Genomic DNA, 108170 nt, shown 5'->3' with positions numbered 1-108170 from the left:
CCAGCAGCCCGCGCACGAAGCGCCCGGCATCCAGCGGCTCGCGGCCCGGCTCGGGCGTCATCAGCTCGCGGTGGACGTAGTGGGTCAGGGTGCCCATCAGGGTGAGCGCCGCCACGTCGGCATCCACGGGGCGGACGCGCCCGAGTGCGACCTCGGCCCGCAGGTAGGCCGCCAGGGCGTCGGCGTCGTGGCGGATGGGGTTGCCCAGGCGTTCGAGCATGGGGTTGTGGGCGGGAGCGTGCCCGCGCGAGAAGATCAGCATCAGGTTGGGCACGATCCGCTCCGCGGTCTCCAGAAAGCGCAGGGCCGAGCGCTCCAGGTTGCGCCGCACCTGGCCCACGCCGACCATCCCGGCGAGTTCGTCGCGCCAGACGGCGTAGTCGCGCAGCCCCACCGCCTCCTCGAACAGGTCCTCCTTCGTGGCGAAGCGTTTGAAGAGGGTCCCCTCCGAGACCCCGGCCCGGCGGGCGATCTCCAGGGTGGTCGCGGAAAACCCCTGCTCTAAAAACGCCTCCCGGGCCGCCGTGACGATCTGCTCGTCGGTGATGGAGCGGGGGCGGGCCATAAGTGAGGAGATACTTGATAACTCAGGCGGCTGGCTGTAAGGCGGGGTACATTGGCCGGGCTACTGTTGTTTTAGAAACTACGTGTCCATCTAGAGCTCGCTTCCATGTCCACGGAACAACCGGAACCCACCGGCACGAGCCGAGACATCAACCGCAGCGAACGCGCCCTACACGGCATTTTCATCAGGGCGCGTTCCGGTTGTTCAGGACTCGGGTGGAACCTGGTGGGCTGGGTGAAACGGAGGGGCCAGGCGGCGCTGCCAAGAATTCCATGTCCACGGTCAGAGGTCCGTGTGGATGATCCGCACGACCTTGCCCACCACTTCCTCGATCCGGTCGGGCGTGATGACCGCCAGTTCCGGGTCGGTGAAATCGGCGTTGGTCGAGTCGAGGATGTTGCCCGGGCGCAGGCGTTTGCACACGTAGCCGTCGTTGACAAGGCGGGCGACCACGGCGTTGTTGACCTCGCCCTGGAGCTTGCGGTCCACGATCACCAGGTCGTCCTGGTAGATGGGGTGCCTGCCCCCGGCCATTGAGTCCCCTTCAATGCGAAAGGCGATCAAATCGCGGCCCCGGGTGAACTCGCTCTCGACGTAGGTGTGGCCCTCTAGCGCTTGGAGCTGGTCCGGTCCCGCTCCAGCACGGCCCGCGATGGCGACCGGCACCTGCGCGACCTCGGCCGCTAGGGGGATGTTGGCACCGGGTGCGTCCGGGTCGATGAGGTACAGGAGTTCGTGAGTGGGCCTTTCTAGGGCTGTGGCGAGCTTGGTGAGGGTGTCCAGGCTGGGCTTCATCCAGGCGCCATTGACCGTGCTCCGGCCGCGCACAAGGTCATATACCGTTGCGCGACTCACATCAGCGTAGTCGGCGAAGTCGCGCAGATTCACTATCCCCTTTCGCCGCATCTGCTCGGCGATAAGCCCGTTGATCGGCCCCCTCATCGCCGCAATATCTGACCGCTTCCCCCGCTTCGTCATGTCCACTTAAGAGTACACGTTTGTCCACATCCGTGGATTGCAAAATCCACTTAAGTGGACGATACTGACCGGAAAGGAGGCACATGCTGGGGGATCAGATCGACCGCCGCCGCCGCGAGTTGGGCCTTTCGCAGCGCGAACTGGCCCAGAAAAGCGGCCTTTCCCCGCAGTACATCAGCTATTTGATCTCCGGTAAGCGGGGACAGCGGCTGAGCGTTACGGCGGCTACCGGCCTGGCAAAAGCTCTTCGCGTCAGCAAAAAATTTTTGCAAGGGGAGTCCACTTATGTTGACAGTCCGTCTGAAAAGTCAGTCACCGGAGCGTCATGAGTCCCATTTTCAGCAGGCAGCGAAAGGCATGGCTCCTGAGTGTGGCCGAGTGTGCCACCGCCTTTACCGTGAGCACCCGTACCATCGAACGCAGGCTCCGCGAGCGGGGTGAACTCGTGTACGCCGAGGTGGTCACCGAACGCCGTGAGGGGGGCGGTGGGGGCAAGCGGGTGAAGTACATCGACCCGTCATCTCTTGGCTGGGCGCTCACGGCCGAACTCGCGGCGCGTGTCGGTCGCAGCCCCCTGTCACCGACACCTCAGACCGACACGCCAACCTGTGACCGACACAGCCCCTCGTCTTCGTCTCAGCGCGAGAAACTACCGTCTGCCGTAAATTCTGTGTCCAAGCTGCGACCGACAGATTTGGTGTCGGTCGCAGCCCCCCTCCCACCGACAGCCCAGGCCCTCGACCTCCTCCCGGCCACCCCGGAGCCCACAGCCCCGATCACCCTGGGTGACCTCGACGCGGCCAACAGCCTGCACGCCGAACTCCTCCCGATCCTGCGGGAGCGGAAGGGTACGGCGGGCCGCAGCGCCGCGACCCAGCGCCTCGCCGGGGAGAAGGGCGTGACTGCCCGCACGGTGCGTCGCTGGGCCGAGGCGTTTGAGCGTGGCGGCCTGGGTGAACTCTCGCGCGTGATGGGGACTGCCCCCCGCGCCGACAAGGGCGGCCACCGGCTCCCGCCGGAACTCGTGCAGGTCGTGCGCGCGGCCCTGGTGAGCAACCCGCCCACCGCGCCCGTGCGGCTGATCCACCGCACCGTGCTGCGGGCCGTGCCCGACCTCGCCCACGTGCCGCGCCGGAACGGGCGGGTCATCCCCATCTCGGCCGCCACGGTGCAGGCCATCAAGCAGGAGATGCTCGACCATCCCACCCTGCGGCTGCTCTTCGCGGACGCCGACCGGCGCAAGGAATACCTGCGGACCTACACGGGGCAGGTGCTCGCCGCCCATGCGAACGACCTGTGGCAGATGGACATGACCCGCTGCGACGTGATGGTCTACGACCCCGAGGCCGGGACGATCTACCGCCCGCGCGTGCAGGTCGTGATCGACGTTTATTCCGGCTGCATCATGGGCATCGCCTTCAGCCGCCGCGAGGACCAGGAGCAGGCCGACCTCGTGCTCGCCCGCGCCCTGGTGCGCAAGCAGGGCCCGCTCGCCGAGCGCTGGCCGATGTTCGGCGTCGCCCGGCGGCTCTACATCGACAACGGCAAAACCTACAAGTCCGAGCACTTCCACCGCATCGTGGGCGGCCTGGGCATGGAGATCATCCACTCGCGGCCCCGGGTGAGCCACACGCGCGGCAAGGTGGAACGCTTCTTCGGCACCTTGCACGGGTTGGAGCGCGGCCTCATCGGGTACTGCGGCGAGAACGCGAAGGACCGCTCCAACGAGGAGCTGCGGCGGCTCTACCGCAACACCTTGAAGTGGGCCGAGGGCGGGCGGCTGGTGGGGGCGCGCGACCGCCTGATGACTCTTTCCGAGTACCAGGAGACGGTCCTGAAGTGGTTGATCGTGGACTACCACGAGACGGTCGTGCATGGCCTGACCCGCACCCAGCACTTCACCGGGACCGCGCCCGCCTCCACGCTGATCGACTTCGACCCCCACGAACTGCAACTGCTGTTTGCCCGTTGGGAGGAGCGCGTCGTGCGGCCGGACGGGACCGTGATGCTGGGGAAAACCCTGTGGACCACGCCGAACGGGCGTCTGGCCCAGTACCGGGGGCAGACCGTGCTCACCCTGCGCGAGCCCTTCGCCCTGGGCGAGGCCAGCCGCTCGGTGGCGTGGAGGGACCGGCAGGGCCGCTTCCAGGTGATCGGGAGCCTCGTCCCCGCCCCCACCGTCGCAGACTCGGTGGAGGCCGCCGCCCAGCGCCGCGCCAACCGCCTCGCCGCCGCCGAGCAGCTCGCCCAGGTGGACGCGCTGCGCAAAGACCTCTTCGACCCGGCCGTCACTGTCGCCGGATCGCTCGCCGCCGCCCTGCCCGAGCAGGTCGTGCGTCCCGTGCTGCCCGCCGCCCGCGCGCGGCTGGACGCCGTGAACCCCGCCCCCCTCCCGGTGCCCAGCGCCGAAGCCCGCGCCTTTATGGCCCCCATGAACGGGGACGACGTGCCCGACGACCTGGACGAGCTGAGTGAGTGGCTCAGGAGGTAATCCGCATGACGCAACCCAAGCCCAAAACCATTCCCCTGCCGACGCCCACCGCCGTGCCCCCCCGGGAACTCGTGCGCCTGATCCTGGACGGCACGACGCTCGACCTGCCCCTCGACCTGTCGGGCAACCCGGACGCCCCGCTGCCCCCCCGGCCCAAGCTCACGAAGGGCCTGAAGCACACGCTGGCCCGCATGAAGTACGCGGTCGAGTCGGGCTCGCCGCTGATGCTCGTCGTGGGCACGCACGGCGGCGGCAAGAGCACGGCGGCGAAACTTTTCGCGGAGGGACAGGGCGGCCTGTACTACGAGGTCCCGCCCCAGTACCGCGCCAAGGACGTGGTCGCGGACCTGTGCCGCCGCCTGGGGATCAGCGTGGGCGAGGGCTACCGGCTGCGGACGGAGGTGCTGGTGGACTTCTTGCGCCAGCACCCCCGCCCGATCCTGCTGGACGAGGCGCAGCGCCTGAAGTACGAGGCGCTCGACCAGCTCAAGTACATCGCCGACCGGGCCGGGGTCACCGTCATCCTGATCGGCTCGCCCTGGCTGGAGAACGTGGTGCGGCGGCACAGCGACATCTCCTCCCGCGTGTGGGTGCGGGTGGAGGTCGAGCCCATCACCGCCGAGGAGTTCCGCCGCGTCTACCGCCCGGACGGCTACCCGGACCCGGTGCTCGACGCCGTGCATGGGGTGGCCGAGGGCGTGATGCGCCGCGCGGCCGCGATGCTCAGCCACCTCGACGCGGCGCTCGCCCACCACCGGGGCATGACCCGTGCCGAACTGACCCCCGAGCACGTGCGGGCGGCGGCCGAGGTGGTCCTGTGACCCGGCGGCGGCCCAGCGGCCTGGGCAGCAACAGCCGCAAGTTCAGCGAGGTGCGGATGCCGGACGGCAAGACCTTCGTGGTGGTTCGGGCCCGCAGCGCGGCCACCCTCCTGTGCCTGGCCGAGGACGGCGGCGGCTGGCCCGACCGGGGCTTCACGGTCCTCGACTTCGACCTGGCAAGCGCCCGGCCCGGCGACCTGCTGGAGATCGAGGGCGGGCGTGCGGGCCAGGGGCTGGGCGAGATCAGCGCCGTCCGGGTGATCGAGTCCCGCGCCCGCGTGCGGACGCCGGAGGGCGGCGGCAACTACGGGCAGCTCCAGCGCTGGGTGCTGGTCGAGCCGGTGCCCGGCTACGAGCTGGGTGACGTGGGCGTGAACGACCTGGAGGCGAACTGACATGCTCGCCCGCAACCTCCCCCAACCGCCCGCCGACCGCCAGCTCAGTGGCCGCAGCGGCGACACCACGACCCCGCAGGGCCGCGCCTGCACCCTGCTCCTGCACCCCGTCCGCCGCTGGGCGCTGCGCCGGGCGCTGGAGCAGGGCCGGGTGACGCCGCTGGAGGTGGCGCGGGAATACCCGTACCTCGGCGTCAGCGGCGCGAGCACCAACGTCCTGCGCTCCCTGCTCACGAGCGGCGTCCTGCGGCTCGACCCCCACCGGGGCGGGACGCGCACCGCCCACACCTACCTGCCCGGTGACCTCTCCGATCTCCGCGCCCTGCACGCCGAGTTGTCCGAACTCCTCGCCCTCGCCCCCGCCCCGGAGGTACAGGAATGAAGCCGACCGCCGACCAGCTCCGCCAGCTCCTCGACCTGCCCGAGCAGATTCATGGGCTGGATCGCACGCTCAACGGCCTGAAGTCCGACAAGAAGAAGAAGGAGCGCGAGGTCGAGGCGAGTAAGGCCCGCCACCGTATCCGCATCTCGAAGGAGGGCGGCTACTCCAACGCCGAGGACCGCGCCGCCGCCCTCACCATCGCCCTCGAAGACGATCCCAAGCACGCCGCCCTGGTCGAGCGCCTCGAAGCCCTGGGCGGCATGATCCGCGCCCAGGAGGCCCAGCGCGACCTGCTGCGGCGCACACGGGAGGCGCTGCGGGTGCAGGCGGGACTGCACATCGTCGGGAAGCTGGAGGAGCTGGTCAAGGACAAGGACCTGGTGGCGATGGTCGGGAAGGGATGGCTGGCGTGACCCGATTCACCGAACTCGGTCACGCCCTCACCGAGGCGCTGAGCGAGTACTCCGGCAGCGTCAAGGGGGTCATCCAAGCCACGCCCGCCGACACCGCCGTGGAGATCGTGCTGTTCCGCGATCCGGCTGACGGCGTGTGGGTCGCCCACCCCCTGGGCGGCCCCTGGCCCGAGGGCCTGTCCACCGACACCCTGCCCATCGCCTCCGGTTCCGATCCCGTCCAGGTCGTCGCCACCCTGCTCGCCATGCCCGCCCACCCCGTCCAGGAGGTCCGCTGATGCTCTCGATCATCCTCACCCTGTTCGTGCTCGCCCTCGGCTGCTTCCTGATCGACGCCGCCCTCCAGGCCAGGAAGCGCATCCCCGCCCCCGCCGTGGGCGCGGGCTGGCGCGACGGCGACCTGCTGGCGGTTCGCCACAGCCTGGTCAGCCGCGAGCTGAACTGGACCCGCACGCCCGAGCAACTGCGCGACTGCGCCCGGCACCGCTGGGATTGCGGCGAGCACTGGGAGGCGCGGGTGCTGCTGGAGCTGGCGCAGGTGCGCGAGATCGAGCTGCGGCTGCACGGGGAGGGCGTGTGGGACCGCCGCGTGGCGGGCCGGAGCGTGCGGGCGCGGGCGCAGGTGCGGGGGGTGGCCTAGTGGCCGTGTGCCGCTGGTGCGACCAGGAGATGACGGCCCACGTGGGTTGCACTGGCAACGCGGTCGTGGACTACCCGGACGGTGTCTCGCTGCCTGCCATTCCCTATGGACAGGAGGGCGTCGTCTCGGGCAATGGCACGGAGGATTGCCACGACTGCGCCGTTCCACTGGGTAGTCATCATCACCCGGGCTGCGACTGGGAGCGGTGCCCACGGTGCAAGGGGCAGCTCATTTCTTGTGGCTGCCTGGATGACGAGGACGAGGTCGGGGACGACCTGGAGGACGACGGGGAGGAGCGCAACCCCTACCTCTGCAAAGCCTGTGGCGTGGACTTCAGCGAGAGCCGTGACTTCGGTTATTGCAACCACGGCACCGGCTGCCTGAATCCCGAGTACGCCGACGTGGGCGACCTGTTCGGTGACGACGAGGACGATGCTGACTACTGCCACGGCTGCGGCTTCGACTGGGAGAACTGCCAGTGCGAGGGGGTGGAGCCGTGATCGTCTACGCCCAGGCCACCGCCCAGGACTTGCTGGAGGCCATCCCCGCCTACGAGGCTGTCGGGTGCGACCTCGCCGCCATCAGTGTCGCCTGGATGCGGAAGTACACCCGCGACGTGGCGCTGGGAACCTTCGAGGTCCGCAAGGTCAGCTTCCCCGCCGTGAACTTCAGCTCGGTCCACCTGATCCTCTCCCCGCTCGTGCGTGACGAGGACGGCCGCCGCACCCTCGCCCCCGTCGCCGCCTGGATCGTCGCCAACGGTGTCACCGACCTGCGGATCGTCGGGGAGGGGCACTGGAACCGTCAGCACCAGTACAGCCGCAACGGCGGGGCGAGCTGGGGCCGCATGGCCGTCAGCGGCTCGGCGCCCCGGCAGCCCGCCCCGACCCAGACCGTGGAGCCGGACATCCCGGCCCCGGAGGAGGTGCCCACGTGACCGCCCTGGAACCCACCCGCACGGCCCCCGACTTCGCCGTGGACCCGCTGGGCTACTACCGCTGGCACCTGTCCACCCACCCCGGCATGTACGCCGAGTTCCGGCGCCTGGCCGACACCTACCGCCTCACCGATCCCCGCCGCCGCGTCTCGGCCGACATGGTGTGCCACGTCATCCGCTACCACTCCGGGCTGAGGGCCGAGGGAGACCAGTTCCAGGTCAACAACGTGCTCACCCCGCTCTACGCCCGGCTCTACAAACGCGAGCGCCCCGGCGCCCGCATCGAGACCCGCGCCAGCCAGCTCGACACCTACGACGACGAGACCTGGGCCGGGCTGCTGGCCCTGCTCCCCGAGGAGGCCAGCCGTGAACCGCAGTGAACGGGTGCTGGACGTGATGCGCGCGGAGCCGGGGCGCGGCTGGGGCTCCACGGGCATGAGCGTCACGCTGAACTGCGCCCCGGCGATGGCCCGCAAGGTGATGCTGCGCCTGGTCGGCAAAGGCGACCTGACCGTGGGCGAGGCGTTGACACACCTCGTCGCCCTGTACCGCGCCGGACGCATCGACCTGTGGGCGAGCCTGCCCCAGTCACAGGAGGCTTGGGATGAGCAGCGACGCTAAAGATATCGGCCAGATCGCCTACGAGGGCTACTACCGGAACCGGAAGGGCGTGACGCACACGGGGGCACCGATGCCCCTCTGGTCAGAGCTGCCGCTGGAGATCATGTGGGCCTGGGGGGAGGCGGCGCTGATGGTCCGGCGGAACACGCTGGCGGAGGTCATCGCGCTCCTGAAAGGGGAACAGGCATGACGCCCCGTGCGCGAGGGCTGGGGCCGCCTGTGGGCTTACGGCGCCCCCCACTACGTCCGGGGCCGCACCACCCTCTGCGGCCTGAGCGCCAACGGGGAGGCGCTGACGCTGGTGGCGGAGCCGGAGTGGAATCACGCCACGAAGGCGAACCCCTGCAAGCACTGCGAGAAGAGGCTCGATGCCGAGCGGAGAGGGGGCCGCTGATGCCCTGGGACCTGTCCCACGTCGATACCTGCGCCTGCTGCGGTGAGCCCGTCGCCGAGGTCATGGAGACCTGCTACGTCTGCCTGCGGACGATCTGTACTGGCTGCGCCCGGCACGACGAGGCCGGGGACGCCCTCTGCCCCGAGTGCTACGGGGAGATGCGGGCGTTCCTGGCCGACAGCGACGTGGCCGACGTGGAGGAGGTGGCGTGACGTGCCCGCCCCCAAGTGCCCGGAGACGGGCAAGATCAGCTTCCAGGGCCGCAACGGGGCTCGCGCGTGGGTGCGCGACCACCGTTACCGCCACGCGGGCCGCCAGGGCGCCTTCCGCGCCTACCTCTGCCCCTTCTGCCACTACTGGCACCTCACCCGCCAGCGCCCCCGCTGGGGCGCCCTGGAGAACACCGGGCGCTTCCACCGCCGCGCCGACGACCGCCGCCACTACCACGGAGACCCTGCTGATGACTGACGCGACGACCCGCCCCACCCTGCCCACCCTCGCTCTGGACTACGAGGCCGGGCTGTTCACCAACACGTTGACCGGCGAGTTCGCTCCCGAGATCAGCGGCATCGTCCTGGCCTACCGCGAGGGCCGGACCCTCTGGCCCAGCGAGGGCGAGCAGCCGCGCCTGCCCCTGTGCGTGGACGGCAACACGTTCGGCCCACCCTGCCCCTGCCCCTTCGCCGACTGGGGGCGGGACGGCACCCCGCCCGAGTGCGCCGAGGAGCTGACGCTGCTGCTGTGGCAGGACGAACCCGCCCAGGTCGTGACGATGACGGCCCGGCGGTCGATGCTGAAGGTGATCGACCAGTACCTGAACATGAAGGCCCTGCTGGGCGGCACCCTGCACGACCAGCGCATCACGCTCCGCATGACGCGGGGGGACGGGCTGCACCGGCTGACGCTGCTGCCGGGCCCGGTGCTGGAGCAGGTCGAGCAGGCGCGGCTGGGCGGGGTGGCCGAGCGGGTGACGGCGAGCGGGCTGTGGGAGGGGTTGTGATGGCCGGGCCGCAGTTCCGTGTGCGTGTGAGCGGCGAGAACATCTACACGGGCGAGAAGGAGAGCGAGGTCGTGCTCTCGAAGGAGGACTTCGCCACGCTAAGGCGGCGTCTGATGGCAGACCTGGACGGCGTGGACAACGTGGAACTGGTCCTGAACACCGAAGGAATCCTCCGAATTGATCTGGTCGTGGATGGTCCCAAGTTCACGGAGGGCTTCGGTTCCTGGTTGTCCCTCGTGGAGGAAGGCATGGTGGACGAACCCGACGCCAGCCGGGACGACGTGGAGGTCGGCGTGGTGATGTCCACCCTGGAGGGGGGCGGCCTGGAGGGACTGGGTTTCACGGTGGCCGAGATTCTGGAGGAACTGGGGTTCGACTTCGACGCGGAGGAGTTTATCCGGGTGACGAAGGTGCCCACATGAGCGGGCGCACCGGCCTCCGTCGGGCGCGGGTGCTGCTGGCGCTGACGGAGGAGGGGCAGAGCGCCACGGCCATCGGGCGGAAGCTGGAACTGCACAATCAGGCGGCGGAGAGCATCCTCGACGCCCTGGTGCTCGCCGGTCTGGCAGCAGTGGGGCCGGGACGGGGCCGGATGCTCTACAGCTACCGCCTTGCCACTGGCCCGCATGTCGCCCAGGCCCAGGCCGAGGCGCGGGCGCTGCTGGAAGCGCGGGGGGTGGGGGCGTGAGCAACCACCAGGTCGCCCACAACGCCGTCCGCGCCGGACAGCGCTACTACCAGTCCCGCCGCAAGGGGGCGGAGCGTCGGCTGCGGCGGTCACTGCGGCCGGGAGTCTCCCTCGCGCAGGTCGTCAAGCGGGCGTTTGAGGGGCTTGCGGCAGCGATGCAGCGGGCGACCGAGATGATGCGGCGGCTCCCCGTCGTCCTGGAGGCTATCCAGAAGAACCCTTCCATCCCCCTGATCGACCGCGTGCGCCTCCGCGTGGCCCTGCACCCCGGTGAGACGCCCTTCCAGGTGGCCCGGGCCGTGGGCGAGGAGCGCGTCCTCCTCGTCGCCGTGATGATGCGGATGGTTACACTCTCGGCGGAGCGTGGTAGGGTTGCCGCAACCGCACAGGACAGCGCCCAGGAGGGCTACAGCCCTGTAGACGACGCGCTCGAATCATCCGGTAGCCTGCCAGCATCCCGACCCGTCCGCGAGGGCCACTGACGGTGGCCGGACTGCCCTGTGACGTGTGCCAGGAGGACACCATCGTCCTTCCCACCGGCACCGAGAGCGTGGGCGAGGACGCGGACGGGCAGCTCATCTACAGGAGGTACAGGGTTTGCATCAATCCGACGTGCGAGCGGTATCGGCAACGCCGGGAGACACTGGAGGCGTACCTCCCGCAGGACGGCCCCCCGGTGCTGATGGACACGGCCCAGCTTCGCCAGTACCTCCCGTCCGCCCCCGCAAACAGATCACAACCCACTCTGTTCGACGACTCCTGAAGCTCGACCCCCCCGCACCGGAGGAGGCCCCCGCGCCTCCTCCGGCTGCTGTGGCCCCGCCTCCCCGCCGCGACTGGCCGGTGATGCTGGCCCAGCGGATGCGGGCGAGCAACTGGGTGAACGCCCAGGTGCAGCTCGTCGGGACGGTGGAAACCTACAACCCCGATCCCCTCAGCCTGCTCAACATCCTGGGCGTGTACGAGGTGGACAACCGCAGCCTGCGCCTGGCCCGGATGGTCTTCCTCACGGAGGGCGAGCGCGAGCGGGTGATGGCCTACTTGCTGCGTCACGACGAGCTGGTCGAGCAGACCGACCAGGAGGGGCGCCGCTTCTGGAAGCCGGTCCCCCCGGCGATGCGGGACGGCGAGCGCGAGGCGTTCGCGGCGCTGTGGCGCGGGCTCGCCAAGATGGGGGCGCTGCGGCGCCTGCCCCCCCGACCCAAACCCGATTCCGAACGCGCCCCTGCTCCCGAGTAGGGGCGCTCCCAATGGAGGCTCTATGGCCCTATCTGGAACGTCCGCCGACGCCTACCGCCGCATGACCCGTGGGGTGGTGCTCTCCACCCTCTACATGGCCTGGCACGAGGGCCTGACCGACCCGGCCAACAACCGCACGCTGAGCCGCACGGTGCTCGAAACGACCCTCACCATGCGCGCGGCCATGCCACCCCGGGAGGACCTGACCCGGGCGGTGGACTGGCTGGAGGGGGCCGGGTACGTCGAGGTGGAGTGGGGCATGGATGACCGCACCACCTATGACTGCGTCAAGCTCACCCAGAAGGGCATTGACCTCTACGAGAACCGCAGGGCGGCGCAGGTTGAGCCGGGCATCGCGCTGCCGCCCCGCAGGTAGCCGTGGATGAGCGGCAGCGGGACGCGGCGTTGAGAGACGTGGCCGATCAGGTCGATGCCCTGCAAATCACCACCCTGACGGGGCTCCAGAAGCTGGAGCTAGAGCTGGGCTACCTGCGGCGCTGGACGGCTCCGCTCATCAGCATCCTGGCCGTGCTGGTTGCGGTCTCGCTGATCATCAGCATCAGCACGCTGGTCGCCCTCAACCTGAACCGGACGCTGATTCACCAGATCGACCAGGAGAGAGGGTCGCTCCAGGCGCCAGCGACCCCGGGCGGCCCGTGAGTCAGGAGGGCAAAGTGGATTACGACATCAGCGCCCTGCTGCGCCCGAAGTGCAAGGTGTGCAGCTCCTCCATCCGGCAGGGCATCGACCTCCGGCTGATGGGGAAAGAGGTGGATGAGGAGTCGGGCGAGCGCCTCAGCTATGAGGAGATCATCGACTGGGCCGCCGCGCACGGCCTCCAGATCAGCAAGGCGGGGTTGTCCCGCCACAAGGGTGACCACCTCATGCCCGACGTGCTCGGGGCCATTGAGGCGCAGCGCCAGGTCGAGGCCATCGCGCAGGCGACCGGCCAGGTGCTCGGCATGGAGACGGCCTTCCTCAACATGCTGGTGAACAAGGCGATCCGGGCGCTTGACGGGGCGAACCTCGACCTCACGCAGAAGGGGGCCATCGGCGGCGTCGTGCGGGCCATTGAGACGCTGCTGAAGGTGAAGAAGACTGAGGTGGCCTTCAGCCGCGAGAAGGTCAAGGAAGCGGGCAAGAAGCTCGCCAGCACGGGCCGCAACGCGGGCATCAGTGAGGAAACCCTCCAGGTCATCCTCCGCGACGTGTACGGCCTGATCGATGAGGAGCCCCCGGCGGATGACCCTGAACCTGCCCCAACCGCCTGAGACGGCGCAAGCGAAGGCCCTGAAGCGCAAGGGCATCCTCATGCCGTATCAGAAGCGGTGGGTGAACGACAGCAGCCGCTTCAAGATCGGCATGTGGAGCCGCCAGACGGGCAAGAGCTTTGCCAGCACGCTCGAATACTCGATCATGTCCGTGCGCCAAAAGGACAAGTTCATATACATGTCCAGCGGTGAGCGGCAGGCACGGGAGCTGCGGGACAAGGCGAAGATGCACCTTACGGCGCTGCGGCTGGCCGCGCAGGACATTGAGGAGCGCGAGGACATCTGGCAGTCCCCGGACAGCGGCGAGGAATACAAGCTGCTGGAGATCAGCCTGCCCAACGGGAGCCAACACCTGTTCATCCCGGCCAACCCGGACACCGCCCGCGGCTTCTCCGGGCACGTCTTCCTGGACGAGTTCGACATCCTGCTCAAGAACCGGGAAATCTGGACCTCGCTTTTCCCGATCATCACCCGCTTCAAGCGTTACCGCCTGCGGGTGATGAGCACACCCAAGCTCCAGGGCCAGTTCCGCGACCTGTGGGACCGGGCCTACGACGACGTGAACGGGCTGGCCCTACCCGGGGAGTGGTCCGCCCACAAGGTCAACATCCTCGACGCGGTGGGCGAGGGGCTGGATGTGGACCCCGAGCAGCTCCGGCGCAGCATCAACAATGAGCTGGCCTGGGAGCAGGAGTTCATGCTCAAGTGGGTGGACGAGGACACCGTCTTCCTGCCCTACCAGCTCATCGCCTCCTGCGTGCAGGCCGGGGCGACGGTCGAGTTCCCCGGCAACCTCGCCAATCTCACGGGCGAGGTGTACATCGGGGTGGACATCGCGTGGGAGCGGCACCTCTTCGTGGTCTACGTGGTCGAGCGTGTGGCGGGCCGGACCTGGACGCGGGCGATCATCCGCCTGAAGAAGCCCAGCGTGGCGGAGGCCCGCGGCCTGGTGTTCGGCCTGATCCCGCTCGCCCGCCGCGTGTGCATCGACGCGACCGGCCCGGGCGAGCAGATGGGCAAGGAGGCCCGCGAGGCGTTCGGCAGCAAGGTGGAGGCGATCAAGTTCAACGGGGCCGTGAAGGAAGACCTGGCGGTGACGCTCAAGCGGGCCTTCGAGGACCGCAGCGTCGCCATCCCCGACGACGAGGACCTGCGCGAGGCGCTGCACGCGGTTCGGATGCAGCGCACGGCTTCCAACCACATGCGGTACGACGCGGCGGCCACCGACAAGGGGCACGCGGACGAGTTCTGGGCGCTGGCCCTGGCGCTGCACGCGCAGAGCGTGACGCCGACCGGCGGGATCATCACCCTATGAGGAGGGCTGCATGGACGCACCGAACCTGACGGCCCTCGTGCAGGACCAGATGGGCCAGATCGCCAGCATCTGGCAGGCCGAGTCCGACGCCCGGCAGGCCATCGGGGGTGGAGGCATCGAGGCGATGATCGCCCAGCTCTTCCCCGGCGTGGACACCAACCTGTTGAAGGCGAACAAGGACGTGCCCAACTTCCTGCAGCAGGGCGTGACCCGGTACGTCCGGGCGCTCACCCGCGGGGAGCTGAACTGGGAGTGGGAGGGCGAGGGCAGCGAGCCGGATGAGGCGGTCTCGCCGGGTGCGTTCCTGAACTCGCGCGGGCGCGACCTGGTGCAGGACGCGACGACCGACGCCCTCGTGAGCGGGAAGTTCGCCTACTTCCCCCACGTCACGGCGGACGGACGCTTCCGGGTGACGACCCTGGCGGGCTTCCTGTGGCCGATCTACGAGCCCGGCGACGTGAGCGAGGTCCTGGGCCTGCTCCAGATCACGTCGGGCAAGGTGGGTGACAAGGTCCTGTACGAGGTGCGGCGCTACTCGCCGGGGCTGCTGGAGGTGTATTCCGGCCTGGAGGAGTGGGGCAAGTACGCGGCGAAGACGCCGGAGTCCTACCCGCAGGCCGTGAAGGACCGGCTGCCCGTCGCCTTCCGCATCGTGGGCCGCGACTCGGACCGGCTCCCCGAGGGGATCGCGCAGACGGCGGTGCCCGCCTTCCGCCGGTTCCTGAAGTTCGCCGTGCTGCTCGCCTTCATCGCCACGCGCGGCGGCTTCGAGGAACGCCTGGTCAAGAGTGACCAGCTCTTCCAACTGGCAAAGGACAACCCGAACCACCCGCTCCTCAAGGAACTCAAGAAGGTGGGGGTGAACGTGGTGCGGCTGCTCGACGGCGGCGGCAGCTACGAGCGCCTCGACCCGGTGGTCCTCTCCGAGTACCGGGACCAGGAGGCCGCGGCGCGGGCCGACGTGCGCGACGCCATGAACATGCCCGACACCGGGGGCGACCTCTCCGGGGACGCCCTCCAGGAGAAGCGCGAGGCGTACACCGAGTCCGTCGAGAGCATCGCGGCGAGCATCGGGGACGCCCTGACCGAGACGCACGAGCTGGGGGCGGCGATGAAACCGGCGGAGCTGCGGCCCGGCTACCGGGTGACGCTGGAACCGCGCTTTACCCGGGACGTGATGAACGAACGCAAGATGCTGCTGGAGGAGTTCAAGGCCGGGCTGCCCCGCTCCGCCTGGCTCTCCGGGCTCCAGTCGCTGGGCGTCTCGCAGATTACCCAGGCGCACATCGACGCGGCACTCGCGGAGGAGGACGCCCTGGCCCCGCCCCGGGTTGAGGGCGCATGAGCGACCGGGTGATCGAGCGCATCCTGCGGGACCTGGAGAAACGTGGGAACGTGCTGGAGGCGCAGGCCATCCGGGCGGTCGTGCGGCTGTACGGCAGCCTCGACCTCGCGGGGCTGATCGCCCTGCTGCGGGCGGCCACCGAGGAGGACAGCCCGCTCGCCCGTGCGCGGTACATGGACCGGCTGATGGAGGCGTGGGACGTGGCCGCCGGGATTCTCGGGGAGGCCCCGGACGACCTGGCGCAGGCGGTGCGCGGTGCGGTGCAGAGCGGGATCACCGGCACGGCCGAGATGTTCGCGGCCTCGCAGGTCGTCACGGACGCCTTCACGGTCCCGGCCACGCTGCAACTCCGGTACATGCAGCACGCCGAGGCACGGATGCGGGAGTTCTGGGGGGGCGAGCCGCCTCAACTGCGGAAGGAGGTGCAGGCGGCGATCCGCGACGGGCTGGAACGCGGGCAGGGGATCGACCAGATTACCCGGCGTATCCGGGACCGCGCCAGCGTCAGCCGCTCGCGGGCCACGCTGATCGCCCGGAACGAGGTGGGCAACGCCGCGGGCTTCGCCATGCGCGAGAGTCAGAAGGAGGCGGGCTGCACCCACTACATCTGGCGCAGCGCCTCGGACGACCGAGTGAGGCCCGAGCACAAGGCGCGGAACGGGAAGGTGTTCGCCTGGAACAAGCCGCCTGCGGACGGCCACCCGGGGGAGCCCATCAACTGCCGGTGCGTGGCCTTGGCGCTCCCGCCCGGGCAGACCACAGCCTGACCCTCACGGGGCGGTCACAGGTGGGTAGATACGCTGGCCCATCATGCGAAACCTCCTGATGGTGGGCCTGCTGGCCCTGTTCACGTCCGGCGCGGCGATCACGACCGATCAGGTGGTCAAGGCGTTTGCCGCCGCGAAGCTGGAGGTGAAGACGCCGAAGCGGATGGGACCGCAGGATTACGGGGTCGCGCCCTACGTTGGGAAGGGCGTGCGCTTCCTGATTCCCTCGCTGGGCGCGGACAACGGGGGGCGGATCTTCGACGTGCCCAACGCGGCGGAGCGTCGGCGGCTGGCAAACACGTACATTGACCTTGGCAAGCAGAGCGCCCTGTTCTACTCGTGGGTGTTCGTCCACAAGAACATCGTGGTCCAGATCAACGGGGACCTGCCTGAGGCGCAGGCGCTGAGGTACAAAGAGGCGCTGCTCAAGCTCCGGTAGCCCTACAGCCCTGTAGGCGCCGCGTCCGTCCCCCACGCTAGCCTGTCAGCATCCCGACCTGAGCGAGAAGCACCCGCCGCGCACCCCCGCCCACCCGAGGCGGGGGTGCGCCGTCTGGTGGGCCCGGTTCCCGCCTCAGATTTCCCTTAATTCAAGGCAGCGCATTCCCGGGTGGTATCCCACACCCTTCCCGCACTCCGAGGGGCCTTCACGGGCCTCTGAGTGACTTCTGGCCCCGGAGGTCCCCATGACGGCACCCGAACCCAACCCCAAGCCCGCCGACGCCCCCGCGACGACGGAGACCCCGAGCCCAAACGCCCCGGCCTTCGTCGATCGGTCGGCGGCCCGGGAGATCGCGCGGTTGACCGGCCTGCTGGAGGCCAGCGAGGCGAAGAACACGACCCTGCAACAGCGCGTGCAGGACCTGGAGGGACAAGTGGACAGCACGAAGCAGCAGGAGATGGAGCAGCGCATCGCCGCCCTGGAGGCCGAGAACGGCACCCTGAAGGGCGAGAACGAAAGCCTCAAGGGTGAGGCGGCCCGGAGCACCCAGCTTGCCGCCCTGGCGGGCAAGGTGCGCGACCCGGAGGCGGCCCTGCGGCTGCTGACCGATGACCTGAAGGACAAGGACGGCAACCCCGATGTGGAAAAGATCATCGGGCGCTACGCCTTCCTCGCCCCCGAGGGCGTGAGCACGGCCACCGCGCCGAACGGCGGCGGCGGCCTGCAAACCTCGGCCCCCACCAACCTCGACCGCGCGGTCGAGAGCAAGGACGCGACCGCGATCAACGCCGCGTTCGACGCCGAACTGAAGGGAGCTGCTAGCTAATGGCGATCACCGTTTCCGACCCCACCATCTGGAGCGCCCGCATCCTGGGCTACCTGACGAAAACCTTCGTGTTCGGCGCCGCCTTCACCAACCGCAACTACGAGGGCGAGATCAAGGACGCGGGGAGCACGGTTCGCATCCTCCAGGTCGGCGCCGTGAGCGTGCAGGATTACGCGGGCAGCGTGAGCGCCCCCGAGACGCTGTCCGACAGCGCGATCACCCTGACGATTGACCAGCAGAAATACTTCAACTTCATCGTGGACGACGTGGACGCCCGCCGCAGCGTGCTGCAACTCATCGACGAGGGCAGCAAGAACGCGGCTCAGGCGATCAGCGACGTGCGGGACCAGTACGTCGCGGGCTTCCACAGCGCCATCGACGCGGCGAACACCTACGGCAGCGACGCCACGCCCATCGTGATCGGCTTCGACGCCGGGCAGGTCACCCCCTACGACGCCTTTCTGGAGCTGACCCAGAAGCTCGACGAGGCGAACGTGCCCACGGTGAACCGCCGGGTCGTGCTGCCGCCCTGGTTTATCCGCGGCCTCAAGGCGCAGTTCGGGGCGCGGGCGACCAGCCTGGGCGACAACATCACCGAGAACGGCTTCGCGGGCCAGGTGGACGGCGTGGCCGTCTACCAGTCCAACAACGTCGCCAACGTCGGCGGGGCGAAGTTCAAGGTGATGATCGGCATCCCGGAGATCACCTTCGCGGACGCCATCGTGAAGACCGAGACGCTGCGGGCACAGACCGCCTTCGGCAACATCGTGCGCGGCCTGCACGTGTACGGCGCGAAGCTCACCCGGCCCAAGGCGATGGCCCTCGGGACCTTCAACAAGGGCAAGCTCAGCAAGTAAGGGGGGCTGACCGATGACGGACAGGAACAGCGGATGGTTCCGGCACCGCCGCAGCGGCCAGGTCTTCGAGGCCGAGGGCCATCAGTACCGCGAGGCCCTGAAGAACCGGGACCTGGAGGCGGTGGACGGGCCCGGCGAGAAGTCCGACGAGTCGCCCAGCTCCAAGCTCGTCGCCCTGCGCGAGCGGGTGACGGCGGCGGGGGCGGAGTGGACCGCCGAGGACGACGAGGAGGCGCTGAACGCCCGCCTGGAAGATCGGGCAAAGGTCCTGCGGGCCGAACTCGATCAGCTCGGCGTCCGGCACCTGCCCAACTGGCGGCCCGAGACGCTGGCCCAGAAGCTGGCGGAAGCGCGGGCCAGCCGCACGCACGTCCAGACGACCGACGACGCGGCGGCGGGGTAGCCCATGACTGGCCCCACGTCCCCCACCGACGCGGCGGCCTGCCTCGCCCTGGCCCAGCGCCAGATCGGCGACCCCGGCGACTGGACGCTGGAGCAGTGGACTGATCAGCTCGCCGAGGACGGGGTCACCCGGGGTGACCCGCCCCAGCTCCACTACCGGCCCTACCGCACGGCGCTCGCCTACCTGCTGCGGCCCCAGGTCAAGGCCCGCAGCGAGGGCGACGTGTCCGAGCAGTATGGCGACACGGCGGACCTCGCCGCCCGACTGCGCGAGCTGGACGTGGAGTGGGTGGCGCACCGCCTTCCCCCGGAAAACGGGGCGGGGCAGGAGGCGTGGGACAGCCGGATCGACTGGGGGAGCTGGTGACCCGGCCCCAGCTTGGCCGGGTGCTCCCTGAGGAGGTGACGCTGCTCCAGCGGGTGGAGGGTCCCGCTGGGGAACTGGGGGAAAGCACGGTCACCTACGTGGCCGGACCCGCCTGCGAGGCCCTGGTCACCCCCCTGACCGCGGAGCAGGCCGTCAAGGCCGGGCTCACCACCCACGTGGCCCGCTGGCGGGTGCGGCTCCCCGGTGGCGTGGCCCTCACCCCGGGGGATCGCCTGCGCTTCCGGGGCCGGGACTGGGTCGCCGTCACCGTCGCGCTGTACCGGAGCTACACCCGCGTGATCGCGGAGGGGGTGGGCGGATGAACCTGCCGAACACCCGCCGCCTGGTGCTCCAGGTCGCCGAGCAGGCCGTCGCCCAGGCGGCCCAGCGGCTCCGCAACGAGGTGGTCGAGGAGCTGTCGCGTCCGGGCAGCGGCCGGACGTATGGCCGCCACGTCGCCAGCGCCCCCGGCGACCCGCCCGCCGTAGACACCGGCCGCCTGCGGCAGAGCATGACCGCTCTCCAGATCAAGCGCGGGCACTGGCGGGTGGGCACGAATGTCGAGTACGCGATCTACCTGGAGTTCGGGACGCGGCGAATCGCCCCGCGCCCCTTCTTCCGGCCCGCCGTCGCCCGGCTGAGGAGATGACGTGAAAACGAGAGATCAACTCAAGGCGGCGCTGGAGGCGCTGAAGGGGCTGGAGGGGGCGACCGTCGTGCTGCGCGGCAAGAAGGCGCCACCCGAGGCGGCGCGGCTCGTGGTCCTGGACCACATCGTCAGCACGCCCATCGGCACCTACGAGGCCGACAGCGACCAGGTCGTCGTGCAGGTGGGCGCCTACGCCGAAGCCTACGACGGCGCCCTCGCCCTCGCCGAGGAGGCCCACGCCTTGCTCGACGCGGCGGGCTTCCTCCGGCAATCCGACCGCCCCGCCCCCTTCGACCCGGGAGACGCCCAGCGCGGTGTTCTCACTGACTACACGAGGTAAGACATGGCAAGACCCCGCAAAGGCAAGGGCACGAAGATTCGTTGGGCTGTTCTGGCGGCTGGGAGCACCGCCCGCCCGTCCTCGCTGGCCCTCATCACCGGCGTGCAGACGAGCGAGATCAAGGGCACTCAGGAGATGGACGACGCTCCCGACACCGACTACGAGAGCGCAACTGACCCATGGCGGGACGGAGATAGCGTCAAGCAGCTCGGGTGGACGATGAGCCTGAGCGCGCACGAGTTGGAGGACACGGCCCAGGCGGCGCAGCTCGTCGCTCTGTGGAACGCCTGGGCCGCCCGCCAGCCCATCTGGATCGAGCGCCTCAAGCCCGGCGCGACGAAGTGGAAGGGCGGGAGGGCCATCATCCAGGACCCCACGGAGCCTGTCCCCAACGATGGCGAGATTCCGTTCTCCTGCAACCTTCTGGGCCAGGGGGCCATCATCGAGACCGCCGACACCCCCTGAGCATGGAACTCCTTACCCGCGAGCAGCGCGGTGGGGAGCCCGTCGCCTGCGCGTATGGCTGCCGCGTCCTGCCGGACGGGCGCGTGCGCGCAGGGCTCCTGTTCGCGCGGGACGGGCTCGGCGCACCCCTCCTTTGGATCGACCCACAAACGCAGACTTCCTATTTCCTCGCCCTGCCCCCCGATTTCCGGGACCTTGATGAGGACGGGTACGGCGAGAACGAATTCCTGGAGCCCGCATGACCCAGCACATCGACATCATCGGGGCGGCGGCCCGCCCCGTCCGGCTGACGCTGACCGAGGAGGCCCGCGAGGAGCTGCGGAAGGCGGGACTGGAGAACCCACCCGCCGACCTCGTGTTCTACATGCAGGAGCTGAGCGAGCGCCAGCGTGAACGCTTCACGCGGGAGAGCCAGAGCCTGAGCGAGAACGACCTGCTGCTCACCGTCATGCGGCGCACCGCCGCCCCCGGCACAGACGAGCGGGCTCTGGCCGAGATGATCCGCGATATGCGGCCCACCCAGCGGGCGCAGTTCCTGGGCGCCTACGGGAACGGGGGGCTGGTGCCGGACCCAAAAGCGACGGCGGGCGCGGTGGCCCGCATGACGGCGGAGATGACGGATCGCCTCCTGGGACAGTTGGGGAGCGGCGAACCCTCGCCCTCCTCGCCCGCTACTACGGAATAAAGCCGTGGGAGGTCGAGCTGCTGAGCAAGGCCAAGCTCGCGGCGCTGCTGGCGGAGTTGGGGTACATGCGCTTTCTCGCCGATCTGCCCCTGCTCAAGCGCAACTTTGCCGAGCTTGGCCCGCGGGGCTGGCGGAACCTGGTCATGGGGAACCGGGGGGAGCACGCCGAGCTGGTTGACGAGGCGTGGCCGATCTACGTGGAGGAGTACGACCTCGTGGAATATCGGCCGACCATTCCGATGGACGCCGCCCGGGAGTACCTCGCCGCCTTCAAGGCCCGGCGCCTGCCGCGCTGGGTGCAGGACTTCGCGTTGACCAGAGAGATCAAGCGCGCGGCCCGCCTGCCGAAGAGAGGTGACCAATGACGTTGAGCGGCGGCGGGGCGGGCGGGGCGGTGGACACCGCCTATGTGGACGTGACGGTGCGCCACAACGGCGAGCAGTCCATGCGCGAGCTGGAGACCGAGATCGAGCAGGGCGGCACCCGGGCCGGGGAGAAGGGTGGCTCCGCGCTGAAGGGGGCGATGGGCAACGCCCTGGGCGCCCTCTCCGGGATGGCCCTCGCCGCGGGGACCGCCGTGGCGGGCGCGGTCGTGGCCGGGATGGGTGCCGCCGTGGACATCGCCTCGCAGGCCGCGCAGGGTCAGCGCGAGTTCCAGGCCCAGCTCGGCGTGACCGCCACCGAGGCCGAGAAGCTCGGCGAGGTCGCCAAGCGGGTGTTCGCCAACAACTGGGGCGACAGCCTCGCCGACGCCCAAAACGGCGTGCTCGCCGTGCGCCAGCAGCTCAAGGGCCTCTCGGACGATGACCTCCAGCGGGTGACCGAGGGCGCCTACTCCATCAGCGACACCTTCGGGAGCGAGCTGCCCGAGGTCGCCAACACGGTCAAGAGCCTGATGGGCGACATGGGCCTCTCGGCCCAGGAGGCACTGGACTTCATCTCCCGCGGCTTCCAGAACGGCCTGAACGGGTCGGACGACTTCCTGGATTCCATCCGCGAGTACGCCCCCCAGTTCAAGGAAGCCGGGTTCAGCGCCCAGGAGATGTACTCGGTCTTCGAGACGGGCCTGAAGGGCGGTGTGCTGGGCACCGACAAGGTGGCCGACCTGGTCAAGGAATTCCGGGTTCGCATCCAGGACGGCAGCAAGACCACGTCGGACGGGCTGAAGCAGCTCGGCATCGACTCGGACGCCCTCGCCAAAAAAATGGCGACCGGGCAGGTCAGCGTGGCCGACGCTTTCAACCTGGTCATCGGGAAGCTGAAGGCGACGAAGGACCAGAACACCGTCATGCAAGCGGGTGTGGCGCTGCTGGGCACCCAGTTCGAGGACCTGGGCCAGAAGGCCGTGCTCGCCATCGACCCGGCGAAGCGCGGCATGAAGGACCTGGAGGGCGCGACTGCCCAGGTGAACGAGCGGTACAACACCCTGGGCTCGGTGTTCCAGGGGGTGTGGCGCCAAGTGCTCCTGCAACTGGAGCCGGTCGGCAAGGAACTCCTCGATCTGGCAAACGACGCGATGCCCGCCATCAAAGAGGCGCTCTCGCAGGTGGGGCCCGTCGCCTCGACCGTGGTGCGCTTCCTGCTCGACGGGTTCCGGCAGGGGCGGGAGGCCGTGGGCAGCGTGGCGCCCGTGTTCCAGACGGTGTTCGGCGTCCTGCGCTCGGTGGCCGCCCAGGTGCTGCCCTACGTGATGAAGGCGCTGGGGGACCTCAAGCCCGTTGTGCAGTCGCTCGGGCCGCTGTTCTCCGCCGCATTCAACCTGGTCGCCCAGCTCTGGAAGACGGTGTTGCAACCGGCCCTGCGGGACATCCTGCCCGTCGTCTCCAGCGTGTTCGGGGCAGTCGCGGCGGCCGTGCGCGGGGCCATCGGCATCGTAACGGGAGTCATCAACGCGGTCGTGGCCCTGCTGCGGGGTGATCTTCCCGGCGCGGTGCGGGCGCTCGAAGGGGCGTTCGAGGCGGGGGTCAAGGGCGCCGTCGCGGTGTTCCGCAACCTGGGCGCGGGTGTGCTGAACATCATCCGCGCCGTCGCGCCTCAGATGTACGACGCCGCGAAACAGGTCGTCGCCGGGCTGCTGCGGGGCATCGAGCAGGGGGCGGGCCAGGTCGTGCAGGCGGCCCGCAACCTGGCGGGTAACGTGATCGACGGGATCAAGGCGCGGCTCCGCATCCAGTCGCCCTCGAAGGAGACCTACATCCTGGGCGAGCACGCCGTCACCGGCTTCGCCAACGGGATCGAGAAGACGACCCCCAGGGTGCAGTCGGCCGTCGCGGGACTCACCGCGACCGTCCTTTCGGAGACCGAGAAGGCCCAGCAGGCGCTGGAGAAGAGCATCTCCTGGGACGCCTGGGTGAAGGGGCTGCGCTCCGCGACCCAGGCCCAGCTCCAGCACGCCCAGGCGCAGGCCCGGAGTGCCGGGGACGCCGACCGCTATAACGCGGTCACCGCCGAGCTGACCCGCAGGCAGGACGCGGCAGCGGCGGCGACCCAGCGGGCGACCGAGGCGGCCCAGCGGCTGCGGCAGGAACTCGCTGACAACCGCGCCCAGATTGCCCAAGGCGAGGCGATGGAGCGCTACCTGCAGGGGTTGCGTTCGGCGACCCCCGAGCAGCTCGCCCACGCGCTGGCGACGGCCCGGGCGGCGGGGGACATCGACCACTACAACGCGATCAAGAGCGAGCAGGCCCGGCGCACCGACGCGGCGACGGCGGCGAGTGACCGCGCCACCGAGGCCGCGCGGCGCGAGGCCGGCCAGCTCGCGCAAAACCGTCAATCCATCGCCGACACGAAGGCCGAGGAGGCATGGCGCCAGAGCCTCGCCGGGCTGACCGATGCCCAGATTGCCCAGGGGATCGCGGCGGCCGAGGCGGCGGGCAACGTGGGGCACTGGAACGATCTCGTCGCCGAGCAGCGGCGCCGGGCCGACGAGGCGGCCCAGTCGGTGAGCGACCTGGTCGATCAGGAAATCCGGCTGTCGAATGCCCGCTACCAGAACACCCAGGGGGCCACCGACAGCGCCTACCGCCTCTCCTACGGCGCCGGGGACGAGGGGCTGATTCGCAGCCTGGCGGGGGTGACGGGGCGGACCATCGCGCAGGTCCGCGACGACGTGGAGGGCGCCCTGGCCCAGGTGAAGGGGTTCAGCTCGGAGACGGCGGGCATCATCGAGCGCGTGTGGTCGGAGGCCCTGGCCCACCGCCGCGAGGTGGGGGCGGCGGAGCGGGCCGACGCAGAGGCGACCGCCCAGGCCGACCAGCGGGCCTACGGCGAGACGAAACAGTTCATCCTGGACACGCTCTCGACGCAATCGGATGCGGGACTGCTGCGGCTCTACGACGAGGCCCACGCGCGGCGCGATGTCGAGGTGATGACCGCGGTGACGGCGGAGATCGCCCGGCGCACCGAGGAGCTGAACGCCCGCATCCTCGCCAGCGATCAGGACACCAGCCGCGCCCGTACCCAGGCCATCGCCGAGATTTACCGCGCCGATCAGGAGGCAGCCGACGATGCGGCGATCACGGTGGATTCCCTCACCGGGCAGATCGCCGAGCTGATCGCCCAGGGGCGCGACCCCACGAAGAGCGGGTTCGTCGACTGGCTCGACGAACTCATCCAGAAGGGGGGGCTGGCGGGCGAGGCGGCGGCCTACGTCAAGGCCAACCTCGACAACCTCATCCAGACGGCGAAATTCAACGCGCACGTCTCCGAGCCCCTGGGCGACCCCTCAGACGCCCGCCCCACCCGGGCGGCGCCGGAGGTCGTCACGCCGTCGGAGGCACGGCCCACCCCCGCGGCCCCGATGACCCCCTCCCTCGCTCGGGGCAGTCAGGCCCCGCTGACCCAGGAGCAACTGGACTGGCAGGCGAGCGTCCGGGCGAAACAGGCGCTCGACGCCTACCGCGAGAGCCTGAGGGGGGCAACCGGCGAGGAGCTGGAGCGGGCGCGGGTGACGACGCTCGCCAGCGGGCAGCAGGACCTCTACAACGCCGTACTGGACGAGAGCGCCCGCCGGGCGAGGGCGACGGCCGACACCCACAAGGCGTGGGCCGACAACCTCGACCGCCTCGCCCAGGGCGAGTGGGTCGCCGGGCTCAAGCAGCTCAGCGACAGCGAGTTGCAGGCCGCGCTGGAGGCGGCCCGCGCTTCCGAAAACGTCGCCCAGTTCAACTCCGTGCTGGCCGAGATCAAGGACCGCCAGGTCAACGTCACCCTCAACGTGATGGGGATGGAGACCGGGCTGAAGAAGCTCGACTTCTTCAAGTCCGCGCTCCAGGGCGTCGTGGACCTCATCAGCAAAACCTTCGAGGAACTCGTCAGCGGCGCCGAGGTCACCGCGAGCGGCGTGGTCAAGAGCATGGCGATCATGGCCCTCGGCATCGTCAAGCAAGTGGCGATTGCGGTCGCCGCCTACGCCGCGCAGATGATCGCCCAGGCGCTCGTCGAGAGCACCGTGCCGGTGATCGGTTGGGGCAAGGCGGCGGCCACCCTCGCGGTCGCGGCGGCCATCGCGGGCATCGCGGCGGGGCTCCAGGCCCGGCTGTCCCAGCAGGCGAGCGAAGCGAGCAGGGCCAGCTCGGCGGCGGCCTCCTTCAGCAGCGGCACGCCGGGCAGTGCGGGTGGCCCCGACAACAGCAGCGTGACGATCCCCACTTCGCAGGTGACCGTGATCGCCGCGCCCGAGTGGGTCGCGCAGATGGGCAACCACATCGACCGCATGGGGGCGTACATCACGCGCCTCGTCACGGAGGGCATTCATGTTCAGATCGACGCTCCGCAGGGCAGCCCTGGCGCTGGTCGCAGCCTCGGCTGGGACCTGGGCACTGGTCGCCTGTAACCCGGCTCCAGCACCGGGCGACATCGTCTACCGCACCACGAAGGGAGGGCCGCCCTTGGCCTGGGAGCTATCCGTGTGGCCCGCCAACAAGAGCGGCGCCCCTACTGTCACCCGCAACACCGACGCCGTGCGCGGCATCGACGACGGCTTTGAATGGCAGCTCACGCCCTATGGCGGGACGGTGCAGCTCCGCGTTGCGGCCCTGGGGGCGCGGCTGCGCCTGCCGCCCCTGGGCATCGTGAAGTTCACGGTGAATGGTGAGTCCGCGTTCTACGGCCAGGTCCCCGACCCTTCGCACCAGAAGCAGCAGGACGTGGAGGAGCAGCTCGTGCTGGGCGGACGCGAGGTCCTGCGCCGGGCCTTGATGGACGGGAAGGCGTACCGCGATCAGGGCGTGTTTGCCATCGTTCGGGACCTCCTGGGCCGCCTGTGCCCGCCCGGCGTGACCTACGATCCGGCACTGATCGGGAACGGCTCAGGCACGGATGCCGGGCCGTCCCTCTCGACCTACTACGCGCCGACCTCGGACCTCGCCACGGCGCTCAACACGCTCGCCAAGGCGGCGGGCGTCCAGTGGGATGTGGACGTGCAGGGCCGCGTCTTCTTCGGGCGCCCTCAGCCCGCCGCCCTGACTGTCGCCTACGCCGGGAAGGGCTGGGGGCGCCTGCGGGTACAGGGGCGCGAGACGGTCACGCGGGCCGTTCTGCGGGTCGTGACGGCCCCAGCGGGGCTGGAGGGCGGTGCGGTTCGGTTCGGCCCGTCCGGCGTCCCAGCCACCGTGACCGTTGTTGCCCAGCATGCGCAGCACGACCTGTACCGGGCCGAGAGGGCGGTCGAGCCGCCCGAGGGTGTCGCGCTCATCGCGCCCCAGCCCCCTGAGCGGTGGGTCACGCGGCCGGAGAACGTGGACGGCACCGCCGCGCTGGACAACGACCCCACGACCTACACCGCCGTCGCGCTGGGCACGACCCAACGCGCTGTCGAGCTGGAGAGCGCCCTGGGCCGCCCGGTGGGTGTGGAGGTGGAGTACACGCTCCCCAGCGTGGAGAATCTGCCCTCGGGCGCCTACGCGCTGCGGTTGGAAGTGGGCGACGCCGAGGCGATCCTCTCCCTCCAGGCAACGGCCGAGCGCCGGACGCTGCGGCTGATCCTGCCCCCGGACGCGGGGACGGCGGGCACCTGGCGGGCCCGGCTGCTGCTGGGCGCGACGCTCGCCGTGCAGACCGCCCCGGCCACCGAGCTGCGGGTGTACGCCGTGCGGTTCCTGGTGGTTGACGAGGCGGCCTCGCTGCGGGTAGCCCAGTCCTTTCTTCAGCTCCCCTTCGCCACACCTGCGGAGGTCACCCTGCCCGGCCTCGTCGCGCCCACGCCCACGCTGACTGTCACGGGTTCACCGGACGGCGACGTGACCGGCGCGACGGGACTGTGGGAGTACCAGTACACCCGGGATAACCGTGGGGTCACGCTCGCGCGGCTGGGCAGCGACGGGCAGAGCGACACGGCCCGCGCGATCAAGTTCGCGGTGCAGGGCCGGTGAGGGGCGACCGCTTCATCCTGCGCGGCCCCGGCAACGCGGTGCTGCGCGAATTGCAGCGGGCCCGGCCCCGCGAGCGGCGGGTCGAGTACGCCGAGCGGCTGATCTCCAGCGTGGACGGCGGCACGCCGGAGTTGGCGGGCAGCGGGGAGCGGCTGCCGGGACCCATCGAGATCGACTGCTCAGTCGAGCCCCCGCCCGGGGTGTGGTGGAGCCGCACGAGAGCGGCCCGCGAGCTGGGCCGATTCCTGGCGGACGTGGAGCAGACGGTGCGGGTGACCTTCGGTGACCTGTCCCTGCCGGTCTGGCGGGTGCGGTGCGTCTCGCGCCAGGGCACCGAGCGGGGCTACCGGCTGACGCTGCGGCTGTACTCCGGGCAGCACGAATTCCAGGACGCCACCGGCCTCCCGGTGCCGCTCGCCTAAGGAGGGCTGAAGCATGGCGAAACTGCTGAAAATGACCCGCCGCGTTCAGCTCCCGCCCGGGGCTACCGGGGGGCGCTGGCGAGTCGTTTACCACGAGAATCTGATGACGGCCTGGGGCATCTCGGGCGGCGAGTACGAGGGGCCGCTGAGCGGTCCAGACGCGGATGGCTCAGGCCGGGCGGCGCTCCTCGCCGAGGGGACGGGTCCGGCCCAGTTGCACGGCGCGGACCCCGGGGATGCGCTCGTGCTCGTCACGCTCACCATCTTCCCGTCCGGTGGGAATAAAAACTTCATCCCCTTCGAGATCGTCGGCCATCCCCGGGACACCGGCGCGGGGGAATGGGACCTCAGCCTCTACGGGGCTCTGCCGGGCCAGGTCTTCATGAACCCGGTGCAGGTGGGCAACCTCATCGACGCGACGAAGGCGGCCCGGGACGCCGCTGCCGTCGCCCAGGGGGCAGCGGCCGACCTCAGCACCGAGCGCGGCAAGATCGAGGCATTAAAAAGTGACCTGACGACCCGGGCGGCGGGCATCACGGCGATCAAGGCGATCAACCGGCCCAACGCCACCACGGACACCGGAGTTGGTGTGGCCTGGGGGGTCACGGACCGGAACGGGCGCTCACCGCTCTACGTGGACACCAACGGCGTCGTGCGGGCCGTGCGGGCCATCTTCGCCTCCCTGACGGTCGTGAACTTCTCGGCCTCGGGCACCTTCTCGGCCCAGCGCCTGAGCGCGGATCAGGTCACGGCCAACACCCTGAACCTCGGCAGCGGCAATCTCCGGGTCGTGACCAACTACGGCGAGGTCGCCTGGGGGGTCTCGGACAAGTTCGGCCGGATGCCGATTTACGTCTCCAGGGACGGCATCACCCATATCGCCAAGCCCGACTTCTCCCCCACGCGCGGCATCGCCATCTGGGGGGATGACCTGGCGGAAGGCATGGGGGACACCGGGTACGGCAAGAACGCGCCGCAGGGCGTGGCCTCCCGGGTCGCGCTCTCCCTGAGCCGCCCCGTCGTCAACCTGGGCATCGCCAATCAGACCACCATCGATGTCGCGGCGCGGTTCGGGGCGCTCAGTCGCCTCGCCACCTTCAGCGTCACGACGGCGGCGCCGGACGGTTCCGTGTTTACCCTCACGGCGCTGGACCCCGACCGGTCTCCCCTCCTGAGCCAGTGGGGGCGCCAGCAGACCGGGCGGCTCATGGGCGTGCCGGGCACGCTCACGCGCGGCGGTGAGGGACAGGCGGACGTGCTGACCAACCGCACCGGCTACTACACCTTCACGCCCTCGGCCCCGACCCCCAACGCCTTCGAGGTGGCCCGGGGCAGCGTGACGTGGGTGCCGGACAATCCGTACCGCAACTACACGACCGTCATCTTCGTGGGCCGCAACAACATCGACCGCATCGGCATCGACGCCACCCAGCGCGAGCTGTACGGGCGCGACCTCGAAGAACACGTCCAGTACATCGTGGACAGCTTGCAGGGGCGCCACGAGCGGTACGTGGTCGTCGGGTTGCTGAACAGCAAAACGGAGGTGTACGGGGCCGGTCTGGAGGCCATCCAGGGTTTCAACGAACGGCTCGCCACCTCGTTCGGGGCGCACTACCTCGGGCTACGGCGCGTGCTGTGCCGCAACGCGGACGGCACCTGGCGGGCGGACGGCTCGCCTGATCCGGCCCGCATGGCGGACAACACGCACCCCAACGCGCAGGGGTACGCCGACATCGCGGCGGCGCTGACCGCCTTCATTCAGGAGAGGGGTTACTGAGATGCCCAATACCGCTCAACTCTTCCAGCTCCCCGACGACACGGTGTTCCCGAATGACCTCCCCTCCATCCTGCTCGACCCGCTGGACGCGCCGGGGGTATTGCTCATTCAGGATTTCGCCAACCGCGAGTCGTTTCCCGATGGCCGGATCGGCGTTCAGGGGAGCGCCAACCCCAGCTACGTCTACAACCTCGCGCGCAACCCCTACGCGCTGCCGAGGGGAGCCACCTGGGACGGCAAATTTGTCGGCCCGGACGGTTCCATGATCTACGACGGCAAGGGCGTCAAGTTCACCCGCCCGAACGGCGACACGCTCACGGACAGCTTCGCGTCCACCGGGGACAACGGCTTCCTGACCGGCATGAGCGGCAAGGACTTTCTCTACATCATCTGGGCACGCATCGGGGCGCGCGTCAATCAGAAATACCAGCAGATCGCGGCGGTCGGCGGCAACGCCAATCTCTCCACCGACCCCAACGCCTTTGCGGTCTACCTGTCCGATAAGGCGGTCTCCCCCGACTTCATCGGCGTGTTGCAGGTCTGGAGCCAGAACGGGACCAAGAACGAGATCGGGTTTCAGCACACCGGGCAGGGACTCGTGCCCGGCACCCTCGTCCAGCTCGCGTTTTTCCTCGACTTCGGCACGACCAACACCACGCTCAGGATGTACCGCGACGGCGCCTTGATCCGCACCACGACGGTCAACGGCATGACCGCCCTCCAGAGCAGTCCCAACGCCCTGATCCTGGGCGGTCAGAACGCCATCCAGGGGGACGCGACGATCTATCGCCACCTGTTCGAGCGCATCGACCTCTCGGGGCGTGATCCGCTGGCCGTCGTGCAGGCCGACTACACCGCCAACATGGGCCGGTTCTAAAGGAGGCACTCAGGCGATGCCCTACACCAACCTCGAAATCATCCAGGGTCGGCCCTACATCCTCCTGCCGGGGGGGCAGCGTCTCGCCGTCGTCGTGGACATCGCCAACTCCTCGCAGGGACTCGGCCTGATCGCCCCGGACCTGTCCGGCTCGGCGGGCGGGAACAAGGTGCCCATCGCGTACACGGGCGGCACGGTCGGTAACTTCGTCATCGCCACCGGCCCGACGACAGTTGTGGACGCCGATCCCACCATGAAAACGGCGCTCCGCAACAACCCCCTGATGCTCAAGGTCGCCAACGGGGACTACCGCTACCTCTTCGGCGCACTCCCCATGCCGGGCATCACGGCGACCGAGGCCGCCTTCCAGAACGGCCTCAGCGCCCTGATCGCGCTCGCCGTGCCCGCCACGCCCGGCGCCCAGAACTGGGTCGCGTTCTGGGGGAACCGGCCCGATGCCATCAACCCGACCCTCGATCCCAAGGTCTTGTACTACGAGCTGGGCCGGGTGGCCGGTGTCGGGCAGATGCTCGCCGCGCCGCAGGCCCCGCTGGGGGACGACACGCCGGATACGCCGGTCGGCACCTACTTCGAGGACTTCCACACCCTCGCAGACCAGGCCAGCCCCGATCCCGCCGTGCTGGCCCCGCTGTGGGCGGCGCCCGGAACCGGCGTCACGCTGAAATACTCGGCGGCGGACGCGGCTCTCGTTCAGACGCTCACCGACGCGCCGCGCCGCGCCTGGCAATACACGCCTGCCGGGCAGTTCGTGGACGGCACGGTTCGGTCGCTGGTGACCGCGCGGTACGGGACGACCGGCAAGCAGCTCCGCGCCTTCCTGGGCCTCGGCGGGACCGCCGGGCAGGAGGTCGGCCTGATGGCCTTTCTCACGCCCTCCGTCACGGGCGGCACCGCCGACTTGCAGGTTCAGTTCTACAACTGGGTGAACAATGCGGGGGTCACGACGGTCCTGGGTCTGGTCAAGAACGTCCTGCCGACCGCGATGGTGGCAGGCACCCGGTACGCCATCGACTTCCAGCGGGCCAACCAGGGCGAGACCCTGCGGGCACGGGCCTTCGCCTACGATCCGGCAGCGGCGGTGCCGGACTGGCAATACACCAACACGACAGCCCTCCCGGCCAACGCGCCGCGCGGCGCCGGGTACGCCGGGTTCTACAACGCGGGCACGGGCGACTCCGGGGTGACCCGCTACCACTCCATCAGCGTTTCCGTGGGCGACAAGCCGCTGAGGATGGCATGACCTCCCCCTCCACTCCCGCCGCACCGTACTTCCTGACGTGGAGCCGGGAAAAGGGGTATCACCTGCGGCTGGAGACCCAATGCACCATCTTCGTGAAGCAGCCCGGCACGTTCCGCACCTTCACGTCCAACGGCAAGGACCCGGACGTGCTGCTGTGGCTGCCGCCCTGGGGCCTCGTCCCGCGCCGGTTCTACGACGCCATCGTGAACCCCCCGCCGCCGACCCCCACGCTCCCGGTGCGCGAGGCGGACAGCTTCATCATCAACGCGACCGTGACCGCGCAGACCATCGACCCCGGCTACCGGTACATCTCGCATGACCCGACCAAACCGGTGTTTGACGTGCGGGGGGCCAACCTCGTCGGATGCGTGGCCGTGCCCGGCAAGCCCATCATCATCGAGTCGGCAGGCGGCCACGTGTTCGGCGGGTGGGGGAACCGTCTCCAGATCGAGTACGTCGAGATGCACATGGCGAACCCCAACGTCAACGGGCTCGTCAAGGGCCGGGCGGTGAATCTGGACGGCGGGCGGCACCTGATCTTCCGCTTCAACGAGGTCAACGACACCTCGGGCATCTACATCGCCCACAACGGCAACGCGGACGGCTACCTCGCCTACAACGGCGACCGGGGCAGCGATCAGTTCATCGTCCGCTTCAACCGCGTCAAGAACATCGACGGGCGCAAGAGCGACGGCAAGGGCAGCTACGTCAGGTCCAACACCGGCACGACGCACTCGGACGCGAAACGCTGGAACCCCGCCTTTACGGGCGAGAAAATCGACGCCAACAAAACCCCCGAGAACTTCTCGCCGAGCGGCTGGCAGCCGCGCCAGTTCGTGCAGTTCAACCGCATCATCCGTCACCCGTCCATCGACGTGTCGGACAACATCGTCATCAACACCCCGGGGGAAAGCCGCGTCGAGGACAACATCAACCTCTACGGCGGCAGCGGGGGAACGCAGGCCAACCCCGCACAGATCAAGCGCAACTACATTCAAGGCGCCTGGGGCTGGGACTGGAACTTCGTCCCGGGCGTTTCCACGAAATACGACAACTCCAACCGGGTCACATTGAACGCCTACGGCTATCAACTGGTGGGGGACCCCAATTTCAAGTACAGCGGGTCGTGCATCATCATTGACGAGTTCGATCACAACGTGTGGGCCAACGCCTCGCACTACACCCAGATCGAGGACAACTATTGTGTCGGGCACCAGCTCAACGCTTACCTGGCCTCATTCCTCCAGATCAACCGCAACCGGAACTACATGCTGACCCACTACGACGCGAACACGCCCTTCACCTACGAGTGGTCAGGCTTTTTCGTCCAGAAGAACAACAGCATGGTCAATGACAACGGCGTTTCCCGCCCGCTCCAGGCGGGGATCGCCTACGACGGGAATATCCGCTTCTTCGGTGACGGCACCAGCCGGTCATCACCGGACACGGCCGGGGTAGACCCGGCCAAGCGCGGTCCCAACAACGACTTCCGGCCTGGGATTGCCCCCGGCACGGAAGGGGCGCTGCTGGCCGAGTACCAGCAGGTTCAGGCGGGACGGGGCTACGTCGCGGGAATCCCGGCGGACCGCAAGTACACACCAACCTGAAGGCGCCAACGGCCCCTTTCTACGGAGACCCTATGGCCCTCGACCCTACCTTCAACGCCTACGCCGCAGCCGTCTCGGCGGCCTCGGGCATCGTCGCCGCCGGGATGCACTGGACCACCGTGGCGAGCAGTCACGCCCCCCCGCCGCCCCGGCGTCAGCTCGCCGCGCAGCTTGTCCGCACCGCCGTCGTCGGGCTTGCCACCTGCGAGGTGTTGCGGAGGCTGCCGGTGCAGCTCGACCTGGTGCCCGTGCTGGTGATCGCCGCCGTCGTCGGCAGCACCTTGGGGCCGCGCGGGCTGTGGTGGCTGTTGCTCTCGGCGCTGAGCCTGCTCAAGCGCGCGGTGCCGCTCCTGAGCAGCATCCCCGACCCGCCCGCGCCGGACCCGCCGGAGCCCCCGCCCCCCAAGGAGGCCAAGGATGCCTGACCTGACTGCTCTCGCTGCCCGCTGGGACGCGGCCCTCAACGGCGCCCTCCTCCAGGATGCCCAGGTCGGCTACCTCCTGCTGACCACCCTGCGGGTGCTGGTGGCTTGGGCCGCGTGGCGGGCGCTCCAGGCGCTCGGGCGCTGGCTGGCGGTCGCGCTCCCGCCCCCGCGGACTCCGGCCAATGTTCTGTACTGGGCGCGCTGGTGGGTGTGGCTGCGGCTGCGCGAGTATGCCCCGCTCAAGGTCGGCGTCACGGCGTCCGCCGTGCTGCTCGTACTCCAGATTCCGGCGGGCGTGAGGGGCGTCCGCAATGTACTCACCCCCGCCTCGCTGGGATTCTCGCTGGCGCTGCTCCTCCTGCTGATCGGCCTGGCGCAGCTCCTGAACTCCCTCGCCCGGCGCATCGCCCACCCCGCCGATCCGTAATCCGCCCGTCTCCCGGACGCGCCCGCCCTGTGTGGGCGCGTTCTTCGAGGTGCCCATGACGAACCCCCAGCCCCACACTCCCCGCCTCATCGTCCTCGACCCCGGCCATGGGAGTACGCCCGGCGTGCTGGGCTACGACCCCGGCTGCTGCGACGGCCCCCGCACCGAGGCCGCCGCCAACCTGGAGGCCGCGCTCACGCTCAAGAGCCTGCTCGTCGGCAAGGGGTTCCGGGTCGTGCTCACGCACGACGGCAACGACGGCCCGAAGCCGGACCTCTCCTGGCGAGTCAGCATGGCTGCTCGCCTGGGCGCGGCAGCGTTCGTGAGCCTGCACTACGACATGGTGTTCCCCGATGCCCGGCACCTCTCGGGCGTGTACTACGCGCCCGGCGAGGCGAGCAAACGGCTCGCGGACGCCCTGCTGCCCGCCCTGCGGACCTGCACGGGCCAGTGGTGCAACCCCAGCAACTCCAGCCGCTTCAACGGCCTCTACATCGACTCTTTTCCCGATGCCAAGCCCTCCGTCCTGATCGAGCTGGACTCCCTGCGGCACGCGCCCCCAGCGGGCACCGCCGGGCGGGAGGCGCGGCTGGCGTTGCTGCGCCCCATCGCGGACGTGCTGGCCGCGTCCATCCGTTAGGTCCGTCGCGCCTACCTGGGCGCTGTCAATCCGCCCTCTCGCAAAGCTCCATCGAGGTCCAGATGAACAAGATGCTGACGGTTATTTTCCGCACCCTCGCTGCCAAGGCCATCCCGGCTATCGAGGCGCAGGCCATCCAGTACTACCTCCAGCACGCGGCCGAGCTGAAGGGGAAGGCCGACCTCGCCCTCGACTACGCCATGCGGCAATACGCCGACCTCACGCGCAACGTGCCCCTGCTGAACACGACAACCCTCGACGATACGATGGTGCGCGAGCAGCTCCGGCAGGCACTCGCCTGGGCGTGGGAGCGGGCTGACGAGCGCGTGAAGCAGGCGGCGCGGGACGTGCGCCAGGCTGAGACCCAGCCGCCCGTCACGGACGCGCCCGAGGTCGAACCCGGAGGAATCCAGTGAAGCGGCTGAGGGTGTCCGCGCTCCTAGGCTGCCTGCTGCTCGCCGCGTGTGCGCCGGGGCTGACGCGGCCCGCCTCCGAGCCCGACCCGGACGGCGGGGGGCTACGGTTCATGGGCACCACGCTGTTCTTTGGGGCGGGGCTCAGCGACGTGCTTGACCTGTCCATCCTCATCAGCGGGACGGACCTGCGCGTCAACGCTCCCCAGTTCTGCCGTGTAAATCGGGCGGACATCGAATGCACGGTGCCGAAGCTGCCCAAGGGTGGCAACTTCGTGTTGCCCATGCGCGGGAGCAACATCAGCGCCGTGGCGACGTACAAGCGGCTGAGCGGGAAGTCCTACGGCAGCGAGGCGCGGCAGTGACGCGGCCGACCATCGGGCGAGCTGTCCATTACGTTCTCGCCAATGGGCAGCACCGGGCGGCCACGGTGGTCAACGCCTGGCCGCAGGCTCACGGCGAACAGGCGTATATCGCCAATTTGACCGTGCAGCTCGACCAACTGAACGACCTCCAGAGCGACCGGGTGGAGGAGGGTGACCTCAGCTCTCCGAACTCCAGGGCGGGGTACGCCCGTCCCGCCCTCGTCCCTCAAGGTGCCACCGCACGGACCCCGGGCACCCTCGCCGTAGGTAGCGCCAAGAACGACGAGGACGCCAAAGCCCCCGGCACCTGGCACTGGCCGGAGCGCGACGAGTAACGGACAACTTGAGCCGAACCGCCCCCAACCCGGCACTCGCTGGGCGGGGGGCCTTTCCTGGGAGGGACGTGACATGGAAGCCGTGACGATAGACCACGACCCGCCCACCATCAACCACACGAACGTCAGGAGCGGCCAGACGCTCACCTGGGGATTCGGGGAGGAGTCGGCGCCGGAAGACCTCAGCGGCCGGGTGGTCGAGCTGATCCTTGACCCGGGCACACAGGCGCAGCAGCGGGACGCCATGAGCGTCGCGGCGCCGCTCGGGCTGGTGAGTTGGGCGGTCCCGGCGACCTGGCGCGGCCCCAGCAAATACCTGATCCTGGTGGACGGTGAGGCGTGGGTGGAGGGGTTGCTCCAGCCCGCGGCCACGCGGGTGACCCCATGAGCGACCGCGTGGTGCGCGTGTTTCAGCCCGTGCGCGTGGTGCGGAGCCCGGGCGGCACGCCCGCCGTGGTCCGCGTGGTGCCGAGCATCGCCCGGGTCGTGCGGGCCAGTTCGCTCGTGCTCCGCGCCTCCTCGGAGCGACTGCCTGCCCGGGGGGGCTATCCGGCGTCCAGCTTCGCAGAGCGAGTGGACGCTCTCCAGGACCGCAAGGCGGAGGGGGCCGACGTGGTGGCGCTGGCCGAACGGGTGGGCGATACGGAGGCCCGGCTCAGCGGGCTGGAGGGGGCGCCCGACCTCTACCTCCAGCCCACGCGGCCCGCCGTGCCCGCTGGGACCACATATCTCTGGGTACAGACGGGACTGGGGCCTGACGGGACCGGCTACAGCCTCTGGTTCGAGGATGGCGAGGTGGGACATGGCACTGCATAACCTGCTGGGAGGGCTCGCCCTCGACACGACACTCCAGGAGGCGGCGGCAAAGCTGGAGGCCCAGCGAGTGTTGCTGCTGCAACTGGCGACACAGGGCACCTTGGAGGACCTCCTGACGGCCCTGGAGGAGCAAAACACCCTCCTCCAGCAGCAGCAGCAGCCCGTCCTGGAGGAGCAGCGCGACCTGCTGGGCGACGTGGCGCGGGACGCCACGCTGCGCGAGCTGCTGACCTTCATGGAGGGCCAGAAACCCTTTGCCCGCACGATCACCGACGCCATGCGCGTGCAGATCGAGGGGATGCCGCCCACGGCGGTCTATTGGGGCAACGCCGGATGGACGGCGTACTACGGCACGGGCGCCCCGATGAGTATGGACGCCCGGCATCAGCAGGCCGAGGTGAGCGCCCAGACGTTCCAGGCCACCCGCAGCCGCTGGACCATCACCTGAGGAGGCAAGATGCCCGTCAACTACAACTTCAAGAAGGGGATCGACCTCCCCAACTGGCAATGGTTGGCCTTCTTTCAGGCCGGGGTGTCCTATCACGGCACGTCCAACATCTACGACGGGCGGCGCTACCTGTACTGGGCGGTGCAGTACGGCACGACCAGCGTGGTGGCCGGCACGAGTCAGCTCTGGCGATTCGACACCTGGACGGGCGGCTGGCAATACCTCGCCACGACCGCCAGCGGCGGGTACGGCATGGACATCGAGTATGATCCTGTCCGCAATGTTCTGTTGATCCTGATCGGGGCCGGGACGACCTCCTGGCAGGTGTTCAACCTCAACCTCGTGGCCGTCACGGTCGCCAACGTCGTCTGCGCCCCATTCGCGCTGACCACCATCGCCACGGCCCTGCCTGCGGCGGCGAGCTACGGCGCGTCATTCACTCTCCCCAACGACCTGGAGGTGGGCGGGGTCATCGACAATGGCGTGGTCGCAGCGGGCACTACCGCCTCTTCCCTCGTGACGACCGATGCCACGGCCAACTATGGCGGGGGCTTAGTCGGCCTCCAGATACGGTTCACGTCGGGCACCCTGGGCGGGCAGACCCGCACGATCAGCGCCGTGCCCGCCCGCGGCACGCTGACGCTCGCCTCGGCTCTCGGGGCTGTTCCGGCGACCGGTGACACGTTCGTGATCGAGGTGCCCGGTGGGACGGCCACAGGCGGCACCACGACCACGCTGACCCGCACCGGGGCGGCCTGGGCGGCGAACATGTACGCCAACAGCGACGTGGTCATCACGGGCGGGACGGGCGCGGGCCAGCGGCGGCGGATCGCCAGCAACACAGTGGATACGTTGACGCTGGCCGCCGCTGTAACGGGCAACCCCCGCACGGGCGCGTTCGCCACCGCGCCGGACGCCACCAGCACGTTTTCCATCGTGCCCAGTAGCGATTTCCTGTACTACCAGCCGGGACAGACCAGCGCGGCCCTGCACCGCATCGACCTCGTGCAGACCACGGGGGTGGCCTGGAGCGCGGCGCTCGCCTCCGCTCCGGGGACGCCGGGTGGGGGGGCCAACACGATGTTTCCCTCGCTCTACGCGCCGTTCCAGATTCTGTGTGCGCGGGGGGCTGGGACCAGCAACATCTACAGCTACAACATCGGGCTGGGCACCTGGAGCACGCTGGCGACGTTCTGGGGCAGCGAGACGATCAACACGGGCGCCAGCGTGTGTCTGATCCCGGGCAAGCGCAAGATGTTTGTCTCCAAGGAAGGGTCGCCGCGCACCTACGTCCACGACCTGCTGACCGGCGTGCTGGAGCCGGGGCCGCTGGTGCCGTACGCGAGCCCGGGCGCCTACGACGGCAAGCGCGCCCGGCACGTGATGACGCCGGACGGCGCCCGGTTCCTCTACCTGCTGCGGGCGGGCGGGCAGGAGTTTTTCCGGGCGCCGGTGGAGTGGCTGGACTGAGGTGTCGGGCCACCTTCGACTCCACACACAATCGGGTAGGATGGGGGAGCCTCAGCGCGCGCAGTCCGGTTGGCACCCGGGCGGGGTGACGGTCCCCCTATGAGTTGGCCCGCAAGGCAACCAACAGCCGAACGCCCCCCTCACCGGGGCGTTTTACGTGCCGCACTACTCCCCGATACGTTCTGGTGTCGGCCCAGGCGGCAGAGTGCCCCCGCCGGTTGGCTGGGGGCGCTGAAGCCTCCTGCAACAGCAGAACGGTTTTTACCCCCTGCAACTCTCAGCCGGGCGCTCGTGCGGACGCAAATAATTATATGTCCATCTGCGAGAAATTACGTGTCCACGGCGTGGACACGTAATTTCTCGCAACGTGGACACGTAATTATTTGCGTGACAGCTACCGCTTCTCCAGCGCCAGTTCCACCAGCCGGGTCACGAGGTCGCTGTAGCTCAGACCCGCCGCCTCGAAGAGCTTGGGATACATGGAGGTCGTGGTGAAGCCGGGCATGGTGTTCACCTCGTTCAGGAAGAGGCTCCCCGTCTCCTCGACGTAGAAGAAGTCCACCCGGGCCAGCCCGGCGCAGTCGAGCGCCCGGAAGGCGGTCAGGGCGAGGGAGCGCACCCGCTCGGCCACCTCAGCAGGCAGCGGCGCGGGGACAAACATGGTCGCGCGGCCCTCGGTGTACTTCGTCTCGTAGTCGTAGAACTCGGCGTCAAAGCGCAATTCGCCGACGGGGCTGGCGACCGGCGCGTCGTTCCCCAGGATGCCGACCTCAACCTCACGCGGCCGGTGAGGGGTCATCGCCTCCAGGATCACCCGGCGGTCGAGGCTGAAGGCGAGGTCGAGCGCCCGGGTCAGCTCGCCCGGGTGGGAAACCTTGCTGATCCCCACGCTGGAGCCCAGGTTGGCGGGCTTCACGAAGAGGGGGTAGCCCAGCTCCCCCGCCCGGGCGCACACCTCCTGCGGGCGGTCCTGCCACTCGCGGCGCACGGCGAGGCGCCACTCGACCTGCGGAATTCCGGCCGAGGCGAGGACCTGCTTGGTCATCACCTTGTCCATGCTGACCGCCGAGCCCAGCACCCCCGAGCCGACAAAGGGGATGCCCGCCAAGGTCAGCAGGCCCTGGATGGTGCCGTCCTCACCCATGGGGCCGTGCAGCAGCGGGAAGACCACGTCGTAGCCCTCGGCGCTCGCCGCGCGGTGCAGCACGAGGTCGCCGCCGCGCTGGGCCTGGCCGGTCTCCAGTGCCCGCTGCGTGTCGGTGGGGGGAAGCCAGCGGCCCTGGGGGCTGATGACCACGGGGGTCACGTCGAACTGGTCGCGCGGCAGGGCCTTCAGGACGCTGCGGGCACTCATCAGGCTGACCTCATGTTCCCCGGACTGTCCGCCCGCCAGCAGCAGGATGCGTTTCTTCACGGGGCGCAGTATGGCACTGCCAAAGCTCAAAAGGCTCAAAGAGAGCAAGAACCGCGCGGGGGACTGCGGCCCCCGCCACTTTTGCTTCTCCGCGTTTTCTCACATCTGCCGCTCAGCCTACGCTATGATGCTTACCGTTTACCTAACAGGTGTTTGGCGTGCATCCCGGAACGGGAGCGTGACCGGCACCCTATCTGTAGGAGAAGCTATGAAGAAACTGGCGATGCTCAGCACCCTCCTTCTCGCTGGCGCGGCCCTTGCCGTTGCCCCCAAGGACACCCTTGTGGTGCAGGAGGCCAGCGATATCCCTACCCTGGACCCCGGCGTGACCTACGACACGGCGTCGGGCGCCATCGTGGAGAATATCTACGAGACGCTGGTGACCTACAAGGGCGCCAGCCTGCGCGACCTGGAGCCGCTGCTGGCGACCAAACTGCCCACGGTGACCAACGGCGGCAAGACCTACACCTTCGACCTGCGCAAGAACGTGAAGTTCCACACCGGCAACACGATGACCTGCCGCGACGCGGAGTACTCCTTCGAGCGCAACCTGGTGACGAACTCGGCCGAGTCGGGCAACTGGTTTATCAGCGAGTCGCTGCTGGGCACCCAGGCGAACGCCAACGACGACAAGTCCATCACCTGGGCCAAGATTGACAAGGCCGTCGAGTGCAACAACGCGGGCCAGCTCGTCTTCACGCTGCCCCAGGTGGACCCCGCCTTCCTCGCCAAGCTCGCGTACACCGGGCAGAGCATCGTGGACTCCAAGCACGCCATCTCGATCGGCGAGTGGAAGGGCACCGAGGCCGACTGGAAGAACTGGGTCGGCAAGGACCTGACGGACTCCAACCTGAACAAGCAGCCCAGCGGCACGGGTGCGTACCGTCTGGTGCGACGCGACGCCAACGCGACCCTGCTTCAGGCCTTTGACGGCTACTGGGGCAAGAAGCCCGCGATCAAGAACGTCGTGATCCAGAAGGTGCCGGAAATCGCCGCGCGCCAGCAGGCCTTCCTGCGCGGCGACGCCGACATCATCGAGGGCGGCGGGCGCAGCGTGGACACCGAGCAGATCAAGGGCAAGCCCGGCGTGCGCTGGATCGACAACCTGCCCAACACCTCCGCGACGGCGATCTTCATGAACCAGAAGATCCAGGACCCCAAGCTGCTGGGCAGCGGCAAGCTGGACGGCAAGGGTATTCCGGCGAACTTCTTCAGCGACGTGAATGTCCGCCGCGCCTTCAGCTACGCCTTCAACTACGCGCAGTACATCCAGGACGTGCAGCAGGGCCAGGGCAAGCAGCGCACCATGCTGCTGCCGGACTCCTTCCCCGGCTACGACCCCAAGGTGAAGACCTACAAGTTCGACCGCAAGCAGGCCGAGGCGTACTTTAAGCGCGCCTGGGGCGGCAACGTCTGGAAGAACGGCTTCACCCTGACCGCGAACTACCGCGCGGGCAGCGTCGGCGCCCAGACGATGATGGAGATCCTGAAGCGCAATGTCGAGGCGCTGAATCCCAAGTTCAAGATCAACATCCAGCCCAAGCAGTGGTCCGAGATGCTGGCCGACTCCAAGAGCGGCAAGGAGGCCATGATCTCGATCGGCTGGGCGCCCGACTACGCCGACCCCGACAACTTCATGTACACCTTCTACGCGTCGGACGGCTTCTACTCGCCGCGCAGCAACTTCAAGGACGCCTCGCTGGACAAGTGGCTCAAGCAGGCCCGCCAGACGGTCAACGTCGCGCAGCGCAACCGCCTGTACAGCCTGGTCGGCAACCGCGCCTACGAGCAGGCGTACTACATGCTGGTGCCCGCCCCCGTGAATTACACCTTCGTCCGCGACAACCTTCAGGGCGTCAGCGCGGCCAACTACAACCCGCTGATCTCCTTCTCCTACACCGGCACCTTCTGGAAGGAACTCAGCAAGAAGTAAGCCGCCTGGGCGGCGGGGGGATGGCGAGATCACGGCCATCCCCCCGCTCCTCCGTTTCATCTGGCCTTTAGCTTTCCCCGCCAGAATGGGCGGCTGGACTCCCGGGTCCGCGGGCGGAAGGTTTACACTGACGTTCGCTTCCCGGCTCACCGGGCGCTCCTGCCCCGGCAGCCTTCCCATCTCCCTTCTCTCTGGCCCCCTTCCGCGCCCCGGCGGGAAGACCGCCCGGCCACCTTCCGAGGAATCCATGCTCAATTTCATCGTTCGGCGGCTGATTCAGGTTCCCCTGGTCATGCTCGCGCTCTCCCTGCTGATTGTCGGGCTGACCCAGCTCCTGACGCCCGAGCAGCGCGCCGCCGGGTACATCCGCAGTGACCAGCAGGCCGCCCGCCTGGAGGCGATCATCGAGGAACGGGGCCTGCGCGACCCCTTTATCGTTCAATACGGCAAGTGGCTGGGCAGCACGCTCCAGGGCGACCTGGGCTTCTCGCGCGCCAGCGGCCAGGACGTGGTCCAGACGATTCGCGAGCGGCTCCCGAACACCGTCGAGCTGACGCTGCTCACCGCCCTGCCGATCCTGCTGCTGGGCATCTGGCTGGGTACCCTCAGCGCCCTGAACAAGGACCGGCTGATCGACCAGATTCTGCGCGTGCTGACCATCATCGGGTACAGCCTGCCCACCTTCGTGCTGGGCATCGTGCTGCTGGCCGTCTTTTACGGCTACCTGGGCTGGCTGCCGGGCGCCGGGCAGGTCAGCATCCTCAACCAGTTCGCGCTGGGGGACCTGAAACGCTACACCGGGCTGCTCAGCCTGGACGCCGTCCTGAATGGCCGCTGGGACATCGCCTGGGACGTCTTGCAGCACATGATCCTGCCCGCCGCGACCCTGACCGTGGTGAGCGTGACGACCTTCGTGAAGGTCATGCGCAACTCCATGCTGGAGGCGCTGACGAGCGACTACGTGCGGACGGCGCGGGCCAAGGGGCTGGCCGAGCGGGTGGTCAACAACAAGCACGCCCGCCGCAACGCGCTGCTGAGCATCGTGACGCTGGGCGGCTTCCTGATCATCAACCTGCTGGGCGGGTCGCTGATCACCGAGTTCATCTTCGGGTATCCGGGCGTGGGGCTGTGGATGGTGGACGCCGGGCTGCGGCTGGACATTCCCGCCGTGCTGGGCTTCGCGCTGCTCTCGGCGCTCATCGTGGTGCTGGTGAGTACGGCCGTGGACATTCTGTACGGGGTGGTTGACCCCCGCGTGAGGTTCGACTGATGACCACCACTGCTCCTGTTCCCGCCCCCGCCCCCAAGCGCAGCCGCTGGCAGCTGTTCTGGACCGGCCCGGCCGTGCGGAAGCTGCGGCGCAACCGGCTGGCCGTGACCGGCCTGATCATCACGCTGGTGTTCGGCCTGATCGCCCTGTTCGCGCCGCTGATCGCCGCGCCCCAGGGCAACTGCCTGCGCGACCTGAACATCTCCACGCCCAGCGCGGTCTATAACCCCCTGGGCGGCACCTTCTGGCAGGCCGTCCTCGCCCCCCCGCGCAGTTGCTACCAGATCGAGCGCCTCAGCTTCTCCTCGACGCCCACGCCCCCCGGCCCCGAGGCCGTCTTCGGCACCTCCAACGGCTACAGCATCTTTTACGGCCTGATCTGGGGCACCCGCACCGCCCTCAAGATGTCGTTTATCATCGTGGCGATCACGCTGCTCACCGGCGTCATCATCGGGGCGATCAGCGGCTACTACGGGGGCTGGGTGGACAATCTGGTGCAGCGCTTTATCGACGTGCTGTTCGCCATGCCGCCCCTGGTTCTCACGGTCGTGCTGCTGACCATCCTGCGGGCCAAGAACCCCGGGGGCGACCCCACGGGGCCGATCATCCTGGCGTTTTCCATCGCCGGATGGGCGGGATACGCCCGCCTGGTGCGCGGCGACGTGCTGAGAACCCGGCAACTGGAATACGTGGACGCCGCCCGCAGCCTGGGCGCACGCGACTGGCGCCTGATCCTGAGGCACGTCATCCCCAACAGCCTGACCGGTGTGCTGACCATCGCCGTGCTGGACCTGGGCACCATTCCCCTCAGCGTCGCGGCCCTGTCCTTCCTGGGGCTGGGCTTCGAGAGCGGGTACGCCGAGTGGGGCCAGCTCGTCGAGTTCGCCCGGCCCTGGCTCAAGCCCGACTACTGGTACGTGCTGCTCTTCCCGGCGCTCTTCATCGTGACCTTCAGCCTCGCCTTCAATCTCTTCGGAGACGGCCTGCGCGACGCGCTGGACCCCAAGAGTCGCTGACCTCCGCCCTCCTGACCGCACGCCCCCGCCGCTCAGGCCGGGGCGTGTTCGTTTGCCCAGGGCCTGCTCCTCGCCCACACGATCAGGTCGCCGTCCTCCTCGTCCCAGGCGGCGCCGATGCGCGTAAAGCCCAGTTTTTCGAGCACCCGGGCACTGGCCGGGTTGGTCGTCGCTGTCTGCGCGGTGACCCGCCGCACCTCGGGCCGGGCGAGCAGGGCCGCGACGAGGGCACCCACCGCCTCCGTCGCGTAGCCCCGGCCCCAGACCTCGGGGTTGAGGCCGTAGCCGATCTCCAGGTCTCCCTGTTCGTCCGGCTGCCCCTTGGCCCCCATCTGCCCGACCGCCGTGAGGGTGGCGCGCTCGACCAGGGTGGCGCTCCAGGCCTCCTCCCCGGGGTCGAAGGTGGCCAGCTTGTGCGGGAACATCGGGAGCGGGTCGCCGGGCCAGGCGGGCGGGTAGATGACGGTGAGCGGGCCAGCGGGGGTCGGCACCGTGGCCGTGAAGTGGTCCCGGGTCAGCCGCCGCTCAATCACCTCGCGGGTGAGGGGGACGAGCAGCAGGCGGGAAGTTTCGGCGTACATGGGGTCCAGCGTAGGGGAGGCAGGCCCCGGAGCCCTCCGCCGAATGGCGCAGAGGGTCCCGTCAGACGCCCCGGGCAGTCGCCGCCCGCACCCAGCGGGGCACGCTGGTCCAGGCCAGGACGAGGGCGAGGGCCGCGACCCCACACAGGAGGGCGAGGACGGCGGGCTGGCCCAGGAAGGCGCAACCCAGCAGGAAGGGTACGGCGGGCGCGGCGCCGCCCTGGATGGCCGCCGTGAGGGCCGGGCGGGAGGGGGGCTGACCGCCGCCGCGGGCCGCCATCCCGGCGAGGCGCAGGACGATGAGCGCGAGCAGCGCGGCCACCCCGGCGAGCCCGGCGGCCCAGGGCAGGTGCAGCGGTGCGGGGCGGGTCAGCAGGTACAGGCCCCCCAGCGGCAGCCCCGGCAGGGCGAGGGCCAGAAAGGCGACGGCCTGCGCGCGGCGGGCGGCGCGGGTGAGGTCGGCGGCCTCCCCGGAGCGCAGCTCGCGGGCGAAGGTCTCAAGCATCGGCGGGGGTGGGGGCCAGGTCCACGGTGGCGGGCACGCCGCCCACCTCCACCGCGTCCCCTGAAAGCAGTTCCTTCCGCAGCCGCGCCAGGCTCAGGCCCCCCGCGTGCTGGCCCGCCTGCCCCACAACCCGGCCCTCCCGGGTCACCTCGGCGTGGCCAGGCAGGCCCTCCCCGCGCAGCCGGGCGAGGTGGTAGCGGGCATTGCCCCGCGCCTCCAGCCGGGCCATGATCTCCTGACCCACGTAGCAGCCCTTGCGGTAGCTGATGGCGGGAAGGGGGCCGCCCACGTCCAGCCCGACCTCGGGCGGGAGGACGCCGACGAAACCGTCGCGGGTAATGTCGGGGATGCCCGCCCTCACCCGCGCGGCGTCCAGAGCGTCCAGCGGCGCCTCCTCTCCCCCGAGTGCGGCGAGGACGGCCTCCTCGTGGCGGGTCAGGAAGTGCAGGTCCACGCCGGGGCGCCCCGTGCGGTTCACCCGGCCCCCGAGGACCGTTCCCCCCGCCAGCTCGAAGGTCTGGGCGTCCCCCCCCCGCGGGTTCCAGTCGGGCAGGGCCGCCTCGTCCCAGACGTGGACCGTTCGCAACTCCCCCGACAGGTCCGCCAGTTCCACCTGATCGAAGATGATGTAGCGCCGCAGCCGCGCGGCGAGGGCCTCGGCCTGCCCGGCGTCCAGGTGGAGGTACACGTCCTCCTGACGCCTGTAGGCCCGGGCGAAGAACTCGATCTGGCCGCGCACGTTCAGGAAGCAGCAGGCGACGACCCCCGGCGTGGGGGCGCCCCGCAGGTCGTTCGTCATCTGCCCATGCACGAAGTCCACGCGGTCCGCGCCGGTCACGCGCAGGGCGCTCGAAGGAAGCCGGGTCCACATGAGGGCAGGGTACGGGAAAACGGGAGGGCGGTTCGTGGCGAAGTCCCCCGGTTCAGTCGCTCGCCAGCGCCAACTGCCGCTCCTGACGGCTTATCCGCGCCTCGCGGGTCAGGTACCAGCGGGCGAGATCGGAAACGGCCTCGCGGATGATCGCCTCAGCGCGGGGGAGGGCCGCGCGGCGGCTTTGCAGGTTGCGGCTCACGATGGCGGTGAGGTCGTCGAGGTTGTAGAGGTGCGCGCCGGGCACGTCGGCGAGGTCGGGGGCCAGGATGCGCGGCACGCTGATGTCGATCAGGAACATGGGGCGCCCGGGACGACCGGCCAGGGCCGCCTCGACCCCCGCCCCATTCAGGACGTAGTGGGGCGCGGCGCTCGACGCGATCACCACGTCGGCCTCGGGCAGCACCTCGTGCAGGTACTCGGCGGCGCAGGCGCGGCCCCCCAGCCTGTCGGCGAGCTGCCGCGCGCGCGCCTCGGTGCGGTTGACCACGATCACGTCGCGCACGCCCGCCGCCCGCAGGTGGGTCAGCGTCAGCTCGGCCGTCTCGCCCGCCCCGAGGATAAGGGCCGTGCGGCGCGTGAGGTCACCGAGCGCGGCCTGGGCGAGTTCGACGGCGGCGCTCGACACGCTGACCACCTTGTCACTCAGGCCCGTCTCGCTGCGGACGCGCTTCCCGGCGGCGAGGGCGCCCTGGGCGACCTTGTTGAGCAGTGTGCCCGACAGGCCCCGGGTGTGGGCCTCCTGCCAGGCGCGCTTGACCTGGCCCTGAATCTGCGTCTCGCCGATCACCAGGCTGTCGAGCCCCGCCGCCACGCGGTACAGGTGCGCGACGGCCGCGTCGCCCCGGTGGACGTACAGGTGGCCCTCCAATGCGTGACCCCAGGCGCCCTGGAAGGCGCTGACCGGGTCCCCCTCTATCCCCGCGAGGTACACCTCGGTGCGGTTGCAGGTGGCGAGCAGCATGACTTCGCGCGCGTGGAGGGCCAGATGCGAGAGGATGGCCGCCTCCTCCCCGGCGCGGACGGCGGCGCGCTCACGGACCTCGACCGGGGCGGTCTGGTGGTTGAGGCCGACCACGGCGAAGTCGAGCGGCGCGGGGGGCAGGATGCTCGGCCCCGCGAGGAAGGCACGGGCGGTCGGGCAGGCGAGCGTCACGCGGCCCCCCCGGCGACGAGGCCCAGCGCCGCGCGGATGTCGGCGCGCAGCCCCGCGAGTTCGCGCTCGCGCTCGGCGGGGGCCAGGCTCAGCGCCCGCTCGCGCCGCCCGGCCCAGGCGTTCACGGCAGCCTCGTCGGGCAGCAGCGCCGCGACGCGCTCGCCCAGGGCCCGCGCGAGCAGGGGCAACTCGCGCCCCGTCGTGACGGCCACCTGCATCCCGCCGCGCCGGACAACCGCCGGAAAGCGCAGGGTGCCCCTCGCCGCGTCGCCCGCGTGGTTGACCAGAACGCCTGCGACCCGGGCATCCGCCGTGACGGCGTCGTTCACGGCGGCGCTGTTCGTGGCGGCGACAACCACGCGCGCATCCCGGATGTCCCCCGGCTGGTAGGGCCGCCGCTCGGCCCGCACGGGCAGGCCCAGGAGGTCGGGGTGCAGCTCCGGGGCCACGACCGTCACGCGCAGGCCCGCCTCCAGCAGGGTCCGCACCCGGCGCAGGGCGACCGGGCCGCCGCCCACCACCAGGGCCCGCTCGCCCCGCAGATCGAGAAACGCCGCCAAACTCACAGGGCGCAGCATACCGTGTCCCAACCGGGGCGGGCGTCCCCGACCGACCGGTAAGAATGCGGACAGGACGGGATTTTCCGGGTTGATGGACGGCCCCGGGGGCTGGCGTGAGGGGTGGACGGACTTCTTTCCGGCCCGGCGCTCACCCCCGGAAGGAACGTTCCACCGGCTCCGGCTGCCCCTCCATCAGGCCTAGGAAGGCGGCGACCACCCCCGGGTCGAAATGCCGCCCGGCCTCGGCGCGAATGATGTCCAGCGCCTCGGCCACGGGGCGGGCGGCGTGGTAGGGCCGCGCGTGGGTCAGGGCGTCGAACACGTCCACCAGGGCGAAGATGCGGGCCAGGAAGGGGATCTCTTCGCCCCGCAGCCCGTCGGGGTAGCCGGTGCCGTCCCAGCGTTCGTGGTGCGAGCGGATCACGGCGAGGACCTCGGGCGACATGGCGGGGATGCAGCGCACGAGCGCCTCGCCGGTGAGGACATGGTCGCGCATGAGCGCCCGCTCGGCGGGGGTGAGGGGTCCCGGCTTGAGCAGCACCCCGTCGGGCACGCTGAGCTTGCCGATGTCGTGCAGGTACGCCCCCTGGCGCAGCGCGTCCAGCGGCTCCTCGCCCAGCCCCAGGGCGCGGCCCAGCCGCTCGGCGAGCGCCACGGCCCGGCTGGTGTGGCCCTGCGTCTCGTAGTCGCGGGCCTCCAGCGCCAGCCCCAGGGCGAGCAGCGCCCCCTCGCGCGCGGCGGCGGCCCGCTCGGCCTCGAAGGTGCGCTCCAGCGTGACGGTCCCGGAGTTGGCGAAGATGACGAGCAGCGCCTCGTCCCGCGCGCTGAAGTCGGGCGCGATCCGGCCCGCCGTGAGCACGCCCAGCAGCTTGCCCCCCGGCGTGCGCAGCGGCGCGAACAGGGCCGACTGGGTCGGCGAGCCGGGCAGGCGCACGGTCTCGGGCGGCAGCGCGTCGCCGCGGACATGCAAGACGGGCTCCGGCGCCAGGGCCGCCCGCCACGAGAGGCCCTGACCGCGCGGCAGAACCACACCGAGTTCCGAGGCGTGCTCGCCCGCCTCCGCGGTCACCCGCAGCGAGTCCTGCGCGGGGTCGTAGCGCAGGAACAGCGCGTAACGGGTGCCCAGCAGGCTGACCGTGAGCCGGGTCAGGACCTCCTCGATCTGCGCGCCCGACCGCGCCCCCAGCAGCGCCCCGCTGAGTTCGCGCAGCACGCCGAGTGCGGCCCAGTCGTCCGGGTTCACGTTCCCTCCGGGGTCGGGAGACAAGAAGGGGGCAAAAGGAGCGCCCATGTGAACAGCTTGACAGGTTCAGCGCGCCCACTTCTGCCGGAAAGCCGATGAATTTTTCTCAGCCCACCTCACCTATAAATGTGTCCACCGTCCCGGAGTGCGGGAGTGACGGCTCCGCCCCCCCTGTGCGCCCCAGCCTGCCCCTTGAAGGAGGTGCGGGACAGCTCGCTCCGCGCGGCTGGGGGCTTTTCCCGGCGCATCCACCTCAGCGGCCAGAAGAGGGGGCACCCTCCCGTTCCAGCGCCGCCTGCGCGGCGGCATCGGCCAGCGCCTCCAGGGTGGCCTCCCGAGCGACGGTCACCCGGGAAAAGCCCGCCTCCCGCGCCGCGTCCGCCGTCTGCGGCCCCATCGCGGCGACCGTGAGGTCCGTCCCCGCCAGCGCCGCGAGGTGCCGGGCCGCGCTCCCCGAGGCGAGGGTCACCACGTCCGCCGCCCGCAGCCGCGCGAGCGCCCCCTCGTCCAATATCGCGGGTTCGGTGCGGTAGAGTTCCGCGCGCCCGTACCGCACGCCCCTCGCCGTGAGCCCGCGCTCCAGCTCGTCCTCGGCAACCTGGCTGGTGAGGTGCAGGGCGACCTCGCCGGGCCGGGCGGGCAATTCGGCGGCGAGGTGCCGCGCGCCGGGGGTGGAGGGCACGAAGTCGGCCCGCAGCCCATGCTCGGCCAGCGTCCGGGCCGTGCTGGGGCCGACGGCGGCCAGCCTCATCCCGGAGAGCGCCCGGGCGTCCAGGTCCCGCTCCGTCAGGAACTCGAACAGCGCCCGGACCGCCTGATTGCTCGTCAGGAGGAGCCAGCCGCCGAAGTCGTGCAGCGCCTCCTCCACCCGCCCGGGGGCGCGGCCGGGGGCGAAGCGGATCAGGGGGACCTCCAGCACCGAGGCGCCCCGCGCGCGCAGCAGGTCAGCCAGCGCGCTCGCCCCGTCCCGCGTGCGGGTGACGGCGACCGTGCGGCCCGCCAGGGGACCCTGGGGCGGGGCGTCAAACCAGCGCAGGGTGTCCCGCAGCCGGGCAACCTCGCCCACGACGGTCACGGCGGGCGCCTCCAGCCCGGCCTCGCGCACGGCCCCGGCGATGGTGGCGAGCGTGCCCGTCGCCACCCGCTGCTGCGGCGTGGTGCCCCACTGAATGGTCGCGGCCGGAGTCTGCGGGTCCCGCCCGGCGGCGATCAGGTCGGCGCTGATCTCGCCCAGGTTCCGCACGCCCATCAGGAGTACCAGCGTGTCCACCCCGGACAGCCGCTCGTAGTGCGCCCCACCCTCCTTGGTATTCCCGGTGAGCACCGCAAAACTCCGCGCCGCCTCGCGGTGGGTGACCGGAATCCCGGCGTAGGCGGGGGCGGCGATGGCGCTCGTGACGCCGGGAACGATCTCGAACTCGATGCCCGCCGCGACGCACGCCTCGGCCTCCTCGCCGCCGCGCCCGAACACGAACACGTCGCCGCCCTTGAGCCGAGCGACCCGCTTCCCGCCGCCCTCGCGCGCCTTCTGCACGATCAGGGCGTTGATCTGCTCCTGCGAGATGTACTCCGAAAAGCCCTTCTTGCCCACGTAGATCGTCTCGGCGTCCGGGCAGTGGCGCAGCAGCTCGGGGTTGGCGAGGTAGTCGAACAGCACCACGTCGGCCTGCCGCAGCGCCTCGGCCCCGCGCAGGGTGAGCAGGCCCGGATCGCCCGGCCCCGCGCCGATCAGGGACACGAACGGGCGGGAGGTCCGGGGCGAGGTCTGGGCACTCATGCCCCCAGGCTAGCGGGCGGCGGCGGGGACAAATGCGGGGAGGGAGTTCTGGCCTTGCTTCCCCCTGCGGGGTGTGGAGAGGAGGGCCTGGACACCCTGACTGAGCCTGGGACGCCGTGCCCGCTCACCCCTCTCCTGCGGAGCTGTTCCAGTCCCAGCCTCCCCTCAAGACGCTTGATGTGAAATGAGAAGTGGGGCGAGGTGGGCTTTTCGTTGTCTGGCACGAGGGCGAGCTGCGCTCGCCACCCCTCTCCCCAACCCTCTCCCGCAAGGGGAGAGGGAGAAAAAGACCCTGGCTGAGACGGCATTCTCCCTATGGCACACCAGGCGTTCAAGGGGGAGGGGCTTTTTTTGCCGTGCCAAACACTAGTCTCTTGTGTTCCCCATCCAAGAGGGAGGGTTCTGCTTGTCACCCCAGTTCAACCTCGGCATTGGCAGGGAGGCCGCCTTCCCCTCCTTCACAGCCCTCTAGACTGGCCCGCGTGACCCTCTCCCCCGCCGACCTGCCCGCCGTGCGCGGGGCGCTGCTCGCGTGGTTCGACCGCGCCGGGCGCCCGCTGCCGTGGCGGGTGGGGCCGGAGGGCGGGCGCGATCCCTACCGGGTGTGGGTGTCGGAGGTGCTGCTCCAGCAGACGCAGGTGGCGCGCGGACAGGTGTATTTCGAGCGGTTCATGACTGCCTTTCCCACCGTGCAGGCGTTGGCGGACGCGCCCATCGAGGCCGTGTTGAAAGCCTGGGAAGGCTGCGGCTACTACGCGCGGGCCCGCAACCTGCACCGGGCGGCGGGCGTGATCGTGCGGGAGGGAATGCCCACGACCTACGAAGGCTGGCGGGCGCTGCCGGGCGTGGGGCCGTATACGGCGGCGGCGGTGGCGAGCCTCGCCTGCGGGGAGGCCCGGGCGGTGAACGACGGGAACGTGCGGCGCGTGCTGGCAAGGCTGCACGGCGAGCGGCAACCGACCCAAACCTGGGTCCAGGCGCGGGCCGACGAACTCTTCGACCCCGCCCGCCCCGGTGCCTTCAACGAGGCGGTAATGGATCTCGGGGCGACGACCTGCACGCCCAAGACCCCGAAGTGTGGCGAGTGCCCGCTGCAGGCGTGGTGCACGGCCTTCGCCTCCGGTTATCCGGCAGCCTTTCCCGCCCCCAAGGAGCGAGCGGCGGTGCGCGAAATCCACGCCGTCGCCCTGCTGCTCGGCGACGCCCGCGAGGCCGTCCTCGAACGCCGCGAGGGTAGTCTGCTGGGAGGCTTGATGGGCCTGCCCAACGAGGTCGTCCGCGAGGGCGAGACGCCTGAAAAGGCCCTTGCCCGGCTGGCCGAACGTCTGGGCGCGAGCGTGACGGGCGAACTTGGCACCGTCACCCACACCATGACCCACCGCCACCTGAACCTGACGGTATACGGCGGCCTGGGTGGACCGCCCCGCTCCCGCGTGTCCGACGCCGCCCTCTCGCGGCTGGACCACAAGGCGCTGGGGCTGTGGGAGAGGCGGCAAGACTCGTTGTTCGCGGGGGCGTGAGGGATTTTTGGAGGGCAGGCTAGCGTCTGCCACTCCCTCCCAGCCTCCCGCAAGGGGGGAGGAGGAACAGCGCCCAAGCTTTAGCTCTGTAAAACCGTCTCCTGTGGACGGCCGATCCCCACCCCTCGACTCGCACTCGCACCGCCTTCACCCCGCCTTGCTCGCGCAGCGAGACGGTGGGCACGCGGCTCAGCACACAACAAGATCAAACCTTGCTCGTCGAGAACACGACCTCCTGGCGAACTGGGCCGAGCCCCTTGCCCAGCGCAGCGCCGCTCCCCCTTCACCGAGAGGAGAGACACGTGAGCAGGCCTGGCGTCAACGCGCGGGCCGCCCCGCGCGGCGGAGTCGTCGCCCCCTCTGGGGGTAGGGGCTGGGGGGTGGGGCAAACGAGGGCAAGATACCCTGCCCCTTTTGGTAGACGCCCCCCTCCCCCCCACGCGCTACACTGGCCCGCGTTATGACCCGCAAGCCCCTCAAGCTCGCCGTCCGCACCGCGAAAAAAACGCGCGACGCGGCCCGCGGCGCCTTGCTGTGGGGCTACGAGCAACGCCTCGCCCGCGAGGTCAAAGCCCACGCGCGGCTGCCCCGCCACCTGGGCCTGATCCTCGACGGCAACCGCCGCTTCGCCCGGGCCGCGGGCGTCGAGCGCGAATTGGGCTACGAGTTCGGCATCGACAAGGCCCACGAGGTCCTCCAGTGGTGCCTGGAACTCGGCATCCCGGCGGTGACGATCTGGGTCCTCTCGACCGACAACATCGCCCGCGACCCGGACGAGGTGCGGCACCTCATGGGCCTCTTCGACCGCGAGGCGCGCAACCTCGCCCGCGACCCGCGCATCCACGCCAACCGGGTGCGGGTGCGCGCCATCGGGCAGCACCACGGCTTTCCGGGCAACGTGCTCGAGGCCCTGGGAGAACTGGAGGCCAAGACCGCCGGGTACGACGGGATGCTGCTCAACATCGCCGTGGGCTACGGGGGCCGCGAGGAGATCGTGGACGCGGTCAAGCAGCACCTCGCCGAGCAGGCGGCGGCGGGGAGGACGCTGGAGGACGTGACCGAGGCGCTGAAGCCGGAACACGTCAGCGCGCACCTGTACACGGCGGGGATGCCAGACCCCGACTTCATCATCCGCACGAGCGGCGAAATTCGGCTCTCGGGCTTCATGCTGTGGCAGAGCGTGTATTCCGAGTTCTACTTCTGCGACGTGTACTGGCCGGGTTTCCGGCGGGTGGATTTCCTGCGGGCCCTGCGCGACTTCCAGGGCCGGGAGCGGCGGTTCGGGAAGTAGGGCGGGGGGAAGCCGGACAAGTTAAGAAACAGTTCCCGCCGCACGGCGACACGTAGGCAGCGAGGGGTCCAGCCACGACCTCCAGGACTGACCCGACTGGTCGGCGTCCCGAGCGGCGGACACGGGATGCGTCCTGCGATTGACACCGTACCGGCCTCTTCCTACCCTGGCAGGTCAGATGCGAACCAAACAGGAGATCGTCGAGAACTGGCTGCCCCGCTACACCGGCCTGCCCCTCTCCGAGTTTGGGGACTACATCCTCCTTACCAATTTCCTGGGCTACCTCGACATCTTCGCGGACCTCACCGGGGCGAGCATCCACGACCGTGGCAAGGCCATGCCGACGATCACGGCGGACGGCATCACGATGATCAACTTCACGATGGGGAGCGCGAACGCGGCGACCATCATGGACCTGCTGAGCGCCGTTGAGCCCGAGGCGGTGCTGTTCCTGGGCAAGTGCGGCGGGCTCAAGCGCAAGAACAAGGTGGGGGACCTCATCCTGCCCATCGCGGCGATCCGGGGCGACGGCACCTCCAACGACTACCTGCCGCCCGAGATTCCGGCACTCCCGGCGTTCAGCCTCCAGCGGGCGATCTCGTCGAGCATTCGGGACGCGGGCCTGGACTACTGGACGGGCACGGTGTACACGACCAACCGCCGGGTGTGGGAGCACGACGCGGCGTTCAAGGAGTACCTCTCGCGCACCCGCTGCATGGCGATTGACATGGAGACCGCGACCGTCTTCACGGTGGGCTTTGCCAACCACATCCCCACCGGGGCGCTGCTGCTCGTGTCCGACCAGCCCATGGTGCCCGAGGGGGTCAAGACGACCGAGAGTGACCGCTGGGTGACGGAAACCTTCGCCACCCAGCACGTCAGAATCGGGATGCAGGCCCTGCGCGAGATTCGCAGCGTGGGCCGCAGCGTCCGGCACCTGCGCTTCGAGGACGCCTGAGCCGCATGAACCCTTTCCCGCGCAAGTCCTCCGCGCCATGTCGGCCCCGTGCGGCACAATGGGGCGCATGACGGACTCGCCTGACCTTCCCCGCCCCGATCCCCGACCCGACGCCCGGCTGGTGGGCCTGCACGCCGAGCGCGGCGACCCTCATGCCCGGCTGAGCGCCGCGCTCGCCGCCCTGGAGGGCGCGGACTGGGGCCTGACGCTGGCGGGCGAGGCCGCCCTGGCCCGGCAACTCGCCCGGCTGCTGGGGCCCGGCGTGGTGCGGGTGGACGAGCGGCTGGGGGTAAACCGCGCGGCGCTGGCCGAGCAGGGCCTGGCCGCCGCCGGGCTGGACGCCGACTGGACCGGCGCCCGCGCCGCCTGGCTCGCCGAGCCCGACGAGCGGCTGCTGCGCCGCGCCGAGCGGGCCGGGGTGCCCGTGATCGTGGACGCCACCCTGGCGCCGGGGGGCGGGTGGTTCACCCGGGGGGCGGCCTACGTGGTGTACCGCGACGGGGTCACACTGACGGGCTTCAGCGAGGGGGAGCTGGCGCTGCTCTTCGGAACGGGTGGGGCCCCCGCCCCCGCTGCCCCCGCGCCCGCCGACGTGACGGTGGCGCTCGCCCTGCGCGACGTGGCGACGCTGCCGCTGCGGCTGGCCCGGGGCGCGCGCACGGTGGGGCTCCTCGCCGAGCGGCTGGGGGGCGGGGCGCTGCCCTTCGGGCCCACGGCGCTGCTCCTGCCGCCCGACGCGGCGCCCGACACCCCCTGGCTCCCCGGGGGGGTGCTCGCCGCCACCCGCAGCGTGGAGGGCGGCGTGGTCTTCACCCCCGGCCTGCAAGACGCCGAGACGGCCCTCGCCCTGCTGCGCGGCCAGCCCCGGCCGGTGGCGGACCCGCTGCCCCTCGTGCGCGAGCTGGCGGAGGTCAGGGAGGCTGAGCCCACGGCCCGTGTCCCCGGGCGTGACAGCCGCCCCGAACGCCCAAGGCAGGAGCGGGAGGTCCGTTCACCCGTGCCCCAACCCGATCTCCCCCGCCCGGACGAGGCCCTCCCCGACGCCCCCGAGCCCCCGGCCCGCGTGACCTTCGACGCGCCGCCGGTGGAGGATGTCGCGCCCACCGCGCCCGCCCCCCCCGCCGAGGAGGAGGTGACCTGGACCCCCGAGATCGTGTTCAGCGACTTCGAGCCCGAGAGCCCCACCCCGCTCCCCACACCCGTCAGCGGCGGGCCGGACGAGCCCGAGCTGGAGGTCCAGCCGCCCCTCGCCACCGCCCCGGCCCCGGAGCCCGAGCCGGAGGTGGAGGACGTGCCGACGGAGGACGCCGCACCTTTCCAACCCGCGGAACCCGAGCCCGAGCCCGCCCCCACCGCGCCCGACCTCACCCCGGACCTGCCCACAACCTCGGGCGAGGGTGGGGCGCTCGACCCCGCCGCCGACCTCACCGACGAGCAGGCCGCGATCTATGCCCGGCTGCGCGAGTGGCGCAATGCCGAGGCGAGGCGCCAGGAGGTCAGCCGCTTCATCATCGCCAGCAACGCGACCCTGGCCGAGATCGCCCGCCGGGTGCCCTACACCCTCGACGACCTGAGGGCGGTGCGCGGCATGGGGCCGGAGCGGCTGCGGAAGTACGGCGACAAGATCCTGGAGGTCGTGCGGGGGTAGGCCCGGCAAAGCCGAAAATTTCACGTGCTGGCGCGGCAAAAGTTGTCAGAGCCGTGACAGACGCCCCCGCCTAGGCTGGCGGGGATGGAGACGATTGCGGCCCGGGAACAGGAGCGGCTGGCGGCCCTCGAACGTTACGCGGTGCTGGACACGCTGCCCGAGGCGGCCTTCGACCGGCTCACGGCGCTGGCCGCGCGGCTCTTCGGGGTCCCCATTTCCCTGATCTCGCTGGTCGGGTCGCAGCACACCTTTTTCAAGGCCTGCTTCGGGCTGGACCTGCGGCAGACCGACCGCTCGCTGAGTTTCTGCACCCACGCGCTGCACAGCCTCGACGTGCTCGTGGTGCCGGACCTCGCCGCCGACGCCCGCTTCGCGCTCCACCCCTTCGTGACGGGGGCGCCGGGGCTGCGCTTCTACGCGGGGGCGCCGCTCGTGACCCCGGACGGGCACACGCTGGGGACGCTGTGCATCCTGGACGAGCGGCCGCGGGCGGGCTTTTCGGACCAGGAACGCGCCGCGCTCAAGGACTTCGCCGCGCTCGTGATCGACGAGCTGGAGCTGCGGCTGGGGAGGCAGGAGGCGGACCGCGCGGCCCAGGTTCGGGAGACGCAGGCCCGGACCCTGCAAGACGCCCTGAGTCTCTCGCAGCTCCTGCGGGGCATCGGCGACCTCACCGACCTCGACCTGCCGCCCGGGGACTTGCTGCCGCACATCGTCGAACTCACCGGCGCCGCCCTCGACGTGGACTGGGGCGGGCTGGTGGTGGTTCGGGGGGACCGGGCCACCTCGCGCGGCGCCTGGCACAGCCCGGCGGGCCGGGACCTCGCCGGGCAGGCCACCCGGGAGCTGCGGCGGGAGGAGGGCGGCCTGCTGTGGCGCGTGGCCGAGTGCGACGTGCCCCAGTTCGTCTCCGACTACGCGCGGGAGCCCGGGGCGCACGCCGACCTCGTGGCCGCCGGGGTGCGCTCGGCGGCGAGCGTGTGCCTGGGGCGCGAGGGGGAGGCCACCTACGTCATGACCCTGCTGCGGCTGCACCGCGAGCGGCCCTGGACCACGCGCGACCGGCAACTCGTGGACGCCGTGAGCCGGGCGGTGCGCCAGAGCCTGAGCCAGAGCGCCGCGCGGGCCGCCCTGCGCGAGAGCCAGGAGCGGCTGCGCCTCGCGCTGGAGGCCGCCCCGGTCATCCTGTGGACGGCCGACGCGGCGGGCACCTTCACCCTCGTCGAGGGGCGCGGCCTGGCCGCCCTGGGGGCGAACCCCGCCGAACTCGTGGGCCGCTCGGTCCGGGAGGTGTTCGCCGGGGACCCGGCGGTCCTCGCCAACCTGGACCGCGCCCTCGCCGGGGAGAGCTTCACCACCCAGGTGGCGGTGGGGGGGCGGATCTTCGAGGCCCACTACGCCCCGCTGCACGATGCCGGGGGGCGCCCAGTGGGGCTGGTCGGCACCGGCTACGACGTGACGGCAGCGGTGCAGGCCCAGCGCGAGGCCGTGCGGGCCCGCGAGCAGGCCGAGGCCCTGCTGGAGCTCGCCCACCTGCTGGACGGGCAGGCGAGCGCGCAGGATCTGGCGGGGGCGGCCCTGGCGGCGGTGGGCCGCGCGCTCGGCGAGGGGACGCTCGTGCTGTGGCAGCGCGCGGGGGACCGGATGCGCCCGCTCGCCACCCACGGGGACCTCCCCCTCCCCACCTGGGACCTCCCGGTGGGGCAGGTCGAGGCCACGGGGGTCCTGCAGGGCCGGGCGGTCTTCCTGACCGCGCCCGGGCTGTCCGCCACCTTTCCGGGAAGCGGGCTGCGGGGGGCCGCGCTGCTCCCGGTGGCCGTGGACATCCCCGAGCGGGCCTGGGTGCTGGGCGTGTACCGGACGGGTCCCTTCGGGGAGTGGTCGCCCTTCGAGCGCAGCCTGCTCGCGGCGGCGGCGCGCACGCTGGGGGCCGGGGTGGAGCGCCAGCGCCACGTGCAGGGCCTGGAGACGGCCGCCCGCACCGACATCCTGACGGGGCTGGGCAACCGCCGGGCGTTCGAGATCGACCTGGGGGCGGAACTCAGCCGGGCGCGGCGCCTGGGGGCAGCGGTCGCCGTGCTCTCCGTGGACCTCGACGGCCTCAAGCGCTTGAACGACACACTGGGGCACGCCCGCGGCGACGCCCTGCTGCGCGAGTTCGCCCGCGCCCTGCGCCAGTGCCTGCGCGAGGAGGACCGGGTCCACCGCCTGGGCGGCGACGAGTACGCGGTCGTGCTGCCCAGCGTGGGCCCGAACGAGGCGGCGATCATCCTGGAGCGGGTGCGGATCGCCGTGGACCGGACCCGCGCGGCGGGCTTCGGGGAGGTGGACGCGAGCGCGGGCGTGGCCTGCTTCCCCGCCGACACCCAGGACCCCGCCGAACTCGTCCGCCTCAGCGACCTGCGGATGTACGCGGACAAGGCCGGAAAACGGGCCCTCCAGGTCTGCTGAGCAGGTTGTCCGGCCAGAGGCATACCTTGCAGGCATGGGAGGCTCTTCCCCCAGGCTCTGGACGCCCCTCCTCGCCGCCCTCCTGCTGCCCGGCAGCCTCGCCGCGAGCCTCACCCCGGGGGAACGGCTGGCGGCCGGGCGGCTCGTCCGGGCCTACCCTTCTTTCCTGTCGCGCGTCCAGGGCGATCTCCTCGTCTGGAAGGACGGCACCCGGATGCCGCTGGAACGGGCGAGGGCGGCCAGCTATTCCGCCCTCCTCGACTGGCCCGGCCTCCTCGACAAGCTGGACACGGTGTACCCGGCGTGTCAGCCCCTGCGGGTTCCGGCCCGGAACGAGGACCCCGGGCGCGTGCGCTACGAGCCCCTTTTCCAGCGGATGTACGGCGGCTCGGCGCAGGAAGTGGCGGCCCACCTGGACACCGTGAACTGGTTCGGGCAGGTCCTCAGGGTCACGCGGGTCAACGGGGCCGCCGCGTCCCTGCGGGCGGTGGCGGCGGAACTGGCCCGTCAGCCCGCCCTCCTGCCCTACGCGCGGCCGAGTGCCGGGGCGTTCGTGTGGCGGAAGATCGCCGGAACCTCCCGCCTGAGCCTGCACGCGCTGGGGGCGGCCATCGACCTCAACACCGCCTACTCGGACTACTGGCTCTGGAAGGGCTACCGCGAGGGGCAGGCCGGGATTCGCTACCGCAACCGCCTTCCGCCCACCCTGGTGCGGGTGTTCGAGCGGCACGGCTGGATCTGGGGGGGCCGCTGGTATCACCACGGCACGATGCACTTCGAGTACCGCCCGGAGCTGACGGGGACGTGCCGTTGAGGCCGATTACCCCTCCCCCTCCGGCCCGTACTTGTGCTCGGCGGGCAACTCCACCCCCTCATGGACGGCCTGCGCGATCCTCGCGGCCAGGGGGAAGTCGGTCGCCGCGTACCAGCCCTCCTCCAGCCCGCCCCCCCGCTGGCGGTACACGCAGACGGTCGGGCCGTAGGAGCACGCGCCCAGGCAGCCGCTTTCGGTGAGGCGCAGGCTGCCGCCCTTCTTGTAGTAGGCGAGGCCCGAGCGTTCGAGGTGGTTCCACAGGGCGCGGTACAGGAGGCTGGAGCCCCTTGCCTGGCAATGGGGTCCCTGGCAGACGAGGAGGTGGCCCCGGGTGGGAAAGAACTTCGGCGGCATCGGCTAATCCTCCGGGATCACGATGAGGCGCCCCGCGTCCCGCATCACGCGGGCCTGCAGGCCATACGCGGCGTGCAGGTTCGCCGGGGTGAGGACTTCTTCCGGGGTGCCCTGCGCGAGCGCCCGGCCCCCGTGCAGCAGCAGCAGCCAGTCGGCCCGGGCGGCGAGGTTGAGGTCGTGCAGCACGGCGATCACGCCCAGCCCCCCCGCCGCCTCGCAGCGGGCGTGGCGGATCACCTCCAGCCCGTAGGCGAGGTCGAGGTGGTTCGTCGGCTCGTCGAGGAGCAGGAAGCGCGGCTGCCCGGCGAGCGCGCGGGCGAGGCTGACCCGCTGCCGCTCACCGCCCGAGAGTTCCGCCACGCGCCGATGCTCAAATCCCAGCGTGTCGGTGCGGGTCAGGGCGTCCGTCACGGCGTCCTCGTCGGCCCGGGTCCAGGGCCGGGTGGGGATCAGGCCCCAGCGCCACTCGCCCGCCCCGCGCCCCAGCGCCACCACGTCGCGCACGCGGGCGTCCAGGGGCAGCGCCTCCCCCTGCGCGAGGTAGGCGAGGCGGCGGGCCCGTTCCGCCCGCGGCCACTCGCGCAGAGGGCGGCCAGAGAGGCGGACCTCCCCCGCCTCCGGGAGGTTCAGGCCCAGCAACGCGCGCAGCAGGGTGCTTTTCCCCGCCCCGTTCGGCCCGATCACGGCGGCGAACTGCCCGGCCCGGAAAGGGGCGCTGACCCCACGCACCGCCGGGAAACTCCCGGCCCGGACGTGAAGGTCGCGGGCCTCCAGCGTGTCCGCGCCCACCGCCCTACTCATGCCGTCCCCGCCGCAGCAGCCACAGGAAGAACGGTCCCCCCAGCAGCGTCGTGACCACCCCGACCTGCGAGAGGATGGTCGTCCGCGCGAGCAGGTCCGCGAGCACGAGGAGCGCCCCGCCCATGAGCGCGGAGACGGGCAGCAGGACGCGGTGATTCGCCCCCCACGCGAGCCGGACGACGTGCGGCACGATCAGCCCCACGAAGCCGATGATGCCCACATACGCGACGGCGGCGGCGGTCGCCACGCTCCCGGCGATCACGACGAGCAGCCGCAGCCGCTCGACGGGCACCCCCAGGCTGCGCGCCGTCAGGTCCCCGAGCCCCAGGGTGTCGAGCGCCCGGCCGAGCAGGATCAGCACGCCGCAGCCAACGGCGGCATACGGCAGCACCGTCGCCACGTCCCGCCACCCGCTGAAGCCCAGGTCGCCCAGGGTATACGCGAGCACCTGCCGCGCCCGGTCCTCGCCGCGCAGGATCAGGAAGGTGGAGAAGGCGCTGAGGACGCTCCCGACGACCACCCCCGCCAGGATCAGCCGGGTGGGCGGAAAGCGCCGCCCCTCCCGCGCGAGGCCGAGGGCCAGCGCGACCGCCCCCAGGGCCGTGCCCAGCGCGACGAGGGGAATGGTCGCCCGCGGCCACCCCGCCACGATCCCGACCGTCGCGCCCAGCCCCGCCCCGCTCGCCACACCGAGCAGGTAGGGGTCGGCGAGCGGGTTGCGGAACACGCCCTGAAAGGCGCCGCCACACACGGCCAGGCACGCGCCGACGAGCACACCCATCGCCACACGCGGCAGGCGAATCTGCCACACGATCACGTCGTTCCCGGCGAGGTCGGCGCCACTTAGGCCCCGCCACAGGGCGCCGAGCACGTCACCGGGCGGAATCGTGACGCTCCCCAGCCCCACCGCGAGGACGACGGCGGCGAGCAGCACGGCCACCAGCGCGGCGGTGCGGCCCAGGCGTCGCGGCCCGCGTGTGGGAACGGGGAGTACCCGCCCCTCCCCCTCAAGGCTCACGGCTCACCGCCTTACTTGAAGAGTTCGGGGTGGACGAGGCGGGCCAGGCCCCGCAGCGCCTGCGGCAGACGCGGCCCGGGGCGGCTGAGGATGGTGTCGAGTTCCTTCGGAATCTCCAGCACCCGGCCCGCCTTCACGGCCTGGATGGTGTTCCAGCCGGGACGGCCCGCGGCAGCCTTGGCATCCAGCCCCAGCATGAGCTGAGGGTTCGCCTTCACGATGAACTCGGGGTCCACCTTGGGGAAGTCGCCCATGCTGGCAGGGATGATGTTGCGCGCCCCCGCCTTGGTGAGGAGCACGCCCATGAAGGAGTTCGGCCCGACCGAGTACGGGGTGGGGTCGATCTCCAGGTAGGTCGTGGGCTTGCGAACGGCGTTCCTCGTCAGGATCTCGACCCGGGCGATGTCCCGGCGCATGTTGAGAACAAGCTGTTTCGCCTGCGCCTCGCGGTTGACGACCCGCCCCAGCGTGAGGGTCTTGGAGAACACCTCGTCGTAGGTCTCGGGGTTGATCGCCAGGACCGTCACGCCCGCCTGGGTGAGCGGCTCGACGAGCTTGCCGTACTTGCTCACGATCACGAGGTCGGGCTTCAGCGCCACCATCGCCTCGATGTTGGGGTTGTACAGGCCGCCCACCTTCGGGAGCTTGGTGACCTGCTGGGGAAAGTCGCTGTAGTCGTCCACCCCCACGAGGCGGTCGCAGAGGCCCAGCGCGCACAGCGTCTCGGTCGTGCTGGGGAGCACGCTGACGATCCGTTTCGGTTCCGCCTTCAGGGTAACCTTGCGGCCCAGGTCGTCCGTCAGAGTGAGGGGATAGCTCGTCGCGCCCGCGGTGGCGGTCAGGGCGAGGGTGGCGGTCAGGGTCAGAAGGGTCTTCATACGTTCCTCCTTGCCCTCAGGGAAAACGAAGCCGCCCCGGGTGGGGGGCGGAAGTGAACACATCCAGACGCTGTGACCCTCATGGGGATCGTCCGGGCGGTCCCTCTTTCCGCGAGAGGTCAGGCCACCGGCCACGCCTCTGCGGCGCGGGCCGGGACGGGGCGGGTGTTCGGACTTCCGCCCCACGAGCGGTCACCGTTGCGCGACAGTGCCGGAGTTCCACCGGCTTCCCCCGCTTCCGTCGGCGCCACTATAGCCCCTCGGGGGCACTGTGACCGGCCCTCAGCCCCCGCTGACCCTTTCGCCCACCGGCTGCGCGAGTTCGGCCAGGCGCTCGCCGAGGGCGGCGGTCAGGGCCTTCATGCCCCCCGTGGGCGGCAGCGGCTCGCCGAAGCGCACGATCCAGCGCCTGCCCTGGCGGCTGAGCCCCACGGGCAGCACGGGCGACTTGCCCTTGAGCGCGAGGAGGGCCACGCCCCCCTGCATCTCGCCGCCGCCGCGCGTGCCCTCGGGGAAGATGCCGAGCGTGCCCCCCGCTTGCAGGATGCGCAGGCTGGTCCGCACGGCCCCCAGGTCATTCGCGCTGCGGTCCACCGGGAAGGAGCCCCCCGCCCGGATGATGTCCCCGATCACGGGCACGAACAGCTCCTTTTTCGCCATGAACTGCAGAAAGCGGCCTGGCGGCAGGCTGTACGCGATCAGGAAGGGGTCGAAGCCCGTGCGGTGGTTGCCCGCCACGATCAGCGGCGTACCGGGCGGCGGGACGTGCTCGCGGCCATGAATCTCGACGCGCTGGCCGCGCAGAAAGATGGGCAGCGTGGTGGTAAAGACGACCAGGCGGTAGACCCAGGGGATCACCCGGGGCACCCGGGCCCCCTCGGCGGGGGTGGCGGTGGAAGGGCGGGCGTCACTCATGAGGCGAGGATACGCCCCCGGCCGCCCGGGAGGCGCGTCAGAACGGGTCGGCGTAGGGGTCGTCCTCCGCCCCGTCTTCGGCGGCCTCGTCCGCGTCGTCCTCATCCTCCGGGTCCGTCTCCGCGCCCCCCCACTCGCCCGCCAGCACCGCGCGCACGGCCTCGATGCGCCCCCGGCAGGCGGCGTAGGCGGCGCGGGCCTCCTCCAGCAGCGGCAGCACGCGGTCGAGGTCGGCCTCGCCCGTCTCCAGCTCGGCGGCGATGCGCGAGAGCCGCGCGTAGGCCGCGCGGTAGCTCAGGGACGGGGTCTTCTCCGGCACCCGCCGAGGATAGTGCGGCCTTGACGGGGGCCGCTACCCTGAGCCATGACCCCGCCTCCCTTTTTCCACTTCGACCTCACCGCCCTGAGCGCCGCCGACCGCTACAAGCTCGTGACGAACGTGGTCGTGCCCCGCCCCATCGCCTGGGTGAGCACCCTGGGCGCGGACGGGCACGTCAACCTCGCCCCCTTCTCCTACTTCGGGCTGATGGGGTCGGACCCGGCGGTCGTGGCCTTCGGGCCCGGCGACCGGGCGGACGGCACGCCGAAAGACACCGCGCTCCACATCGGCCCCGGGGGGGAGTTCACCGTGAACCTCGTGAGCGCCGACCTCGCGCCCCTGATGAACGCCACCGCGACGGACTTTCCGCACGGGATGGCGGAGCCGGACACGCTGGGGGTAGCCCTCGCCCCGGGCGTCTCGGTCCGTGTGCCGCGTGTCGCCGGGAGCCCCGCCGCCCTGGAATGCCGCGAGGTGCAAACCGTTCTGATCGGCCGCACCCGCGTAATCCTGGGCGAGGTGCTGGGGCTGCACCTGCGCGGGGACGCCCTGCTCGACGAGGCGCGGATGTACGTGGACACCGCCGCCCTGGACCTGGTGGGGCGGATGGGGGGCCGGGGTACGTACACCCGCACGCGCGACACCTTCACCATCGACCGGGTGAGCTACGTGGCGTGGCGGCGGGCGCGGGAGGAGAAGGCGGGCGGCTGAGCGGGAGCCGCGCTCAGCCCGCCACCTCCACCAGGGCCCGGCCCCCCCGCTTGGCCGCGTACAGGGCCTCGTCCGCTCGGGCGAGCAGCGCCGGGACGCTTTCCCCGGGGGCGCCCTGCGCCACGCCGCAACTGACCGTCACCGGCCCCACGCCCCCATGCGGCGCGGCGGCCACCGCCGCCTGAAGGCGCGAGGCCACCCGGGCGGCGGCGGGCTGGCCCACCCCCGGGAGGATCACCAGGAACTCCTCGCCCCCCCAGCGGCCCAGGTACTCGCCGTTGCGCAGCACCCCCCGGACGGCGGCGGCGGTGGCCCGGAGCACCTCGTCCCCGGCGGCGTGCCCGTGGGTGTCGTTCACCCGTTTGAAGTGGTCGAGGTCGAAGAGGATGACGCTCCAGTCCTGCCCGGTTCCCTCCGCCCGCTCGCGGCCCAGCCGCAGCCACTCCTCCAGTTGCCGCCGGTTGGCGAGGCCCGTCAGCCCGTCGAGGTGCGCCAGGCGGGCGTGGCGCTCGGCCCTCAGGATGGCGAGGAGGTATTGCCGCAGCAGCCCGCCCTGGAGGGTCAGGAACGCGATCAGGGTGGCGTGCGTCAGGTAGAGCTGGAGGAGGGTATTGCCGTACTGCTGCTTGGTGCCCCCCGGAATACCGGGGGAAAACCAGTACAGACCCCCCAGCGTGAGCAGCACCGCGAACCAGCCCAGGGACACCCACAGGGCCGCGCGACCTCGCCAGACCAGCGCGGCGATGAAGTAGTTCAGCATCAGCCAGTAGGAGTAGCCCCCCAGGCTGTAGGCCGTCTGATCGACCATCAGGGCCAGCCACAGTTTGCCGACGCCGCCGATGCCCTCGAACAGGAGTTCCAGGACGCCCACCCGCACCAGCGCCCGGGGCCTGCGCCACAGCCAGACAAACAGCACGGCGTTCTTGACCACGATAAAGCTGAGCACCAGGCGGTCCAGGGCCGTGAACAGCCAGGCCCCCGAGACGCACAGGGTGACGATGGACGCGCCCAGCACGCACCCCAGGATGACGAGGAGGGAGCGGTGCCGGAACTGGAATTCCGGGGTCTCCTCCGCGTCGCCGGGCACGGGCCGCACCATCGGTCCAGGGTAAGCAGGAAGGTCTGACAGATTTCGCAACTCCGGGCCGCCCGCCCAGCTACCCTTTGGGCCATGTCCTTCACCGTCCGGCCCGCCACACCCGCCGACGCCCCGGCCATCGCCCACGTCCACGTGACGAGCTGGCGGGAGACGTACACGGGGCGGATGCCGCAGGACTTTCTGGACCGGGTGACGGACGGCGCGGCCCGCGAGCGGCGGCAACGGATGTGGGAGGGGGCCACCGCCGACCCGGCCCAGGTCGTCCTCGTCGCCGAGCGGGGTGGGGAGGTCGTGGCGTTCGCGTCCGCCGGGCCGCCCCGCGACCATCCCGGGATCGACGCGGAACTGTTCACGCTCTATGCCCTGAAGGCCGCGCAGGGACAGGGGATGGGGCGGGCCCTCCTCTCGGCGCTGGCCCGGGAGTTGCACGCACGTGGACACCGGAGTCTGGCCCTATGGGTCCTCGCTGAGAACCCCACCCGGGAGTGGTATCTGCGCCGGGGAGGCCGCGAGGCGGGCGAGAAGACCGAGAGCGTCCCCGGCGGCGAGCTGCGCGAGGTGCGGCTGGTGTGGGACGACCTGGCGCGGCTACGATAGACGCATGAGCGACCCCGCCCCCCGAGCGATGAGCGTGGAGGAGTACCTGCGGACGGAGGAGAAGAGCCCCTACAAGCGCGAGTACGTGGGCGGCTTCGTCTACCCGCTGCATGCCCAGGCGGGGGCCAGCGAGCCGCACGTGCTGATTGCCGGAAACATCTTCGGCGTGCTGTACGCCGACGCCGTCCGGGCAGGCTGCCGCCTCTACCAGAACGACATGAAATTGAGGGTGGAGGACAGCGCCTCTTTCTTCTACCCGGACGTGATGCTGGTCTGCGACCGGAATGACAACGACCGATATGCCAAGACCTCCCCCTGCCTGCTGGTGGAAGTTCTGTCCGACAGCACCGCCGCCCACGACCGCTTCGGCAAGTACGGCGTGTACACGGCCATTCCCAGCCTCCAGACATACCTGATCGTGGAGCAGCGGGAGCGGCGCGTGTACGCCTACGGTCGGGGGCCGGGCGGGTGGGCACTCCAGGACCTGAGCGGCAGCGGCAGCATCGATCTCCCCTGCCTGGGCCGGTCCATCACCCTGGACGAGATTTACCGGGGCGTTCTCTGACCGGGAGGAGGAACCGTTCGGGGGACTCGAAAGCGTGGAGGATGTCCCGGATGACGTTCGCCTCCGCCGCGTGCCGCTCGTGGTAGGCCCGGCAGAGTTCGTAGCCGACGAAGTGCCCAAGGTCGGCGGGCCACTCGGGGCGGGCAGGGCTGCCGTGGACCCAGGCGGACCCGTCGCGCGAATCCGCCTCCTCGCGGAAGGCCGCCCAGACCTCGGCGGCGTTCATCTGGCCAAACAGATGCGCGTGCGGGGCGGTCAGCCCGCCGCTCAGCCGTTCGCCGACGTACTCGGCCGCGCCCTCCAGCAGGGCCAGTTCCAGCACGGTCGGCTCGGCGAGGGCGAGGTCCGGGCAGCGCGCGAGTTGCTGCACATGCACCAGCTCGTGGGCCAGCCGGGCGGGCAGCGCGTGCGGCCCCGGGAGCGGTAGGTGGGGCAGGGCGAGGGGCCACGCCTCGACCGGGGGGAAGAACTCCAGGGCGAGCAGAATCTGACCCGGGGCCACGGTGCCCGCGCAGGAGAAGTCGCCCATGACGAAGTTCACCCGTGCCGGAACCGCCTCGGGGAAGAGCGCCCGGAGCGCCGTGTACAGCGAGTCCATACGCAGCTCCTCCCGCAGCCGCCCGGGCTGGGGGCCGAGCGCCCGGAAGTAGGCCTCATGCGTGCCGTAGGTCTCGGCCAGCCGCGACGGGGTCAGGTCAGCCCAGGCCGTGAACTGGGCGAGGGCCTGACTCAGTCGCCCGAAATACATCTGCTCTAAGGTGTCCTCAAGGGGCAGGGCGCGGCGCTCGCTGGCATCCACGGCGGCCCAGAACCGCTGCACGTCGTCGAAAGCTCCGGTGGCGGGGGCGAGGGGGGCGGGGGAGGTGTTCAAGTGTTGACCTCTCGACCTTGGGGAAAGGACCCCACCCCGCGTCCCCTTACCGCCGCAGCTTCCGGGCCGCCTCGTCCGGGGTGATCTCGCCGCGCTCCAGGCGTTCGAGCACCTCCGCCTGCGGGTCGGCGAGTTCGGGCTCGTAGCCGATGGCGCGCAGCAGCGTGTCGAAGCGGGCGCGGACGGTGGGGTAGCTGATGCCGAGCACGCGCTCGACCTCCTTCAGGTTGCCGCGCACGCGGATGTACAGCCGCAGGAAGTCCAGGTTCTCGGGGGACAGGGTGGCGAACTCGTTGAGCTCGAAGACGCCGCGCACGGTCACGCCGCTCGTGGGGAAGCGCAGCTCGGTGACGAGCGGGGCCTCGGTCTCGTCGGGAAAGGGCAGGGGCAGGGGTCTGGGCATGGCTCAGGGTACGCGGCGGGCGGGTGGGGGTGCGGGGTCATTTCCCTCGTTCGGCTGGCCGCGCACCCTCTCCCTCATACCGGCTTGCTCTGATTCCAGAACATTCGGACAAGACACCGAATGTTCTTCCATCGCCACAAGCTGGTCTTCGTTGCCGCCCGCTCCGCTCGCTCCTCGTCTTCGACTCACCGCAATTTCGTATCACTTCAGGCTGATCTTGACGCTGTTGCCCTCGTTGTCCTCGGTCTCGATGAGGTCGCCGGGGGGTGGGTCGGCCTCGATCAGGAGTTGCAGCGCCTCGATGCTCAGGCCCGCGCGTTCCAGGGCCTCCCGACCGTGCGGCGGGATCAGCTTGCCCAGGTGCGGCGCGAGGCTGACGGGGAGGTTGGCGGTGTACTCGTCCCCCTCGTTCGACTCGACCTGGATGCGCAGGAGGCGGGAGGTCCGGCCCGGCCCGGGATAGGCGTAGGAATAACGGGAGCGGGGTCCTCTGCCCTCGACGGCACGTTCCACAGTGTCCTCCATGCGGTCCACGAAGCCCTCGATGTTGTCGGTGAAGCGGTCCACCCACCCGTCCACACCCGGCCAGCCGGGGGCGCGCGGCGCCCTGGGGGGAAAGGGCGGCGACGGGGGCGTGTCACGCACGCCGCGCAGCAGCAGCAGGTGGTCGGCGACCTGCCCGGTGTCCAGGTCCTCGCGGGCGAGCAGGGACGCGATGAGTTCGCGGTCGCTGTCCGTGAGGGCGAGGCGGGGGCTCAGGGCGGCGAGGAGCGGCCCGGCGTCCTCCAGGCTCAGGCGACCGGCGCGCACCAGGTCGAGCAGGCGTTTGACTTTCTCTTTCATGCGGTCACGACCTTGACCTGTCCGGCGGCCACCCGGCACGAGAGGAGAGCCTCCCCACGGCCCAGTTGCCCGTGGTAACGCGTGTTGACGAAACCGCCACTCTTCTGGGTGGGAAAATCGGCCTTGAAGGTCCCCACGGTCACGTCAGCCTCGAAGCGGACGCTGCTGCCGGGCAGCAGGTGCAGGGTGGCGTTCCCCGCGTTCACCTCCAGGCGGTGGTTCCCCCCGGCGAGGCTTCCGGCCCAGCGCAGGTTCCCGCCGTTCACGCTGGCGTTCAACGCCTGGGCGCCCTCCAGCGTCAGGTTGCCGCCGTTCACGCTCAGGTGTGTCGGGCCACCCATCTCAGTGGCGTTGAAATTCCCGCCGTTCACATCGGCCCGCAGGCTGGCCGCGCGGCCCATGCGGACATTTCCGCCGTTCACGTCCGCCAGCATCTCGCCGCCGATGTCGGGCAGCGTGAGGTTGCCGCCGTTGACCTTCGCCCGGACATGCCGGGGCGCAAAGGGCACGGTCAGGATGGCCCGCAGGGTCTCGCCATGCACCGGTCCGCGGTGAATGCGCGCGACCTCCCAGCCCTCCGGTGTGGCCGTCAGGCGGAGCAGGCCCTCGCGGTTGGCGCTGAGCTGGGGCTGGCCCACTTCCCCGTCCTGAATCACCGTCAAGTTGTACCCGCTGACCTTCAGGAGCAGATCGGGGGGCGTGTCTCCCGAATCGGCCGCGATGGGGAGAGCGGTCAGTTCTGCTGTGCCGGGGGGCTCCTCCACCATCCCCTCCAGCAGCCCGGCCGCCTCCTCGGGGGTGAGTTTGCCTTCGGCCACCAGACGCTCCACCTGAGCACGGAAACCCTCGTCCACGTGTTCATTCATGCGCTCCTCCTTTGGAAACATAGAAACATCTTCCTCAAAGAATGTCAAGTGCAGCTTTCACTTCTCTGATTCGGAGAGGTGGAGGGGCACCCCGACGGAGGAGATTTCGGGGGACTTGGGCAGTTTCGCCGCAGGAGTATCAAGCTCTACTTCCCATTCTTCCCATCGGCCCGCTTCCCCGTATCCTCGGGGGATGACTGCCCCCTCGCCCGCCCTCCCCGAACTGACGCCCGCGCAGCGCACGGAGGTGGAACTCGTTGCCCGCGGCAAGCAGGAGAAATCGCGGACCCTGCGGGAACTGGGCCAGCCCGAGACCCCCGAGGCGGCCCACGCCCTGCTGCTGCGGCTGGGCCTGTGGACCGAGGCGAGGACGCCCTACGCCGACCGCCTCGGGGCGGCCCTGACGCCCGTGACGCTGCCCGTGCCCGCCTTTCCAGAGGAGCAGGACCCGCAGGAGGGCCGCCTGGACCTCACCCACCTGCCCGCCTACGCGATTGACGACGAGGGCAACCGCGACCCGGACGACGCGGTAGGGATCGAACCTCTGGAAGGCGGCCTGACCCGATTGTGGGTGCATGTGGCGGACGTGGCCGCCCTCGCCCCGGCGGGAAGCCCGCTCGACGAGGAGGCGCGCTCCCGGGGGGCCACCCTCTACCTCCCCGATCAGACCATCGGGATGCTGCCGGACGCCCTGGTTGAGCGCGCGGGCCTGGGGTTGGCGGAAACCAGCCCGGCCCTCTCCATCTCGCTCGACCTCGACGAGGACGGGAACGCGGAGGCGGTAGACGTGGCGCTGACGCGGGTGCGGGTGACGCGGCTGACGTATACGGAGGCGCAGGAGAGGCTGGAGGCGGGCGAGGAACCCTTCGTCACGCTCGCCCGCCTCGCCCGCGCGAGCCGCACCCTGCGCGAGTCGGAGGGGGCGCTCTCCATCGACCTGCCCGAGGTGCGGGTGAAGGCCGACGCGGGGGGCGCGAGCGTCACCCCCCTCCCCAAGCCGGAGATGCGCTCGGTGGTGCAGGAGTGCATGACGCTGGCGGGGTGGGCGGCGGCGATCTATGCGGACGACCACAGCATTCCCCTGCCCTTCGCCACTCAGGACGCGCCGACACGGGACGTGCGGGGCGACACGCTGAACGCCCACTGGGCGCGGCGCAAGACGCTGGCCCGCACCCGCTTCCAGCCCGCGCCGGGGCCGCACCACGGCATGGGCCTGGACCTGTACGCCCAGGCGACGAGCCCGATGCGGCGCTACCTCGACCTGGTGGTGCATCAGCAACTCCGGGCGCACCTGACAGGTGCGGACCCCCTCTCCGGCAAGGAGGTCGCCGCCCGCGTCGCCCAGGCCCAGATGAACGCCGACGCCACCCGGCAGGCCGAGCGCCTCAGCCGCCGCCACCACACCCTGCGCTTCATCGCCGCGCAGCCGGAACGCGAGTGGGACGCCGTGGTGGTGGACCGGCGCGGCCCGCAGGCGACCCTGCTGATCCCCGACCTCGCCCTCGACCTGCCCGTGAGCACTCCGGCCCCGGCAGGCACGGCCCTGAAGGTCCGGCTGACGGAGGTGGACCTGCCGACCCTCGCCGTGCGGGCCCGGGTGGTGTGAAGCGTCGGGACTTTCATCCTCCTTGTGCCGAGTCCAAAAGGCAGAATCGGGTTCACCTTGCATTCATCTGGTCACCGACCTGTCTACACTCAGGGCCATGAACGGCGTGCCCAACGACATCGTGTCCCTCAGGATGAGTCACTGCCGAGCTGAACACGCTGCGTCGGGAGCGCAGTACCACCTCGCTGTGCTCTACTACCGTGAGTGCCTCGAAGCCGCCGAGCGCCGTGAGGACTGCCGCGCCGTCGAGTTTTTCGCCCTCAAGCTCGCCGCCTGCTACGAGCAGATGGGGCTGACCGAGAAGGCCGCCCACTTCCGCGCGCTGGCCTGCCCCGACGACTTCTCGCTGCTGGGATGAGAAAATGCGGAGCTACGGCTCAAGACCCCTTCGTTAAAACCTAGGACAGCCCCAGGCAGCAAGCGTCACCTTCCCCAGACTCGGGGATGCGACAATGCGCGCCGTGAACGCCGCCCCGCACCTGCCTCCCACCGCCCCGTCGCCCCGTGAGCGGGGCTTTACCATGCCCCCCGAGTGGGCCGAACACGCCGCAACCTGGATGAGCTGGCCGCAAGGCGACGACCTGTGGTTCGGCCACCTGGCGGGCGTGCGGGACGAGTTCGCGGAGCTGGTGCGGACCATCGCGCGCTTCGAGCCCGTCCACCTCCTCGTGCGGGACGATGAGAGCGAGGCGGACGCGCGGGGGCGGCTGGGGAATGTGGACGTGACCTTTCACCGCGTCCCGCTGGACGACGTGTGGATTCGGGACAACGGGCCGATCTTCGTGCGGGACGGGCGGGGCCGGGTCTCCCTGGTGAACTGGCGCTTCAATGCCTGGGGCGGCAAGTTCCACTGGCAGAACGACGACCAGGTGCCCGAGTATGTGGCGCAGTTCCTGGGGCTCCCCCACTGGGACCGCCCCGAGATACTGGAGGGCGGCGGGCTGGAGGTGAACGGCGCGGGTGTGGGCCTGACGACCCGTTCCTGCTTCCTGACGCCGACTCGCAATCCGGGCTTGACGGAGGAAGGCTACGCCGCGCTGTTGCGCGAAACTCTGGGCATACAAAAGCTTCTCTGGCTGAACGGCGGCCTGGAGAACGACCACACCGACGGGCACATCGACACCATCACCCGCTTCACGGACGAGCGGACGATTGTGACGAGCGTGGCGGGGGACGAGGGGGACGCCAACTTCCCGACCATGCAGAAGAATCTGGCCGATCTGCGAGGGATGACGGACCTGAACGGCGAGCCCTTCCGCATCGTGGAGCTGCCGCTGCCGGTCAACCGTCTGGAAGGGGCCGAGGGCCGCCTGCCCCCCACCTACGCGAACTTTTACATCGGCAACGGCTTCGTGGTCGTGCCGCAGTACGGGGACCCGAACGACGCCCGGGCGCTGGAGGTGCTTCGCCCCCTCTTCCCCGGTCGTGAAGTCATCGGCCTGATGAGCCGGAAGATCATCGAGGGCGGCGGCTCCTTCCACTGCATGACCCAGCAGCAACCGGCGGGGACGCTGTGGACGGGGGAGTGATTCCCCTGGGCGACGGGTACGAGGCCCGGCCCATCTCCTACGACCTCTACCGGGATGCCTGCGCCCGGCTGGAGAACCGCATCTTCGGCGGCACCTGGGGGTACGCCTTCGACCCACCCGCCAAGACCCCACCCCCGCCCGGCGAAACCTTCCAGTGGGGCCTCCTCCACGGCGGGGACCTGATCGGCTGGCACCACGCGCACCAGCAGGGCGAGCGGACGGTCTACATGGCGGACACGGGGATTCTCCCCGAGCACCAGGGGCGGGGGCTGTACTCCCGGCTGCTCCCGCACGTCCTCGCCGCATACCGGTCCGCCGGGTACACCCTCGTGACCAGCCACCACCGGGCGACGAACAACCGGGTCATCGTCCCCAAGCTGCGCGCCGGATTCTTCCTCCAGGGCCTGAATCTGTACGAGGGCGGGTTGAACGTGGCGCTCACCCTCAGCCTGGACCCGACGTACCGGGAGGCGATGCATGTCCGCAGCGGCTTTCGGCAGCCGTCGGGCGAGGCGGCGAGGCGGCTGGGGCTGAACGTCCCGGAGACAGGAGCGGACGCGGCGGCGACCATTCCCCCCGTACCCCTGCCAGAGGTCGAGGGGGAGGGCGTGGACCTGGGCGGCGGCTACACTCTCCACCGCGTCCCCTACGAGGTCTACGGGGACGTGTACGCGCGGCTGGAGGACGCTGCCTACGCCTCGGTGTCCTTCGACTGGGCCGAACCTGCCCCGTTTTCCAGCCCGGAGGTGCCCCGCTACGCCTGGCTGATCGCGCATGGGGGCGAGGTGGCGGGCTGGCAGTATTCGCGCCAGTGGGACGCGCGGACGGCGTACATGGTGAACACGGCGTTCCTGCCCGCCCACCGCAGCAAGGGCCTCTACACCCGGCTGCTCCCGGTGGTGCTGTCCGCGCTGGGGGCCGAGGGCTACCGCCTCGTTCGCAGCCACCACCACGCGACGAACAACGCGGTGCTGATCCCCAAACTGCGCGCGGGCTTCCGCCTTCAGGGGCTCCAGGTGGATGGGCACGGCGTGATGGCCGTCCTGATCCACGCCTTCGACGACGTTTACCGCGACTACATGGACACCCGCAGCGGCCTCACCCACCCCAAAGGTGAGGTGGCCCGCCGCCTAGGGCTCCATTTAAGGGAGGATGAGGCATGACCCGGACGCCGCAGAACGTGAACCTGGCCGTGATCCAGATGCACATGACCGACAGGCTGGAGGACAACGTGAGCCGCGCCGAGGCCCACATCCGGGACGCCGCGCGGCAGGGCGCCCAGGTTGTCCTCCTCCCCGAGCTGTTCGAGAACCTGTACTTCTGCCAGGTCGAGCGCGAGGACTACTTCGAGCTGGCGCACCCGCTGGAAGGGCACCCCTTTATCGGCCGCTTCCAGAACCTAGCCGCCGAACTCGGCGTGGTGCTGCCGCTCTCGTACTTCGAGCGGGCGGGGCAGGCGCACTACAACTCGCTGGTGTGTATCGACGCCGACGGCAGCGTGCTGGGCAACTACCGCAAGACCCACATCCCCGACGGTCCCGGCTACGAGGAGAAGTATTACTTCGCGCTGGGCGACACCGGCTTCAAGGTCTGGCGGACCCGCTTCGGGCGCGTGGGCGTGGGCATCTGCTGGGACCAGTGGTACCCGGAAACGGCCCGCGCGATGATGCTGCTGGGCGCTGACTTCCTGCTCTACCCCACCGCCATCGGCACCGAGCCCGCCGAGGTCGAGACGCCGAACAACTACCAGATGTGGCAGCGGGCCATGCAGGGCCACGCGGTCAGCAACTCCACCTACGTGGGGTCTTGCAACCGCATCGGCACCGAGCGCGTCGGCGACCTCACCCAGACGTACTACGGCCACACCTTCATCGCCGACTACACGGGCGAGATCGTGGCCGAGTTCGGCGAGGAGGACGAGGGGGCGCTGACCCACACGCTGAACCTCACCGAGGCGAGAAAGTTCCGCGCTGGGATGGGCTTTTTCCGGGATCGCCGCCCCGACCTATACGGCACGCTGCTCACGACGGATGGGGTGACGCGGCGGGGGTAATCCGGCAAGGGATGGGGGGCCGAGGAAGATGATCCTCGACCCCCCGCCATCCGGCCGATGCCCTCGCCCGACCCTCTCCCCTACGCTGCCCTATGGACAGAGTTGCGGCGTACTACGGGCAGGACCGGGAACATGACCGCTTGACGCGGGGCAGCAACCGATTGGAATTCGAGCGCACCCGGGAACTGGTGCAGCGTTTTCTGCCCCCGTCTCCTGCTGTCGTGCTCGACGTGGGCGGGGGAACTGGGCCCTATGCCCGCTGGCTGCTGGAGGCGGGCTACACGGTGCATCTGCTCGACGCCTCGACCACCCATATCGAGCGGGTGCGGGGGGACCCATCGCTGCCGGGGCTCGCCTCCATCACGCTCGGGGACGCGCGGGCCTTGCCCTATCCGCCGGGGCAGGCGGACGGGGTCCTGCTGCTGGGGCCGCTCTACCACCTCACCGGGCGGGAGGACTGGGTGCGGGCCCTGCGGGAGGCGCGGCGCTGTCTGCGTTCCGGCGGGGTGCTGCTGGCGGCAGCGATCACCCGCACGGCGAGCACGCTGGACGGCCTGCTGGCCGGGCTAGACGCCGACGAGCGTTTCCGGCACATGCGGAACGCCACGTTGGAGGGCGGCCCCCACGAGCCCCCGGACCCCACCCTGGGCTGGTTCACGACCGCGTACTTCCACCGCCCCGAGGAACTGAGCGGGGAGCTGCGGGAGGCCGGGTTCCAGGACGCCGACCTCTACGCGGTGGAGGGCCTGGGCAACGTCGTGCCCGACTTCGACACTCTCTGGGCGGACGGGGAACGCCGGGAGCGGCTGCTTGACGTGATCCGCCGGACGGAGAGGGACCCCAGCCTGTTCGGCGTCAGCGCCCACCTGCTGGCCGTGGGTCACGCCCCGCTGTGAGGCGCCCATCCCCTTCCCACCGCTCCGACCTTCCCCATTCCCGCGAGTGGTACGCCCGGCTGGCCCGCGAGCTGGGTGAGTACCGTCACCCCTGGACACGGGTGCTGGGCGGCCCTGACCCGGAGCTGACCTTCGACGCGCTGCTGCTGGAGCATCTGACGCCCGAAACACGGGTGCTGGAGGCGGGGTGCGGGCATGGGCCGGACGCGGCGAGGTTTGGTCCGTCCTGCGCCCGCTGGGTCGCCTACGACCGTGAACCGGAACTGCTCGCACTCGCCCGGCAGAACGCCCCGCAGGCCGAGTTCCACCTCTGGGACGGCAAGAGCGAGGTTCCAGAGGCGTTGCGCGGCCCTTTCGACCTCATCGTGTCCCGGCGCGGCCCCACGAGCGTCATCCCGCACCTGCCCACGGCAGCGGCGGCGGGGGCGCGGTTCCTCTACGTGGGTCCCCGCTTGGACGTGCCGCGGGTGCCCGAACGCCTACGAGCTATCGGTTGGGCGGTGCTCGGGGAATGGAGAGTGTCCGTGCGCGCCTGGGCCCCCACCTGGGAGGATTGGCGGCTGCGCTGCGAATTCATGGGCGAGACGGCGCGGCGCGGGGACTGGGAGGCGGAAGTTACCCCACGCGGCCTCTCGTACCGGGAGGAACGTTACATCGTCCTCGCCGGGGAGTCGTAGCTCGCCCCCACGAACATGAGCCCATGCGCGGGCACGTTCGCCCCGGCCCGCGCCCGCTCGCGCCCGGCGAGGATGTCCGCCACGTCCTCCTCCCCCAGCTTGCCCTGGCCGACGAGGAGCAGGGTGCCGACCAGTCCCCGGACCATGTGACGCAGGAAACTCTCGCCCGCGACGTGGACTTCCCGGATTCCGCCGCCAGGAACGGGGGGGCCGGGCCGAATCTCCAGGGCGCGCAGTTCCCGCACCGTCTGCCGGTCTTCCTGCGTGGCGAAGGCGGCGAAGTCGTGGGTGCCGATGAGGCGGGCGGCGGCGGCATTCATGGCGGGTACGTCGAGCGGGCCGGGCACGTGAAGCGCCCGTCCGGCCCATAGCGGGTGACGCTGCGGCGCGGCCAGGAGCAGGTAGGTGTATCGCCGCTCGGTGCAGGAGAAGCGGGCGTGAAAGCCGGGGGGAGCTGGCCCCGCCTCCAGCACGGCGACGCTGGGCGGCAGATGGGCATTCAGCGCTCGGGCGAGTTTCTCCACCGGGATACGGAACTCCCCAGGCACGTCCACGTGGGCGGGCATCGCCGCCGCGTGAACGCCCGCATCGGTGCGGCCTGCCGCAACTGGCCGGGCCACGCCCTCCCCGCCGAGGCGCACGAGGGCCGCGTGGAGGGTGGCCTGCACGCTGGGTGCATTCGCCTGGGCCTGCCACCCGGCAAAACTCGCGCCGTCCCAGGCGAGCAGCAGACGCAGGCGCCTCAGTCCGGGGGGCGGGGCGTAGGCGGGGGGCGAGGTCATGGCGGCAGGGTAGCGCCCCGCGTTTCTCACGTCCTGCTCACTGCCCCACCCTTATGCTAAAGATTGTGAATTCCCCTCTCATCCAGAGCCCGGCCAGGTCGAGCACGCGGGTGGCCCCGGCCCGGCATCTGCTGGCCACCGGGATACTTGTCCTGGCGGGCCTGGCGAGCGCCGCGACGAACTACCGAGTGCGTTCCGGCGACAACCTGACCGTGATAGCGAAACGCGCGGGCATCAGCATCTCGGCGCTCAAGGCCGCGAACCCGCGGCTGCGAAATGCCGACCATGTCGAGGCCGGGCAGGTGCTGCGAATTCCCAACCGGCAGCTCCCGGGGCAGGCGCACCGGGTGAAGAGCGGGGAGAACCTGACCGTTATCGCGCACCGCTACGGCTTCACCCTCTCGCAACTGCTGCGTGCCAACCCGGGGATCGACGCGGGGCGCCCGCTGCGGGCCGGGGTGGTCGTTCAGATCCCCGGGCGCAACGTGGCCGCGCGGCTGCCGAGCGCGGCGAGCCGGACCCCGGCGGCCAGGAGCGCGGGCCGTCCCGCCCAGGGGGCGACCGTCCGCACCGCGTCCATCCGGGTGTCCGCGGTTCCCTCATCATCGGGGTGGCTGTGGCCGGTATCCGGGTACAGGTACGTGAGCAGCGGCTTCGGCGAGCGCAATATCGACGGGGACCACGAGATGCACTACGGGGTGGACATCGTGGCGCCCGAGGGAACGACTGTCCGGGCAGCCCGCTCGGGCCGGGTGCTGGAATCCCGCGCCGACTTCGAGAGGGGCTGGGGCTGGACCATCGTGATTGAACACCCGGACGGCTGGATCACCCGCTACGCGCACCTCAGCGCCAACCTCGCCCGCGCGGGCGACCGGGTGGTGCGCGGGCAGGTCATCGGCCGGGTGGGCAACACAGGCCGCAGCACCGGGCCGCACCTGCATTTCGGCACCTACCTGCGCTGGAACCCGAAAGACCCCCTCAAGCTGTACGGCGAGTGAGCGGCCCGGGCCGTAGGCTGAGCCCGTGACGCCAAGGCCCCAGGTCCATTACACCGAAGTTCGCGGCGATCAGGCCGAGGACGCCCTGCGCGTCTTCCTGAACGCCCTGCCCGCCCTGCCGGGCTTCCTGGGCGCCGAACTCCTGGTCAGCCCTGCCCAGCCGGGCCTGGCCCTGGTGGCGAGCCGCTGGGCGGGCCAGGCACCGCCCCTCCCCCTGCCTGCGGGGGCGCGGGCCTGGGTCTTTGAGGTTCTGGAAGCGCGGTAGTTTTGTACCCTTGCTTTCCTATGCCCCTGGCTTTACGATGCACATACATCGGTTAGCTATGCCTCTTCCCCCGATGGAGAAAGGAAGCCTGATGGACGCCCAGCAGCTCAAAGGCCACCTCGACCTGCTTTTGCTCGCCACCCTGGAACAGGGGCCGCGGTACGGAGGACAGATCATCGCCGACGTACAGGCGAGCACGGACGGGTACTTCACCCTGCGGGAGGGCACCCTGTACCCCGCCCTGCACCGCCTGGAAAAGGCCGGATGGATCAGGGGCGAGTTCCAGCTCCTCCCGCGGGGGGGCAGCCCGGTCAAGGTGTACGCCCTGACCCCGGGCGGCCAGGAGGAACTGCGCCGCCAGCGCGAACGCTACGAACGCTTCAGTGCCGCCGTGCGCGGCGTGATCGGGAGCCAGGCATGAGGGAGACGGAAGCGTACCTGAACCGCGCCACCCTGGGATTGTGGGGCCAGAAGCGGCGGGACGCGCGGACGGAACTGCGCGGTGCCGTAGAGGACAAGGTGTACCGCTACCGGTTGCTGGGCCTGGGCGAGGCGGAAGCCCTGCGGGCTGCCCTGCGCGATCTGGGCAGCCCGCACGCCATCGCGCGGGACCTGAACCGGGTGCATACCCTCCCGCAAGCCGTCCGCGCCGCGCTCCTCGCCGGAGTCGCTACCCTGCTCGGCGTGCAGGCGCTGGCGCAGGTGCCGACGGTGCGGGCCGTTCCCGATCCCCGGATACAAACCTGCACCTATGACGAGGCGTTTCTGAAACAGCTTCCTCAGAAGGACGCCGACGACCTGCGCAGGAGGCTGGCGCAACCCGGGGGACGCGCCGCTCTGGAAGCCGAGTGTCGCGCCCACGTTTCCCCCACCCCGGCCAACCATCTCCTGCTGCTCTCTGACCTGATCGCCGCCCTCAGAACTGGGGGCGTCACGGTCAAGACCATTGCCGACACCCGCCTGGAGCTGGGATTCCCCGGGGAAAAGGACGCCCAGAGCCTGGACCTCGGGCTGGACACTCAACGAGTGGCTGGAGAGCTTTACGTTGACGCCGCAACGTTGATTGAACGCCTACGGACCTCCCTCAGCGTTCCCATCCGCCTGCAAGGCATCGACAACCCTCTGCTGCAAATCGGCCCGGCTCACCTGCAATTGGGCACCACAGCCACACCCGTGCGGGCGACGGACATGTATGCCTTCTCGCTGGCTGTCAAATTGACCGACGAACTCAAGCCCATGCTGCGTGATCCCCTCCAAATTGCATACGTTCCAGAGGGGCAGGAGGCGGGTCCTGCTCAGCACTACCTGGAGATAGCCGCCCCCCAGAACACCCTGTACGCAATCCTGAACAACGAGGAAATCCTTCGAAAGAGGGCCGGGGCAAGCTGCTGTGGTTCTTCCCTTCCCTACCTCTTGCGTGTCCGAACGGTGAAAAAGGGCCTCCTCCCGGCACCACTGGCTGAGGGCGCCCAGACCTCCTTCGCCCGCCTGGTCAGCACCCCAGCCCAACTCTTCCAGGCCACCGCACGCAAGGAACGCGCTGTACTCGTCTACCGGCTGGACCCCACTGATCTGCGGAACCTCAAACTGATCCCCATTCCCGCCGCCCAGTTAAGGATTCATACGGCGCCCTGACCTACACCTCCGGCACGTAGTCCGCGACCTCGCCCAGCAGGTCGCGGGCCGTCAGGTCCAGCCGCACCGGGGTCACGCTGATGTAGCCCGCTTGGACCGCGCCGTAGTCGGTGTCCAGATCGTGCGCGTCGGGGGCGCGGCTGGCTCCGGCGACCCAGTGGTACTCGCGGCCCTCGGGGTCCAATCGGGTCACGATGGAATCCTCCCAGCGGTGTTCGCCCACCCGGGTGACCCGCACGCCCCGGGCCGGGGGAGCGGGGAAATTGACGTTCAACAGCACGCGCGGCGGCAGGCCCCGCTCCAGCACCTCGCGCGCCAGCCGGGCGGCGTAGGCGGCCCCCGCCGTGAAGCTGTACTCACCGCCCTCGCCGGAGCGCTGGCTGAAGGCGATGGCGGGCAGCCCCAGCGCCAGCCCCTCGATAGCCGCCGCGACCGTGCCCGAATGGGTCAGGTCGTCGCCCAGGTTCGGCCCCAGGTTGATGCCGCTGACGACCAGATCGGGCCGCCCGAGCAAGTGAACGCCCAGCACCACGCAATCGGCGGGGGTGCCGTCCACCCGGTAGGCGGGAATTTCCCCGAAGCCTGCCGAGGCCGTGTGCTTGAACCGTAGCGGGCGGCGGATGGTGATGCCGTGCCCCACCGCCGACTGCTCCACGTCGGGCGCGACGACCACCACGTCTCCCACATCGGCCAGGGCGAGGGCGAGCGCCTTGATGCCGGGCGAGAAGATGCCGTCGTCATTGGCGACGAGGATGCGGGGACGGTCGGGACGTGGCGGGTGGGTCATGCCGCAGGCTAGCGTGGGGCTGGACGCTCCCCGATGCGGCGTTGCCAGGCCTGGCTTTGAGCTTTTTTTGACTCCTGTTTGGCACCCTGGGGCATGACGTTTCTGCTCGACATCCTCCTCGCCGAACTCGCCCTGGGGATTGCCGTTGCCCTCGCGGTGAGCGTTCAGGCCTGGAGGCTTCATCTGCAAGGCCGGAGGGAGGAACGCCGCCGCCAGAGGCTCAACTCGTCCTTGAGCCGCCGAGGATAGAGGTTACGGAATTGGTGTCCACTCAACGCTAAGGTGCGGCGCTATGCGGCGTTTTCTCGTCACCGCCCTGGCCGCCCTCGCTGTCCAGGGGCAGGCTGCTACCTACTCGCTCCAGCGCGTCAGCCACTACAACGCGGTGCGGGCCCAGACCGACCGGACGCCCCAGATCTCGGCCTGCGGCCCCACTCAACGGGGGCAGATCGCCCTCAGCCGTGACCTGCTGCGGAAGGTCGGGTGCGGCGCGCGGGTTCGCGTCACCGTGAATGGCCGCAGCCACGTGTACGTCGTGAACGACACCATGCACCCGCGTTACCGGCGCACCGCCGACATTCTGGTCAGCCGGACGAGCACGGCCCGGAAGCTGGGTGTCTCCAAGGGCACCCTGACCGTGCTGCGCAAGGGCACGCCCTACCAGGGCTGACCCCTTTACAGGGAGGCGGCGACCCGCGCGAACAGGGGCGGGACGGGTGGGGCCGAGCGTCCATTGACCCAGCCAAACCGGCGGTCGCGCACCGCTGCGCCCTCGCCCACACCCATCCCTTCGGGGAAACGGGAGGTCAGGTCGAGGGGTCCAGTCACCTCCCGCGCGCCCGGCACTCCGCCCAGCGCCCCCTCCACCTCGCGGGCGTGGCCGAAGTGCAGGAGGTGGACCTCCTCCCCGTCCTGCCAGGCGAAGCGGGAGGTCGGTGAGCCGAGGGACTCTAACCTGCCGGGGGCCGCGACGTGCCGCGCGCTCAGGCCGGGGCGCAGCCGCAGCGTGACCTCCAGCGCCTCGCCCATCAGGCCGAAGGAGCCCACGAAGGGCCGGGTCAGGTCGTAGCCCTGCACGTTCTTGACCGTGCGCCCGCCCGCCCGGATCACCCGCCCGCTCGGGGCGCGGAAGGTCACGCCCAGCACCTCCGCCCCGAAGAAAAAAGTCTGCCCGAAGCCGCCGCGCGACACCAGGCCGCCCACCCCGCCCGGCAGTTCCACGGGCGGGAAGGGGGGGTAGAGGCCGGGCGGCAGGGCCGCGCAAACCTCCAGCAACCCAGTGTCACCCGTCACCGTGATCGTCTGGTCCCCGGGCGAGAGGTCAAGGATGGGCATGGGTGCCGTCCTCATCGGGCAGAATCTTGCCAGGATTGAGCGTTCCGGTCGGGTCCAGGGCGCGTTTCACGTCGCGCAGCGCCCCCAGCGTCACCGGGTCCACCGCGTCGCGCATGAAGGCGCGTTTCATGGTGCCGATGCCGTGCTCGCCGCTCAGCACCCCGCCGTGGCGAATGGCGACGAGGGCGATCTGGTGGGCGAGGTCGTGGACGGCCTCCGGGGACTCGCGCCGGGGGTCGAAGAGGATGTTGGGGTGCAGGTTCCCGTCCCCGATATGGCCGAACTGCACGAGCGGCAGGCCGGAGGCGTCGCCCAGCGCGCGGATTTCCCGCACCACCTCCGGCAGGGCGGAGCGGGGCACCACGATGTCCTCGTTCATGCGCTGGGGGCGGATGCGGCCCAGGGCGGGCGAGACGCTGCGGCGGGCCTGCCACAGGGCGGCACTCTCCGAGTCGGTCGCCGCGCGGCGCACGGTGCCCCCGGCGTTCAGACAGGCCGCCTCCACGAGCGCGCGCTCCTCCTCCACCGTCCCCAGGTCGTCGCCGTCGGTGTCCACCAGCAGCACGGCCCCCGCCTCCCTCGGCAGGCCGATGGCGAGGAAATCCTCGACCGCGTTCGTACACGCCTGGTCCATGAACTCCAGCTTGCCCGGCACGGCCCCGGCAGCGATGGCGGCGCTGACCGCCTCGGCGCAGGCGCCCACCTCGGGGAAACTCGCCATCAGGGTGCGGGTGTATTTGGGGGGCGGCGTCAGGCGCAACGTGGCCTCGGTAATCAGGCCCAAAGTGCCCTCCGAGCCGATGAGGAGCCCGGCGAGGTCGTAGGCGTCGCGGGTCAACTCATGTACGCCGCCGTCCGCGTCCACGAACTCCAAGCCCTTCACGTAGTCGCCGCTCACCCCGTACTTGAAGCACAGCGGCCCGCCCGCGTTCTCGCCGAGGTTGCCGCCGATGGTGCTCGTGCGAAAGGAGGCCGGGTCGGGCGGGTAGATCAGGCCGTGCGGTTTCGCCTTCTCGGTCACGGCCAGGGTCACCACGCCCGCCTGTGCCCGAGCCTCGCGCCGCTCGGGGAAGATGTCCAGCCGGGTCATGCGGGTAAAGGAGATCACCAGGCCCGGCGATGTGGGCGCCGCCCCACCGCTCAGCCCGCTGGCCGCCCCGCGCCCCACGACGGGCACCCCTGCCGCCCGAGCCGCCCGTACTGCCGTCACCACGTCCGCCGTGCTCTCCGGCAACACGACCGCCAGCGGCGTCGCCCCGAACTGGATCGCGTCGTAGCGGTAATTGAGCCGCTCGGAGAGGTTCGACAGCACCTTCTTCGGCCCCAGCAGGCGGGTGAGTTCGGCGGCCAGGGCGTTATCCGCCTTCCCGTTCGAGCGGGGTTTGGGCGCGGGCGAGGTGGTGGTGAGGGCGACTTTCTCGGGGGTCATGGGCGGCCTCCGGCCGCCGGGAGTGGGGAGTGGGCAGTGGGAAGTGGGAAAGGAACATTGAATGCCCGAGCCTCCCGCCCCCGAATCCTCCCCCCGTGGGAAGCGAAAGTCCCACACCCCCGAGACCACTGCCCACTCCCCACTCCCCACTGCCCCCTTCTCACAGCTCCCCCCGGTAAGCCAGGTCCAGCAGCTCGACCGTGTGCATCACGGGCACCCGGCTCCCCTGCCGACGCACGTGGCTCTGAATCTGGGTGTGGCAGCCGATGTTCCCGCTCACGACGAGGTCGGGCGTGGTCGAGAGGATGTTCCCCGCCTTCCTGACGCCCAGCTCGTTCGCCAGCGCGGGCTGCTCCAGGTTGTACGTGCCCGCTGAGCCGCAGCACAGGTCACCCTCGGGCACCTCGGCGACCGTCACGCCGGGGATGGCGCGCAGGAGTTCGCGGGGGGCCAGCCGAATTTTCTGCGCGTGGGCGAGGTGGCAGGCGTCGTGGTAGGCGACGGTGAGGGGCCGGGAGGTGGGCATCGGGGGTTCGAGGTCTCCTTGCCGCAGCAGCCCCGCCAGGAACTCGGAGATGTCCTGCACCTTCGCGGCAAAGGCCCGCGCCTGCTCCTCGTCGGGCAGGCCGTGCAGGACGACCGGGTACTCCTTCAGCCCCGCCCCGCAGCCCGCCGCGTTGGAGAGGATGGCGTCGTACTCGTCGGGGTCGAAGGCCGCGAGGTTCTGGCGGACGAGCCGCAGCGCCTCGTCCCGCGCCCCCGTGTGCAGCGCGGCGGCCCCGCAGCAGCCCTGTCCCTCGGGGATCACGACTTCTATGCCGTTGCGGGCGAGGACGCGCAGGGTCGCGGCATTGAAGTTGGGGGCCAGGGCTTGCTGGGCACATCCGGCGAGAAAGGCGACCCGGCCAATTCGCCTTCCCCGGGCCGGAGTGACCCTCGGGCTGGGCTGCATGGCCGGAACCCGCTCGGGCAGGAGGTCCAGCGGCGCCCGCAGCGCGGCGGGCAGCAGGGGCGCCAGCGGCTTGGTGTACTGCCCGGCACGGGCGGCCAGGCTGAAGACCTTCGGGGCGGGGAGGATCTTGAGGATGGCCGCGCGTTTGGCCCGGTCGAGTGGAGACCGCTCCCGGTGCGGCTCGCTCCAGCCGCGGAAACTGGTGATGAGTTCGCCGTAGGGCACCCCGCTGGGGCACGCACTCACGCAGGCCTGGCACCCCAGGCAGCGGTCGAGGTGCGGGGCGGCGTCCGCCAGGGCCAACTCTCCCTCCAGCACCTCCTTCATCAGGACGATGCGCCCGCGCGGGGAGTCCATCTCGTCGCCCAGGAGGGCGTAGGTGGGGCAGGCGGGCAGGCAGAAGCCGCAATGGACGCAGGCGTCCACCGCGTGCGCCATCACCTCGCCCTGCGGCCCGATGTTCTGTACGGGAATCTCGTGGTTCACTCGCCTGCTCCGCTCGGTCCGGCCCTCATGCGGGTCAGGATAGGCGCGCGGGGCGGGGGCGAATGGGAGGTATGTAGGCAGGGGAGGCCGGACCCTCCTCCCTTCCCTGTCTGTGCAGGAGATGAGGCCAGAACGTGAGCGACCTTGCGGAATCGGGCATTTGCCCCCTTTTGCGCGTGGCCTTCCGCTACAGTGAAACCGGGCCATGACGCGCATGCACTTGCTTTTTCGGGGACGACCGCCAGCAGCCGAACTGGGGGCCGGAGCGTGACCCGTCCCCTGCGTATTCTTCTCATCGACGACAGCAACATGGACCGCCACCTCGCCGAGGAGGTGTTCGCGGAGTACGCCGACCGCTGCACCGTGACCACGGCGTCCAGCGGTCAGGCGGCCCTGGAAGCCATGCTCGACCCGGACGCCGAGCTGCCCGACGTGGTGCTGCTCGACATCAACATGCCCGGCATGTCGGGCTTCGAGGTGCTGACGGCCATGAAGGGTCACCCGCGCCTCGTGCGGATTCCGGTGGTGATGCTGACCACCTCCAACCACGACCAGGATGTTCGGCAGGCCTACACCCTGCATGCCAGCTCCTACCTGATCAAGTCGGTGAATTTTCAGGATTTCGTGGCCCAGGTCGAGGGCTTTCTGGAGTTCTGGACCCGGGCCCGCCTCACGAGCTGGCCGGAGATGACCTCTTCCTGAAGGCGGTTTCATCGCCCAGCCTCTACGCTGGGCGGCATGACTCCAGGCGCCACCGGGAGCCCGCGGCGCATCCTGGTGATCGAGGACTCCCCGGCGGACGCCCTGCTCCTCGAACTGGCCCTTCAGGAGGTCGCCCCGGACGTGCAGGTGGACATCGTGCATGACGGCGAGGCGGCGCTGCCCGCCTTTCAGGCGCCGCCCACGCCGGACCTGGTGCTGCTGGACCTGCACCTGCCGCGGGTGGACAGCCTGGAACTGCTCGCCCACCTGCGGGCGCAGGCCGGACCCCGGGTGCGCCTGGTGCTGTGGAGCAGCCTGGCCCAGCCGCGCGAGGTCGAGAACGCCTACGCCTCCGGGGCCACGGCGTACGTGGAAAAACCGGTGGGGCAAGACGACCTGCTGCGGCTGGCCGAGAAACTGCTCAGCCTGTAGCGGAACACCGGGCCGGGCCAAAGGGCCCTGATTCCAGGACATCCGGTGTTTTGCCCGGGTCTTCTGGCGTGGCCTCAGGCCCGGGGGCGGCCCCTCGCCCACCTTGCGAGAAGTGACGTGGGCTCACCCGCTCCTGGTCCATCGCCGGCATTCGGTGTCCCCTCCCCGCGGTCCTTTGGAGCTGTGCCCGTCCGCCCGCCCCTCCTCCGCAACGCCCCCGGAGTGGGCATCACTCGCTGCCCTCCCCCGCTCCGACCTGGCCCTCGACCTTCGCCTCGGTCGCGCGCTCGGCCCGCCGCACGTCCCCCTCGCCGATGTGGCGCTGCTCGGTGTCGTGTTCGAACAGCTCGCGCCGGGCACGCAGCTTGGCCTCGGGTTGTCCCAGGTCGCCCCCCCGGCCCCGGTGGACCCGCTGGAAGAACACCAGGGCGCTCCCCGCCAGCGCGAAGGCCCCGGCGAAGTAGAGCGTCTCCAGCGGCTCCTCCCAGCGGATGAAGTGTTCCAGGAACGTGACGCCCAGGATCACGATCACGACCGAAACCACCTTCTGCTCCAGGTCCGACAGGCTCTCCACCCCCAGCGCCGAGGTGAGGTTGAGCGGCGTGATAAAGAGCGAGTACAGCCCCACCCCGATGATGTAGAACACCACCGCCTTGAGCATGGTGCTCACCACCTCCAGGAACTCCACCGCCAGCGTGCCCGACTGGCTGCCGATGCCGCCCTCGAAGGTGCCCCGCCAGGTCTCGTAGATCGTGGTCAGCGCGAGCAGGGTGCCCTGGAGAAAGAGGCTGAAGGCCACCAGCAGCACCGCGATCACGGCGATCAGCACCACGAAGCGGGTGCGGCCGATCACCTCGCTGAACCACTCGCGCCTGGAGGGCTCATTGCCAGTCTGGGAACGGGTCCGGGTCACGCCCCCATGATGCCCAGGTCGCGACCCGGGTGCCCTCTGAATGAAGATGTTCCCGCCCCCGCGTGAGTGGCCTGTTCGGCGGGAGACCCTTCAGGAGGGATCAGGGCTGCGAGGACGCCCGGGGGCGAGGATGGCAGTCACTCTGATCCCTTGACGCGGCGCAGCTTCCCGTCGGGCATACACCATAGGCAAGGCTTCTGCCGCCCACGAGGAGCCCGTCCCGCCGGGTTGCGGGCGAGGCCTCTCCCACCCGGCGTCCTGGACCCTTCACTCCGCTCAGGGTGACAGCGTTTCTCGCGAACCCGGTCAGGATCAGAGCTGGTCACTCCCCTCAGGACCAGGCCCGGACCCCCTGCTTCCTCAGACCGCCTGCGCCACGAGCCTTCCCACCACCGCCTCCCGCAGGGACCGGAATTCCTTGTACCACTCTGCCGCGTTGCCGCAGGCCCGGATCAGGTAGCCGTTGCTGGGCACGTACAGGATGTGGAAGGCGACGCTGCCCTTGCGGTACTCGAACTTTTGCAGTTCGTGGAATTGCGAGAGATCCACCGTCTCCCGGACACCTGTGCCCGGACGCTCGATCTCGACCCGCAGCGCGTCGTCACCGAAGATCACCTCGGCGAAATACACCACACCGCCGTTGCCCTTGGCGACCTTGACGATGTCGTCCAGGCCTCCAGGCAGCGCGACGACGTTCTTCGACCCCTCGTCGATCGGCTCGCACTGAATACCGAAGACGCCACGGGTTCTGAGCTTTCCCAGCACCGCATCGGTGAGTGTGGACATACCCTTAAGGTATACAACACCAAGTCACAGGTGTCTCACATCTTTTGGGGTTAGTCCTTCATGGACTGGACGGCCCGCAGTGCCAGCAGGGTCGCCAGCACGTCGAGCGCGCCGCTCACGCCGTACACGAGTTGATCGGTCAGTATGGGGGGGGCGCTGAAGCCCCGGATCGGCACCACATTGAACACGGCCATGGCGAGGCTCAGGGCGGCGGCCACATTCAGCCAGTCCGCCAACCGCTTGCGCCCGGTGTCGTCGGCGGGGTTCGGGGCCAGGCGGGCCAGGGTCCCGTAGACCGCGTTCTGGGCGAGGACATAGGCGGGCCACACGGTCAGCAGGGCGGTGAGGGCCACGGTATTCGCCTCTGGGGCGCCGCCGCTGAGCACCCCCAGCAGGGTCCAGAACCACAGCACCAGCCGGAAGGACGTGACCCAGGGAAAGGCGATGCTCAGCGCCCGCAGCATTCCGTCCGTGGGTGAAACGGCCCGGCCCAGCGAGAAGCGGCCCAGCACCGCTGTCCACCCGGCGAGAACCAGGGCGCGCAGGAAGGCGTTGATGCCCACGAACCAGGCGCCCAGGGAGAAGTCCCCGCGCCACAGCGAGAAGGCGGCCAGCCCCAGCAGCGCCGCGACCTCCAGCCCCAGCGTGACCAGGGCCACCTGCCGCCAGCGAACGCGGTTTCCGGCCCCGGCGCTTCCCGGCGTTCCCCTCACAGCCCCAGCTTGGCCCGCAGGCGCTCGCGGACGACCTCGGGCTTGGCCTGGCCACCCGTGGCCTTCATCACCGGGCCGAAGAGGGCGTTCACGGCCTTGGCATTGCCCGCGCGCACCTTTTCCACGGTGGCCGGGTCGGCGCTCATGGCCGCATCAATGGCGGCGTCGATGGCGTCCGTGTCCGTCACCACGCTCAGGCCGCGCTCCTGCACCAGCCGCTCGGGGTCCTCCCCGCTCATCACGTCGGGGAGCAGGTCCTTGGCGACCCGGCCGCTGATCGTGCCCGCGTCGATCAGGCGGACCAGGGCGGCGAGGTGGGCGGGGCGCAGGGCCGTGTCCCGGATGGTCCGCTCGCGGGCGGCGAGGAAGCCCGCCACGTCGGTCAGCAGCCAGTTGGCGAGTTTCTGGGCGTCGGGAGCGGGCTGCGTACCCAGCGCCTCGTCGTAGAAGCGCGAGAGGGGCACGTTCAGGCTGAGGGTCTCGGCGTCACTCGCCCTCACGCCCGCCGCCACGTACCGCGCCCGCTTCTGTACGGGCAGCTCGGGCATCCGCGCCCGGACGCGCTCGATCCACTCGGGCGTGATGTTCAGGGGCGGCAAATCCGGCTCGGGGAAGTAGCGGTAGTCGGCCTCGCCCTCCTTCGTCCGCATCAGGAAGGTCTTCTGGCCGCCCTCGTCCCAGCCCAGGGTGTCCTGGGTGACCACACCGCCCGAACTCAGCACCCGCGTCTGCCGGGCCGTCTCGAACTCGATGGCGCGGGCGACCGAGCGGAAGGAGTTGAGGTTTTTCACCTCCACCTTGGTGCCCCAGGGCTCGCCGGGCCGGTGCAGGCTGAGGTTCACGTCGCAGCGCATCTTGCCCTCCTCGGGCGTCGCGTCGGACACCCCGAGCGACTGGGCGATCGCCTGCACCGCCTCCAGAAAGGCGCGGGCCTGCTCGGCTCCCGTGATATCCGCCTCGGTCACCATCTCGATCAGCGCCGACCCCGCCCGGTTGAGGTCGAGCAGGCTGTACGGCGCGTAGGTGGGGTGGATCAGCTTGCCCGCGTCGTCCTCCAGGTGGGCGCGCTTGATGCGGACGCGGCCCACCGAGCCGTCCTCCAGCGCCACGTCCAGATACCCGTCCCGCGCGATGGGCCGGTCGTACTGCGAGAGCTGGAAGTTCTTGGGTGAGTCCGGGTAGAAGTAGTTCTTGCGGTGAAACTGGGTGAAGCCCGACACGTCGCAGTTCAGCGCCAGGCCGAACATCAGCGCGAGGTCCACGGCCTCCCGGTTCAGCGTCGGGAGCGTGCCGGGCAGCCCCAGGGTGAGGGGATCGGTGTAGGTGTTCGGCTCGGCGCCGTGGTAGTCCGCCGGACACGCGCTGAAGAGCTTGCTGCGCGTTCGCAGTTGCAGGTGAACTTCCAGCCCGATGACGGCCCTGTACATGCGGGGGAGTCTAGCGCGGGCGGTCCGGCGGGGCGGGAATAGGCTAGAGGGTCCGGCACTGGCCCGTCTGCTCGCCGTCCACCCCGAGACTCGTGCCGGAGGGGGCGCGGGCGTTGTTCAGGCACTCCAGGTTCCCCAGGATGGTCAGGCGGCTCAGGCGCAGGGGTCCCGCGTTGCGCTCCAACCGCAGGTCGCCCTCGATGCGAGTGTCCTCCACATTCACGGCGCCGCCGCCCTGGGCCTGGAGATCACCTGTGACGACGCTGCTCCTGACCGTGAGCCGGGCAAAGCCGCTCCCCGCCCTCAGGTCACCCGTGATCCGGGTGTTCTGAACGGTGAGGCTCGCGCCGCGCTCCACGCGCACCTCGCCGTTGACTTGGAGGTTGCGAAGGGTGCAGACGCGGCCCCTGGGCACCTCCACATCGCCGTTGATGGTGCGGCCACCGATGATCCCGCCGCAGGGCAGGGCCACCGGCTGGGCGCGGGCCGGGCCCGGGGCGGACAGGAGCGGGAGGAGCAGGGCCGTCAGCACTCCCCTCCCCAGGTGGGCGAGCTTCATGCGTCACAGTAAGGCGGGGCGGGGTGAAAAGAATGCGCGGGGGTTCACCGGCGTTCCGGGCGCCGCGCATGCCGAACCATCTCTGCCTTGCTCGCCCGGAAGCCCAGCGACTCGTAGAGCGGGCGGGCCACCCCGCTCGTACCCAGGCTGACGTGGGCGATGCCGCGCTGACGGGTAATTTCCAGGCAAAGTAAGACGAGTTCCCGGGCCAGGCCCCGCCGCCGGAAGCCTGGGCGGGTCCACACGTTCACCAGCCGCGCCCGGTACGGCTGCGGGTTCCCCCGCGTCGGCCCCCACTCCAGCAGCGTGAGCCCGGCCCCGGCGACGACCTCTCCCCCGCCCGTGATGCCCAAAAAACCAACGTACAGATCCCGTTCCAAGGCTAGCCCGACCCAGGCGACGTAGGTGGGGCGCTCGGCAGCGTCCTCCTCGTCGGGGTAGCGGTGGTGGGCGATGGTGGGGGCGTCGGCGGGCGTTGCGGGGCGGATGTTCAGCCCCGTCACGCTGCCGGGCGCGGGTGACCCCATCTCAGGGCAAGCGCGGCGCTGAGCAGGGCGACGGTCAGGCCGAGGAGGGGCAGCCGCCAGGTGAGGACGGGCGGTGGAGCCTCGCCCAACCCCAGCCCCAGCCAGAGGCCGACCAGGGCCGCACCTCCCGCGAAGGCCGCCCACAACCCCAGGCCCGGCAGGAAGCTCAGGGCGAACCAGCGGTCGTAGGACAGCGACAGGCAGGTGCTGAAGGTGACTCCTGCGAGGACTCCCGCCATGTCGAGCAGCGGATCGCCGAGCAACACCGCGGTCCCCAGCGCCGCCAGCAGCGCCACCCCGCCGGAGAGCAGGAGCGCCCGGCCCACCTCGGCGGAGGGGGAACAGGCGGGGGTGACGCGCGGGAGCGGCTGGAGCATGGCCCCCGGTATACCCGAAAACGTGAGCGGGCGCTGCCGAATTTCTTCCATGAGCCACAATTCACTGCCGAACGTGGCAGCATCGGGGCATGAGCGAACTGCACGGACGTATTGGGGGATTACGGCTGGGGTACGACCTGCACGCGGGGTGGGACGGCGGGAAACTGCGCGGGCGCATCGGCGGGACCTTCCAGGGCAAGGACATCGGGCTGACGCTGCACGCGGGGGACGTGGACGGGCGCGTCGGGGGCACCTTCGCGGGCTTCGACGTGGACGGGGACGTGACCCCGCAGGAGGTGCGGGTGCGCCTGGGGGGCCGCGTGGACGGGGACGACGTTCGCCTGACGCTGGACGGGGACCGCGTGACCGGGCGCTTCTCGGGCCGGATCAGCGGCAAGGACGTGAACCTGCGCCGCAACGGGGACCGGCTGGAGGGGCGGATCGGCGGCGCCGTGGACGGCAAGGACGTGGGGCTGGACCTGGGGGACGTGCCGCTGGAACTGGCCGCCCTCGCGGCAGTATGCGCGTACAAGGTGCTGGAGGACGACCAGACGGCCGCGGCTGCCGCGAACCATTCGTCCTCCTGAGCAAGGCCTGATTTCTCCCGCAAGCCGCACATTCCCGCGGTTGAGCGCGTGCTACGTTCGCCGCATCATGACTGCCGTACAGGGACAGGTGAAGGCCAGGACGCTCGGGGAACTCCTTCAGACGCCGGAATACGCGGGCCGCACGCCCTTTGACGGTCAGGTGCGGACGGTGCAGGACGAGGTGCGCGAGAACCTGACGCGCAAGCTGCGAAACGGCGAGGAACTCTTTCCCGGCGTGGTCGGCTACGACGAGACGGTGATTCCGCAACTCACCAACGCGCTGCTGGCGCGGCAAAACTTCATCCTGCTGGGGCTGCGCGGGCAGGCCAAGAGCCGCATCCTGCGCGCGATCACCGGGCTGCTCGACGAATACGTGCCCGTGATCGACGGGGTGGACATGCCCGACGATCCCCTCAACCCTATCGGGGCTGAGGGCCGCCATCTGCTCGAAGTCCACGGCCTGGAGTTGCCCATCCGCTGGCTGCCGCGCCAGGACCGCTACGTGGAGAAGCTCGCCACCCCTGACGTGACGGTGGCCGACCTGATCGGCGACGTGGACCCCATCAAGGCCGCCCGGCTCGGCACGTCCCTCGGCGACACCCGCTCCATGCACTTCGGGCTGCTGCCGCGCGCCAACCGGGGCATTTTCGCGGTGAACGAGCTCGCCGACCTGGCGCCCAAGGTGCAGGTGGCCCTCTTCAACATCCTTCAGGAGGGGGACGTGCAGATCAAGGGCTACCCCATCCGGCTGGAACTCGACGTGATGCTCGTCTTCTCGGCCAACCCCGAGGACTACACGGCGCGCGGCAAGATCGTCACGCCGCTCAAGGACCGCATCGGCAGTGAGATCCGCACCCACTACCCCAGCGACGTGCGGCTGGGGATGGACATCACCGCGCAGGAGGCGGTGCGGGCCGAGGGCGTCACGGTGCCCGACTTCATCGCCGAACTCATCGAGGAGATCGCCTTCCAGGCGCGCGAGGACGGGCGGGTGGACAAGATGAGCGGCGTGTCGCAGCGCCTCCCGATCTCGCTGATGGAGGTGGCGTCCGCGAACGCCGAGCGCCGCAGCCTGATTTCCGGCGACACCCCAGTCGTGCGGGTCAGCGACGTGTACGCGGGCCTCCCCGCCATCACCGGCAAGCTGGAGCTGGAGTACGAGGGGGAACTCAAGGGCGCCGACGTGGTCGCCCGCGACGTGATCCGCAAGGCTGCCGGGGCGGTGTACGCCCGCCGCTACGCGAGCTTCGATACCCGCGCGCTGGAGAAGTGGTTCGAGGACGGCAACGTGTTCCGCTTCCCGCAGTCCGGCGACGCTTCGGCGGCGATGCGGTCCACCAAGGCGGTGCCCGGCTTGACCGAGATCGCCGCGCAGGTCGCGGGCAGCGGTGACGACGCCGTGCGCGCCTCCGCGGCCGAGTTCGTGCTGGAGGGCCTGTACGGGCGCAAGAAGCTCTCGCGGGCCGAGGAGACCTACGCCGCCCCCGAGCCCGAGGTGCGCCAGCAGCGCGGGGGCCGCTGGAACTGAGCCCGCCTTTTCCCCAAGGCCCCTTCCCCCACCCCTAGGGAGGGGCTTTTCTACGTCGCGGGCGCCGTCACGATGCGGTTGCGCCCGGCATTCTTGGCGGCGAGCAGGGCGGCGTCGGCGCTGGCGAAAGCCTGGCGCGGGGACTGGCCCGGCGCGTAGGCTCCCAGGCCGATGCTGAGGGTGATCGCCGGACCCTCCACCAGGGTGCGCCCCGCCACCTCGCGCCGGACCCGCTCCATCAGCAGGTGGGCGCTGAAGGCGTAGGAGCCGGGCAGGCACACGACGAATTCCTCGCCGCCCCAGCGGTACACCTCGCCGTAGCGGCCCACGACGGTCGCCAGCACCTCGGCGACGACCCGCAGCACGTCGTCGCCCGTCTCGTGGCCGTGGCGGTCATTCACGGCCTTGAAGTGGTCGATGTCGAGGACGGCCAGCACGCCCGGGGGGCCGGGGGTGGCACTCGCCTCCTCAAAGGCCCGGCGGTTGAGCAGGCCCGTGAGGGGGTCGCGCCGGGCGCTGCGTTCCCCCGCGATCACGCGCCGGTGCAGGTTGACAAAGGCCCAGCCGAACACCTGGGCCATCAGGCAGACGACCAGCAGCAGGGGCGCCGTTCCGGGCTCGGGCTGGGGGCTGGTGCGGTCCCAGCGCATCACGAGCAGGGTGGCGGTCACGGCCAGGGCCAGCCCCAGGACGCGGCCCACCCGGGGGCGGTCGAAAAACAGCAGGCTCCAGACGAGCTGGGTGAACGGCACGACGAGCAGCAGGGTATGAAGCGCCTGCTCGTCGCCACGAACGCCCAGCCCGAAGAGCGTTAGGGCCGTCACGAACAGCACCTGGGTTCCTGCGGCGATCAGGCGCAGCGGCCACTCCCAGCGCCTGGGCAGCAGGAGGTAGGCGGCGGCTGTCAGGAGCAGCAGGCCCGCGAACACCAGCGTGGGCACGCTCAGGTCGTCGGGGGGCACCACGGCCCCCCATACCAGGATCGCCGCGATCAGCGGCACGACCGCCCCGAAATACAGGCGGGTGACCTGCGCGGGCAGGTCTTCCGGTCGGAGCGGGCCGGGCGTCATGGCTCCCCAGTGATAGCATTACGTTAAAGAGTCGGGGCACGCATCTGCCGGGGATCACCCCTCCCCCACCCCCATCAGTACAGCTTGCCCAGCACGTCATCCTTCATCACGAAGCTCTGGTCCCTCGTCGGGAACTCGCGGGCGCGCACCTCCCGGGCGTAGGCGCTGATGGCCTCGCGCGCCCCCTTGCCCAGCTCGGCGTAGCGCTTGGCGAGCTTCTTCTCGTCGCCCTCGTACAGGCCGAGCAGGTCGTGGTACACGAGGACCTGGCCCCGGCAGTGGACCCCGGCGCCGATGCCGATGGTCGGGATACGGAGCCGCTCGGTAATCAGCCGGGCGAGCCGGGCGGGAATCGCCTCCAGCACGACCGCAAAGGCTCCGGCAGCCTCCAGCGCCAGCGCCCCCTCCAGCGTCCGCCGGGCACTTTCCTCGTCCCGGCCCTGCACCTTCAGGCCGCCCTGGGCGGTCGCGGTCTGGGGCATCAGGCCGACATGCCCCATCACGGGCACCCCGTTGCGACTCAGCACCGAGACGACCTCCAGCACCTCGGGGCTGGAGCCTTCCATCTTCACCGCGTCGGCGCCCGTCTCCTGAATCACGCGCACGGCGCTCCGCATCGCGTCCGTCACCCCGGTGTGGTAGGTGCCGAACGGCAGGTCCACGACCAGGAAGGTGTCCTTCGCCCCCCGCCGCACCGCCCGCGCGTGGTGGATCATGTCGTCCAGCGTGACGGGTGCGGTCGAGTCGTAGCCCAGCACCACGTTCCCCAGGCTGTCGCCCACCAGGATCAGGTCCACGCCCGCCGCCTCGGCGTGCCGCCCGCCCGGGTAGTCGTAGGCGGTGACCATCACCAGCGGTTCCTGGGCATGCAGGAGGTCGGGAACGCTGCGTTTCATGAGGGCGAAGGTAGCAGATGGGGCGCGCAGAACACCGAAGTTCCCGCGCCCCGACTCTGCCCCACCCTCACCCCTTCACGACCTCGCCGTACCGCCCCAGCACGAGGTAGATGATCCAGCCCGTCGCGGCCACGTACAGCCACACGGGCACGGTCCAGCGCACCCAGGCGCGGTGCCGGTTGAAAAAGGGGCGGGCGGCGGGGGCGCCGATGTTGCCCAGGTTCCCGGCGGCCCGCAAGCCCTTCCAGGCGTTCCACAGCGCCCCGAGCGCGAGCGGGAGGTTCGCCGCCGCGAGCAGAATGTGGCTGATCAGCAGGAAGAAATACGCGCCGCGCCACTGCTCCGGCCCGACGTATTTTTTCTCGTACCCCAGCCCCAGCCGGGTGAGGTACAGGACGAGGAAGAGGGTCGCCAGGGCACTGGCGATCAGCATGGCGCGCATGTGCGCCTCCCGGTTGCCGCTCCGAATCAGGAACACCCCGGCCGTCAGCGCGATACCGCTCAGGACGATGGTGATCACTGCCCACTGGTTGATAATGGCCGCCACGGGTGCAGTCTAGGGGGAGGCCGGGAGGGCAGGTGTCCGGGGCGGAGGCCCGGGGGAGGCGGCGGATGAGTGTGGCCCGGGGACAATCTTCAGCCTCGCCCTGCCTAGAATGCGGCGGTGAACCCAACCCGCCCGCACGGGCGGTCGGAAGGACGGTGGAGTGAAGTGAGCAGCGCACTGACGGTGCCCCGGTCCCGGGCGGGGGCGTGGCTGCCCCGGCTGGCCTGGGCGGCACTGGCGTACAACGTGCTGGTGATCCTGTGGGGCGCGGTCGTGCGCCTGACGGGGGCGGGGGCGGGGTGCGGCGACCACTGGCCCCTGTGTAACGGCGTGGTCGTGCCGCAGAGCCCGACCCTGCACACCATCATCGAATTCAGCCACCGCCTGACAAGCGGGGCGAGCGGCCTGCTGGCGCTGGGCCTGTTTGCGGCGGCCTTCGTGACATTTTTGCGTCAAGCCCCGGTGACTCAGCCCAAGCTGCTCTCCCGGACGTGGCTTTGGGTGGGGCTTGGGGTGCTGGGTGCCCTGCTCCTGCTTATAGGTATGGCTGGAGCCTCGGCAATTTTCGCCGCCGGAGGTGCCCTGCTGGGCTTGGTTGCCCTCCTGGGACTGCTGACCGTCTTTGTCAACGCGCGTGGCCTTACCTGGGTCAAGGTCTTTCAGGGGTGGCCGGTCGTTTTAGGGACAGTCCTCACCTTCCTCCTGATCCTGGCCGAGGGGCTGGTCGGCGGCGTGCAGGTGCTGCTGGGGCTGACCGCCGACAGCACGGACCCGGCGCGCGGCCTGGTGCAGGGCGTGCATCTGGCGAACACCTTCCTGCTGCTGGGGGCGCTGCTCCTCACCGCGCTGTGGGCGTCGGGGCGCCCGGCGCTCCGGGTCAGAGGACAGGGCCGGGCGCTGGGGCTGATCGCCTTCGGGCTGGTCCTCACCCTGCTGCTGGGCATGGCGGGGGCGGTGACGGCGCTGGGGGACCTGCTGTTCGCGCCCGCGCCGGGCACGCCCATCGACACCGTGCGGCGCGACTTCTCGGCGACCGCGGGGCTCATTCAGAACCTGCGGGTGATCCACCCGATGCTCGCCATCCTGGGCAGCGTCTATCTGGTCTGGATGGCGGGGGCGCTCCGGCGGATGCGGCCCTCGGCGGGGGTGACCCGCTGGGGCGTGCTGCTCACGGGCGTCATCGGCCTTCAGGTCCTGGTGGGCTTCGTGAACGTGGCGCTCAAGGCCCCGGCGTGGATGCAGCTCACCCACCTGGCGCTGGCGTGCATCATGTGGCTCGTGACCGTGCGGCTGAGCTACGAAACCCTGACGGCCCCCCGCCGCCTGGCGTCCACCACTCCGGCGGGGGTGACCGCATGACCGTGGACCGGGCAGTGCGCCCCTCCCCCATGACGGGTGCGGCCCTCCCCGCGCGGGCCACCTGGCGCGACTACCTGGCGCTCACCAAGCCCAAGGTCATCAGCCTGCTGCTGTGGACCACCCTCACCGCCATGGTGATGGCGGCGCGCGGCTGGCCGGGCCTGGGGCTGCTGATCGTGGTGGGCGTGGCCGGGTACGCCTCGGCGGGGTCGGCGGGCGTGTTCAACATGATCATCGACCGCGACATCGACCTCAGGATGAAGCGCACGGCGACGCGGCCCACCACGAGCGGGCTGATCTCCACCCGGAACGCGGCGATCTTCGGGGGGGCACTGCAAGTGCTCTCCTTCGCCATGCTCTGGTTCTGGGCGACCCCGCTCGCGGCCTGGATGAGCCTGGCGGGCTTCCTGACCTATGTGGTCGTGTACACGCGCTGGCTCAAGCGGGCGACCTGGCACAACATCGTGCTGGGTGGGGCGGCGGGGTGCTTCCCCCCGCTGGTGGGCTGGGCCGCCGTGACGGGGAACCTCAACCTCTTCGCGTGGTTCCTCTTCGCCATCATCTTCTTCTGGACGCCCGTTCACTTCTGGGCGCTCGCGCTGATGATCAAGGAGGAGTACCGCGAGGTGGGAATCCCCATGCTGCCGGTCGTGTACGGGGACAAGCTGACGGTGATGCAGATCGGCCTGTACGCCATCGGCACGGTGGGGCTGTCGCTGATGCCCGCCCTGCTGGGGGAGGTGGGCTGGCTGTACGTCCTCTCGGCGCTGGGGCTGGGGGCGCTCCTGCTGCGCGACTCCTGGCGGCTGTACCGGTACGTCATGGCGGGGAACAAGGTCGAGCGCCGGGTCGCCCTGCCGCTGTACCTGTACTCCATGCTGTACCTCGCGCTGCTGTTCGTGGCGGGGGCGGCCGACCGGGTGCTGCTGGTCTGAGCGGGCGGCAGGGAACAGGGGGGCGGCCACGCGCGGGTCGCCCCCCTTGGCTCGCCTTTCCTCCCGGTCAGGACACTTGCCCACCCCCTGCTCTGGTCTCATGGCCCCAAGCCTGACCAATCGGTTAAAGCCGCGTGCGGAAACACGCTCTACCAGGTGTGGGCGGGGGCGCAAAACCTTCGGCGACGCCTTAGACTGGAAGGCGAGGAAAGGAGTGAAGTTGAACACCAACCATAGCCGCCACAGTCGCGGACCACGGGGGGGTCTGCCGCGCCTCGCGTGGGCGGGCCTGCTCGGAACGGGCGCGGCGCTGCTCACCGGCTGTCAGTCCGAGCGGCTGATCAGCATGGGTGACCTGGCGTCGGCGACCAACCGCGAAGTGTTCTGGATGAGCATCCCGGCCATCGCCTTCTCGATCATCATCTTCGTGGCCGTCTCGTACACGCTGTTTCACACGGTGCAGCGCTTCCGGGAGGACCGCAACACGGCCGAGCCCGCCCAGTTCCACGGCAACAACCGGCTGGAGATCGTGCTGGTGGTCGTGCCGTTCCTGATCGTGGTGCTGCTCAGCGTGCTGACGGTGCGGACGATGGCCCGCATCAACCCCACCCCGCAAGGCGCCGTCAAGATCGACGCGCTGGGCAAGCAGTTCTGGTGGAACTTCGGCTACCCGAGCGCGCCCGCGGCGGCGGGCGGCAACGTCACCAACGGCAACGAGCTGGTGATGCCGACCCGCAGCCAGGTCGCCATCACCCTGACCGCGGGCGACGTGATCCACGCGTTCTGGGCACCGAACCTGGGGCCGCAACGCTACGCGATCCCGGGAACCCAGAAGACCTGGCAGATCGACACCGACCGGGTGGGTGTGTACTACGGCGAGTGCTCGTTCCTGTGTGGGGCCAGCCACGCGAACATGCGCTTCCGGGTGATCGCCCTGGAGCCTGAGCGCTACAACGCGTTCCTGCAGGCGGCCCGGGCCTACCGCGCCCCCACCCCGGCCCCCGGCAGCGCCGAGGAGCGCGGGTACAACATCTTTATGAACGGCAAGCCCTCGACCGGCGCGCTGGCCTGCCAGTCGTGCCACCGGGTCCAGGGCACCCCCGCCAACGGTCAGGCTGGCCCCGACCTGAGCTTTTTCGGCACCCGCCGCACGCTGGGCGCGGGCATGTGGGAGGGCGAGCGCGCCCGCGAGATGCTGCACGAGTGGCTCAAGCACAGCCCCAAGGTCAAGCCCGGCTCGCTGATGCCGACCTATGACGGCAGCGAGTATCTGGTCAACGGCAAGGTCCAGAAGGGCGGGGTGCTGACGGACGCGGAGATCGACGACGTGGCCGCGTACCTCCGCAGCCTGCGCCTGCCGGAGGAAGCGGACTACTGGCGCGGGGTGCCCGTGGTGGGCGCGGGCAACTCGCAGGGCAGCGCCGACCAGGCCAATGGCGGCCAAGGAGGTACCCGGTGACGGTTCAGCAGGCTCCATCCTCCGTCTCCACGACCCGCCGGGGCGCGTGGGAGGTCATCAAGGACTACATGATGACCACCGATCACAAGAAGATCGGGATTCTGTACATCGTCACCTCCATCGTGGCCTTTGCCATCGCGGGCATCCTGGCCGTGGCGATGCGGCTGCAACTGGCGCTGCCCGAGCAGAGCCTGCTGGTGGGCAACGCCTACAACCAGGTCCTGACCACGCACGCCGTGATCATGATCTTCTTCTTCCTGATCCCCATCGGGCTCTTCGGGTTCGGGAACTTCTTCCTGCCGCTGCAACTGGGCGTGCGCGACGTAGCGCTGCCGCGGGTGAACACCTTCGCGGTGTGGCTCTTCGTCTTCAGCCTGGTCCTCCTGATCTCCAGCCTGGCGAACGGCGGCGTGCCCGGCACCGGCTGGGTCTTCCCCTACCCGCTCGTGGTGGACGGCAACCAGACGGGCGCCTCGGTCTTCATGGTCGCCGTGATCCTCAACGGCCTGGGGTCGCTGCTGGGCAGCGCGAACTTCGCGGCGACCATCGTGAACATGCGGACGCCCGGCCTGAGCCTGTGGAAGATGCCGATCTTCTCCTGGTCCATCTTCGCCACGGCGATCCTCCAGCTCGTCAGCCTGGGCGGCCTGACCGCCGCTGCGCTGGCGGTCTTCGTGGAACTCAAGCTGGGGCTGAGCATGTTCAACCCCGGCATCGGCGGCGTGCCGATCCTTCAACAGCAGTTCTTCTGGTTCTACTCGCACCCCGCGGTGTACGTGATGCTGCTGCCCTACCTGGGCATCGCCGCCGAGATCGCCTCGACGATGGCGCGCAAGCCGCTCTTCGGCTACCGGGTGATGGTGTACTCGCTGCTGGGCATCGTGCTCGTCAGCCTGCTGGTGTGGGTCCACCACATCTTCGCGGCGGGCCTGCCCGAAGCCTGGCAGATCGCCTTTGCCATCGCCACCCTGATCGTGGCGGTGCCCACGGGCGTGAAGATCTTCAACCTGATCGGCACCCTCTGGGGCGGGCGCATCCTGATGCGGACCCCGACCTACTGGCTGGTGGGCTTCATCTTCAACTTCCTGATCGGCGGGATCACGGGTGTGTCGCTGGGCATGATCCCCTTCGACTACCAGGTCACCATGAGCTACTACGTGGTGGCGCACTTCCACAACGTCATGATGTTCGGCACGGCGTTCCTGGCCTTTGGCGGCCTGTACTACTGGTGGCCGAAGATGACCGGCCGGTTTATGGACGAACGGCTGGGGCTCTGGAACTTCTGGCTGTTCATGATCGGTTCGTGGATGACCTTCCTGCCGCAGTACATCCTGGGCCTGATGGGCATGCCCCGGCGCTACTACACCTACCCGGCGGGCAACTGGACCTGGACCGAGCTGAACTTCATCTCCACCCTGGGCGCGCTGGTGCTGCTGGCGGGCAGCGTCGTGTTCGTGCGGAACATGCTCCAGAGCCTGCGCCGCCCCATCACGGCCTCCCCCAACCCCTGGGGCGGCTTCACCCTGGAGTGGACGGCGGCTTCTCCCCCCGCCGCCTACAACTTCGCGCACGAGTTCCCCACCACCTTCCCCACCGAGCGCCCCCTGTACGACTGGGAGAAGAGCGGGGAGCGGCTCACCCCGGTGGACCCCCGCTCCATCCACCTGCCGGTGGACTCGATCTGGCCCTTCATGACGGCCTTCGCCGTGCTGCTCATGGGCTACGGCCTGAGCTTCGGGTGGTTCACGAACTACACGCCGACGGGCGGCCTCCAGCCCTTCTTCAGTGCGGCGCCGGGCCACGTGTTCGCCAGCCTGCTGCTGTATGCCTCGATTCCGCTCTTCATGTGGTCGCTGTTCAAGTGGGCCGGAACGCGCGAGTACGCGGTGCCCGTCGAGCACCACCACCTCACGAAGTACGACAACGGCTTCATGGGCATGGCGTGGTTCATCATCTCGGAAGTCAGCCTCTTCGGCGTGCTGATCGCCGGGTACGTGTACCTGCGGATGATCGGCGCCGCCGAGCCCCCCGCCCTGCGCCCCAACGTCTGGCTCGCTGCGCTGAACACCCTGATCCTGGTGTCCTCCTCCTTCGTGATTCACAAGGCCGAGCAGGACCACCACCACGGGCGCTACACCTGGTTCCGGCTGGGGCTCTTCATCACCCTGCTGCTGGGCACCCTCTTCATGCTGTTCCAGGTCTACGAGTTCTCGCTGTTCGGCCACGAGAGCGACTGGAAGCAGAACCTGTGGCAGTCGTGCTTCTTCATCATCGTGGGCCTGCACGGTCTGCACATCCTGATCGGCGGCACGGGCGTGGCCCTGCCGTACTACCAGGCGCTGACCGGCAAGATGGACAAGTACAACCACGGCTCCATCGCCCCCGCCAGCCTGTACTGGCACCTGGTGGACGTGGTGTGGCTGTTCATCGTGGCGATCTTCTACGCCTGGTAAGACAAGACCGGCACCAAACGGGGGTGGGGACGTGCTGAGCGTCCCCACCCTCTTCTTTTGCTGAACGCTCCTGGGACACCCCTCCCCCCTCCCCCGCCCTAGCCTGCCCCCATGAAGTGGCTCACGGCGGCCCTGCTGGCCCTGGCGGCGGTTCTGGGGGGCCTGCTGCTGTACCGCAACGTCTCTCCCACCCCCACGGCGGGGACGGTGCTCGATACCCCCGTGCCTCTTCCCGCCCTGCGGCTGGTGGACGACCGGGGCGAGGCGGCGACCCTGAATGACTCGCGGGGGAAGTTGCGGCTGGTCTTCTACGGCTTCGTGCGCTGCCCGGACGTGTGCCCCGCGACCCTGGCGACCCTGAAAAACACCCTGGCCGACCTGACGCCGGGGCAGCGGGAGCGGGTGCAGGTGCAGTTCATCACCGTGGACCCGGGGTATGACCGGCCCGCCGTGCTGCGCGAGTACCTGAACCGCTTCGACCCCACCTTCACGGGACTGACGGGCGACGCGGCGACGATCAACGAGGCCGCGCGGGTGATGTTCGTGGCGAACGTGCCGCCCCCCCCGTCCACCAGCGCTCACGGTGGACACTCGGGGCATGACGGTGAGGCTGACCAGGCCGACGAGGTGCCGGGGGGGGCGAGTGTGGCCGCCCGCGTCCACGGGGATCACGTCAGCGTGGTGGACCCCCGGGGCCGTTTCGTGCGGGTCTACAACAACGGGGAGGTGGTGGACGGCGAGCTGGGCCGTGACCTGCCGGGGCTGATCAGGGTGTACGGGAGCTGAAGAGAAGAGGTGCCGCGACCCTGACTCAGTGGCGGCACCTCCTTTTGCCATCAGTCCCGGGGCGGCTGGATGACCGAGAAGGTCGCCCCCGCAGGGTCTTGCAACACGGCGATGCGGCCATAGGGGGAGTCGTGCGGGGGAGAGAGCACGCGGCCCCCGTTCGCCCCGGCCGTCTCCACGGCCAGGTCGGCGTCCTCCACCTCGAAGTAGATCATCCACTGGGGACTCATCCCCGCGTGCCACTGCTCCGTCATCTGCATGATGCCCGCGTTCATCTCGTCGCCGTGGTACAGGGTGTGGTAATCCATCTCGGGGATCGGGCGGCTGGTATTCCCCAGCAGGGCCGTGTAAAAGTCGCGGGCCCGCTCGGCGTCGTGGGTGTGCAGTTCGCCCCAGGCATACGCGCCCGGCGCCCCCGTCAGCCCCAGGCCCGACTGTTTGCCCGGCTGCCAAAGGCCGAACACCGTGCCGTTCGGGTCGCGCGCCATCAGCAGGTGGCCCTGGTTGCCGACCTGCATCGCGGGCACCATGATCTCCCCGCCCAGCTCGCGGATGCGCCCCGCGTCGACGTACACGTCGTCGCTGGCGAAGTAGAGGCACCACGCGCTCTGGCGATCCAGTTGGGGAACGACCGCCGCGACCGCGTGTTCACCCAGGTAGGCGAGGCTGTAGTCCCCGTACTCGGAGCCTTGCCCCTGAAACCTCCAGCCGAACAGGGCCCCGTAGAAGCGGCGCACATCGTCGGCGCCAGAGGTCATCAGGTCGGTCCAGATGGGCGTTCCGGCGGGGTGCTGGGTATGAATGGTCATGGCTGCCTCCTGTAAGAGGGCGGGGTGGGGCGGACAATCTATTTTCCATCACAACTCCTATTATGTCAATAGCAGAATAAGCTGAGATGCTTCGTTGAAAGGATAACCTCCTACATCCGCCACTTCTTTTTCGGAAATAGCGTAATATGGGGGCATGACGGAACCGCTCGACGCCGCCCTCCGGCCCAAGACGCTGACGGAATACGTCGGCCAGGAGCGGCTCAAGGAGAAGCTGACGGTCTACCTCCAGGCCGCCAAGGGTCGCCGCGAGGCGCTCGACCACACGCTGCTGTTCGGCCCCCCCGGCCTGGGCAAGACGACGCTCGCGCACATCATCGCCGCCGAACTCGGGGTAAACATCCGCGTGACCTCGGGCCCGGCCATCGAGAAGCCGGGGGACCTCGCCGCCATCCTCACGAACAGCCTGGAGGAGGGCGACGTGTTGTTCATCGACGAGATTCACCGGCTGGGGCGGGTGGCGGAAGAACACCTCTACCCGGCGATGGAGGATTTCAAGCTCGACATCGTGCTGGGGCAGGGCCCGGCAGCGCGGACCATCGAGCTGCCGCTGCCGCGCTTCACGCTGGTGGGGGCGACCACCCGGCCCGGATTGATCACCGCGCCCATGAGAAGCCGCTTCGGGATCATCGAGCACCTGGAGTACTACACGCCGACCGAGATCGGCACCAACCTGCTGCGCGACGCCCGGCTGCTGGGCTTCGGGCTGAGCGAGGACGCGGCGGTGGAGATCGGCGCCCGCTCGCGCGGCACCATGCGCATCGCCAAGCGGCTGCTGCGCCGGGTGCGCGACTACGCCGAGGTGGCGGGGGAAAAGGTCATCGAACTGCCCCGCGCGATGGACGCCCTCGACCGCCTGGGGCTGGACGCGGCGGGCCTGGACGACCGCGACAAGAAGTACCTGGAGACGCTGATTCACCGCTTCGCGGGCGGGCCGGTGGGCGTGGACACCCTCGCCACCGCGATCTCGGAGGACGCCCTGACGCTGGAGGACGTGTACGAGCCGTACCTGATCCAGCTCGGCTTCATCAAGCGCACCCCGCGCGGGCGCGTCGCCACCGCCCACGCCTACGACCACCTGGGCCTGCCCGTCGGCGGGCGGGACGAGGACCTGTCGGGGATCTACACGAACTGAGGCGGTCAGCGAACAGCTTTCAGACAGCACAGGCTCCCGGCATTCGCTGCCGGGAGTCCTGTGCTGAGGGCTGGGAACGGACCGCTATCCTTCCCCCATGACCGCCCCGCAAGTCCAGATGTTCGGCCTGAAAAAGAGTGCCGCCACCCGCGCCGCCGAGCGATTTTTCAAGGAGCGGCGGGTGAAGGTGCAGTTCGTGGACCTGAAAGAGCGGCCCATCGCCAAGGGGGAGTTGACCCGCTTTATTCAGAAGTTCGGGCTGAACGCGCTGCTCGACCTGGAGGGCAAGGCCTACGAGCGGTCCAACCTCGCCTACCTGCGGACGACCGAGGAGGGCATCATCGCCCGGATCGTGGAGACGCCGGAGCTGCTGCGCCTGCCCCTCGTGCGCGGCGGCAAGGTGCTGACGGTGGGCGAGGACCCCGAGGGGTGGGCGCGGATGCTGGAGGGGTAGATTCCTACGACTTCCCCCCCGCCTGGCGCTCCAGCCGGTTCAGAAAAGTGAGCATCGGGTTCACGAACTTATCCCCGAAGTGCGAGCCGCCCAGGTGCGGGCCGGGCAGCCGCAGCAGGCGGCTTTCGGGCGAGGCGGCGCGCCTGAAGATCGCCTCGCCGTTGCGCCCGAAGGGCACGGCCTGGTCCTCCGGGCTGCCCGCCACGAGCAGCGGAACCCGCGTCACCGCCGACCCGGCGAAGGTGACGGGGTCCCGGTTCGCCGGAAGCGCCGCCCTGGTGCCCAGGCCGTGGGCCACCCGGATGTCCTCCCGGAACTTGGGGTTCACCCCCCTCCAGACATCGAGGAGGCTCACCTGCGCGTCGAGCAGCACCACGCCCGACACGGGGTAGACGGGCATGTACGCGGCGAGCAGGGCGGGCAGCCCCCCCATCGAGTAGCCGAAGTTGTAGGTGCGCCCGTTGAACGCGAAGGTGCGGATGGCCCGGTGGCGCATGTCCGCGTTGTAGGTGAGGGCCTGCGGGGCACCCCAGGTCGTCGCCCCCGCGTCGTTGCTGACGAGGACTGCGTACCCCGCACCCGTCAGGCGGGTGAACAGGGAGCGCAGGTGGGGGCGGGTCAGGCTCTCCCCCGCCGTCATGCCCCGCGAGTGCGAGACGACCACGAGCGGGCACGCGGGGGAACACCGGGCGGGGCGCAGCAGGAAGGCGTCCCCCAGCGGATGCGGGAAGCGCAGGGCCCGCGCGATCCCCGCCACCGGCTGGGGCACGTCGGGACCGCCCAGGCGTGGGGTGGGGGGCGCCGCCGCCAGGGTGACGGAGGACAGGACGAGCAGCGGGAGGGCGACGCGCTTCATGGCCGCGAGGCTACCAAAACCCGCTGCCCCCAAAGGTTAGCGCCCGAACAGCCAACGTGAGAGCGCGGTGCCCTCCAGCAGCCGCGCCACCCCCACCGGCACGCCCAGCGCGACGAGCCCGTACAGGACGAGCACGCCCAGGAACCCGGACGTGTCCTGCGGAAAGCCCAGCCGCTCCAGCAACCACAGGACCGCGGGGTGCAGCAGGTAAATCTGGAGGCTCACGGTGCCCAGGTAGACCAGTCCGGCCTGCCAGCGCGCCCGCAGCGGCGCGAGCAGGTGCGCCAGCCCGAACAGGGCGAGGACCGCCGCCGCCGTGTACGCCCAGTTCGCCGCGCTGTACCCGAAGCTGTTCACGGGCAAGCCCTCCAGCCGCGCCAGCGAGACCGGCAGGTACCAGGCCAGCGCGAGCCCCGCTGCCAGGGCGATCCAGACCCGCCAGCGCGCCCACAGCCCCTCGAACACGCCCGGGCTGGCGCCGAAATACATCCCCAGGGTGAGCGCCGGGACGTACCACAGGGCCATCGTGGCGGGGTAGCGGAAGTGGATGAGCCCCCCGCGGTTGAGGGCGTACACCCCGAGCTGCAATCCGAAGGCGCCCAGCAGCACGGCGAGGAAGGGCCAGCGCCGCCGCCACAGCGGCAGCAGCAGGGGCAGCACGAGGTAGAACTGGAGGACGATCAGCAGGAAGTACAGGTGGAAGTACCCCTTGCCGTACTGCACCCACACCCGCCAGCGCTCGGGGTCGGTCAGCACCTCGGGGCGGTCCTGTCCGGTGGCGACGCGGAAGAGGACATACAGCACGGTCCACAGCAGGTAAGGCAGCAGCGCGGTGCGGACACGCGCCGGGTAATACTTCCCGGGGTCGAAGCGGCGCAGGGCCGAGCGCGTCAGCACCAGCGCCGTCATGAACACGAAGGCCGGGACCACGAAGTGCAGGGTCCGGTTCACAACCGCGAGGCCGGTCCACAGGGCCGAGCCCGTGTCCGTGTGCCGCAGCGCGAGCCCCGTCAGGTGGTGGGCCACGACCGACACGATGGCAATGCCCCGGAAGAGATCGACGGCAGCCAGCCGCTCCCCCGCCGCCGTCGCGGGGGGGGCGGGGAGGTCACCGCTCGCCGTCGTCATGAGCAGCGCCCAGTATAGGCAGGTTCTGCGGCAGGAAGGGGTTAGGTCCGCCGGGCAGGCTGGGAGCATGATGCGCCGACGTTTCGC

General features: G+C 70.2%; 133 protein-coding genes and 1 riboswitch (2 of these 134 running past the window's edge). Of the genes, 94 read left to right on the top strand and 39 right to left on the bottom strand.

Going from position 1 to position 108170, the window contains the following annotated elements; translation table 11 throughout:
• Positions 1-565, bottom strand: partial view of a TetR/AcrR family transcriptional regulator gene (locus DAERI_RS10100; RefSeq protein ID WP_103129295.1) — the 5' portion only. 29 nt of this gene lie to the left of the window's left edge; the window shows 565 of its 594 coding nt (coding positions 1-565); its start codon is at positions 563-565; the stop codon falls past the left edge of the window.
• 282 nt (positions 566-847) lie between these two features.
• Entirely contained in the window at positions 848-1543 is a 696-nt protein-coding gene (locus DAERI_RS10095) for an XRE family transcriptional regulator (RefSeq protein ID WP_165794150.1), read from the bottom strand.
• A gap of 83 nt (positions 1544-1626) precedes the next feature.
• Here DAERI_RS10095 and DAERI_RS10090 point away from each other — a divergent pair, with 83 nt between their 5' ends.
• From DAERI_RS10090 to DAERI_RS09810, 57 genes are all read left to right on the top strand, one after another.
• Positions 1627-1872 (top strand): helix-turn-helix domain-containing protein, encoded by a 246-nt coding sequence (locus DAERI_RS10090; protein WP_103129293.1) that lies wholly within the window; start codon positions 1627-1629, stop codon positions 1870-1872.
• Positions 1869-4034, top strand: a complete 2166-nt coding sequence (locus tag DAERI_RS10085) for a TnsB C-terminal domain-containing protein (protein ID WP_103129292.1) — start codon at positions 1869-1871, stop codon at positions 4032-4034. Before DAERI_RS10090 ends, DAERI_RS10085 begins: the two co-directional genes overlap by 4 nt.
• Positions 4035-4039: 5 nt before the next feature.
• A complete protein-coding gene (locus DAERI_RS10080) occupies positions 4040-4855 on the top strand; it encodes an AAA family ATPase (protein WP_103129291.1) in 816 nt (271 codons plus the stop codon).
• A complete protein-coding gene (locus DAERI_RS10075) occupies positions 4852-5250 on the top strand; it encodes a hypothetical protein (protein ID WP_103129290.1) in 399 nt (132 codons plus the stop codon). Before DAERI_RS10080 ends, DAERI_RS10075 begins: the two co-directional genes overlap by 4 nt.
• Before the next feature lies 1 nt (position 5251).
• Positions 5252-5632, top strand: a complete 381-nt coding sequence (locus tag DAERI_RS10070) for a hypothetical protein (RefSeq protein ID WP_103129289.1) — start codon at positions 5252-5254, stop codon at positions 5630-5632.
• Complete coding sequence (locus DAERI_RS10065; RefSeq protein WP_103129288.1) at positions 5629-6045, top strand: hypothetical protein; 417 nt, start codon at positions 5629-5631, stop codon at positions 6043-6045. The genes DAERI_RS10070 and DAERI_RS10065 overlap by 4 nt, the downstream gene beginning before the upstream one ends.
• Positions 6042-6323 (top strand): hypothetical protein, encoded by a 282-nt coding sequence (locus DAERI_RS10060; RefSeq protein WP_133162006.1) that lies wholly within the window; start codon positions 6042-6044, stop codon positions 6321-6323. The genes DAERI_RS10065 and DAERI_RS10060 overlap by 4 nt, the downstream gene beginning before the upstream one ends.
• A complete protein-coding gene (locus DAERI_RS10055; protein WP_103129286.1) occupies positions 6323-6685 on the top strand; it encodes a hypothetical protein in 363 nt (120 codons plus the stop codon). Before DAERI_RS10060 ends, DAERI_RS10055 begins: the two co-directional genes overlap by 1 nt.
• 41 nt (positions 6686-6726) lie before the next feature.
• The gene (locus tag DAERI_RS10050) at positions 6727-7185 is read left to right on the top strand and encodes a hypothetical protein (protein WP_165794149.1); all 459 of its coding nucleotides are present in this window, start codon (positions 6727-6729) and stop codon (positions 7183-7185) included.
• On the top strand, positions 7182-7622 hold the full coding sequence (locus DAERI_RS10045; protein ID WP_103129284.1) for a hypothetical protein: 441 nt from the start codon (positions 7182-7184) through the stop codon (positions 7620-7622). The genes DAERI_RS10050 and DAERI_RS10045 overlap by 4 nt, the downstream gene beginning before the upstream one ends.
• Complete coding sequence (locus DAERI_RS10040) at positions 7619-8002, top strand: hypothetical protein (RefSeq protein WP_103129283.1); 384 nt, start codon at positions 7619-7621, stop codon at positions 8000-8002. Before DAERI_RS10045 ends, DAERI_RS10040 begins: the two co-directional genes overlap by 4 nt.
• Positions 7989-8243 carry a hypothetical protein gene (locus tag DAERI_RS10035; protein ID WP_103129282.1) on the top strand — a complete coding sequence of 85 codons (255 nt, stop codon included), beginning with the start codon at positions 7989-7991 and terminating at the stop codon, positions 8241-8243. The genes DAERI_RS10040 and DAERI_RS10035 overlap by 14 nt, the downstream gene beginning before the upstream one ends.
• Positions 8227-8433 (top strand): hypothetical protein, encoded by a 207-nt coding sequence (locus DAERI_RS10030; RefSeq protein WP_103129281.1) that lies wholly within the window; start codon positions 8227-8229, stop codon positions 8431-8433. Before DAERI_RS10035 ends, DAERI_RS10030 begins: the two co-directional genes overlap by 17 nt.
• 6 nt (positions 8434-8439) lie before the next feature.
• Positions 8440-8637, top strand: coding sequence for a hypothetical protein (locus tag DAERI_RS10025; RefSeq protein WP_103129280.1), 198 nt, complete (start codon positions 8440-8442; stop codon positions 8635-8637).
• Positions 8637-8849: a hypothetical protein gene (locus DAERI_RS10020; RefSeq protein ID WP_103129279.1), complete on the top strand. Its 213-nt coding sequence runs from the start codon at positions 8637-8639 to the stop codon at positions 8847-8849. The genes DAERI_RS10025 and DAERI_RS10020 overlap by 1 nt, the downstream gene beginning before the upstream one ends.
• Before the next feature lies 1 nt (position 8850).
• Positions 8851-9105, top strand: a complete 255-nt coding sequence (locus DAERI_RS10015) for a hypothetical protein (protein ID WP_103129278.1) — start codon at positions 8851-8853, stop codon at positions 9103-9105.
• The gene (locus DAERI_RS10010; protein ID WP_103129277.1) at positions 9098-9637 is read left to right on the top strand and encodes a hypothetical protein; all 540 of its coding nucleotides are present in this window, start codon (positions 9098-9100) and stop codon (positions 9635-9637) included. Before DAERI_RS10015 ends, DAERI_RS10010 begins: the two co-directional genes overlap by 8 nt.
• Complete coding sequence (locus DAERI_RS10005) at positions 9637-10059, top strand: hypothetical protein (protein ID WP_103129276.1); 423 nt, start codon at positions 9637-9639, stop codon at positions 10057-10059. The genes DAERI_RS10010 and DAERI_RS10005 overlap by 1 nt, the downstream gene beginning before the upstream one ends.
• Positions 10056-10325: a hypothetical protein gene (locus DAERI_RS10000; protein WP_103129275.1), complete on the top strand. Its 270-nt coding sequence runs from the start codon at positions 10056-10058 to the stop codon at positions 10323-10325. Before DAERI_RS10005 ends, DAERI_RS10000 begins: the two co-directional genes overlap by 4 nt.
• Entirely contained in the window at positions 10322-10807 is a 486-nt protein-coding gene (locus DAERI_RS21990; protein WP_133162005.1) for a hypothetical protein, read from the top strand. The genes DAERI_RS10000 and DAERI_RS21990 overlap by 4 nt, the downstream gene beginning before the upstream one ends.
• Before the next feature lie 23 nt (positions 10808-10830).
• Complete coding sequence (locus DAERI_RS22390) at positions 10831-11088, top strand: hypothetical protein (protein ID WP_165794148.1); 258 nt, start codon at positions 10831-10833, stop codon at positions 11086-11088.
• Between the two features lie 50 nt (positions 11089-11138).
• The gene (locus DAERI_RS09990; protein WP_103129274.1) at positions 11139-11564 is read left to right on the top strand and encodes a hypothetical protein; all 426 of its coding nucleotides are present in this window, start codon (positions 11139-11141) and stop codon (positions 11562-11564) included.
• 22 nt (positions 11565-11586) lie between these two features.
• Positions 11587-11940, top strand: coding sequence for a helix-turn-helix domain-containing protein (locus DAERI_RS09985; protein ID WP_103129273.1), 354 nt, complete (start codon positions 11587-11589; stop codon positions 11938-11940).
• A gap of 2 nt (positions 11941-11942) precedes the next feature.
• Positions 11943-12224 carry a hypothetical protein gene (locus tag DAERI_RS09980; protein ID WP_133162004.1) on the top strand — a complete coding sequence of 94 codons (282 nt, stop codon included), beginning with the start codon at positions 11943-11945 and terminating at the stop codon, positions 12222-12224.
• Between the two features lie 14 nt (positions 12225-12238).
• A complete protein-coding gene (locus tag DAERI_RS09975; protein ID WP_165794147.1) occupies positions 12239-12835 on the top strand; it encodes a phage protein Gp27 family protein in 597 nt (198 codons plus the stop codon).
• Positions 12807-14150, top strand: coding sequence for a terminase large subunit domain-containing protein (locus tag DAERI_RS09970; protein WP_103129271.1), 1344 nt, complete (start codon positions 12807-12809; stop codon positions 14148-14150). The genes DAERI_RS09975 and DAERI_RS09970 overlap by 29 nt, the downstream gene beginning before the upstream one ends.
• 10 nt (positions 14151-14160) lie before the next feature.
• Complete coding sequence (locus DAERI_RS09960; RefSeq protein WP_165794146.1) at positions 14161-15495, top strand: hypothetical protein; 1335 nt, start codon at positions 14161-14163, stop codon at positions 15493-15495.
• Positions 15492-16262, top strand: coding sequence for a minor capsid protein (locus tag DAERI_RS09955; protein WP_103129270.1), 771 nt, complete (start codon positions 15492-15494; stop codon positions 16260-16262). The genes DAERI_RS09960 and DAERI_RS09955 overlap by 4 nt, the downstream gene beginning before the upstream one ends.
• Positions 16263-16305: 43 nt before the next feature.
• A complete protein-coding gene (locus tag DAERI_RS09950) occupies positions 16306-16701 on the top strand; it encodes a hypothetical protein (protein WP_103129269.1) in 396 nt (131 codons plus the stop codon).
• 247 nt (positions 16702-16948) lie between these two features.
• Positions 16949-17530, top strand: a complete 582-nt coding sequence (locus tag DAERI_RS09945; RefSeq protein WP_103129268.1) for a hypothetical protein — start codon at positions 16949-16951, stop codon at positions 17528-17530.
• Complete coding sequence (locus tag DAERI_RS09940) at positions 17530-18387, top strand: P22 coat protein - protein 5 domain protein (protein WP_103129267.1); 858 nt, start codon at positions 17530-17532, stop codon at positions 18385-18387. Before DAERI_RS09945 ends, DAERI_RS09940 begins: the two co-directional genes overlap by 1 nt.
• Before the next feature lie 13 nt (positions 18388-18400).
• Complete coding sequence (locus DAERI_RS09935) at positions 18401-18790, top strand: hypothetical protein (protein WP_103129266.1); 390 nt, start codon at positions 18401-18403, stop codon at positions 18788-18790.
• A gap of 3 nt (positions 18791-18793) precedes the next feature.
• The gene (locus DAERI_RS09930) at positions 18794-19156 is read left to right on the top strand and encodes a hypothetical protein (protein ID WP_103129265.1); all 363 of its coding nucleotides are present in this window, start codon (positions 18794-18796) and stop codon (positions 19154-19156) included.
• Entirely contained in the window at positions 19153-19479 is a 327-nt protein-coding gene (locus tag DAERI_RS09925; RefSeq protein WP_165794145.1) for a head-tail adaptor protein, read from the top strand. Before DAERI_RS09930 ends, DAERI_RS09925 begins: the two co-directional genes overlap by 4 nt.
• Entirely contained in the window at positions 19476-19805 is a 330-nt protein-coding gene (locus DAERI_RS09920; protein WP_103129264.1) for an HK97 gp10 family phage protein, read from the top strand. Before DAERI_RS09925 ends, DAERI_RS09920 begins: the two co-directional genes overlap by 4 nt.
• 1 nt (position 19806) lies before the next feature.
• Positions 19807-20145 carry a DUF3168 domain-containing protein gene (locus DAERI_RS09915; RefSeq protein ID WP_103129263.1) on the top strand — a complete coding sequence of 113 codons (339 nt, stop codon included), beginning with the start codon at positions 19807-19809 and terminating at the stop codon, positions 20143-20145.
• A 3-nt stretch (positions 20146-20148) separates the two neighbouring features.
• Entirely contained in the window at positions 20149-20610 is a 462-nt protein-coding gene (locus DAERI_RS09910; protein ID WP_103129262.1) for a hypothetical protein, read from the top strand.
• A 2-nt stretch (positions 20611-20612) separates the two neighbouring features.
• A complete protein-coding gene (locus DAERI_RS09905; RefSeq protein WP_103129261.1) occupies positions 20613-20852 on the top strand; it encodes a hypothetical protein in 240 nt (79 codons plus the stop codon).
• Entirely contained in the window at positions 20849-21295 is a 447-nt protein-coding gene (locus DAERI_RS09900; protein WP_103129260.1) for a hypothetical protein, read from the top strand. The genes DAERI_RS09905 and DAERI_RS09900 overlap by 4 nt, the downstream gene beginning before the upstream one ends.
• Positions 21296-21360: 65 nt before the next feature.
• Complete coding sequence (locus DAERI_RS09895; protein WP_103129259.1) at positions 21361-21660, top strand: hypothetical protein; 300 nt, start codon at positions 21361-21363, stop codon at positions 21658-21660.
• Entirely contained in the window at positions 21657-26129 is a 4473-nt protein-coding gene (locus tag DAERI_RS09890) for a phage tail tape measure protein (RefSeq protein ID WP_103129258.1), read from the top strand. Before DAERI_RS09895 ends, DAERI_RS09890 begins: the two co-directional genes overlap by 4 nt.
• Positions 26050-27666 carry a hypothetical protein gene (locus DAERI_RS09885; RefSeq protein ID WP_133162003.1) on the top strand — a complete coding sequence of 539 codons (1617 nt, stop codon included), beginning with the start codon at positions 26050-26052 and terminating at the stop codon, positions 27664-27666. The genes DAERI_RS09890 and DAERI_RS09885 overlap by 80 nt, the downstream gene beginning before the upstream one ends.
• Positions 27663-28088 (top strand): hypothetical protein, encoded by a 426-nt coding sequence (locus DAERI_RS09880; protein WP_103129256.1) that lies wholly within the window; start codon positions 27663-27665, stop codon positions 28086-28088. Before DAERI_RS09885 ends, DAERI_RS09880 begins: the two co-directional genes overlap by 4 nt.
• Before the next feature lie 13 nt (positions 28089-28101).
• Positions 28102-29865, top strand: a complete 1764-nt coding sequence (locus tag DAERI_RS09875) for an SGNH/GDSL hydrolase family protein (RefSeq protein WP_103129255.1) — start codon at positions 28102-28104, stop codon at positions 29863-29865.
• A 1-nt stretch (position 29866) separates the two neighbouring features.
• On the top strand, positions 29867-30742 hold the full coding sequence (locus DAERI_RS09870) for a hypothetical protein (protein ID WP_103129254.1): 876 nt from the start codon (positions 29867-29869) through the stop codon (positions 30740-30742).
• Positions 30743-30758: 16 nt separating this feature from the next.
• The gene (locus DAERI_RS09865; protein ID WP_103129253.1) at positions 30759-32003 is read left to right on the top strand and encodes a hypothetical protein; all 1245 of its coding nucleotides are present in this window, start codon (positions 30759-30761) and stop codon (positions 32001-32003) included.
• Positions 32000-33610, top strand: coding sequence for a hypothetical protein (locus DAERI_RS09860; RefSeq protein ID WP_103129252.1), 1611 nt, complete (start codon positions 32000-32002; stop codon positions 33608-33610). The genes DAERI_RS09865 and DAERI_RS09860 overlap by 4 nt, the downstream gene beginning before the upstream one ends.
• Positions 33611-33642: 32 nt before the next feature.
• Positions 33643-34035, top strand: a complete 393-nt coding sequence (locus DAERI_RS09855) for a hypothetical protein (RefSeq protein WP_103129251.1) — start codon at positions 33643-33645, stop codon at positions 34033-34035.
• Positions 34028-34462, top strand: coding sequence for a hypothetical protein (locus tag DAERI_RS09850; protein ID WP_103129250.1), 435 nt, complete (start codon positions 34028-34030; stop codon positions 34460-34462). The genes DAERI_RS09855 and DAERI_RS09850 overlap by 8 nt, the downstream gene beginning before the upstream one ends.
• Positions 34463-34517: 55 nt before the next feature.
• Positions 34518-35102, top strand: coding sequence for an N-acetylmuramoyl-L-alanine amidase family protein (locus DAERI_RS09845; RefSeq protein WP_103129403.1), 585 nt, complete (start codon positions 34518-34520; stop codon positions 35100-35102).
• A 62-nt stretch (positions 35103-35164) separates the two neighbouring features.
• Positions 35165-35518, top strand: a complete 354-nt coding sequence (locus DAERI_RS09840) for a hypothetical protein (RefSeq protein WP_103129249.1) — start codon at positions 35165-35167, stop codon at positions 35516-35518.
• Positions 35515-35880, top strand: a complete 366-nt coding sequence (locus tag DAERI_RS09835; RefSeq protein WP_103129248.1) for a hypothetical protein — start codon at positions 35515-35517, stop codon at positions 35878-35880. Before DAERI_RS09840 ends, DAERI_RS09835 begins: the two co-directional genes overlap by 4 nt.
• Positions 35877-36215: a hypothetical protein gene (locus tag DAERI_RS09830; RefSeq protein WP_103129247.1), complete on the top strand. Its 339-nt coding sequence runs from the start codon at positions 35877-35879 to the stop codon at positions 36213-36215. The genes DAERI_RS09835 and DAERI_RS09830 overlap by 4 nt, the downstream gene beginning before the upstream one ends.
• 73 nt (positions 36216-36288) lie before the next feature.
• Positions 36289-36603, top strand: coding sequence for a hypothetical protein (locus DAERI_RS09825; RefSeq protein WP_103129246.1), 315 nt, complete (start codon positions 36289-36291; stop codon positions 36601-36603).
• Positions 36600-37031, top strand: a complete 432-nt coding sequence (locus DAERI_RS09820; RefSeq protein ID WP_103129245.1) for a hypothetical protein — start codon at positions 36600-36602, stop codon at positions 37029-37031. The genes DAERI_RS09825 and DAERI_RS09820 overlap by 4 nt, the downstream gene beginning before the upstream one ends.
• Entirely contained in the window at positions 37018-37479 is a 462-nt protein-coding gene (locus tag DAERI_RS09815) for a hypothetical protein (protein ID WP_103129244.1), read from the top strand. The genes DAERI_RS09820 and DAERI_RS09815 overlap by 14 nt, the downstream gene beginning before the upstream one ends.
• A 9-nt stretch (positions 37480-37488) precedes the next feature.
• Entirely contained in the window at positions 37489-38949 is a 1461-nt protein-coding gene (locus tag DAERI_RS09810; RefSeq protein WP_103129243.1) for a hypothetical protein, read from the top strand.
• Between the two features lie 394 nt (positions 38950-39343).
• On the opposite strand, the gene DAERI_RS09805 is transcribed toward DAERI_RS09810, so the two are convergent.
• Positions 39344-40363, bottom strand: a complete 1020-nt coding sequence (locus DAERI_RS09805) for a D-alanine--D-alanine ligase family protein (protein ID WP_103129242.1) — start codon at positions 40361-40363, stop codon at positions 39344-39346.
• Positions 40364-40571: 208 nt separating this feature from the next.
• Between DAERI_RS09805 and DAERI_RS09800 the strand changes: the two genes are divergently transcribed.
• The 3 genes from DAERI_RS09800 (at position 40572) to DAERI_RS09790 (ending at position 44582) form a co-directional block, all read left to right on the top strand.
• On the top strand, positions 40572-42296 hold the full coding sequence (locus DAERI_RS09800) for an ABC transporter substrate-binding protein (RefSeq protein ID WP_103129241.1): 1725 nt from the start codon (positions 40572-40574) through the stop codon (positions 42294-42296).
• Between the two features lie 247 nt (positions 42297-42543).
• On the top strand, positions 42544-43566 hold the full coding sequence (locus DAERI_RS09795) for an ABC transporter permease (protein ID WP_103129240.1): 1023 nt from the start codon (positions 42544-42546) through the stop codon (positions 43564-43566).
• The gene (locus tag DAERI_RS09790; protein ID WP_103129239.1) at positions 43566-44582 is read left to right on the top strand and encodes an ABC transporter permease; all 1017 of its coding nucleotides are present in this window, start codon (positions 43566-43568) and stop codon (positions 44580-44582) included. Before DAERI_RS09795 ends, DAERI_RS09790 begins: the two co-directional genes overlap by 1 nt.
• A gap of 32 nt (positions 44583-44614) precedes the next feature.
• On the opposite strand, the gene DAERI_RS09785 is transcribed toward DAERI_RS09790, so the two are convergent.
• From DAERI_RS09785 to cobA, 7 genes are all read right to left on the bottom strand, one after another.
• Positions 44615-45163: a GNAT family N-acetyltransferase gene (locus tag DAERI_RS09785; RefSeq protein WP_103129238.1), complete on the bottom strand. Its 549-nt coding sequence runs from the start codon at positions 45161-45163 to the stop codon at positions 44615-44617.
• Positions 45164-45224: 61 nt separating this feature from the next.
• A complete protein-coding gene (locus DAERI_RS09780) occupies positions 45225-45668 on the bottom strand; it encodes a hypothetical protein (RefSeq protein ID WP_103129237.1) in 444 nt (147 codons plus the stop codon).
• The gene (gene ygfZ / locus DAERI_RS09775; protein ID WP_103129236.1) at positions 45661-46539 is read right to left on the bottom strand and encodes a CAF17-like 4Fe-4S cluster assembly/insertion protein YgfZ; all 879 of its coding nucleotides are present in this window, start codon (positions 46537-46539) and stop codon (positions 45661-45663) included. The genes DAERI_RS09780 and ygfZ overlap by 8 nt, the downstream gene beginning before the upstream one ends.
• A 52-nt stretch (positions 46540-46591) precedes the next feature.
• On the bottom strand, positions 46592-47695 hold the full coding sequence (hemA, locus tag DAERI_RS09770; RefSeq protein WP_165794144.1) for a glutamyl-tRNA reductase: 1104 nt from the start codon (positions 47693-47695) through the stop codon (positions 46592-46594).
• On the bottom strand, positions 47692-48261 hold the full coding sequence (locus DAERI_RS09765; RefSeq protein WP_235610332.1) for a precorrin-2 dehydrogenase/sirohydrochlorin ferrochelatase family protein: 570 nt from the start codon (positions 48259-48261) through the stop codon (positions 47692-47694). Before DAERI_RS09765 ends, hemA begins: the two co-directional genes overlap by 4 nt.
• A gap of 142 nt (positions 48262-48403) precedes the next feature.
• Positions 48404-49498: an HD domain-containing phosphohydrolase gene (locus DAERI_RS22385; protein WP_235610331.1), complete on the bottom strand. Its 1095-nt coding sequence runs from the start codon at positions 49496-49498 to the stop codon at positions 48404-48406.
• Between the two features lie 253 nt (positions 49499-49751).
• Complete coding sequence (cobA, locus tag DAERI_RS09755) at positions 49752-51275, bottom strand: uroporphyrinogen-III C-methyltransferase (RefSeq protein ID WP_103129233.1); 1524 nt, start codon at positions 51273-51275, stop codon at positions 49752-49754.
• 482 nt (positions 51276-51757) lie between these two features.
• Here cobA and mutY point away from each other — a divergent pair, with 482 nt between their 5' ends.
• From mutY to DAERI_RS09725, 6 genes are all read left to right on the top strand, one after another.
• Complete coding sequence (gene mutY, locus DAERI_RS09750; protein ID WP_103129232.1) at positions 51758-52795, top strand: A/G-specific adenine glycosylase; 1038 nt, start codon at positions 51758-51760, stop codon at positions 52793-52795.
• Between the two features lie 460 nt (positions 52796-53255).
• The gene (locus tag DAERI_RS09745; RefSeq protein ID WP_103129231.1) at positions 53256-54086 is read left to right on the top strand and encodes an isoprenyl transferase; all 831 of its coding nucleotides are present in this window, start codon (positions 53256-53258) and stop codon (positions 54084-54086) included.
• Positions 54087-54264: 178 nt separating this feature from the next.
• A complete protein-coding gene (locus DAERI_RS09740) occupies positions 54265-55044 on the top strand; it encodes an AMP nucleosidase (protein ID WP_103129230.1) in 780 nt (259 codons plus the stop codon).
• Between the two features lie 67 nt (positions 55045-55111).
• Positions 55112-56692 carry an HRDC domain-containing protein gene (locus DAERI_RS09735; RefSeq protein WP_103129401.1) on the top strand — a complete coding sequence of 527 codons (1581 nt, stop codon included), beginning with the start codon at positions 55112-55114 and terminating at the stop codon, positions 56690-56692.
• Between the two features lie 84 nt (positions 56693-56776).
• Positions 56777-59143, top strand: a complete 2367-nt coding sequence (locus tag DAERI_RS09730; RefSeq protein ID WP_103129229.1) for a diguanylate cyclase domain-containing protein — start codon at positions 56777-56779, stop codon at positions 59141-59143.
• Positions 59144-59177: 34 nt separating this feature from the next.
• Positions 59178-59957, top strand: coding sequence for a M15 family metallopeptidase (locus DAERI_RS09725; RefSeq protein ID WP_103129228.1), 780 nt, complete (start codon positions 59178-59180; stop codon positions 59955-59957).
• A 6-nt stretch (positions 59958-59963) separates the two neighbouring features.
• On the opposite strand, the gene DAERI_RS09720 is transcribed toward DAERI_RS09725, so the two are convergent.
• From DAERI_RS09720 to xseB, 6 genes are all read right to left on the bottom strand, one after another.
• Entirely contained in the window at positions 59964-60311 is a 348-nt protein-coding gene (locus DAERI_RS09720; protein WP_103129227.1) for a (2Fe-2S) ferredoxin domain-containing protein, read from the bottom strand.
• A 3-nt stretch (positions 60312-60314) separates the two neighbouring features.
• Positions 60315-61112 carry an ABC transporter ATP-binding protein gene (locus tag DAERI_RS09715; RefSeq protein WP_235610330.1) on the bottom strand — a complete coding sequence of 266 codons (798 nt, stop codon included), beginning with the start codon at positions 61110-61112 and terminating at the stop codon, positions 60315-60317.
• A complete protein-coding gene (locus DAERI_RS09710; protein ID WP_165794143.1) occupies positions 61105-62130 on the bottom strand; it encodes a FecCD family ABC transporter permease in 1026 nt (341 codons plus the stop codon). The genes DAERI_RS09715 and DAERI_RS09710 overlap by 8 nt, the downstream gene beginning before the upstream one ends.
• A gap of 11 nt (positions 62131-62141) precedes the next feature.
• Entirely contained in the window at positions 62142-63008 is an 867-nt protein-coding gene (locus DAERI_RS09705; protein ID WP_103129226.1) for an ABC transporter substrate-binding protein, read from the bottom strand.
• Positions 63009-63171: 163 nt separating this feature from the next.
• A riboswitch (cobalamin riboswitch) is annotated at positions 63172-63241 on the bottom strand.
• 49 nt (positions 63242-63290) lie between these two features.
• The gene (locus DAERI_RS09700; RefSeq protein ID WP_103129225.1) at positions 63291-63923 is read right to left on the bottom strand and encodes a lysophospholipid acyltransferase family protein; all 633 of its coding nucleotides are present in this window, start codon (positions 63921-63923) and stop codon (positions 63291-63293) included.
• Positions 63924-63960: 37 nt separating this feature from the next.
• On the bottom strand, positions 63961-64242 hold the full coding sequence (gene xseB / locus DAERI_RS09695) for an exodeoxyribonuclease VII small subunit (RefSeq protein WP_103129224.1): 282 nt from the start codon (positions 64240-64242) through the stop codon (positions 63961-63963).
• A gap of 45 nt (positions 64243-64287) precedes the next feature.
• Here xseB and DAERI_RS09690 point away from each other — a divergent pair, with 45 nt between their 5' ends.
• Complete coding sequence (locus DAERI_RS09690) at positions 64288-64953, top strand: flavin reductase family protein (RefSeq protein WP_103129223.1); 666 nt, start codon at positions 64288-64290, stop codon at positions 64951-64953.
• Positions 64954-64966: 13 nt separating this feature from the next.
• Here DAERI_RS09690 and DAERI_RS09685 read toward each other — a convergent pair whose 3' ends face one another.
• Complete coding sequence (locus DAERI_RS09685) at positions 64967-66052, bottom strand: GGDEF domain-containing protein (RefSeq protein WP_103129222.1); 1086 nt, start codon at positions 66050-66052, stop codon at positions 64967-64969.
• Between the two features lie 72 nt (positions 66053-66124).
• Between DAERI_RS09685 and DAERI_RS09680 the strand changes: the two genes are divergently transcribed.
• Both DAERI_RS09680 and DAERI_RS09675 read left to right on the top strand, forming a co-directional pair.
• On the top strand, positions 66125-66649 hold the full coding sequence (locus DAERI_RS09680; protein ID WP_103129221.1) for a GNAT family N-acetyltransferase: 525 nt from the start codon (positions 66125-66127) through the stop codon (positions 66647-66649).
• A gap of 4 nt (positions 66650-66653) precedes the next feature.
• Positions 66654-67214, top strand: coding sequence for a Uma2 family endonuclease (locus DAERI_RS09675; RefSeq protein ID WP_103129220.1), 561 nt, complete (start codon positions 66654-66656; stop codon positions 67212-67214).
• Here the strand turns inward: DAERI_RS09675 and DAERI_RS09670 are convergent.
• From DAERI_RS09670 to DAERI_RS09655, 4 genes are all read right to left on the bottom strand, one after another.
• Positions 67180-68085 (bottom strand): DUF2268 domain-containing putative Zn-dependent protease, encoded by a 906-nt coding sequence (locus DAERI_RS09670; protein WP_103129219.1) that lies wholly within the window; start codon positions 68083-68085, stop codon positions 67180-67182. The two genes, DAERI_RS09675 and DAERI_RS09670, sit on opposite strands and share 35 nt — an antisense overlap.
• Before the next feature lie 46 nt (positions 68086-68131).
• Positions 68132-68488: a DUF2089 domain-containing protein gene (locus DAERI_RS09665; RefSeq protein ID WP_026332563.1), complete on the bottom strand. Its 357-nt coding sequence runs from the start codon at positions 68486-68488 to the stop codon at positions 68132-68134.
• 201 nt (positions 68489-68689) lie between these two features.
• Complete coding sequence (locus DAERI_RS09660; protein WP_103129218.1) at positions 68690-69331, bottom strand: hypothetical protein; 642 nt, start codon at positions 69329-69331, stop codon at positions 68690-68692.
• Entirely contained in the window at positions 69328-70197 is an 870-nt protein-coding gene (locus DAERI_RS09655) for a hypothetical protein (protein ID WP_103129398.1), read from the bottom strand. The genes DAERI_RS09660 and DAERI_RS09655 overlap by 4 nt, the downstream gene beginning before the upstream one ends.
• A 193-nt stretch (positions 70198-70390) precedes the next feature.
• Here DAERI_RS09655 and DAERI_RS09650 point away from each other — a divergent pair, with 193 nt between their 5' ends.
• The 7 genes from DAERI_RS09650 (at position 70391) to DAERI_RS09620 (ending at position 76958) form a co-directional block, all read left to right on the top strand.
• A complete protein-coding gene (locus DAERI_RS09650) occupies positions 70391-71803 on the top strand; it encodes a ribonuclease R family protein (protein WP_103129217.1) in 1413 nt (470 codons plus the stop codon).
• Positions 71804-71900: 97 nt separating this feature from the next.
• A complete protein-coding gene (locus DAERI_RS09645) occupies positions 71901-72161 on the top strand; it encodes a hypothetical protein (protein WP_103129216.1) in 261 nt (86 codons plus the stop codon).
• A gap of 94 nt (positions 72162-72255) precedes the next feature.
• Positions 72256-73332 carry an agmatine deiminase family protein gene (locus tag DAERI_RS09640; RefSeq protein ID WP_103129215.1) on the top strand — a complete coding sequence of 359 codons (1077 nt, stop codon included), beginning with the start codon at positions 72256-72258 and terminating at the stop codon, positions 73330-73332.
• A complete protein-coding gene (locus DAERI_RS09635) occupies positions 73329-74495 on the top strand; it encodes a GNAT family N-acetyltransferase (RefSeq protein ID WP_235610329.1) in 1167 nt (388 codons plus the stop codon). The genes DAERI_RS09640 and DAERI_RS09635 overlap by 4 nt, the downstream gene beginning before the upstream one ends.
• Positions 74492-75385, top strand: coding sequence for an N-carbamoylputrescine amidase (gene aguB / locus DAERI_RS09630; RefSeq protein WP_103129213.1), 894 nt, complete (start codon positions 74492-74494; stop codon positions 75383-75385). Before DAERI_RS09635 ends, aguB begins: the two co-directional genes overlap by 4 nt.
• A gap of 92 nt (positions 75386-75477) precedes the next feature.
• A complete protein-coding gene (locus tag DAERI_RS09625; protein ID WP_103129212.1) occupies positions 75478-76281 on the top strand; it encodes a class I SAM-dependent methyltransferase in 804 nt (267 codons plus the stop codon).
• Positions 76278-76958 (top strand): class I SAM-dependent methyltransferase, encoded by a 681-nt coding sequence (locus tag DAERI_RS09620; protein WP_103129211.1) that lies wholly within the window; start codon positions 76278-76280, stop codon positions 76956-76958. Before DAERI_RS09625 ends, DAERI_RS09620 begins: the two co-directional genes overlap by 4 nt.
• On the opposite strand, the gene truA is transcribed toward DAERI_RS09620, so the two are convergent.
• Entirely contained in the window at positions 76931-77740 is an 810-nt protein-coding gene (gene truA, locus DAERI_RS09615) for a tRNA pseudouridine(38-40) synthase TruA (protein WP_103129210.1), read from the bottom strand. The genes DAERI_RS09620 and truA overlap by 28 nt on opposite strands.
• A gap of 65 nt (positions 77741-77805) precedes the next feature.
• On the opposite strand from truA, the gene DAERI_RS09610 reads away from it, so the two are divergent.
• From DAERI_RS09610 to DAERI_RS09595, 4 genes are all read left to right on the top strand, one after another.
• Positions 77806-78738, top strand: coding sequence for a peptidoglycan DD-metalloendopeptidase family protein (locus tag DAERI_RS09610; RefSeq protein ID WP_235610328.1), 933 nt, complete (start codon positions 77806-77808; stop codon positions 78736-78738).
• A 25-nt stretch (positions 78739-78763) separates the two neighbouring features.
• A complete protein-coding gene (locus DAERI_RS09605) occupies positions 78764-79003 on the top strand; it encodes an antibiotic biosynthesis monooxygenase family protein (protein WP_103129209.1) in 240 nt (79 codons plus the stop codon).
• 91 nt (positions 79004-79094) lie between these two features.
• Positions 79095-79424 carry a PadR family transcriptional regulator gene (locus tag DAERI_RS09600; RefSeq protein WP_103129208.1) on the top strand — a complete coding sequence of 110 codons (330 nt, stop codon included), beginning with the start codon at positions 79095-79097 and terminating at the stop codon, positions 79422-79424.
• The gene (locus tag DAERI_RS09595) at positions 79421-80638 is read left to right on the top strand and encodes a permease prefix domain 1-containing protein (protein ID WP_103129207.1); all 1218 of its coding nucleotides are present in this window, start codon (positions 79421-79423) and stop codon (positions 80636-80638) included. The genes DAERI_RS09600 and DAERI_RS09595 overlap by 4 nt, the downstream gene beginning before the upstream one ends.
• A 1-nt stretch (position 80639) precedes the next feature.
• On the opposite strand, the gene surE is transcribed toward DAERI_RS09595, so the two are convergent.
• Positions 80640-81425, bottom strand: a complete 786-nt coding sequence (surE, locus tag DAERI_RS09590) for a 5'/3'-nucleotidase SurE (protein ID WP_103129206.1) — start codon at positions 81423-81425, stop codon at positions 80640-80642.
• Positions 81426-81518: 93 nt separating this feature from the next.
• Between surE and DAERI_RS22380 the strand changes: the two genes are divergently transcribed.
• Entirely contained in the window at positions 81519-81674 is a 156-nt protein-coding gene (locus tag DAERI_RS22380; protein ID WP_165794142.1) for a hypothetical protein, read from the top strand.
• Between the two features lie 43 nt (positions 81675-81717).
• The gene (locus DAERI_RS09585; RefSeq protein WP_103129205.1) at positions 81718-82095 is read left to right on the top strand and encodes an RlpA-like double-psi beta-barrel domain-containing protein; all 378 of its coding nucleotides are present in this window, start codon (positions 81718-81720) and stop codon (positions 82093-82095) included.
• A gap of 5 nt (positions 82096-82100) precedes the next feature.
• Here the strand turns inward: DAERI_RS09585 and DAERI_RS09580 are convergent, their stop codons facing one another.
• The 3 genes from DAERI_RS09580 to glcF all read right to left on the bottom strand — a co-directional run bounded on the left by DAERI_RS09580 (position 82101) and on the right by glcF (position 85627).
• The gene (locus DAERI_RS09580) at positions 82101-82760 is read right to left on the bottom strand and encodes a DUF5639 domain-containing protein (RefSeq protein WP_103129204.1); all 660 of its coding nucleotides are present in this window, start codon (positions 82758-82760) and stop codon (positions 82101-82103) included.
• Positions 82747-84189 carry an FAD-binding oxidoreductase gene (locus DAERI_RS09575; RefSeq protein ID WP_103129203.1) on the bottom strand — a complete coding sequence of 481 codons (1443 nt, stop codon included), beginning with the start codon at positions 84187-84189 and terminating at the stop codon, positions 82747-82749. The genes DAERI_RS09580 and DAERI_RS09575 overlap by 14 nt, the downstream gene beginning before the upstream one ends.
• A 160-nt stretch (positions 84190-84349) precedes the next feature.
• A complete protein-coding gene (gene glcF, locus DAERI_RS09570; protein WP_103129202.1) occupies positions 84350-85627 on the bottom strand; it encodes a glycolate oxidase subunit GlcF in 1278 nt (425 codons plus the stop codon).
• Positions 85628-85894: 267 nt separating this feature from the next.
• On the opposite strand from glcF, the gene DAERI_RS09565 reads away from it, so the two are divergent.
• Together DAERI_RS09565 and DAERI_RS09560 are read left to right on the top strand one after the other, a co-directional pair.
• Complete coding sequence (locus tag DAERI_RS09565) at positions 85895-86329, top strand: response regulator (RefSeq protein ID WP_103129201.1); 435 nt, start codon at positions 85895-85897, stop codon at positions 86327-86329.
• 36 nt (positions 86330-86365) lie between these two features.
• A complete protein-coding gene (locus DAERI_RS09560; RefSeq protein ID WP_103129200.1) occupies positions 86366-86761 on the top strand; it encodes a response regulator in 396 nt (131 codons plus the stop codon).
• Between the two features lie 229 nt (positions 86762-86990).
• Here the strand turns inward: DAERI_RS09560 and DAERI_RS09555 are convergent, their stop codons facing one another.
• From DAERI_RS09555 to DAERI_RS09525, 7 genes are all read right to left on the bottom strand, one after another.
• A complete protein-coding gene (locus tag DAERI_RS09555) occupies positions 86991-87674 on the bottom strand; it encodes a YqhA family protein (RefSeq protein ID WP_103129199.1) in 684 nt (227 codons plus the stop codon).
• A gap of 360 nt (positions 87675-88034) precedes the next feature.
• A complete protein-coding gene (locus DAERI_RS09550; protein ID WP_103129198.1) occupies positions 88035-88460 on the bottom strand; it encodes a hypothetical protein in 426 nt (141 codons plus the stop codon).
• A gap of 50 nt (positions 88461-88510) precedes the next feature.
• The gene (locus DAERI_RS09545) at positions 88511-89173 is read right to left on the bottom strand and encodes a hypothetical protein (RefSeq protein ID WP_369689455.1); all 663 of its coding nucleotides are present in this window, start codon (positions 89171-89173) and stop codon (positions 88511-88513) included.
• Positions 89170-90600 carry an Asp-tRNA(Asn)/Glu-tRNA(Gln) amidotransferase subunit GatB gene (gene gatB / locus DAERI_RS09540; RefSeq protein WP_103129197.1) on the bottom strand — a complete coding sequence of 477 codons (1431 nt, stop codon included), beginning with the start codon at positions 90598-90600 and terminating at the stop codon, positions 89170-89172. The genes DAERI_RS09545 and gatB overlap by 4 nt, the downstream gene beginning before the upstream one ends.
• A 43-nt stretch (positions 90601-90643) precedes the next feature.
• Positions 90644-91159 (bottom strand): hypothetical protein, encoded by a 516-nt coding sequence (locus DAERI_RS09535; RefSeq protein ID WP_133162002.1) that lies wholly within the window; start codon positions 91157-91159, stop codon positions 90644-90646.
• Between the two features lie 44 nt (positions 91160-91203).
• Positions 91204-91686, bottom strand: coding sequence for a GNAT family N-acetyltransferase (locus DAERI_RS09530; RefSeq protein ID WP_103129195.1), 483 nt, complete (start codon positions 91684-91686; stop codon positions 91204-91206).
• On the bottom strand, positions 91659-92063 hold the full coding sequence (locus tag DAERI_RS09525) for a hypothetical protein (protein WP_103129194.1): 405 nt from the start codon (positions 92061-92063) through the stop codon (positions 91659-91661). The genes DAERI_RS09530 and DAERI_RS09525 overlap by 28 nt, the downstream gene beginning before the upstream one ends.
• Before the next feature lie 89 nt (positions 92064-92152).
• Between DAERI_RS09525 and DAERI_RS09520 the strand changes: the two genes are divergently transcribed.
• Positions 92153-92650, top strand: a complete 498-nt coding sequence (locus DAERI_RS09520; RefSeq protein WP_103129193.1) for a hypothetical protein — start codon at positions 92153-92155, stop codon at positions 92648-92650.
• Positions 92651-92717: 67 nt separating this feature from the next.
• Positions 92718-94178 carry a sigma 54-interacting transcriptional regulator gene (locus DAERI_RS09515; protein ID WP_103129192.1) on the top strand — a complete coding sequence of 487 codons (1461 nt, stop codon included), beginning with the start codon at positions 92718-92720 and terminating at the stop codon, positions 94176-94178.
• 50 nt (positions 94179-94228) lie between these two features.
• Here the strand turns inward: DAERI_RS09515 and DAERI_RS09510 are convergent, their stop codons facing one another.
• The 3 genes from DAERI_RS09510 to DAERI_RS09500 form a co-directional block, all read right to left on the bottom strand.
• Complete coding sequence (locus tag DAERI_RS09510; protein WP_103129191.1) at positions 94229-95248, bottom strand: GGDEF domain-containing protein; 1020 nt, start codon at positions 95246-95248, stop codon at positions 94229-94231.
• Between the two features lie 74 nt (positions 95249-95322).
• Positions 95323-96144 (bottom strand): 3-methyl-2-oxobutanoate hydroxymethyltransferase, encoded by an 822-nt coding sequence (panB, locus tag DAERI_RS09505; protein WP_103129190.1) that lies wholly within the window; start codon positions 96142-96144, stop codon positions 95323-95325.
• 67 nt (positions 96145-96211) lie between these two features.
• On the bottom strand, positions 96212-96691 hold the full coding sequence (locus DAERI_RS09500; protein ID WP_103129189.1) for a DUF420 domain-containing protein: 480 nt from the start codon (positions 96689-96691) through the stop codon (positions 96212-96214).
• A gap of 165 nt (positions 96692-96856) precedes the next feature.
• Here DAERI_RS09500 and DAERI_RS09495 point away from each other — a divergent pair, with 165 nt between their 5' ends.
• The 5 genes from DAERI_RS09495 to DAERI_RS09475 all read left to right on the top strand — a co-directional run bounded on the left by DAERI_RS09495 (position 96857) and on the right by DAERI_RS09475 (position 103683).
• Positions 96857-98050, top strand: coding sequence for a COX15/CtaA family protein (locus tag DAERI_RS09495; RefSeq protein WP_103129188.1), 1194 nt, complete (start codon positions 96857-96859; stop codon positions 98048-98050).
• Entirely contained in the window at positions 98047-98985 is a 939-nt protein-coding gene (locus DAERI_RS09490; protein WP_165794141.1) for a heme o synthase, read from the top strand. Before DAERI_RS09495 ends, DAERI_RS09490 begins: the two co-directional genes overlap by 4 nt.
• Positions 98986-99205: 220 nt before the next feature.
• Positions 99206-100444 carry a cytochrome c oxidase subunit II gene (coxB, locus tag DAERI_RS09485; RefSeq protein WP_439952253.1) on the top strand — a complete coding sequence of 413 codons (1239 nt, stop codon included), beginning with the start codon at positions 99206-99208 and terminating at the stop codon, positions 100442-100444.
• Positions 100441-102897 (top strand): cbb3-type cytochrome c oxidase subunit I, encoded by a 2457-nt coding sequence (locus DAERI_RS09480; RefSeq protein ID WP_103129187.1) that lies wholly within the window; start codon positions 100441-100443, stop codon positions 102895-102897. The genes coxB and DAERI_RS09480 overlap by 4 nt, the downstream gene beginning before the upstream one ends.
• Before the next feature lie 111 nt (positions 102898-103008).
• On the top strand, positions 103009-103683 hold the full coding sequence (locus tag DAERI_RS09475; protein WP_103129186.1) for an SCO family protein: 675 nt from the start codon (positions 103009-103011) through the stop codon (positions 103681-103683).
• Positions 103684-103733: 50 nt separating this feature from the next.
• Here the strand turns inward: DAERI_RS09475 and DAERI_RS09470 are convergent, their stop codons facing one another.
• Positions 103734-104492, bottom strand: coding sequence for a VOC family protein (locus DAERI_RS09470; RefSeq protein ID WP_103129185.1), 759 nt, complete (start codon positions 104490-104492; stop codon positions 103734-103736).
• A 154-nt stretch (positions 104493-104646) separates the two neighbouring features.
• Here DAERI_RS09470 and ruvB point away from each other — a divergent pair, with 154 nt between their 5' ends.
• A complete protein-coding gene (gene ruvB / locus DAERI_RS09465; protein ID WP_103129184.1) occupies positions 104647-105645 on the top strand; it encodes a Holliday junction branch migration DNA helicase RuvB in 999 nt (332 codons plus the stop codon).
• A 97-nt stretch (positions 105646-105742) separates the two neighbouring features.
• Complete coding sequence (locus DAERI_RS09460; RefSeq protein ID WP_235610326.1) at positions 105743-106099, top strand: ArsC/Spx/MgsR family protein; 357 nt, start codon at positions 105743-105745, stop codon at positions 106097-106099.
• Between the two features lie 4 nt (positions 106100-106103).
• Here DAERI_RS09460 and DAERI_RS09455 read toward each other — a convergent pair whose 3' ends face one another.
• Together DAERI_RS09455 and DAERI_RS09450 are read right to left on the bottom strand one after the other, a co-directional pair.
• Positions 106104-106955 (bottom strand): alpha/beta hydrolase family protein, encoded by an 852-nt coding sequence (locus tag DAERI_RS09455; RefSeq protein WP_103129183.1) that lies wholly within the window; start codon positions 106953-106955, stop codon positions 106104-106106.
• A gap of 36 nt (positions 106956-106991) precedes the next feature.
• Entirely contained in the window at positions 106992-108083 is a 1092-nt protein-coding gene (locus tag DAERI_RS09450) for an acyltransferase (RefSeq protein ID WP_103129182.1), read from the bottom strand.
• A 67-nt stretch (positions 108084-108150) separates the two neighbouring features.
• Here DAERI_RS09450 and DAERI_RS09445 point away from each other — a divergent pair, with 67 nt between their 5' ends.
• A protein-coding gene (locus DAERI_RS09445; RefSeq protein WP_103129181.1) for a hypothetical protein crosses the window boundary here: on the top strand, positions 108151-108170 show its 5' end (the start). Its footprint extends 718 nt past the window's final position; only the first 20 of its 738 coding nucleotides appear in the window; it begins with the start codon at positions 108151-108153; its stop codon lies beyond the right edge, outside the window.

Source organism: Deinococcus aerius (genome assembly GCF_002897375.1).
GTDB lineage: Bacteria > Deinococcota > Deinococci > Deinococcales > Deinococcaceae > Deinococcus > Deinococcus aerius.
Note: the sequence above shows the minus strand (reverse complement) of the source record. Positions and strands in the feature narration are given on the sequence as shown.

Coding starts and splice junctions, on each gene's coding strand:
- DAERI_RS10095 (WP_165794150.1), bottom strand. CDS start 1,543: ATGACGAAGCGGGGGAAGCGGTCAGATATTGCGGCGATGAGGGGGCCG.
- DAERI_RS10090 (WP_103129293.1), top strand. CDS start 1,627: ATGCTGGGGGATCAGATCGACCGCCGCCGCCGCGAGTTGGGCCTTTCG.
- DAERI_RS10085 (WP_103129292.1), top strand. CDS start 1,869: ATGAGTCCCATTTTCAGCAGGCAGCGAAAGGCATGGCTCCTGAGTGTG.
- DAERI_RS10080 (WP_103129291.1), top strand. CDS start 4,040: ATGACGCAACCCAAGCCCAAAACCATTCCCCTGCCGACGCCCACCGCC.
- DAERI_RS10070 (WP_103129289.1), top strand. CDS start 5,252: ATGCTCGCCCGCAACCTCCCCCAACCGCCCGCCGACCGCCAGCTCAGT.
- DAERI_RS10065 (WP_103129288.1), top strand. CDS start 5,629: ATGAAGCCGACCGCCGACCAGCTCCGCCAGCTCCTCGACCTGCCCGAG.
- DAERI_RS10055 (WP_103129286.1), top strand. CDS start 6,323: ATGCTCTCGATCATCCTCACCCTGTTCGTGCTCGCCCTCGGCTGCTTC.
- DAERI_RS10030 (WP_103129281.1), top strand. CDS start 8,227: ATGAGCAGCGACGCTAAAGATATCGGCCAGATCGCCTACGAGGGCTAC.
- DAERI_RS10020 (WP_103129279.1), top strand. CDS start 8,637: ATGCCCTGGGACCTGTCCCACGTCGATACCTGCGCCTGCTGCGGTGAG.
- DAERI_RS10010 (WP_103129277.1), top strand. CDS start 9,098: ATGACTGACGCGACGACCCGCCCCACCCTGCCCACCCTCGCTCTGGAC.
- DAERI_RS10005 (WP_103129276.1), top strand. CDS start 9,637: ATGGCCGGGCCGCAGTTCCGTGTGCGTGTGAGCGGCGAGAACATCTAC.
- DAERI_RS10000 (WP_103129275.1), top strand. CDS start 10,056: ATGAGCGGGCGCACCGGCCTCCGTCGGGCGCGGGTGCTGCTGGCGCTG.
- DAERI_RS09985 (WP_103129273.1), top strand. CDS start 11,587: ATGGCCCTATCTGGAACGTCCGCCGACGCCTACCGCCGCATGACCCGT.
- DAERI_RS09970 (WP_103129271.1), top strand. CDS start 12,807: ATGACCCTGAACCTGCCCCAACCGCCTGAGACGGCGCAAGCGAAGGCC.
- DAERI_RS09960 (WP_165794146.1), top strand. CDS start 14,161: ATGGACGCACCGAACCTGACGGCCCTCGTGCAGGACCAGATGGGCCAG.
- DAERI_RS09955 (WP_103129270.1), top strand. CDS start 15,492: ATGAGCGACCGGGTGATCGAGCGCATCCTGCGGGACCTGGAGAAACGT.
- DAERI_RS09950 (WP_103129269.1), top strand. CDS start 16,306: ATGCGAAACCTCCTGATGGTGGGCCTGCTGGCCCTGTTCACGTCCGGC.
- DAERI_RS09945 (WP_103129268.1), top strand. CDS start 16,949: ATGACGGCACCCGAACCCAACCCCAAGCCCGCCGACGCCCCCGCGACG.
- DAERI_RS09940 (WP_103129267.1), top strand. CDS start 17,530: ATGGCGATCACCGTTTCCGACCCCACCATCTGGAGCGCCCGCATCCTG.
- DAERI_RS09935 (WP_103129266.1), top strand. CDS start 18,401: ATGACGGACAGGAACAGCGGATGGTTCCGGCACCGCCGCAGCGGCCAG.
- DAERI_RS09930 (WP_103129265.1), top strand. CDS start 18,794: ATGACTGGCCCCACGTCCCCCACCGACGCGGCGGCCTGCCTCGCCCTG.
- DAERI_RS09920 (WP_103129264.1), top strand. CDS start 19,476: ATGAACCTGCCGAACACCCGCCGCCTGGTGCTCCAGGTCGCCGAGCAG.
- DAERI_RS09910 (WP_103129262.1), top strand. CDS start 20,149: ATGGCAAGACCCCGCAAAGGCAAGGGCACGAAGATTCGTTGGGCTGTT.
- DAERI_RS09905 (WP_103129261.1), top strand. CDS start 20,613: ATGGAACTCCTTACCCGCGAGCAGCGCGGTGGGGAGCCCGTCGCCTGC.
- DAERI_RS09900 (WP_103129260.1), top strand. CDS start 20,849: ATGACCCAGCACATCGACATCATCGGGGCGGCGGCCCGCCCCGTCCGG.
- DAERI_RS09895 (WP_103129259.1), top strand. CDS start 21,361: ATGCGCTTTCTCGCCGATCTGCCCCTGCTCAAGCGCAACTTTGCCGAG.
- DAERI_RS09890 (WP_103129258.1), top strand. CDS start 21,657: ATGACGTTGAGCGGCGGCGGGGCGGGCGGGGCGGTGGACACCGCCTAT.
- DAERI_RS09885 (WP_133162003.1), top strand. CDS start 26,050: ATGTTCAGATCGACGCTCCGCAGGGCAGCCCTGGCGCTGGTCGCAGCC.
- DAERI_RS09875 (WP_103129255.1), top strand. CDS start 28,102: ATGGCGAAACTGCTGAAAATGACCCGCCGCGTTCAGCTCCCGCCCGGG.
- DAERI_RS09870 (WP_103129254.1), top strand. CDS start 29,867: ATGCCCAATACCGCTCAACTCTTCCAGCTCCCCGACGACACGGTGTTC.
- DAERI_RS09865 (WP_103129253.1), top strand. CDS start 30,759: ATGCCCTACACCAACCTCGAAATCATCCAGGGTCGGCCCTACATCCTC.
- DAERI_RS09860 (WP_103129252.1), top strand. CDS start 32,000: ATGACCTCCCCCTCCACTCCCGCCGCACCGTACTTCCTGACGTGGAGC.
- DAERI_RS09855 (WP_103129251.1), top strand. CDS start 33,643: ATGGCCCTCGACCCTACCTTCAACGCCTACGCCGCAGCCGTCTCGGCG.
- DAERI_RS09850 (WP_103129250.1), top strand. CDS start 34,028: ATGCCTGACCTGACTGCTCTCGCTGCCCGCTGGGACGCGGCCCTCAAC.
- DAERI_RS09845 (WP_103129403.1), top strand. CDS start 34,518: ATGACGAACCCCCAGCCCCACACTCCCCGCCTCATCGTCCTCGACCCC.
- DAERI_RS09840 (WP_103129249.1), top strand. CDS start 35,165: ATGAACAAGATGCTGACGGTTATTTTCCGCACCCTCGCTGCCAAGGCC.
- DAERI_RS09825 (WP_103129246.1), top strand. CDS start 36,289: ATGGAAGCCGTGACGATAGACCACGACCCGCCCACCATCAACCACACG.
- DAERI_RS09820 (WP_103129245.1), top strand. CDS start 36,600: ATGAGCGACCGCGTGGTGCGCGTGTTTCAGCCCGTGCGCGTGGTGCGG.
- DAERI_RS09815 (WP_103129244.1), top strand. CDS start 37,018: ATGGCACTGCATAACCTGCTGGGAGGGCTCGCCCTCGACACGACACTC.
- DAERI_RS09810 (WP_103129243.1), top strand. CDS start 37,489: ATGCCCGTCAACTACAACTTCAAGAAGGGGATCGACCTCCCCAACTGG.
- DAERI_RS09800 (WP_103129241.1), top strand. CDS start 40,572: ATGAAGAAACTGGCGATGCTCAGCACCCTCCTTCTCGCTGGCGCGGCC.
- DAERI_RS09795 (WP_103129240.1), top strand. CDS start 42,544: ATGCTCAATTTCATCGTTCGGCGGCTGATTCAGGTTCCCCTGGTCATG.
- DAERI_RS09790 (WP_103129239.1), top strand. CDS start 43,566: ATGACCACCACTGCTCCTGTTCCCGCCCCCGCCCCCAAGCGCAGCCGC.
- DAERI_RS09785 (WP_103129238.1), bottom strand. CDS start 45,163: ATGTACGCCGAAACTTCCCGCCTGCTGCTCGTCCCCCTCACCCGCGAG.
- DAERI_RS09780 (WP_103129237.1), bottom strand. CDS start 45,668: ATGCTTGAGACCTTCGCCCGCGAGCTGCGCTCCGGGGAGGCCGCCGAC.
- ygfZ (WP_103129236.1), bottom strand. CDS start 46,539: ATGTGGACCCGGCTTCCTTCGAGCGCCCTGCGCGTGACCGGCGCGGAC.
- cobA (WP_103129233.1), bottom strand. CDS start 51,275: ATGAGTGCCCAGACCTCGCCCCGGACCTCCCGCCCGTTCGTGTCCCTG.
- DAERI_RS09745 (WP_103129231.1), top strand. CDS start 53,256: ATGACCCGCAAGCCCCTCAAGCTCGCCGTCCGCACCGCGAAAAAAACG.
- DAERI_RS09740 (WP_103129230.1), top strand. CDS start 54,265: ATGCGAACCAAACAGGAGATCGTCGAGAACTGGCTGCCCCGCTACACC.
- DAERI_RS09735 (WP_103129401.1), top strand. CDS start 55,112: ATGACGGACTCGCCTGACCTTCCCCGCCCCGATCCCCGACCCGACGCC.
- DAERI_RS09730 (WP_103129229.1), top strand. CDS start 56,777: ATGGAGACGATTGCGGCCCGGGAACAGGAGCGGCTGGCGGCCCTCGAA.
- DAERI_RS09725 (WP_103129228.1), top strand. CDS start 59,178: ATGGGAGGCTCTTCCCCCAGGCTCTGGACGCCCCTCCTCGCCGCCCTC.
- DAERI_RS09720 (WP_103129227.1), bottom strand. CDS start 60,311: ATGCCGCCGAAGTTCTTTCCCACCCGGGGCCACCTCCTCGTCTGCCAG.
- DAERI_RS09715 (WP_235610330.1), bottom strand. CDS start 61,112: ATGAGTAGGGCGGTGGGCGCGGACACGCTGGAGGCCCGCGACCTTCAC.
- DAERI_RS09705 (WP_103129226.1), bottom strand. CDS start 63,008: ATGAAGACCCTTCTGACCCTGACCGCCACCCTCGCCCTGACCGCCACC.
- DAERI_RS09700 (WP_103129225.1), bottom strand. CDS start 63,923: ATGAGTGACGCCCGCCCTTCCACCGCCACCCCCGCCGAGGGGGCCCGG.
- DAERI_RS09690 (WP_103129223.1), top strand. CDS start 64,288: ATGACCCCGCCTCCCTTTTTCCACTTCGACCTCACCGCCCTGAGCGCC.
- DAERI_RS09685 (WP_103129222.1), bottom strand. CDS start 66,052: ATGGTGCGGCCCGTGCCCGGCGACGCGGAGGAGACCCCGGAATTCCAG.
- DAERI_RS09680 (WP_103129221.1), top strand. CDS start 66,125: ATGTCCTTCACCGTCCGGCCCGCCACACCCGCCGACGCCCCGGCCATC.
- DAERI_RS09675 (WP_103129220.1), top strand. CDS start 66,654: ATGAGCGACCCCGCCCCCCGAGCGATGAGCGTGGAGGAGTACCTGCGG.
- DAERI_RS09665 (WP_026332563.1), bottom strand. CDS start 68,488: ATGCCCAGACCCCTGCCCCTGCCCTTTCCCGACGAGACCGAGGCCCCG.
- DAERI_RS09660 (WP_103129218.1), bottom strand. CDS start 69,331: ATGAAAGAGAAAGTCAAACGCCTGCTCGACCTGGTGCGCGCCGGTCGC.
- DAERI_RS09655 (WP_103129398.1), bottom strand. CDS start 70,197: ATGAATGAACACGTGGACGAGGGTTTCCGTGCTCAGGTGGAGCGTCTG.
- DAERI_RS09650 (WP_103129217.1), top strand. CDS start 70,391: ATGACTGCCCCCTCGCCCGCCCTCCCCGAACTGACGCCCGCGCAGCGC.
- DAERI_RS09645 (WP_103129216.1), top strand. CDS start 71,901: ATGAACGGCGTGCCCAACGACATCGTGTCCCTCAGGATGAGTCACTGC.
- DAERI_RS09640 (WP_103129215.1), top strand. CDS start 72,256: ATGCGCGCCGTGAACGCCGCCCCGCACCTGCCTCCCACCGCCCCGTCG.
- aguB (WP_103129213.1), top strand. CDS start 74,492: ATGACCCGGACGCCGCAGAACGTGAACCTGGCCGTGATCCAGATGCAC.
- DAERI_RS09625 (WP_103129212.1), top strand. CDS start 75,478: ATGGACAGAGTTGCGGCGTACTACGGGCAGGACCGGGAACATGACCGC.
- truA (WP_103129210.1), bottom strand. CDS start 77,740: ATGACCTCGCCCCCCGCCTACGCCCCGCCCCCCGGACTGAGGCGCCTG.
- DAERI_RS09600 (WP_103129208.1), top strand. CDS start 79,095: ATGGACGCCCAGCAGCTCAAAGGCCACCTCGACCTGCTTTTGCTCGCC.
- DAERI_RS09595 (WP_103129207.1), top strand. CDS start 79,421: ATGAGGGAGACGGAAGCGTACCTGAACCGCGCCACCCTGGGATTGTGG.
- surE (WP_103129206.1), bottom strand. CDS start 81,425: ATGACCCACCCGCCACGTCCCGACCGTCCCCGCATCCTCGTCGCCAAT.
- DAERI_RS22380 (WP_165794142.1), top strand. CDS start 81,519: ATGACGTTTCTGCTCGACATCCTCCTCGCCGAACTCGCCCTGGGGATT.
- DAERI_RS09585 (WP_103129205.1), top strand. CDS start 81,718: ATGCGGCGTTTTCTCGTCACCGCCCTGGCCGCCCTCGCTGTCCAGGGG.
- DAERI_RS09580 (WP_103129204.1), bottom strand. CDS start 82,760: ATGCCCATCCTTGACCTCTCGCCCGGGGACCAGACGATCACGGTGACG.
- DAERI_RS09575 (WP_103129203.1), bottom strand. CDS start 84,189: ATGACCCCCGAGAAAGTCGCCCTCACCACCACCTCGCCCGCGCCCAAA.
- DAERI_RS09560 (WP_103129200.1), top strand. CDS start 86,366: ATGACTCCAGGCGCCACCGGGAGCCCGCGGCGCATCCTGGTGATCGAG.
- DAERI_RS09550 (WP_103129198.1), bottom strand. CDS start 88,460: ATGTCCACACTCACCGATGCGGTGCTGGGAAAGCTCAGAACCCGTGGC.
- gatB (WP_103129197.1), bottom strand. CDS start 90,600: ATGTACAGGGCCGTCATCGGGCTGGAAGTTCACCTGCAACTGCGAACG.
- DAERI_RS09535 (WP_133162002.1), bottom strand. CDS start 91,159: ATGAAGCTCGCCCACCTGGGGAGGGGAGTGCTGACGGCCCTGCTCCTC.
- DAERI_RS09530 (WP_103129195.1), bottom strand. CDS start 91,686: ATGGGGTCACCCGCGCCCGGCAGCGTGACGGGGCTGAACATCCGCCCC.
- DAERI_RS09525 (WP_103129194.1), bottom strand. CDS start 92,063: ATGCTCCAGCCGCTCCCGCGCGTCACCCCCGCCTGTTCCCCCTCCGCC.
- DAERI_RS09520 (WP_103129193.1), top strand. CDS start 92,153: ATGAGCGAACTGCACGGACGTATTGGGGGATTACGGCTGGGGTACGAC.
- DAERI_RS09515 (WP_103129192.1), top strand. CDS start 92,718: ATGACTGCCGTACAGGGACAGGTGAAGGCCAGGACGCTCGGGGAACTC.
- DAERI_RS09510 (WP_103129191.1), bottom strand. CDS start 95,248: ATGACGCCCGGCCCGCTCCGACCGGAAGACCTGCCCGCGCAGGTCACC.
- panB (WP_103129190.1), bottom strand. CDS start 96,144: ATGAAACGCAGCGTTCCCGACCTCCTGCATGCCCAGGAACCGCTGGTG.
- DAERI_RS09490 (WP_165794141.1), top strand. CDS start 98,047: ATGACCGTGGACCGGGCAGTGCGCCCCTCCCCCATGACGGGTGCGGCC.
- DAERI_RS09475 (WP_103129186.1), top strand. CDS start 103,009: ATGAAGTGGCTCACGGCGGCCCTGCTGGCCCTGGCGGCGGTTCTGGGG.
- DAERI_RS09470 (WP_103129185.1), bottom strand. CDS start 104,492: ATGACCATTCATACCCAGCACCCCGCCGGAACGCCCATCTGGACCGAC.
- ruvB (WP_103129184.1), top strand. CDS start 104,647: ATGACGGAACCGCTCGACGCCGCCCTCCGGCCCAAGACGCTGACGGAA.
- DAERI_RS09460 (WP_235610326.1), top strand. CDS start 105,743: ATGACCGCCCCGCAAGTCCAGATGTTCGGCCTGAAAAAGAGTGCCGCC.
- DAERI_RS09455 (WP_103129183.1), bottom strand. CDS start 106,955: ATGAAGCGCGTCGCCCTCCCGCTGCTCGTCCTGTCCTCCGTCACCCTG.
- DAERI_RS09450 (WP_103129182.1), bottom strand. CDS start 108,083: ATGACGACGGCGAGCGGTGACCTCCCCGCCCCCCCCGCGACGGCGGCG.